Annotated in this window: 111 protein-coding genes (2 of these 111 cut by a window edge); 52 read left to right on the top strand and 59 right to left on the bottom strand. The window is 67.1% G+C overall.

Annotated features, from left to right (window positions below; translation table 11 throughout):
- Positions 1-450, top strand: partial view of an MFS transporter gene (locus tag AC0LPE_RS20915; protein ID WP_088898295.1) — the 3' portion only. Its footprint begins 984 nt before the window's first position; only the last 450 of its 1,434 coding nucleotides appear in the window; its start codon lies off the left edge, out of view; the stop codon is at positions 448-450.
- Positions 451-502: 52 nt separating this feature from the next.
- Here the strand turns inward: AC0LPE_RS20915 and AC0LPE_RS20920 are convergent, their stop codons facing one another.
- Positions 503-1,399, bottom strand: coding sequence for a LysR family transcriptional regulator (locus AC0LPE_RS20920; RefSeq protein WP_088898296.1), 897 nt, complete (start codon positions 1,397-1,399; stop codon positions 503-505).
- A 71-nt stretch (positions 1,400-1,470) separates the two neighbouring features.
- Between AC0LPE_RS20920 and AC0LPE_RS20925 the strand changes: the two genes are divergently transcribed.
- The 3 genes from AC0LPE_RS20925 (at position 1,471) to AC0LPE_RS20935 (ending at position 4,385) form a co-directional block, all read left to right on the top strand.
- Positions 1,471-2,388, top strand: coding sequence for a CoA transferase subunit A (locus AC0LPE_RS20925; RefSeq protein WP_085470163.1), 918 nt, complete (start codon positions 1,471-1,473; stop codon positions 2,386-2,388).
- Positions 2,385-3,161, top strand: coding sequence for a CoA-transferase subunit beta (locus tag AC0LPE_RS20930; protein ID WP_059384093.1), 777 nt, complete (start codon positions 2,385-2,387; stop codon positions 3,159-3,161). Before AC0LPE_RS20925 ends, AC0LPE_RS20930 begins: the two co-directional genes overlap by 4 nt.
- Before the next feature lie 162 nt (positions 3,162-3,323).
- Entirely contained in the window at positions 3,324-4,385 is a 1,062-nt protein-coding gene (locus AC0LPE_RS20935; RefSeq protein WP_088898297.1) for a DICT sensory domain-containing protein, read from the top strand.
- A gap of 16 nt (positions 4,386-4,401) precedes the next feature.
- On the opposite strand, the gene AC0LPE_RS20940 is transcribed toward AC0LPE_RS20935, so the two are convergent.
- A complete protein-coding gene (locus AC0LPE_RS20940; RefSeq protein WP_160877357.1) occupies positions 4,402-5,628 on the bottom strand; it encodes a DICT sensory domain-containing protein in 1,227 nt (408 codons plus the stop codon).
- A gap of 292 nt (positions 5,629-5,920) precedes the next feature.
- Here AC0LPE_RS20940 and AC0LPE_RS20945 point away from each other — a divergent pair, with 292 nt between their 5' ends.
- Positions 5,921-6,343: an STAS domain-containing protein gene (locus AC0LPE_RS20945; protein WP_230825099.1), complete on the top strand. Its 423-nt coding sequence runs from the start codon at positions 5,921-5,923 to the stop codon at positions 6,341-6,343.
- Between the two features lie 19 nt (positions 6,344-6,362).
- Here AC0LPE_RS20945 and AC0LPE_RS20950 read toward each other — a convergent pair whose 3' ends face one another.
- The 7 genes from AC0LPE_RS20950 to AC0LPE_RS20980 all read right to left on the bottom strand — a co-directional run bounded on the left by AC0LPE_RS20950 (position 6,363) and on the right by AC0LPE_RS20980 (position 14,272).
- Positions 6,363-7,403 carry an acyl-CoA dehydrogenase family protein gene (locus tag AC0LPE_RS20950; protein WP_145690881.1) on the bottom strand — a complete coding sequence of 347 codons (1,041 nt, stop codon included), beginning with the start codon at positions 7,401-7,403 and terminating at the stop codon, positions 6,363-6,365.
- Positions 7,400-8,545: an acyl-CoA dehydrogenase family protein gene (locus AC0LPE_RS20955; protein ID WP_016692356.1), complete on the bottom strand. Its 1,146-nt coding sequence runs from the start codon at positions 8,543-8,545 to the stop codon at positions 7,400-7,402. The genes AC0LPE_RS20950 and AC0LPE_RS20955 overlap by 4 nt, the downstream gene beginning before the upstream one ends.
- The gene (locus tag AC0LPE_RS20960) at positions 8,542-9,150 is read right to left on the bottom strand and encodes a TetR/AcrR family transcriptional regulator (protein WP_490605151.1); all 609 of its coding nucleotides are present in this window, start codon (positions 9,148-9,150) and stop codon (positions 8,542-8,544) included. Before AC0LPE_RS20960 ends, AC0LPE_RS20955 begins: the two co-directional genes overlap by 4 nt.
- Complete coding sequence (locus AC0LPE_RS20965; protein WP_490605152.1) at positions 9,147-10,715, bottom strand: acyl-CoA synthetase; 1,569 nt, start codon at positions 10,713-10,715, stop codon at positions 9,147-9,149. Before AC0LPE_RS20965 ends, AC0LPE_RS20960 begins: the two co-directional genes overlap by 4 nt.
- A 2-nt stretch (positions 10,716-10,717) precedes the next feature.
- The gene (locus AC0LPE_RS20970; RefSeq protein ID WP_016692353.1) at positions 10,718-11,875 is read right to left on the bottom strand and encodes an acyl-CoA dehydrogenase family protein; all 1,158 of its coding nucleotides are present in this window, start codon (positions 11,873-11,875) and stop codon (positions 10,718-10,720) included.
- A gap of 39 nt (positions 11,876-11,914) precedes the next feature.
- A complete protein-coding gene (locus AC0LPE_RS20975; RefSeq protein ID WP_145690877.1) occupies positions 11,915-12,724 on the bottom strand; it encodes a crotonase/enoyl-CoA hydratase family protein in 810 nt (269 codons plus the stop codon).
- Positions 12,725-12,835: 111 nt separating this feature from the next.
- Entirely contained in the window at positions 12,836-14,272 is a 1,437-nt protein-coding gene (locus tag AC0LPE_RS20980) for an ABC1 kinase family protein (protein WP_490606387.1), read from the bottom strand.
- A 186-nt stretch (positions 14,273-14,458) separates the two neighbouring features.
- Between AC0LPE_RS20980 and AC0LPE_RS20985 the strand changes: the two genes are divergently transcribed.
- Entirely contained in the window at positions 14,459-15,478 is a 1,020-nt protein-coding gene (locus tag AC0LPE_RS20985; RefSeq protein WP_059384084.1) for a sigma-70 family RNA polymerase sigma factor, read from the top strand.
- A gap of 15 nt (positions 15,479-15,493) precedes the next feature.
- Here AC0LPE_RS20985 and AC0LPE_RS20990 read toward each other — a convergent pair whose 3' ends face one another.
- Positions 15,494-15,958 carry a VOC family protein gene (locus AC0LPE_RS20990; RefSeq protein ID WP_490605153.1) on the bottom strand — a complete coding sequence of 155 codons (465 nt, stop codon included), beginning with the start codon at positions 15,956-15,958 and terminating at the stop codon, positions 15,494-15,496.
- A 118-nt stretch (positions 15,959-16,076) separates the two neighbouring features.
- Positions 16,077-16,610 (bottom strand): hypothetical protein, encoded by a 534-nt coding sequence (locus tag AC0LPE_RS20995; protein ID WP_145690875.1) that lies wholly within the window; start codon positions 16,608-16,610, stop codon positions 16,077-16,079.
- A gap of 116 nt (positions 16,611-16,726) precedes the next feature.
- Here AC0LPE_RS20995 and AC0LPE_RS21000 point away from each other — a divergent pair, with 116 nt between their 5' ends.
- The 5 genes from AC0LPE_RS21000 to AC0LPE_RS21020 all read left to right on the top strand — a co-directional run bounded on the left by AC0LPE_RS21000 (position 16,727) and on the right by AC0LPE_RS21020 (position 21,337).
- Positions 16,727-17,932, top strand: coding sequence for a histidine kinase (locus AC0LPE_RS21000; RefSeq protein WP_160877363.1), 1,206 nt, complete (start codon positions 16,727-16,729; stop codon positions 17,930-17,932).
- Positions 17,929-18,585, top strand: coding sequence for a response regulator (locus AC0LPE_RS21005; protein WP_145690873.1), 657 nt, complete (start codon positions 17,929-17,931; stop codon positions 18,583-18,585). Before AC0LPE_RS21000 ends, AC0LPE_RS21005 begins: the two co-directional genes overlap by 4 nt.
- A gap of 79 nt (positions 18,586-18,664) precedes the next feature.
- Positions 18,665-19,276, top strand: a complete 612-nt coding sequence (locus AC0LPE_RS21010) for a DUF1707 SHOCT-like domain-containing protein (protein WP_145690872.1) — start codon at positions 18,665-18,667, stop codon at positions 19,274-19,276.
- A 77-nt stretch (positions 19,277-19,353) separates the two neighbouring features.
- Entirely contained in the window at positions 19,354-20,277 is a 924-nt protein-coding gene (locus AC0LPE_RS21015; protein ID WP_490605154.1) for a PaaI family thioesterase, read from the top strand.
- Between the two features lie 91 nt (positions 20,278-20,368).
- Complete coding sequence (locus AC0LPE_RS21020) at positions 20,369-21,337, top strand: peptidase associated/transthyretin-like domain-containing protein (RefSeq protein ID WP_088898375.1); 969 nt, start codon at positions 20,369-20,371, stop codon at positions 21,335-21,337.
- Here the strand turns inward: AC0LPE_RS21020 and AC0LPE_RS21025 are convergent, their stop codons facing one another.
- Positions 21,338-22,543, bottom strand: coding sequence for a serine hydrolase domain-containing protein (locus AC0LPE_RS21025; RefSeq protein WP_088898308.1), 1,206 nt, complete (start codon positions 22,541-22,543; stop codon positions 21,338-21,340).
- A gap of 112 nt (positions 22,544-22,655) precedes the next feature.
- Here AC0LPE_RS21025 and AC0LPE_RS21030 point away from each other — a divergent pair, with 112 nt between their 5' ends.
- Positions 22,656-24,626, top strand: a complete 1,971-nt coding sequence (locus AC0LPE_RS21030; RefSeq protein WP_088898309.1) for a M13 family metallopeptidase — start codon at positions 22,656-22,658, stop codon at positions 24,624-24,626.
- An 85-nt stretch (positions 24,627-24,711) separates the two neighbouring features.
- On the opposite strand, the gene AC0LPE_RS21035 is transcribed toward AC0LPE_RS21030, so the two are convergent.
- A complete protein-coding gene (locus AC0LPE_RS21035) occupies positions 24,712-25,434 on the bottom strand; it encodes a M23 family metallopeptidase (RefSeq protein ID WP_088898310.1) in 723 nt (240 codons plus the stop codon).
- A gap of 360 nt (positions 25,435-25,794) precedes the next feature.
- Positions 25,795-27,129 (bottom strand): cytochrome P450, encoded by a 1,335-nt coding sequence (locus AC0LPE_RS21040; protein ID WP_490605155.1) that lies wholly within the window; start codon positions 27,127-27,129, stop codon positions 25,795-25,797.
- Between the two features lie 733 nt (positions 27,130-27,862).
- On the opposite strand from AC0LPE_RS21040, the gene AC0LPE_RS21045 reads away from it, so the two are divergent.
- From AC0LPE_RS21045 to AC0LPE_RS21055, 3 genes are all read left to right on the top strand, one after another.
- Positions 27,863-29,155, top strand: coding sequence for a cytochrome P450 (locus AC0LPE_RS21045; RefSeq protein ID WP_490605156.1), 1,293 nt, complete (start codon positions 27,863-27,865; stop codon positions 29,153-29,155).
- Positions 29,152-29,340 (top strand): ferredoxin, encoded by a 189-nt coding sequence (locus AC0LPE_RS21050; protein WP_006553751.1) that lies wholly within the window; start codon positions 29,152-29,154, stop codon positions 29,338-29,340. The genes AC0LPE_RS21045 and AC0LPE_RS21050 overlap by 4 nt, the downstream gene beginning before the upstream one ends.
- Before the next feature lie 401 nt (positions 29,341-29,741).
- The gene (locus tag AC0LPE_RS21055; protein WP_337201729.1) at positions 29,742-30,392 is read left to right on the top strand and encodes a TetR/AcrR family transcriptional regulator; all 651 of its coding nucleotides are present in this window, start codon (positions 29,742-29,744) and stop codon (positions 30,390-30,392) included.
- A gap of 28 nt (positions 30,393-30,420) precedes the next feature.
- Here AC0LPE_RS21055 and AC0LPE_RS21060 read toward each other — a convergent pair whose 3' ends face one another.
- Positions 30,421-31,854, bottom strand: coding sequence for a glycoside hydrolase family 140 protein (locus AC0LPE_RS21060; protein WP_419957108.1), 1,434 nt, complete (start codon positions 31,852-31,854; stop codon positions 30,421-30,423).
- Between the two features lie 119 nt (positions 31,855-31,973).
- Positions 31,974-32,855 carry a DMT family transporter gene (locus AC0LPE_RS21065; protein ID WP_490605157.1) on the bottom strand — a complete coding sequence of 294 codons (882 nt, stop codon included), beginning with the start codon at positions 32,853-32,855 and terminating at the stop codon, positions 31,974-31,976.
- 37 nt (positions 32,856-32,892) lie between these two features.
- Here AC0LPE_RS21065 and AC0LPE_RS21070 point away from each other — a divergent pair, with 37 nt between their 5' ends.
- Positions 32,893-34,296 (top strand): aminotransferase-like domain-containing protein, encoded by a 1,404-nt coding sequence (locus AC0LPE_RS21070; protein ID WP_490605158.1) that lies wholly within the window; start codon positions 32,893-32,895, stop codon positions 34,294-34,296.
- Positions 34,297-34,309: 13 nt separating this feature from the next.
- Here the strand turns inward: AC0LPE_RS21070 and AC0LPE_RS21075 are convergent, their stop codons facing one another.
- From AC0LPE_RS21075 to fgd, 3 genes are read right to left on the bottom strand one after another with little or no spacing between them, the layout of a single operon-like run.
- Entirely contained in the window at positions 34,310-34,609 is a 300-nt protein-coding gene (locus tag AC0LPE_RS21075) for a WhiB family transcriptional regulator (protein WP_006553755.1), read from the bottom strand.
- Between the two features lie 3 nt (positions 34,610-34,612).
- Entirely contained in the window at positions 34,613-36,265 is a 1,653-nt protein-coding gene (gene pgi / locus AC0LPE_RS21080) for a glucose-6-phosphate isomerase (RefSeq protein ID WP_490605159.1), read from the bottom strand.
- A gap of 20 nt (positions 36,266-36,285) precedes the next feature.
- Positions 36,286-37,290, bottom strand: coding sequence for a glucose-6-phosphate dehydrogenase (coenzyme-F420) (gene fgd / locus AC0LPE_RS21085; RefSeq protein WP_060650179.1), 1,005 nt, complete (start codon positions 37,288-37,290; stop codon positions 36,286-36,288).
- 206 nt (positions 37,291-37,496) lie between these two features.
- Here fgd and AC0LPE_RS21090 point away from each other — a divergent pair, with 206 nt between their 5' ends.
- Genes AC0LPE_RS21090 through AC0LPE_RS21100 form a run of 3 tightly spaced genes read left to right on the top strand, consistent with a single transcriptional unit; the run spans position 37,497 to position 39,120 of the window.
- On the top strand, positions 37,497-38,258 hold the full coding sequence (locus tag AC0LPE_RS21090) for a DeoR/GlpR family DNA-binding transcription regulator (RefSeq protein WP_490605160.1): 762 nt from the start codon (positions 37,497-37,499) through the stop codon (positions 38,256-38,258).
- Between the two features lie 31 nt (positions 38,259-38,289).
- Positions 38,290-38,631, top strand: coding sequence for an ArsR/SmtB family transcription factor (locus AC0LPE_RS21095; RefSeq protein ID WP_145690773.1), 342 nt, complete (start codon positions 38,290-38,292; stop codon positions 38,629-38,631).
- Positions 38,632-38,634: 3 nt separating this feature from the next.
- Complete coding sequence (locus AC0LPE_RS21100; RefSeq protein WP_145690772.1) at positions 38,635-39,120, top strand: SRPBCC family protein; 486 nt, start codon at positions 38,635-38,637, stop codon at positions 39,118-39,120.
- Positions 39,121-39,256: 136 nt separating this feature from the next.
- Here AC0LPE_RS21100 and AC0LPE_RS21105 read toward each other — a convergent pair whose 3' ends face one another.
- Positions 39,257-40,198, bottom strand: coding sequence for a L,D-transpeptidase (locus tag AC0LPE_RS21105; protein ID WP_490605161.1), 942 nt, complete (start codon positions 40,196-40,198; stop codon positions 39,257-39,259).
- Between the two features lie 211 nt (positions 40,199-40,409).
- Positions 40,410-41,039, bottom strand: a complete 630-nt coding sequence (locus tag AC0LPE_RS21110) for a hypothetical protein (protein ID WP_160874447.1) — start codon at positions 41,037-41,039, stop codon at positions 40,410-40,412.
- Between the two features lie 140 nt (positions 41,040-41,179).
- On the opposite strand from AC0LPE_RS21110, the gene AC0LPE_RS21115 reads away from it, so the two are divergent.
- Together AC0LPE_RS21115 and AC0LPE_RS21120 are read left to right on the top strand one after the other, a co-directional pair.
- Positions 41,180-42,517: a wax ester/triacylglycerol synthase domain-containing protein gene (locus AC0LPE_RS21115; protein WP_145690769.1), complete on the top strand. Its 1,338-nt coding sequence runs from the start codon at positions 41,180-41,182 to the stop codon at positions 42,515-42,517.
- 57 nt (positions 42,518-42,574) lie between these two features.
- The gene (locus tag AC0LPE_RS21120) at positions 42,575-43,012 is read left to right on the top strand and encodes a hotdog fold thioesterase (protein ID WP_160874451.1); all 438 of its coding nucleotides are present in this window, start codon (positions 42,575-42,577) and stop codon (positions 43,010-43,012) included.
- A 23-nt stretch (positions 43,013-43,035) separates the two neighbouring features.
- Here the strand turns inward: AC0LPE_RS21120 and AC0LPE_RS21125 are convergent, their stop codons facing one another.
- From AC0LPE_RS21125 to AC0LPE_RS21170, 10 genes are all read right to left on the bottom strand, one after another.
- Positions 43,036-43,827, bottom strand: a complete 792-nt coding sequence (locus AC0LPE_RS21125; RefSeq protein WP_490605162.1) for a GAF and ANTAR domain-containing protein — start codon at positions 43,825-43,827, stop codon at positions 43,036-43,038.
- A gap of 76 nt (positions 43,828-43,903) precedes the next feature.
- Complete coding sequence (locus tag AC0LPE_RS21130; RefSeq protein WP_490605163.1) at positions 43,904-44,875, bottom strand: LLM class flavin-dependent oxidoreductase; 972 nt, start codon at positions 44,873-44,875, stop codon at positions 43,904-43,906.
- Between the two features lie 48 nt (positions 44,876-44,923).
- Complete coding sequence (locus AC0LPE_RS21135) at positions 44,924-45,235, bottom strand: hypothetical protein (protein ID WP_490605164.1); 312 nt, start codon at positions 45,233-45,235, stop codon at positions 44,924-44,926.
- A 110-nt stretch (positions 45,236-45,345) separates the two neighbouring features.
- Positions 45,346-45,633: a hypothetical protein gene (locus AC0LPE_RS21140; protein WP_016693660.1), complete on the bottom strand. Its 288-nt coding sequence runs from the start codon at positions 45,631-45,633 to the stop codon at positions 45,346-45,348.
- A gap of 28 nt (positions 45,634-45,661) precedes the next feature.
- Positions 45,662-47,338, bottom strand: coding sequence for an FAD-dependent oxidoreductase (locus tag AC0LPE_RS21145; RefSeq protein ID WP_490605165.1), 1,677 nt, complete (start codon positions 47,336-47,338; stop codon positions 45,662-45,664).
- 125 nt (positions 47,339-47,463) lie between these two features.
- A complete protein-coding gene (locus AC0LPE_RS21150) occupies positions 47,464-47,688 on the bottom strand; it encodes a dodecin (RefSeq protein ID WP_016694754.1) in 225 nt (74 codons plus the stop codon).
- 92 nt (positions 47,689-47,780) lie between these two features.
- Positions 47,781-49,040 (bottom strand): serine hydrolase domain-containing protein, encoded by a 1,260-nt coding sequence (locus AC0LPE_RS21155; RefSeq protein ID WP_145690763.1) that lies wholly within the window; start codon positions 49,038-49,040, stop codon positions 47,781-47,783.
- Between the two features lie 86 nt (positions 49,041-49,126).
- Entirely contained in the window at positions 49,127-49,678 is a 552-nt protein-coding gene (locus AC0LPE_RS21160; RefSeq protein WP_490605166.1) for a DUF6764 family protein, read from the bottom strand.
- A 116-nt stretch (positions 49,679-49,794) separates the two neighbouring features.
- Positions 49,795-50,847 carry a DNA polymerase domain-containing protein gene (locus AC0LPE_RS21165; protein WP_490605167.1) on the bottom strand — a complete coding sequence of 351 codons (1,053 nt, stop codon included), beginning with the start codon at positions 50,845-50,847 and terminating at the stop codon, positions 49,795-49,797.
- A 1-nt stretch (position 50,848) separates the two neighbouring features.
- Positions 50,849-51,913: an ATP-dependent DNA ligase gene (locus AC0LPE_RS21170; protein WP_490605168.1), complete on the bottom strand. Its 1,065-nt coding sequence runs from the start codon at positions 51,911-51,913 to the stop codon at positions 50,849-50,851.
- A gap of 58 nt (positions 51,914-51,971) precedes the next feature.
- On the opposite strand from AC0LPE_RS21170, the gene lppU reads away from it, so the two are divergent.
- Together lppU and AC0LPE_RS21180 are read left to right on the top strand one after the other, a co-directional pair.
- Positions 51,972-52,556 (top strand): LppU family putative lipoprotein, encoded by a 585-nt coding sequence (gene lppU, locus AC0LPE_RS21175; protein WP_490605169.1) that lies wholly within the window; start codon positions 51,972-51,974, stop codon positions 52,554-52,556.
- Positions 52,557-52,663: 107 nt separating this feature from the next.
- A complete protein-coding gene (locus AC0LPE_RS21180; RefSeq protein ID WP_423658045.1) occupies positions 52,664-53,443 on the top strand; it encodes a 3'-5' exonuclease in 780 nt (259 codons plus the stop codon).
- 16 nt (positions 53,444-53,459) lie between these two features.
- Here AC0LPE_RS21180 and AC0LPE_RS21185 read toward each other — a convergent pair whose 3' ends face one another.
- Positions 53,460-54,320 (bottom strand): response regulator transcription factor, encoded by an 861-nt coding sequence (locus AC0LPE_RS21185; RefSeq protein WP_088898700.1) that lies wholly within the window; start codon positions 54,318-54,320, stop codon positions 53,460-53,462.
- A 142-nt stretch (positions 54,321-54,462) separates the two neighbouring features.
- On the opposite strand from AC0LPE_RS21185, the gene AC0LPE_RS21190 reads away from it, so the two are divergent.
- The 9 genes from AC0LPE_RS21190 to AC0LPE_RS21230 all read left to right on the top strand — a co-directional run bounded on the left by AC0LPE_RS21190 (position 54,463) and on the right by AC0LPE_RS21230 (position 64,834).
- Positions 54,463-56,097: an acyl--CoA ligase family protein gene (locus AC0LPE_RS21190; RefSeq protein WP_490605170.1), complete on the top strand. Its 1,635-nt coding sequence runs from the start codon at positions 54,463-54,465 to the stop codon at positions 56,095-56,097.
- A gap of 36 nt (positions 56,098-56,133) precedes the next feature.
- Positions 56,134-56,880, top strand: coding sequence for a TetR family transcriptional regulator (locus AC0LPE_RS21195; RefSeq protein ID WP_160874467.1), 747 nt, complete (start codon positions 56,134-56,136; stop codon positions 56,878-56,880).
- 123 nt (positions 56,881-57,003) lie between these two features.
- Positions 57,004-58,161 (top strand): acyl-CoA dehydrogenase, encoded by a 1,158-nt coding sequence (locus tag AC0LPE_RS21200; RefSeq protein WP_490605171.1) that lies wholly within the window; start codon positions 57,004-57,006, stop codon positions 58,159-58,161.
- 59 nt (positions 58,162-58,220) lie between these two features.
- A complete protein-coding gene (locus AC0LPE_RS21205; RefSeq protein ID WP_490606388.1) occupies positions 58,221-59,069 on the top strand; it encodes a 3-hydroxybutyryl-CoA dehydrogenase in 849 nt (282 codons plus the stop codon).
- 265 nt (positions 59,070-59,334) lie between these two features.
- Positions 59,335-59,634, top strand: coding sequence for a hypothetical protein (locus AC0LPE_RS21210; RefSeq protein WP_490605172.1), 300 nt, complete (start codon positions 59,335-59,337; stop codon positions 59,632-59,634).
- Positions 59,631-60,626, top strand: coding sequence for a hypothetical protein (locus AC0LPE_RS21215; protein WP_490605173.1), 996 nt, complete (start codon positions 59,631-59,633; stop codon positions 60,624-60,626). Before AC0LPE_RS21210 ends, AC0LPE_RS21215 begins: the two co-directional genes overlap by 4 nt.
- On the top strand, positions 60,617-61,603 hold the full coding sequence (locus tag AC0LPE_RS21220) for a hypothetical protein (protein WP_490605174.1): 987 nt from the start codon (positions 60,617-60,619) through the stop codon (positions 61,601-61,603). Before AC0LPE_RS21215 ends, AC0LPE_RS21220 begins: the two co-directional genes overlap by 10 nt.
- Before the next feature lie 195 nt (positions 61,604-61,798).
- Positions 61,799-62,779 (top strand): hypothetical protein, encoded by a 981-nt coding sequence (locus AC0LPE_RS21225; RefSeq protein WP_490605175.1) that lies wholly within the window; start codon positions 61,799-61,801, stop codon positions 62,777-62,779.
- Positions 62,780-64,012: 1,233 nt separating this feature from the next.
- Positions 64,013-64,834, top strand: a complete 822-nt coding sequence (locus AC0LPE_RS21230; protein ID WP_387429930.1) for a hypothetical protein — start codon at positions 64,013-64,015, stop codon at positions 64,832-64,834.
- A gap of 287 nt (positions 64,835-65,121) precedes the next feature.
- Here the strand turns inward: AC0LPE_RS21230 and AC0LPE_RS21235 are convergent, their stop codons facing one another.
- Positions 65,122-65,451 (bottom strand): putative quinol monooxygenase, encoded by a 330-nt coding sequence (locus AC0LPE_RS21235; protein WP_051121709.1) that lies wholly within the window; start codon positions 65,449-65,451, stop codon positions 65,122-65,124.
- 351 nt (positions 65,452-65,802) lie between these two features.
- Here AC0LPE_RS21235 and AC0LPE_RS21240 point away from each other — a divergent pair, with 351 nt between their 5' ends.
- Genes AC0LPE_RS21240 through AC0LPE_RS21260 form a run of 5 tightly spaced genes read left to right on the top strand, consistent with a single transcriptional unit; the run spans position 65,803 to position 69,464 of the window.
- Positions 65,803-66,078, top strand: a complete 276-nt coding sequence (locus AC0LPE_RS21240) for a hypothetical protein (RefSeq protein ID WP_254707489.1) — start codon at positions 65,803-65,805, stop codon at positions 66,076-66,078.
- The gene (locus tag AC0LPE_RS21245; RefSeq protein ID WP_490605176.1) at positions 66,075-67,073 is read left to right on the top strand and encodes a hypothetical protein; all 999 of its coding nucleotides are present in this window, start codon (positions 66,075-66,077) and stop codon (positions 67,071-67,073) included. Before AC0LPE_RS21240 ends, AC0LPE_RS21245 begins: the two co-directional genes overlap by 4 nt.
- Complete coding sequence (locus tag AC0LPE_RS21250) at positions 67,070-68,014, top strand: hypothetical protein (protein WP_490605177.1); 945 nt, start codon at positions 67,070-67,072, stop codon at positions 68,012-68,014. The genes AC0LPE_RS21245 and AC0LPE_RS21250 overlap by 4 nt, the downstream gene beginning before the upstream one ends.
- Positions 68,011-68,538, top strand: coding sequence for an LpqN/LpqT family lipoprotein (locus tag AC0LPE_RS21255; protein WP_129975574.1), 528 nt, complete (start codon positions 68,011-68,013; stop codon positions 68,536-68,538). Before AC0LPE_RS21250 ends, AC0LPE_RS21255 begins: the two co-directional genes overlap by 4 nt.
- Positions 68,535-69,464 (top strand): hypothetical protein, encoded by a 930-nt coding sequence (locus AC0LPE_RS21260; RefSeq protein WP_230825046.1) that lies wholly within the window; start codon positions 68,535-68,537, stop codon positions 69,462-69,464. Before AC0LPE_RS21255 ends, AC0LPE_RS21260 begins: the two co-directional genes overlap by 4 nt.
- 85 nt (positions 69,465-69,549) lie before the next feature.
- Here AC0LPE_RS21260 and AC0LPE_RS21265 read toward each other — a convergent pair whose 3' ends face one another.
- The 3 genes from AC0LPE_RS21265 to AC0LPE_RS21275 form a co-directional block, all read right to left on the bottom strand.
- The gene (locus AC0LPE_RS21265) at positions 69,550-70,242 is read right to left on the bottom strand and encodes a GTP pyrophosphokinase (protein WP_490605178.1); all 693 of its coding nucleotides are present in this window, start codon (positions 70,240-70,242) and stop codon (positions 69,550-69,552) included.
- Positions 70,243-70,414: 172 nt separating this feature from the next.
- Positions 70,415-71,689, bottom strand: coding sequence for an MFS transporter (locus AC0LPE_RS21270; protein ID WP_490605179.1), 1,275 nt, complete (start codon positions 71,687-71,689; stop codon positions 70,415-70,417).
- 40 nt (positions 71,690-71,729) lie between these two features.
- Positions 71,730-72,734 (bottom strand): aldo/keto reductase, encoded by a 1,005-nt coding sequence (locus AC0LPE_RS21275; protein ID WP_202399584.1) that lies wholly within the window; start codon positions 72,732-72,734, stop codon positions 71,730-71,732.
- Between the two features lie 114 nt (positions 72,735-72,848).
- Between AC0LPE_RS21275 and AC0LPE_RS21280 the strand changes: the two genes are divergently transcribed.
- Both AC0LPE_RS21280 and ilvD read left to right on the top strand, forming a co-directional pair.
- A complete protein-coding gene (locus AC0LPE_RS21280; RefSeq protein WP_159417359.1) occupies positions 72,849-73,415 on the top strand; it encodes a TIGR03086 family metal-binding protein in 567 nt (188 codons plus the stop codon).
- Positions 73,412-75,109: a dihydroxy-acid dehydratase gene (gene ilvD, locus AC0LPE_RS21285; RefSeq protein ID WP_413767458.1), complete on the top strand. Its 1,698-nt coding sequence runs from the start codon at positions 73,412-73,414 to the stop codon at positions 75,107-75,109. The genes AC0LPE_RS21280 and ilvD overlap by 4 nt, the downstream gene beginning before the upstream one ends.
- A 34-nt stretch (positions 75,110-75,143) precedes the next feature.
- On the opposite strand, the gene AC0LPE_RS21290 is transcribed toward ilvD, so the two are convergent.
- Positions 75,144-75,806, bottom strand: a complete 663-nt coding sequence (locus AC0LPE_RS21290; RefSeq protein WP_059382850.1) for a chymotrypsin family serine protease — start codon at positions 75,804-75,806, stop codon at positions 75,144-75,146.
- Between the two features lie 48 nt (positions 75,807-75,854).
- Positions 75,855-76,691 (bottom strand): DUF6319 family protein, encoded by an 837-nt coding sequence (locus tag AC0LPE_RS21295; protein WP_490605180.1) that lies wholly within the window; start codon positions 76,689-76,691, stop codon positions 75,855-75,857.
- Between the two features lie 140 nt (positions 76,692-76,831).
- On the opposite strand from AC0LPE_RS21295, the gene AC0LPE_RS21300 reads away from it, so the two are divergent.
- On the top strand, positions 76,832-77,929 hold the full coding sequence (locus AC0LPE_RS21300; protein WP_026061565.1) for an adenylate/guanylate cyclase domain-containing protein: 1,098 nt from the start codon (positions 76,832-76,834) through the stop codon (positions 77,927-77,929).
- A gap of 10 nt (positions 77,930-77,939) precedes the next feature.
- On the opposite strand, the gene AC0LPE_RS21305 is transcribed toward AC0LPE_RS21300, so the two are convergent.
- Positions 77,940-78,614, bottom strand: coding sequence for a TetR/AcrR family transcriptional regulator (locus AC0LPE_RS21305; protein WP_016694184.1), 675 nt, complete (start codon positions 78,612-78,614; stop codon positions 77,940-77,942).
- Between the two features lie 150 nt (positions 78,615-78,764).
- Here AC0LPE_RS21305 and AC0LPE_RS21310 point away from each other — a divergent pair, with 150 nt between their 5' ends.
- Complete coding sequence (locus tag AC0LPE_RS21310; RefSeq protein ID WP_423658818.1) at positions 78,765-80,243, top strand: MFS transporter; 1,479 nt, start codon at positions 78,765-78,767, stop codon at positions 80,241-80,243.
- A gap of 119 nt (positions 80,244-80,362) precedes the next feature.
- On the top strand, positions 80,363-81,295 hold the full coding sequence (locus AC0LPE_RS21315) for an AurF N-oxygenase family protein (protein ID WP_230825025.1): 933 nt from the start codon (positions 80,363-80,365) through the stop codon (positions 81,293-81,295).
- A gap of 104 nt (positions 81,296-81,399) precedes the next feature.
- On the opposite strand, the gene AC0LPE_RS21320 is transcribed toward AC0LPE_RS21315, so the two are convergent.
- Entirely contained in the window at positions 81,400-82,227 is an 828-nt protein-coding gene (locus AC0LPE_RS21320; protein ID WP_490606389.1) for an IclR family transcriptional regulator, read from the bottom strand.
- A 386-nt stretch (positions 82,228-82,613) separates the two neighbouring features.
- On the opposite strand from AC0LPE_RS21320, the gene AC0LPE_RS21325 reads away from it, so the two are divergent.
- A complete protein-coding gene (locus tag AC0LPE_RS21325; protein ID WP_490605181.1) occupies positions 82,614-83,927 on the top strand; it encodes a bifunctional o-acetylhomoserine/o-acetylserine sulfhydrylase in 1,314 nt (437 codons plus the stop codon).
- 75 nt (positions 83,928-84,002) lie between these two features.
- Here the strand turns inward: AC0LPE_RS21325 and AC0LPE_RS21330 are convergent, their stop codons facing one another.
- The 5 genes from AC0LPE_RS21330 to AC0LPE_RS21350 all read right to left on the bottom strand — a co-directional run bounded on the left by AC0LPE_RS21330 (position 84,003) and on the right by AC0LPE_RS21350 (position 89,535).
- Positions 84,003-84,368: a hypothetical protein gene (locus tag AC0LPE_RS21330; RefSeq protein WP_145690745.1), complete on the bottom strand. Its 366-nt coding sequence runs from the start codon at positions 84,366-84,368 to the stop codon at positions 84,003-84,005.
- Positions 84,365-85,069, bottom strand: coding sequence for an ABC transporter ATP-binding protein (locus tag AC0LPE_RS21335; protein ID WP_088898685.1), 705 nt, complete (start codon positions 85,067-85,069; stop codon positions 84,365-84,367). Before AC0LPE_RS21335 ends, AC0LPE_RS21330 begins: the two co-directional genes overlap by 4 nt.
- Entirely contained in the window at positions 85,066-85,809 is a 744-nt protein-coding gene (locus AC0LPE_RS21340) for an ABC transporter ATP-binding protein (RefSeq protein WP_106201124.1), read from the bottom strand. Before AC0LPE_RS21340 ends, AC0LPE_RS21335 begins: the two co-directional genes overlap by 4 nt.
- Positions 85,802-88,072: an ABC transporter permease gene (locus AC0LPE_RS21345; protein ID WP_085470126.1), complete on the bottom strand. Its 2,271-nt coding sequence runs from the start codon at positions 88,070-88,072 to the stop codon at positions 85,802-85,804. The genes AC0LPE_RS21340 and AC0LPE_RS21345 overlap by 8 nt, the downstream gene beginning before the upstream one ends.
- Positions 88,073-88,137: 65 nt before the next feature.
- Positions 88,138-89,535 (bottom strand): ABC transporter substrate-binding protein, encoded by a 1,398-nt coding sequence (locus tag AC0LPE_RS21350; RefSeq protein WP_172414989.1) that lies wholly within the window; start codon positions 89,533-89,535, stop codon positions 88,138-88,140.
- Positions 89,536-89,810: 275 nt separating this feature from the next.
- On the opposite strand from AC0LPE_RS21350, the gene casG reads away from it, so the two are divergent.
- Positions 89,811-91,475, top strand: a complete 1,665-nt coding sequence (gene casG, locus AC0LPE_RS21355) for a steroid-24-oyl-CoA synthetase (RefSeq protein WP_490605182.1) — start codon at positions 89,811-89,813, stop codon at positions 91,473-91,475.
- A 16-nt stretch (positions 91,476-91,491) separates the two neighbouring features.
- Here casG and AC0LPE_RS21360 read toward each other — a convergent pair whose 3' ends face one another.
- Positions 91,492-92,370, bottom strand: coding sequence for an amidohydrolase family protein (locus AC0LPE_RS21360; RefSeq protein ID WP_490605183.1), 879 nt, complete (start codon positions 92,368-92,370; stop codon positions 91,492-91,494).
- 173 nt (positions 92,371-92,543) lie between these two features.
- On the opposite strand from AC0LPE_RS21360, the gene AC0LPE_RS21365 reads away from it, so the two are divergent.
- The 4 genes from AC0LPE_RS21365 (at position 92,544) to AC0LPE_RS21380 (ending at position 96,481) form a co-directional block, all read left to right on the top strand.
- On the top strand, positions 92,544-93,548 hold the full coding sequence (locus AC0LPE_RS21365; RefSeq protein ID WP_024102165.1) for a siderophore ABC transporter substrate-binding protein: 1,005 nt from the start codon (positions 92,544-92,546) through the stop codon (positions 93,546-93,548).
- Between the two features lie 107 nt (positions 93,549-93,655).
- Positions 93,656-94,636 carry an ABC transporter permease gene (locus AC0LPE_RS21370; protein WP_085470122.1) on the top strand — a complete coding sequence of 327 codons (981 nt, stop codon included), beginning with the start codon at positions 93,656-93,658 and terminating at the stop codon, positions 94,634-94,636.
- On the top strand, positions 94,629-95,729 hold the full coding sequence (locus tag AC0LPE_RS21375; protein WP_085470121.1) for an iron chelate uptake ABC transporter family permease subunit: 1,101 nt from the start codon (positions 94,629-94,631) through the stop codon (positions 95,727-95,729). The genes AC0LPE_RS21370 and AC0LPE_RS21375 overlap by 8 nt, the downstream gene beginning before the upstream one ends.
- Positions 95,726-96,481 carry an iron ABC transporter ATP-binding protein gene (locus AC0LPE_RS21380; protein WP_490605184.1) on the top strand — a complete coding sequence of 252 codons (756 nt, stop codon included), beginning with the start codon at positions 95,726-95,728 and terminating at the stop codon, positions 96,479-96,481. The genes AC0LPE_RS21375 and AC0LPE_RS21380 overlap by 4 nt, the downstream gene beginning before the upstream one ends.
- A gap of 1 nt (position 96,482) precedes the next feature.
- Here the strand turns inward: AC0LPE_RS21380 and AC0LPE_RS21385 are convergent, their stop codons facing one another.
- Complete coding sequence (locus tag AC0LPE_RS21385; RefSeq protein ID WP_026061190.1) at positions 96,483-97,001, bottom strand: ribonuclease H family protein; 519 nt, start codon at positions 96,999-97,001, stop codon at positions 96,483-96,485.
- Between the two features lie 69 nt (positions 97,002-97,070).
- On the opposite strand from AC0LPE_RS21385, the gene AC0LPE_RS21390 reads away from it, so the two are divergent.
- The 3 genes from AC0LPE_RS21390 (at position 97,071) to AC0LPE_RS21400 (ending at position 99,129) form a co-directional block, all read left to right on the top strand.
- Complete coding sequence (locus AC0LPE_RS21390) at positions 97,071-98,033, top strand: DNA-3-methyladenine glycosylase family protein (RefSeq protein ID WP_088898682.1); 963 nt, start codon at positions 97,071-97,073, stop codon at positions 98,031-98,033.
- A 43-nt stretch (positions 98,034-98,076) separates the two neighbouring features.
- Positions 98,077-98,556: a MarR family winged helix-turn-helix transcriptional regulator gene (locus AC0LPE_RS21395; RefSeq protein WP_060650103.1), complete on the top strand. Its 480-nt coding sequence runs from the start codon at positions 98,077-98,079 to the stop codon at positions 98,554-98,556.
- A 63-nt stretch (positions 98,557-98,619) separates the two neighbouring features.
- Positions 98,620-99,129, top strand: a complete 510-nt coding sequence (locus AC0LPE_RS21400; protein WP_490605185.1) for an acyl-CoA thioesterase — start codon at positions 98,620-98,622, stop codon at positions 99,127-99,129.
- 71 nt (positions 99,130-99,200) lie between these two features.
- On the opposite strand, the gene AC0LPE_RS21405 is transcribed toward AC0LPE_RS21400, so the two are convergent.
- Positions 99,201-99,590 (bottom strand): hypothetical protein, encoded by a 390-nt coding sequence (locus tag AC0LPE_RS21405; RefSeq protein ID WP_088898680.1) that lies wholly within the window; start codon positions 99,588-99,590, stop codon positions 99,201-99,203.
- A 327-nt stretch (positions 99,591-99,917) separates the two neighbouring features.
- On the opposite strand from AC0LPE_RS21405, the gene AC0LPE_RS21410 reads away from it, so the two are divergent.
- Positions 99,918-100,757, top strand: coding sequence for an alpha/beta fold hydrolase (locus AC0LPE_RS21410; RefSeq protein ID WP_490605186.1), 840 nt, complete (start codon positions 99,918-99,920; stop codon positions 100,755-100,757).
- Between the two features lie 26 nt (positions 100,758-100,783).
- Here the strand turns inward: AC0LPE_RS21410 and AC0LPE_RS21415 are convergent, their stop codons facing one another.
- The 11 genes from AC0LPE_RS21415 to AC0LPE_RS21465 all read right to left on the bottom strand — a co-directional run.
- Positions 100,784-101,935 carry an acyl-CoA dehydrogenase family protein gene (locus AC0LPE_RS21415; RefSeq protein ID WP_490605187.1) on the bottom strand — a complete coding sequence of 384 codons (1,152 nt, stop codon included), beginning with the start codon at positions 101,933-101,935 and terminating at the stop codon, positions 100,784-100,786.
- Between the two features lie 40 nt (positions 101,936-101,975).
- On the bottom strand, positions 101,976-103,493 hold the full coding sequence (locus AC0LPE_RS21420) for an acyl-CoA synthetase (RefSeq protein ID WP_145690740.1): 1,518 nt from the start codon (positions 103,491-103,493) through the stop codon (positions 101,976-101,978).
- 57 nt (positions 103,494-103,550) lie between these two features.
- Positions 103,551-104,366: an enoyl-CoA hydratase gene (locus tag AC0LPE_RS21425; RefSeq protein WP_016692488.1), complete on the bottom strand. Its 816-nt coding sequence runs from the start codon at positions 104,364-104,366 to the stop codon at positions 103,551-103,553.
- Between the two features lie 26 nt (positions 104,367-104,392).
- A complete protein-coding gene (locus tag AC0LPE_RS21430; protein WP_490605188.1) occupies positions 104,393-105,241 on the bottom strand; it encodes an SDR family oxidoreductase in 849 nt (282 codons plus the stop codon).
- The gene (locus AC0LPE_RS21435; protein ID WP_490605189.1) at positions 105,241-107,193 is read right to left on the bottom strand and encodes a hydantoinase B/oxoprolinase family protein; all 1,953 of its coding nucleotides are present in this window, start codon (positions 107,191-107,193) and stop codon (positions 105,241-105,243) included. The genes AC0LPE_RS21430 and AC0LPE_RS21435 overlap by 1 nt, the downstream gene beginning before the upstream one ends.
- Positions 107,190-109,292 carry a hydantoinase/oxoprolinase family protein gene (locus AC0LPE_RS21440; RefSeq protein WP_490605190.1) on the bottom strand — a complete coding sequence of 701 codons (2,103 nt, stop codon included), beginning with the start codon at positions 109,290-109,292 and terminating at the stop codon, positions 107,190-107,192. The genes AC0LPE_RS21435 and AC0LPE_RS21440 overlap by 4 nt, the downstream gene beginning before the upstream one ends.
- A 196-nt stretch (positions 109,293-109,488) precedes the next feature.
- A complete protein-coding gene (locus AC0LPE_RS21445; protein ID WP_258260135.1) occupies positions 109,489-110,166 on the bottom strand; it encodes an SRPBCC family protein in 678 nt (225 codons plus the stop codon).
- Positions 110,163-112,691, bottom strand: a complete 2,529-nt coding sequence (gene cutA, locus AC0LPE_RS21450) for an aerobic carbon-monoxide dehydrogenase large subunit (protein ID WP_490605191.1) — start codon at positions 112,689-112,691, stop codon at positions 110,163-110,165. The genes AC0LPE_RS21445 and cutA overlap by 4 nt, the downstream gene beginning before the upstream one ends.
- Positions 112,688-113,359: a (2Fe-2S)-binding protein gene (locus tag AC0LPE_RS21455; RefSeq protein WP_016692494.1), complete on the bottom strand. Its 672-nt coding sequence runs from the start codon at positions 113,357-113,359 to the stop codon at positions 112,688-112,690. The genes cutA and AC0LPE_RS21455 overlap by 4 nt, the downstream gene beginning before the upstream one ends.
- Positions 113,356-114,270: an FAD binding domain-containing protein gene (locus AC0LPE_RS21460; RefSeq protein WP_490605192.1), complete on the bottom strand. Its 915-nt coding sequence runs from the start codon at positions 114,268-114,270 to the stop codon at positions 113,356-113,358. The genes AC0LPE_RS21455 and AC0LPE_RS21460 overlap by 4 nt, the downstream gene beginning before the upstream one ends.
- Positions 114,271-114,357: 87 nt before the next feature.
- On the bottom strand, positions 114,358-114,582 hold the end of the coding sequence (locus tag AC0LPE_RS21465) for a uracil-xanthine permease family protein (RefSeq protein WP_490605193.1). Its footprint extends 1,224 nt past the window's final position; the window shows 225 of its 1,449 coding nt (coding positions 1,225-1,449); the start codon falls outside the window, past its right edge; the stop codon is at positions 114,358-114,360.

The raw sequence follows: 114,582 nt of genomic DNA on the forward strand, positions 1-114,582 counted from the left end.
ATCCGCACCGAGACCTTCGCGATCGCCGCGATCGGTATGTGCCTCGCGACGATTCCGCACTCGATGTTCTACGGCGCGATCGCCGGCATCCTGGCCCGCGCCTTCCCGGCGAACATCCGTTACTCGGGCCTGTCGCTCGCCTACCAGCTGTGCTCGCTGATCGTCGGTGGTGGCACCCCGGTGCTCGCGCAGTACCTGCTCAACTCGTCGGGTGACGTCACCGGTGTGGCCATCGCGGCGGCCTGCTACGCAGCGGTCTCCCTCGTGTGCACCCTGGCGCTGCTCAAGCGCACCGGATACGACCCGAAGGCACCGTCGGTCGCCGAGAAGTCCGACGCCGACGAACTCGCCCTCGAGCAGTCGGAGGCAGCCGAGCGCGACCGCCGTACGCCGGGCACCGAGGACACCCCTCGCTCCGACGACACCCCACGAGATCGCGTCCATGCCTAGGACGGATCCCTCGCACTCGGGGCCGGCCGGCGCAGTTGCCGGCCGGCTCCGGTCACTCCGGAGTCGGCAGCGCTTCCTCGGAGAGGCGGAGAACCTCTCGCAGCGCGGCACTGTCGTCGTCCTCCCGCCACACCAGCCGCACGTCGAGCGGCTCGGGATGATCGGCGAGGGGAACGAACACGACCTCGGGGTTGATGACGTTCGCCGCAACCGACGAGACCGTCATCGAACATCCGACCCCGGCCGAGACCAGGGCGATCAGCGACAGCGAATCCGGGGCGCTCTGAACGATTCTGGGTGTGAAGCCGACATCGTGGGCGAGGCGGAGCAACAGCTCGCGCAGCATCGATCCGGGTTCGGCGGGCAGCATCACCCACGCCTCGTCCGCGAGGTCCTCGAGCCGGACCTGCTCCCGGTCGGCGAGGGGATGTTCCTTGGGCAGCGCCACGACGAGGTCCTCGCGGGCCACGACGCGCGACGCGATCCCCGGCGGGAAGAACAGCAGGCGCACGATGCCGATGTCGAGCTTTCCCGCGGCCAGTTTGTTGAGTGCCTCGCTCGCGTACGCCGAACTGTCGAGCACGAATTCGATACCGGGATGGGTGCGTCGCACGAGCTTCGCCCATCGACCCACGAGATAGTGCGAGGACGAACCGGCGAAACCGATACGGACCCTGCCGGTCTGACCCGACCCCGCGGCGGTCACCGCCATCTCGGCCAGCCGGCAGGCGTCGAGGATGTTCCGGGCCGGTTCGACGAGCGCTCGACCGCTCTCCGTCAACCGCACGCTGCGGGTGTTGCGTTCGAAGAGTTCGGCTCCGAGTTCCTTCTCGAGTCTGCGGATCGTGCGGCTGAGCGGCGGCTGGGCCATGTGCAGCCGTTGCGCCGCCCGACCGAAATGCAGTTCCTCCGCCACCGCGAGGAACGCCTTCACCTGCTGGATCTCCACCCGTCGATTATCACGCCTGCGGGCGCCTGATATCCGACACCGAAGTACCGACCACACGGAGGACGACCGGTATGCCGGACAAACTCATGACCATGCGCGAGGCGATCGCCACCTATGTCGAGGACGGCATGACCGTTGCCCTCGAGGGGTTCTCGCACCTCATCCCGTTCGCGGCGGCGCACGAGATCATCCGGCAGGGCAGGCGCGACCTGACGTTGTGCCGCATGACCCCCGACATCATCTCCGATCAGCTCATCGCCGCCGACTGCGTGTCGAAGCTCGTCGCGTCGTTCTTCGCGAGCGGCTCGGCCGGATCCCTCTACGAGATCCGCCGGCGCATCGAGAACCACGACCCCGTCGCACTCGAAGTCGAGGAGTACAGCCACTACGGCATGGTCTGCCGCTACCAGGCCGGCGCCGCCGGGCTGCCCTTCTTCCCACTGCGCTCGTACGCCGGCAGCGACCTGCCGAAGATCAACCCGAACATCCGCCTCGTCGACGATCCCTTCGGCGGCGGCAGCGTCTACGTCGTGCCTCCGCTGAACCCCGACGTGACGATCATCCACGCCCAGCGCGCCGACCGCTCGGGCAACGTCCAGATCTGGGGCATCGCCGGCGTCCAGCAGGAAGCGGTCTACGCCGCGAAGAAGGCCATCGTGGTGGTCGAGGAGATCGTCGACGACGACGTGATCCGCTCGGACCCCAGCCGTACCCTCGTGCCGTCGCACGCGGTTGACGCGGTGGTGCTGTGCCCACGCGGAGCGCACCCCTCCTACGCGCAGGGCTACTACGACCGTGACTGCGCGTTCTACCGCCGCTGGACCGCGATCAGCAAGGACCCCCAGCAACTGCGCACCTGGTTGAAGGAATGGGTCCTCACCACCGGCGACCACGCCGAATACCTCGAGAAACTGGGCGAGGAGTACTGGGCCGACCTCGAGGTCGCCCCGCGCCCCTCCGGGACCGTCGACTACGGGAGCCGAAAGTGACCACCACCGAAACCTTCTCCACCACCGAACTGATCGTCTCCGTCGCCGCGCGGGAACTGGCCGGCAAGGCCCGGGTCTTCGCCGGGGTCGGTCTGCCCACCCTCGCCGTCGACCTCGCCGCCCGCACCTCGAACCCCGACGTCGAGCTGATCTACGAATCCGGCGTCTGCGGGGCGCATCCCGAGGCGATGGCCGAGGGCATCGCCGATTCCGTCGTGGTCTCCGGCGCCGAATCGGTCGTGTCCATGGCGTCGCTGTTCGGGTACGTGCTGCAGGGCGGCAACGTCGACGTCGGCTTCCTCGGTGCGGCGCAGATCGATCGCTACGGCAGCCTCAACACCAGCATCATCGGTGATTGGGACAAGCCCACCGTGCGCCTGCCCGGCGGCGGTGGAGCCGTCGAGATCATGCCCAACGCCGGCGAGGTGTTCGTGATCATGCGACGCCACGATCCGAGCGCCTTCCCCGCCGAACTGGACTTCTGCACGACCCCGAGTCCGGTGCGCGCCCGCGAGGCGGGCGTCGGCATCATGCCGCGCGGGCGCGGGGTGACGAAGGTGTTCACCAGCCTCGGCGTGCTGTCTCGGCAGGATCCCTTCGACGAACTCGAACTGACCAGCATCCACCGCGGTGTCACCGTCGACCAGGTCCGCACCGCGACCGGCTGGGATCTGAAGGTCTCCGACGAGCTGACGCTGACCGAGGATCCCACCGCCGAGGAGATCGACCTGCTGCGCAACGAGATCGACAAGGTCCGCCTGTATCTGCGGTGATCGCCCGGCCGAGTCCGCCGAAGGCCGTCGATGTCACCGGCGCGGCGGCTGGCAGGATGTCCGCAGCGGACGACGCACCGGATCCTGCTCTCGGCGGTCCCTGTGCGCGTCCGGTGTGATGCCCGGCGGACGGACCGCCGTGATGCGGGAAGGCGGCACGTGATGCACGCGAGCGCGATCCACGACCTCGTGGACGGCACGGTCGTCGCAGCCGTGATGCCCTTGACCGCGGCTGATTCCGGCGGGGGTCGGGACGTCCCCGTCCTGATGCCGTTGTCCGGCCTCGCACACGGCACCGCAGAGAGTGCGGCCGGTCGCGCTGCCGTCGCGCTGGTCGACGAGCACGAGGTGTTCGCCGACCCTCCGACGGTCCTGCGCGGGATCGCCGCTGTGCGCGAGCGCGGATTCGCCGTGGCGGTCCGCATCGCGGAATCGACGTCCCGCGCCACGGTCGTCCTTGCCCTGGTGGAGCCCGAGGTGGTCGTCGTACCGGCCGAGGCGCTCGTCGCATCCGACCTGCGGGCCGCCACGACCCTGCTGTCGTTGCGGGCCCACTGCGAGCGCACGAACTCCGTCGTTCTCGCCGAGGGTATCGACTCCGACCTGCATCGCCGGGCAGCCCTCGCCCACGGTATCGATTTCGGTTGCGGTGCAGCGCTACAGGGTGAGGCCGATCCTTCGTCGCCGCGCGGTGAGCTGTTCCGGCAACCCTCCTGGAGCGCACCGCTCGACGACGCGACCGCCACGCCCTTCCGCATCCTGTCGGCGGGGCGGGAACGCGTGCGGAGCGGCAAGGGGCTGCTGGTCTCCATGAGCGCCGATCTCGAGGCGCGGGCCGGGGAGGCAGGACCCGACACGGTGGCCCTCGGCACCTTCCAACACCACGACCACTTCACCGGAGCTGCGCGCAGGCGATGGATGTCGATGTCCGACACCCTCGCGCACGTGGCGGTCTTCGCGGTCGGTTTCGGCACGAGCGACTCGGGCCCGGACCTCGTCCCGATCGAACCGCACGATCCACTCGTCGAGGAGTGGAACGTCATCCTCCTGGGAGAGTCGTTCGCGTGCGCACTCTCGGCGCTCGACCTGCACCGTCGAACTGCCGGCGGTGAGCGGGAATTCGAGTACGTCGTCTCCTACGACCGGGAGGCCGTCGCCCGTGCGGCGCGCGCGACCCTGTCCCGTCCCCGATCGGTATCCCTGGAGATCCCGCCGTCGTCCTGAGCCGCTCCCCCGCGGGTCACCCTTCGAAACGCGCCAGGATGCTGTGGGCGCACCGGATGACGGTGCCGCGGTCGTAGGACAGCACGTAGTGGAATTCGCGGTCGAGATCCGCTGCGTCGGTGTGCATGTCGAGCGCGGCGAGCACGCACGCGAAGTGCGGGCCGAGGACGACGACGTTCCATTCGTCCACCATCGGATCGTCCGGGTCCAACGGCGCGTGGTGCACCGCGGAGTCGACGTAGGGATCGATTCCGACGCCGTAGACCCCGGTGTACGCGACCTGCTCGGCGAGCTGCGCCCATCGTGCCCGTGAAGTCGGCGTGAAGTGCTCGGCGCGCTGGAAGGTGCCGAGCACGATCGTCTCCGGTCCGGCTCCCACCGCATTGGTCTCGAGCAGCTTGCTCATCGACACCAGAAGCCGCTTGAAACTGCGCGTGCGCCTGCGCCCTTCGGACGCCAGGGCGAAGGGGGTGAGTTCGGGATCGTCCGGAACGGCAGGTCGCGGACGCAGCGACATGGGCTCGACGTCCGAATCCGATTGCGCGGCATCTCCGCTCGCAGCCACCGTCGGATACAGCGCGCCCATCCCGTATTCGGCGGCCAGCCCCAGGGCGCGGCGGCGATGCAGTTCCGAATCGACGCCCTGCGCGATGACGACCGCGCTGCTGGATTCGATGTACGCGGCGACGGCGTGCGCGATCCTCGCTGTCGAGGCGTCGGCCGCACGGGCGATCAGAGCCGGCGCCGTGATGATCACATCCGGTTCGACGAGCGGCAGCAGCGCGAGGGCCTGGGCACGCGCTCCCACACCGTCCACCGCGACGAGCATGCCGGCGGTGCGCGCCGCCGCGATGGTGCGCAGCGTCTTGGCGGGACTGGCGATCAGTGCCTGCTCGGTGATGAGAGCGACCGTCGTCGGGTTCCGGCGCTCGTCGAGCGCGCCGAGTTCGTCGAGGGAATCGAGATCGACGGTCACCAGGTGCGGGACCGCCGACCCGGCATGCAGGCCGGCCCTGCGCCACTTGATACGGTCCAGCTCCGACTTCTGGTGCATGGCCCGAGCGGCCTCACTCAGCGCAGTGGCGTCGTGCAACGATGATCCTTCCGGACCACGCAGTTGCAGTTCGACGGCGGACAACGCACCGCTGTCGAGCCGGTGGATCGGGGCAAGCTCCGTCTCCACGACGAGGCCGCCGAACGCGGCCTCCGCGTCGGCGGCAGCGTCGGCAGGAACAGCGCTCATGGATCCAGCATCCCATCTCCGGCCACCGATCGTCCGCTCGGGCCGACGGAGCCGGGAGCATAGGATATTTCCGCAGCTCAGAACGCCTACGTTATAGAAACGTGATGTTTCGTTATCGTTCCGTTATGGAACAGGTCGTCGGGAAGCGACCTCCGTCGGACAGGCTCTGTGCAAGCCCGAGGCGAGTTCTCACCGCGACCCCGACGTTCTCACCACGACCCAGCAGGCCGACCGTCTGTTCGTGATCCAGCCCGCACCGGACGGCACGAATCCACGCCGACAGGAGACCGCAATGAGCACACGTACGAGCACCACCCGCAGGATCGTCACCCACACCGGCGCACTCTCACGAGTCGGTGCAGCGACCGTCGCCCGAGCGCCGCGCTACCGTCTCGACGTCCACTCCCCCTCCCGTCGCTGCAGTGTCCTGCGGGTGAAGGGTGATCTCGACATGACCGCCCGAGCGGAGTTCGCATCCACTCTCGGCGACCTCGCACACTCGGGCGACCACGTCGTCGTCGACCTGTCCGAGGTGACCTTCATGTACTCCGAGGTCGCCTCGATGCTTGCCGATGCCGTTCACATCCGGCCCGGCCGTTTCCATGTCGTCGCACCCACGCGCCAGGTGCGCATGCTGCTCGACATCCTCGCTCCCGATCTCGACGTCACCGACCGCACCGAGTGCGACACGGCCGGGAGCTCGTCCGCCGCCTGACGACGGCGACCGGCGGCGGTCAGCGCGCCGGGCCACCCGTGATCAACGCCCACACGTCCCCGGCCTCACCGGCCGCGGCGAGCAGTTCGGAATCCCACGACGCAACCGTGCCGAATTCGCTGCGCCACGACAGGATCCGGTTGGCGTGCCGATGCAACTCGTGTTCCATCGTGAAGCCGATCGCGCCGAGCGCCTGATGGGCGTTGCGGGCGACGACGGAGGCCGCATGTCCGGCACACGACGCGGCCGCTGCGATCGCGAAGCGGGTCGACGCGTCACCGAAACCTCCCGCGAGAACGGCATCGACCGCACCGTCCGCGGCGGCGTGCACGAGCGAGGCCTCGGTGGCGATGTCGGCGACGAGCGCCTGCACCGCCTGGAACTTGCCCAGCGGACGACCGAACTGCACGCGCGCGGTGGTGTGGTCGACGACGAGCTCGAGGATCCGATCCATCCCACCCGCGGTGGCCAGCGCACGGACGAGCGCGCCCCGGTAGCGGAACTCGTCGGCGGTGCCCGCCGGAACGTCATGTCCCGACACGGTCGACAGGTCGACGCGCACGTGATCGCGGGGCTCCGCCGCCAGATTCACGGCCTCGACGATCTCGACGTCGCCGCGTGCGAGCTCGGCGACCTGCCATCCCTGCGGCGACTCCCACAGAACAACGATCGAGTCCGCGAACCGGGCCCACGGCACGTGGCGCGCGCGGCCGTCGGCGTCGAGCACCGCGGCGGTACGCACGGCCGGTGCCGCCTCGAGGCCTGCCTGTTCGAGGAGCCAACCCGCGAGCAGGTCGTTCTCGGCCACCGGCACGGCAGCAGCGGCGCTGCCGGCGGCTTCGAGCAGCAGGGCGGCCTCGAGCCATCCCGCGCCGCTTCCGCCGCTCTCCTCCGAACCGGTGAGCCGATCGAGGCCGAGCTCGGTGAGGGTGCTCCACAGGGCACGATCGAGTTCGACGACCTCCCCGATGCGGTGGTCGTCACCCGAGGTGAACACCTCGGACAGCATCTGTGCGAAGTCGCGCAGTTCCGTCGACTGCAGTGCGTCCTGCCCGCTCATCTCATCCCCAATCCTCGTGCGATGACCCCGCGGAGGATCTCGCTCGTGCCGCCGCGCAGTGTGAAGCCCGGTCGTTGCATGACGCCTGCCCGGACGAGCTCGGCCAGATGTGCGTCGGCCGCGGTGTATCCCGCGATCTCGTCGGCGAGATCCGCCAGGTCGCCCTCGGTCTTCGTGCCGAGCACCTTCACGACCGACGCCGCGAGTTCGGCGTTCTCGCCACGTTCGAGGGACTCGGAGACCGCGGTGGACATGCGGTGCAGGCCCGCCATGCGCCCGATGGTCGCTCCGATGCGGGTGTCCGCTTCGACGCTGCCGTCGGCCACACCGTGCACGAGGGATTCGAGCACCCCGAAGGTCGACAGGAAACGTTCGGGACCGCTGCGCTCGTAGCCGAGCTCGCTCGTCACCTGCTCCCAGCCGGCGCCGATCTGCCCGAGCACCAGGTCGTCCGGGACGAAGACGTCGTCGAGCAGCACCTCGTTGAAGTGGTGGTCGCCGGACATCGACAGGATCGGGCGGATGGTCACGCCCGGGGAGTCGAGCAGCACGATGAACTGGCTCAGCCCGTCGTGGCGGTGCGCCGGATCGAGCGGTGCGGAGCGCGCGAGGCCGAAGAAGGCATCGGCGTGGTGCGCCCCGGACGTCCACAGCTTGGTGCCGGAGATCCGCCACCCGCCGTCCACCTGCGTGGCCTTCGTCTTGACGCTCGCGAGGTCGGATCCGGAGTCGGGCTCGGACATGCCGATGGCCCAGCAGATCTCACCGGCCGCGATGCCCGGCAGGAACCGCTTCTTCTGCTCCTCGGTGCCGTACTTCAACAGCGACGGTGCGGCCTGACGGTCGGCGACCCACTGGGCGGCGACCGGAGCGCCCACCGCGAGCAGCTCCTCGGTGACGACGAAGCGCTCCATGAAGGTCCGTCCGTGTCCGCCGTACTCGACGGGGATCGTCATACCCACCCAGCCGCGAGCGGCGAGCGCGCGGGTGAACTCGGGGTTCCATCGCGTCAGCCAGGTGTCGATGCCCGGGGTGAACACGCCCGCGTCGATCTGTTCCTTCAAGAACGCCCGTACCTCGGCACGGAGTTCCGTCAGTGCCGGGTCGGGAGTGCCCGCCCTCGGCACGAGTCGTGCACTCATCGTGAATCTCCTTCTCCACCGGTGATGGTGGGACACAGCAGCGCCAGCGACAGGTCCGCGTAGCGTTCGGCGATCTTGTCCGGGCCGTCCGGGCCCGCGGGGTCGTACCAGTTGGCGATCGCCGAGACCATCGCCAGGATCGACCGGCGGCAGTCGTCGGAGTACTTCGTGGTGAAGACACCCTGTGCGACACCGCGATCGATGATGTCGCGGATCCGTCTCCGGCCGGCACGCCGGCGTTCCTCGTACAGTCGCGCACCCTCGGGTTCGAGGTTGCGCACTTCCGTCGCGATCATGCGACCCTGCTCGGGGAACTGCGTGCGGAAGATGACGTTCCCCCTGACGAACGCGCGGATCTGCTCGACGGGATCGTCGCCGGCGCGGGCGAGTTCGGCGTCGCAGACCGCGTCGTAGGTGTCGACACCGTCGAGCAGGATCGCCAGCAGCAGATCCTGTTTGTTCTTGTAGTGGTAGTACAGCGCGGACAGGCTCACGCCGGCTTCCTTCGCGATCGTCCGGATCGACGACGAGCCGTATCCGTTGCGCACGAATTCCTTCCGGCCCGCCTCGATGAAGACGCGCTGTTTCGGCGACAGCACTCTCACGACAACGCTCCCGTGTCGGCGTACTGCGCGATCAGCTCGCCGAGCCTGCCCTTGACCATCTTGCCCGTCGGCGTGCGCGGCAGTTCGTCGACGAACCGCACGTGCCGGGGGCACTTGAAACGCGAGAGGCGTTCCCGGCAGAACCCGATGATCTCGTCGTCGAGCTCGTCCGATCCCTCTGCGCCGGGGACGAGCTGCACGAACGCTTCGACGCGTTCACCGCGGTCCGCGTCCGGCACACCGACCACCGCGACGTCCGCGATCGACGGGTGCAGCGCGAGGACGTTCTCGATCTCCTGCGGGTAGATGTTCACCCCACCCGAGATGATCGTGAACTTGTCGCGCCCGGTGAGGAACAGGTAGTCGTCCTCGTCGAGATATCCGATGTCGCCGGTGGTGTACCAGTTGCCCTCGAAGGGGTGCCTCGTGGACGCCGTCTTCTCCGGATCCTTGTGGTATTCGAACGAAAAGTCGTCCCGTTCGAAGTAGACGGTGCCGATCTCACCGGTGGGCAGCCGGTTGCCGTTCTCGTCGCAGATGCGGGCCAGGCCGAGTGTGCCCGGGCCACCGGTCTTCCCGACGGTGCCCGGCTTGCGCAGCCATTCCTGCGGGGTGACGAGGGTGTTGCCGATCGCCTCGGTCGCGGAGTAGTACTCGTAGACGATCTCGCCCCACCACCGCATGAGTTCCTGCTTGACCTCGACCGGGCACGGAGCCGCCGAGTGCAGCGCGCACCGCATCGACGACAGGTCGTAGCGCTCGCGGACCTCGCGGGGAAGTTTCAGCAGGCGCACGAAATGCGTGGGCACCCACTGGCTGTGGGTGACGCGATAGCGCTCGATGCACGCGAGACTGAGCTCGGGATCGAACCGGTCCATGAGCACGACCGTGCCACCGAGGGCCTGCGTCGACACGCTGTACCGCAACGGCGCCGAATGGTAGATCGGTGCCGGCGACAGGTAGACGGTGTTCTCGTCGAAGCCGAAGCGGCGCACCTGCTTCAGCAGCGGAGAACCCGGCTCGTCCCCCACCTGCGCACCGGTGAGCGCGGGCTTGATGCCTTTGGGGCGCCCGGTGGTGCCGGAGGAGTACAGCATGTCGCTGCCGCGAGGCTGGTCCACCATGGGGGTGACGGGAAGACCCGCCACCTCCTCTTCGTACACGAGATGTCCGGGCACCCGACCTCCGAAGGCGATGCGGTGCGTCACCTTCGGGGTGAGCGGCGCGATCGCCTCGGCGAGTTCGGCGAGCGGCGCCGAGACGACGAGCACCTTCGCGTCGCAGTCGTCGACGATGTACGCGACCTCGGCGGGTGCGAGGTGCCTGTTCACCAGCGTGATGTAGACACCGGAACGCATTGCACCCCAGTGCAGTTCGAACACCGTCAGGACGTTCACGGTGATCACCGCGATGTGGTCGCCCCTGCCGACGTCGTGCGCGCGCAGCCAGTGCGCGAACCGGACGGACGCGTCCTCGAGTTCCCGATAGGTGAGCGTCCGCCCGGTCGCGGCCTCGTGCACGGCGGGCCGGTCCGGGGCGACCGCGGCGTAACGGCCCGGGTACATGCCTACAGCCCCAGGTCCTTGGAGATGATTGTCTTCATGACCTCGCTGGTGCCACCGTAGATCCGGGTCACGCGGGTGTCGGCGTAGAGCCGGGCGATCGGGTACTCGGTGATGTAGCCGTAACCGCCGTGCAGCTGCAGGCACTTGTCGATGACGCGACCGGAGACCTCGGTGCAGAACAGCTTGGCGCGGGCCGCATCGGCGACCGTCAGTTCCTTGCGGTCGAGCAGTTCGAGGCAGTGGTCGACGTAGACACGCGCGGCCTGGGTCTCGGCCGAGCATTCGGCGAGCACGAACTTCGTGTTCTGGAACGAGGCGACGGGCTTGCCGAAGACCTTGCGCTCCTTGGTGTATGCGATTGCGTGTGCGATGGCAGCCTCGGCGAAGCCGACCTGGTTCAGGGCGATACTCAGACGCTCCTGCGGCAGGTTGTGGGTGAGGTACCCGAAGCCCGCGCCTTCCTCGCCGAGGAGGTTCTCGACCGGCACCTTGACGTCGGTGTACGACAGTTCGGCGGTGTCCTGCTGGTGCAGACCGATCTTGTCGAGCTTGCGACCGACGGCGAAGCCCTCGCTGTCGGTGGGCACCGCGATGATCGACAGGCCGCCGCGGCGGTTCTCGGGGTCGAACGGGCTCGTGCGGCAGACCGTCAGAATGAGGTCGGCGGTGACGCCGCCGGTGATGAAGGTCTTCGCGCCGTTGATGATGTAGTGCTTTCCGTCCTCGGACAGCTTCGCCGAGGTCGCGATGTTGGCGAGGTCGGAGCCGGTGCCGGGCTCGGTCATCGCGATCGCGGTCATGATCGAGCCGTCGGCGAAGCCGGGCAGCCAGCGCTGCTTCTGCTCCTCGGTCGCGTACTCGAGCAGGTAGGGCAGGATCAGGCAGGCGTGCACGGTGTAGGAGCCGAACGAGACTCCGGCGCGCGCAACCTCTTCGAAGACGATCGTGTTGAACTTGAAGCTCGACTCGCCGCCTCCGCCGTACTCCTCGGGGACCTGGATGCCCAGGATGCCGAGTTCGCCCAGCCGGCGGAAGAAGTCGCGGGGCGGACGACCCATCTCGTCCCATTCCTCGCGATGCGGCGCGACCTCACGTTCGATGAAGTCGCGCACCATCTTCCGGAACTGCTCGTGTTCTTCGGTGAAGATCGTCCGCTGCATGGTTTGTCCTCCGGGGGTGGGGGGAAGGAGAGGGAAAGGTCAGTTGCCGGTGAAGTCGCCGGTGCGTCGTTCGAGGAACGCCGAGAGGGCTTCGCGGTGGTCCTCGCTGTGGTGTGAGAGCGCCTGGAGGGAGGCCGACAGTTCGAGGAGCGTGTCGAGATCGACGCGCTGGCCCTCGCGCAGGAGCTTCTTCGTCATGCGCAGTGCGTTCGGGGGGTTGACGGCGACGCGAGCGGCGAGCGCGTTCGCGGCGTCGAGGAGCTGTTCGGGTTCGACGACCTGCGAGACCATGCCCCAGTCGAGGGCGGTCGCGGCGTCGACGCGGTCGCCGGTGAAGGCCATCTCGGCGGCGCGCGCCGCACCGACCGCGCGCGGCAGCAGCCAGGCGCCGCCGTCGCCGGGGATGATGCCGAGCTTGACGAAGCTCTCCGCGAAGAATGCCTTCGACGAGGCGATCCGCATGTCGCACATCATCGCGAGGTCGCAGCCGGCGCCCACGGCGGGTCCGTTGACGGCGGCGATGATCGGGACCTCGCAGTGGTAGATGGCCCGGGGCAGGCGCTGGATGCCGCGGCGGTAGCCCTCGCGCAGGGCGTGGGGTGCGCCGCCGAACATGCCGCGACGCTCGTCCATGTCCTTGACGTTGCCGCCGGCGGAGAAGGCCGATCCGGCGCCGGTGAGGATGACGACGCGGGTGTCGATGTCGCGGTTGGCCTCCTCGACGAGTTCGACGAGACGGTCGACGACGTCGTCACCCGAGATCGGGTTGCGCGCCCCCGGAAGGTTGATCGTCCAGGTCACGACGTTTCCGTCGCGCGTGCTCAGTACGACGTCCTGCGAAGTTGCCATTGCGGTCGCGGTCCTTCCGGTAGCCAGTGTGGCTCGCACCATAATTTGGTCGAACGATCGTTCAAATTACGGGGCGGGTCGCATCCTGTAAAGACCGAACAGGCTCGTGCCTCAGTCGGGCAGGCTCACGTTCGATTCGGCGATTCTTATGGCCACTTCCTCCGGGAAGATGTTCCGGAAGACGAAGGGATCGCGGCCGAGCACCCAACCCGGTGCCAGCGCGGTCGCGTAGCGCTCGAAATATCCGAGCTGCTTCCCGAACAACACGAGCTCCTCGGGAGTCGACGTGTTCCATTTGCGTCCGAGCGAGACGAGCGCGCCGATCAGTTCGCTGAGCCGCAACTCCCCCACGTCCTGACCGAGCAGCGGACCGAAGATCTCGGCAACCTGCCGGCCCACCGCCGCGTCGTCGACGTCGAGGTCGGCGGCGACACCGAGCGCCCGCACGCTCTGCGCGACCGCCGTGAAGTCGCCGTCGAGCAGGGCGGCACGGAACAGCGCCCGCAGCAGCGCGCGCCACTTCTCGGGCAGTTCGCCGACGATGCCGAAGTCGAGCAGCGCGACCCGTCCGTCGTCGAGCAGCCAGAGATTGCCCGCGTGCACGTCGCCGTGGAACGGGCCGTGACAGAGCACCGCCTCCATCCACACCTTCACCCCGCGGCGCACGAGCAGGGAGGTGTCGAGATCGTCCTGGCCCGGCACCACCCGGTCGACGGGCTTGCCCTGCAGGCGTTCCATGCAGATCACCCGCGGACCGCACCACTGCCAGTACACCTCGGGCACCGTGACGAAGGTGTTGTCACCGAAGGCGGAGATGTTGCGGCGGAAGCGATCCTGACGATCCGCTTCGACCGCCGCGTTGAGCTCGGTCATCGTCGCGTCGTAGAGATCGCGGATGATCCCCGGAGTGTTCGCGATGCGGAAGAACTCGAAGAGCTGCAGCAGCTTCGCGCCCATGTAGGCGGCGCGCAGATCGACGAGCATGCGGTGCGCGATCCCCGGCCGCTGCACCTTCACCACGGCCCGGCGGCCGTCGCGCAGCACGCACCCGTGCACCTGGGCGACGGACGCCGCGGCGAGCGGCACGTCGTCGAACGACTCGAACATCTCGTCGATGCGGTGTCCGAGATCCTCCTCGATCACCGCACGGGCCTGTTCGGAGGGGAAGGTCGGCACATCGTCGAGCATGCGCAGGCACGCGTCGGCGAGGACCGCGGGGAACAGTCCGGGCGACGATGCGATGAGCTGTCCCAGCTTCACGAAGGTCGGCCCGAGATGCTCGAAGGCGTCGACGGTGCCGTGCGCGGCCGCTTCGACGACGCTGTGCTGCCGGGGCCGGACGGTCCACCGCAGCACCGCCCACACCACGAAAGCGATCAGGACGGCGGCGACGACCACGGCCCGTCCGAGCTCGGCCGGCCCGAACCGGTCGAGCGGAGGCCGCTCGACGTCCAGGGCACCGGGTGGAAGACCGTCGGCGAAGGGGCCGACGGAGCCGTTGCGCTCGGGCCTGCTGTGGCCCTGCGCTCCGGATACGCCTTCGCGCAGCGTGTACTCGTGCACGACCTGTCCCCACTCCGTCCACCACGCGCTCACCTCGGCGCGACTTCGTGCACGGTACCTGCATCCGGCGCCCCGATCGAGACCCGACGATCATCTGTCTTCTGTCGGTGCCCCCGACTACTCTCTGACGGGTAGCGGATTCGGGTCCGACCAGCCGGGGGTATCGCGCTCATGACCGAACAACTGCTCGAAGAATCTGCCGGTTCGACATCGACGTCGACCGATTTCATGGAACTCGCCGAGCCGTTCCGTCGCGAACTGCTCGCCCACTGTTATCGCATGAGCGGGTCGCTGCACGATGCGGAAGACCTGGTCCAGGAGACCTATCTGCGCGCCTGGCGCGGTTACGAGAACTTCGGGGGCCGCTCCTCACTGCGCACGTGGTTGCACCGTATCGCCACCAACGTGTGCCTGACGGCGCTCGAAGGTCGTAGCCGCCGGCCGTTGCCCACCGGGCTCGGCGCGCCCAGTTCCGATCCCACCGACGATCTGGTCACCCGCCCCGAGGTGCCGTGGCTCGAGCCGTTCCCCGTGGGGTATGCCACCGACGATCCGTCGGATCCCGCCACCATCGCGGCATCCCGCGATTCCGTCCGCCTCGCGTTCGTCGCTGCTCTGCAGCACCTGTCCGCACGCCAGCGCGCGGTCCTGCTGCTCCGCGAGGTCCTGCAGTGGCGCGCCACCGAGGTCGCGGCCGCACTCGACACGTCGACGGCGGCGGTCAACAGTCTTCTGCAACGGGCACGTGCGCAGTTGAAGGACGCCCAGGTCCGCGACGACGACCTCGCCGAACCCGACAGCGCCGAGACCAAGGCACTGCTGCAGCGCTGGGTCGACGGCTTCGAGAAGTACGACATCGATTCGCTCGTCGAGATGCTCACCCAGGACGCCGTCTGGGAGATGCCGCCCTTCGAGGGCTGGTACCAGGGCCCCGACGCGATCGTCTCCCTCATCAAGCACAAGTGCCCCGCGAAGGGCCCCGGCGACCAGGTACTGCTTCCCACCGTGGCCAACGGCCAGCCGGCATTCGGGCTGTACATGCGAGGGGAGGACGGCCGCCACCACCCTTTCCAACTGCAGGTGCTCGACATCGTCGACGGTAGGGTCACGCACGCCACCGTCTTCTTCTCCGACGACACCACAGCCTTGTTCGCCCGGTTCGGGCTGCCGGAGGACCCGGCAGCCCGCTGAACAACACGGTAGGGCCTACGCGGTGGTGTTCTCCTCGGCATCCTCCGGTGCCCACGCCTGCGACGCGGCAGCCATATCCATCCACATGACCTCCCAGACGTGGCCGTCGAGGTCGCGGAAGGCCCGTTGATGGGCGAAGTCCCCCATCTCCTCCTGCGTCTTCTGCGCGCCGGCCGTCACCCACTCGCTGCCACCGGCCGCGAGCGCGCCGTCGACGATCGCGTCGACACCCTCCCGGCTGTCGGCCGACACACACATCAGCGCCTCGCGGGCCTTCGTGGTGTCGCAGATGTCGTCGTTGATGAAGTCGCGGAATCGCGGCTTCTCGAGCAACATCACGTAGGTCTGCTCGTTGATCTCCAGGCACGCGGTGTTCTCGTCGCAGAACATCTCGTTGAAGGTGAATCCGAGCTTGTCGAAGAATGCACGGGAGGCGGCGACGTTCTCGACGGCGAGGTTGACGAACAGCATGCGCGACATGGTTTCTCCTGTGTTCGGCTCGTCCTGTACGGGACGCGGTCCGGATGTCACGGATACAGACCGGCCGCCCCGCGAGAACTCATCGCGCACCCGGAGATTTCTCGGAGCGATGTGGTCGTCACTGCTTGCCGAGCATCCAGACCGGGCCCGTGATCAGCCAGATCACCGTGATCGTGGCGAGGGTGGGGAAGATTCCGTACAGCGCCGAGGTCTGTTCGCCGTTCGCGACGGTCGACCCGAGTCCGAGTACGGCGGCCGCGCTGATCCCGGCCGCGAGCAGCCATCGCCCGAAGTCCGCACATTCCTTGCGGAAGGCCTCCGGGCCTTCCTTCGGAGCGCGTTCCGGTTTCGCACCACCCGCGAAGTGGTAGGCGAACCGCCGGTCGGCCCACCGGACGATGCTCGGTCCGAAGGCGACACTCACACCGAGATAGATGCCGGCCACACGGTGGATCCAGCCGACCTCCGCGCCGTTGTGCAGATCCACGGCGACGGCCGCGAGCAGGACGACATCGATCAGCGGGATCAGGGCGAGCAGCACCGCACCCGTCCTGCCGAGCCGGAGCAGGTACCGGAACACGAGTCCGGCCGCGAGCACGACCCAGAACGCGATCTCGCATCCGACGATGAAGGCGGCGATGTGGCTGAACATGACCTCAGAATCGCGCGCACATCCCTGTGCGCGCGTCGCCCGATGGGCGACAGATGCCTCATCACTTCGGGTGACGCCGACCCTGATTCTCTCCCGGTTGTGGTCGAATCGTTCCCGTGGACAACCGTGAATCCGAGATTCGAGTGGGATTCGTGAACCCGCGCTACAACTCCCTGCTCGTCGCCCTCGCGTACTTTGCGGGTGGCGCACTGTTGTACGCCCTGGATCTCGGTGTGCTCGTCGAGGACCGCTCGCCGCAGCCGCTGTGGGTGTGGCTCGTTCTGCTCGCCTGCGTGTGTGCACCGATGACGATGCGCCGCACGCGACCGCTTCTCGCACTCCTGGTGGGCACGGTTCCGGTGCTGATCGACCTCGTCGTCGGCCCTTCTCTGCCGGTCTGGATCGCATACGGCGACCTGCTGTATGCCGCAGCGCTCTTCGGTTCGGCGCGGACCAGCCGATTCCTCGAACGCGCCCCGGTGGTCCCGATCGTCGTCGGCGCCGTCGCGCTCGGTGTGTACTTCCAGGACCTGCGCATCGCGGTGTGGGCCGTGTCGATCGCCGCGCTCGTGATCGTCGTCCCGATCTGGTGGGCCCGATCCGTCCGCACACATCGGGACGCCGCCGAGATCGAACGGGCACGCGCCGAGGCCCTCTCGCGGGTCGCGGAACTGGACCGTCGCGCCGCCATCACCACCGAGCGGCAGCGTCTGGCCCGCGACCTGCACGACGTGGTGGCGGGGCACCTGTCGTCGATCGCGATCCAGAGCGAGGCCGCGCTCCGTCTCCGCGAGTCCGATCCCGACAGAGCGCTGACCGTGCTCGAGTCCGTACGCTCCGGCAGCGTGGCCGCCCTGCAGGAGATGCAGTCGATGGTGCGCCTGCTGCGCAGCGACGACACCGACGACGAGATCACCACGGCGGGTCGCCTCGCCGACCTCGAACCGCTCACCGCATCCGCACGCGCCGCCGGCACCTCCGTCCGGATCGACGGTCGTCCTCCCGCAGACCTCGACGCGGAGGTCGATCTCACGGCCTACCGCATCGTCCAGGAGACTCTGACGAACGCGGTCAAGCATGCACCGGGACGGCCGGTGACCCTTCGTTTCGACGACACCGACGGCCGGCTCGGGATCGAGGTGGTGAACCCCATCGGAGACCCGGACATCGCAGGTCCGTCACCGGCCCGCGGCGCCGGGCACGGCCTGCGCAATATCGCCGAGCGCGCCGCCGCGGTGGGCGGGCACGCCCGCTCCGGTCGCGACGGGAACGAATGGAGGACATACGTGCAACTGCCGCTCGCGAACAGGAGTACGACGTGACGATCAGGGTGCTGCTCGCCGACGACCACAGCGCCATCCGCGCGGGCCTGCGACTCCTGCTCGACACGAGCGAGGACATCGAGGTGGTGGGCGAAGCCGCCGACGGCGCCGTCGCAGTGTCGCAGGCCCGCGCGCTCGCCGCGGATGTCGTCCTCATGGACATCCGCATGCCGCACGTCGACGGGATCGCCGCGACCCGCACCATCACCGAGGAGACGAGCGCCCGGGTGCTGGTGCTGACGAGTTTCGAGATCGACGAGTACGTCTTCGAGAGTCTTCGTGCCGGGGCGGCCGGATATCTCCTCAAGACCGCCTCGGCGGATGCCATGCTCGACGCGATCAGGGCGGTGCACTCCGGGGAGTCCGTGCTCTCACCGCAGGTCACGCGAACCGTCATCGACGCGTTCGTCTCGAAAACGACTCGGCGGGAGGATGTTCCGGACGGTCCGGATTTCGATGCCCTCACCGCACGCGAACAGGAGGTCTTCGCGTGTCTCGGAGAGGGACTGTCGAACCGCCAGATCGCCACCCGCCTCGGCATCGGTGAGAACACGGCGAAGACACACGTCGCCCGGGTGCTCCACAAACTCGGGCTGCAATCGCGGATCCAGGCGGCCATCCTCGCCCGGGACATGCCCGATCATCGGCTCTAGGATCGGGGCCCGATCATCGGCTCTAGGATCGGGGATGCACCAGGAATCGACAACCGACTCCGAAAGCGCGGGAAAAGAAATGACCGGCAATTCCGATCACGACGACCTGCTGCTCAGCGACGCCGAACGTATGCACGCGTTGAACGCACTCGGCGAACACTACGCCGCGGGCCGGCTCGACAGCGCCGAGTTCTACGAACGATCCGGGGAGATATCTTCGGCGCGAACGTTTTCGGCGTTGCTCCCGTCGTTCCGGGGACTGCCCGGCGGTGTTCCTCTCGAACAGGTCGACGGGCACATCCGGATGATCCCCGACTCCTCGGCACCGGCGGTCCGCCACGACAGCTCTCCTACGGCGGCACCCCAGTCCCCGGAGGACGAGCTGGCCTCGCTCCGCGAACGCGGCAGCATGGTCGAGACGCTGGACTGGATCATCATCGGCGTCACGCTCGTGACCTTCCTCGTCCTGCAGATCGCTCTCGACTGGAGCTACGCGTGGATCGTGTGGCCGTCGCTGATCGTCACGCTCAGCGTTCCGCGGTTGATCCTGAAGTACAGCGACGACGACGAGAAGGTCTACGAAGAGCTCAAGAAGTCGGAGGCCGCCGAGCGGAAGAAGCGGCTCGAGGAGGCGTCGAAGCGGATCCGGGAACTCGAGGGTCGTCGCGGTCCGGAGACGCCACGCAGCTGAAGCGACGGGTCACCGTGAACCTGGGTGAACCGCTCCCCGATTGCTCTTTCCTGCGCTGTTCCTGGTAGAAGCAAGGAATGGCAATCGAGACCGCTCAGTTCACCGTCGACCGTCCGGGTCGTTTCATGGGCGTCGGCATCGAGGTCGCCGACGACGCGTCGGTCTCGGTCACCCAGTCCGTCGGATCGCACCTCTTCGACCACCGCGGGCAGACCACGCTCGCCTCCATCGGCGTCTTCGCCGACGTCGCCGCGGGGGCACCCGCCGGTATCGCCCGGTTCGCGGAGACCGGTGAGCGCCCGCAGACCGTGTTGTCGCACGTGACGGCGACGCTCGCCCACCCCTTCCCCGCCTCGGGCGCCCTCGTCGGTCACGGCAGCAGCCTGTTCTTCGACGCGTCCACCGCCGTGTCGGGCACCGACGTGCGCGACGAGCAGGGTGCTCTCGTCGCGCACCTGGTCGGGCGCTCCATCGTCGTCGGGCGCACGCCGATGGAACTCGGCGCCGAGGCATCGGAGGCCGTGCCGGAGCGGGACGAGCCGGAACCGTGGTCCGATGCGGCGATCCTGACCGAACTGCCCGGCCTCGACATCGTCACGGGCATCTCCACCGGGACTCTTCCGCGCGGACCGCTCGCCGGACTGCTCGGACTCGAGGTGACGGTCGCCGAGCGCGGCCTCGTGCAGGCCCGGCTGTCGCCGCGCGAGTGGATGGCCAACGTGATCGGTTCGGTGCAAGGCGGTGTGCTCGTGTCGATGGCGGAGGCCGTCACCGGCCTGGCCGCGCAGACACTGACCGGCATCGATCAGGACTACCGCGTGCTGGAGATCGGTCTCGATTACCTCCGCTCCCCGGCAGTACCCGGGCCGGTCATCGAACTGCGGTCCGACGCGGTGCGGGCCGGACGGCGACTCGCGTCCTTCGAGACGACGCTGTGCGCCGCCGACGGCACCGTCTACGTGCGCGCGCACGCCAACGTCCAGCTGTTCCCCCGCGCGTAACGGGTTCGCAGGAATCTCCCAGCCTTCTCGCACCGTGTCTCGAGCGTCCGGACGGACGATGGTCGGAACGAGGACGCACGGAGGAGAGATCATGAACGAGGACGTCGAGGCGAGCCGCAGACGTGTCAGCCGCCGACGGGCGTTGGCGCTCGGCGGAACGATCGGCTTGGGTGGGCTGATCGCGGCGGCGTGCGGCACGGACGAATCGGCCACCACCGCGACGACCGGCACCGCATCGGCGGTGACCACCACGACACCCACCGCGACCGGCATCGACGCACAGCTCGTCGCGATGCTGGACGACGCACCGAGCTGTGTGATGAGTGCCGAGGTGACGCAGGGACCGTACTGGTTCGACGTCGACTCCATCCGCCGCGACATCGTCGAGGACCGGCCAGGCCTCCCCCTCACGCTGGCAGTGCGGGTGCAGGATCTCGCGAACTGCGATCCCGGTGGGTCCGCGGCTCCGATCTCGAACGCCGTTGTCGAGATCTGGCACTGCGACGCCGGGGGCGAGTACTCGGGCTTCGAATCGGGCACGGCCTTCCCCGGTGGACCGGTTCCGCCGGCCGGTGGGAGTCCACCCGAGGGGATGACACCGCCGGAGGGCATGCAGCCGCCCGCCGGGATGGGTCCGCCGCCCGGGGCGCCAGGAGCACCGGAGGCACCGGGTTCCGGGGAGACCTCCGACGGCTCGTACAGCTCGGGAGACGTGGAGGCCACGACCACCGACGACGGCACCTACCTGCGCGGCGCGCAGGTGACGAACGCCGACGGCATCGTCTTCTTCGACACGATCTATCCCGGCTGGTACCGCGGCCGCACCGTGCACATCCACCTGAAGGTGCACATCGACCGGTCGACGGTGCTCACCACGCAGCTGTACTTCGACGACGCGCTCACCGACGAGATCTTCTCCACCGTCGAGCCGTACACCGAGCACAGCGGCCGCGACACCCGCAACGACACCGACTCGATCCACGACCCGACGGGGACGACCGTCACCGCACGTCAGGGCGACCGGGTCCTCGCCGCGGTCAACGTGGGTGTCGACGTCTGATCACCCCGTTCGGCGCGCGGCCGTCACCGCCGCCGCGCCGAGTCTCGGGAACCGGCCGTCGGAGATCGTGGTGAAGGTGTTGCCCATGCGGTTGGTGACGAACGCGACCGACAGTCCGGTCTCCGGGTCGGCGAACGCTCCCGAGCCGCCGAACCCGTAGTGCCCGACCGACCGCAGCGGCTGCTGCCGCAGGGCGACCCAACCCGGGTGGTAACCCAGCCGCCAATTGGGCCGGATACCGAGGACGTAGTCGCGTCGCCGGGTCTGCACTTCGAGCAACTGGTCGACGGTGTCCTCCTTCAACAGGCGGGCACCGTCGATCGCTCCGCCGTTCGCGATCGCCGCATACATGCGGGCCAGGGCCCGCCCGGTGAACACACCGTTCCATCCCGGCATGACGGCGTCGTGCGCGGACGGACTGCGCATCAGCTCGTCGAAGCCCTCCGCCATGCCCGCCTCGGCGAGACCCCGCACGCCCGGCGCGCGCGACAGCACCGCCGACGCCGTCGTCCACGGTGCCGGCAGGAAGTTGACCTTGGGGAACACCCGGGCGATGCGGTGCCGCTGGTCCTCGGGCACGTGGTACCAGAATTCGTCCGTGCCGAGCGGCTCGGCGATCTCGGTGCGCACGAGTTCCTGGAAGGGCACCCCGGTCACGCGCGATGCGACCTCGGCGACGAGGTTGCCGTAGGTGACGGCGTGATAACCCGGCCCGTGGAAGCGTCGCGGATCGGGTGGGGAGGCGGCGAGCGCGGCGGCCACCGCCTCGGAATCGAGCAGTCCCTCCCGGCCGGGCACGAGCCCGCGCGACTTGTGCAGTCCGGCGCGGTGCGACATGAGCTGTCGCAGCGTGATCGTCTCCTTGCCGGCCGCGGCAAACTCCGGCCAGTACTCGGCCACGGCCGCGTCGTAGTCGAGCAGGCCACGCTCGGCGAGGCGATGCACCACCGTGCTGGCCACCCCCTTGCCGGTGGAGAACGACAGCACGACGGTGTCGCGGGTCCACCGTTTGTCGCGTGCGGCCCAGCCCGCCCAGATGTCGAGGACGGGTTCGCCGTGCAGGTAGCAGGCGAGAGCACCGCCGCCCTGGCTCGGCTTGTAGAACATCCGGAAGAACAGATCCGCGACAGGCATGAAGCGGGGATCGACCAGCATCTGTGTCGACGGGGTCGCCGCGGGCGGCTCCGTCGTGGAACCTTCGGTCATGAGGGCGATGTTAGGAGTATGTAAACGCTCCCGAGGGTGTTCTCCCACTTCCACGGCGGTCCGCTCCGCGGGCGACTGCACGACCTGCCCATCCGGTGTAAGGATGGGGAGCATGACCCTCGCGCAGAACTCGGAGATTCGCTCCGGCATCGATCTCGGACACGTCGACGAACGGGTCCGCCCCCAGGACGACCTCTTCGAACACGTGAACGGCCGATGGCTCGCCGAACACGAGATCCCCGCCGACCGCGCGCTCGACGGAGCCTTCCGCACGCTCGCCGACAAGGCCGAGGTCGACGTGCGGACCATCATCGAAGAAGCCGCGGCGTCCGGCGCCGAGCCGGGCACCGACGCCCAGAAGATCGGCGACCTGTACACCTCGTTCATGGACACCGCGACGATCGAGGCCGCCGGTCTCGATCCGATCCGCGAGGAACTCGGGGCGGTCTCCGGGGCTGCCGACCGTGCCGCGCTCGCGGCGGTGCTGGGCCGGTTGCAGCGCGCCGGCGTGACGGGTGCGCTCGCGCACTACGTCGACACCGATTCGAAGAACTCCGAGCGCTATCTCATGCACGTCTCGCAGGGCGGGCTCGGTCTGCCCGACGAGTCGTACTACCGCGAGGACCGCTACGCCGAGATCCGCGATCAGTACACCGCCCACATCGGCCGGATGTTCGCCCTCGCCGACCTGCCCTACGACGCGGCGACGGTGGTCGCGCTCGAGACGAAGCTGGCCGCCGGGCACTGGGACGTCGTCAAGCGTCGCGACGCCGACCTGAGTTACAACCTGCTCACCCTCGACTCGCTGCTCACCGACCTTCCGCAGTTCGACTGGACAGGATGGATCACCGCGACCGGTGCGACGACCGACCAGTGGGCCGAGATCGTCGTCCGTCAGCCGAGCTTCCTCGAGACGTTCGCGACGCTGTGGGCCGACGAGGACCTCGACGACTGGAAGGCCTGGGCGGTGTGGCGGGTGCTGCGCGCGCGGGCTCCGTATCTGTCCGAGGCGTTCGTCGACGAGAACTTCGCGTTCTACGGCCGCACGCTCACCGGCACGCAGGAGATCCGCGACCGCTGGAAGCGCGGCGTGTCGCTCGTGCAGGACCTGCTCGGCGAGGCCGTCGGCAAGCTCTACGTCGAACGGCACTTCCCCGCCGAGGCGAAGACGCGCATGCAGGTGCTCGTCGACAACCTCACCGAGGCGTACCGGCAGTCCATCACCGACCTCGAATGGATGAGCCCGGCCACGCGCGAAGCCGCGCTGCGCAAGCTCGAGAAGTTCACGCCCAAGGTCGGCTATCCCGACACCTGGCGCGACTACTCCGCCGTGACGATCACCGCGGACGACGTGGTGGGCAACTACCGCAGCGGCTACGCCGCCGAGTACGACCGAGATCTCGGCAAGCTCGGTGGTCCGGTCGATCGCGGCGAGTGGTTCATGACGCCGCAGACGGTCAACGCCTACTACAACCCGGGGATGAACGAGATCGTCTTCCCCGCCGCGATTCTCCAGCCTCCGTTCTTCGACCTGCACGCCGACGACGCCGCGAACTACGGCGGTATCGGCGCGGTCATCGGGCACGAGATCGGGCACGGCTTCGACGACCAGGGCGCGAAGTACGACGGCGACGGCAATCTGGAGAACTGGTGGACCGATTCGGACCGCGAAGAGTTCGGTAAGCGCACCGCCGCCCTCATCGCGCAGTACGACGCGTTCGAGCCGAAAGCCCTTCCCGGACAACGCGTCAACGGCAGCTTCACGATCGGCGAGAACATCGGTGACCTCGGCGGCCTGTCGATCGCGTTGAAGGCCTACGAGATCGCGCTCGACGGCAAGCCCGCGCCCGTCATCGACGGCCTGACCGGGCTGCAGCGCGTGTTCTTCGGATGGGCGCAGGTATGGCGTACGAAGGTTCGTGACGAGGAGGCGTCACGCCGTCTCGCCGTCGACCCGCACTCGCCGCCGGAGTTCCGCTGCAACGGCGTGATCCGCAACATCGACGCGTTCTACGACGCGTTCGAGGTCAGCGAAGGTGACGGGCTGTATCTCGATCCTTCGGAGCGCGTGCGCATCTGGTAGCTCCACGCACGACACTGCCCCGACGCGGAATGCATCGGGGCAGTGGTCGTTTTCAGGTTTCGTTCTCGGGCTGTCGCCTACCGGATCAGCCGAGGTGCGAGCTCGGCACCGGAACGCCGCGCGCGTGGAACCACGGGATGGGGTCGACCTTGGCGCCGCCCGGCTGCCACACCTCGTAGTGCAGGTGCGGTCCGGTGGACTGGCCGCGGTTGCCCATCGTGGCGATCTGCTCGCCGGCGCGGACGTGCTGGCCGACCGAGACGAGGGACCGGTCGATGTGGCCGTAGACGCCGGTCGTGCCGTCGTCCTGCGCGATGCGCACCCACAGGCCGAAGCCCGAGGCCGGACCGGAGTCGATCACGACACCGTCGGTGACGGAGACGATAGGCGTGCCGATCGAGTTCGCGATGTCGACACCGTTGTGGTTGGTGCCCCAGCGCGGGCCGAAGCCCGAGGTCAGCGTTCCCGCAGCGGGGAAGGCGAGTGCGGGACGACGCGCGGCCTCCTCGCGAGCGGCCTGCTCGGCGGCCTCGCGAGCGATCCGCTCGGCCTCGGCACGCTGCGCCGCCTCCTGGGCAGCGATCGCCTCGGCGACACGCTGCGCTTCCCGCTCGGCGGCGCGGTTCAGCTTCTCGGTGTAGTGCGATGCGTCGACACCGGCGACCTTCAGCACCTGGGGTGCGGTCGAGAGGTTCTCCCCGGCGCCGGTCCATGCGGTGGCGGACTCGACGCGGACCCGGTCACCTGCGGCGTTCGCGACCGTCGTTCCGCCGACGGTGACGGCGCTCGCGAGGACCGCGACTGCCATCCACCTGCCGGCGCGGGTTGCGCGCCGTCGCAGATCGGTGGCTTCTCGGGTGGGGGTGGATTCAGGATTTCGGATCACAGCAGTTTCCTCTGGGACAGGCCCTCGGTAACGAAAGGGTCACGATTCCATCACAGAGTACTTCGACCTTTGACGACCTGAGCGTGTCGCCTTGACTCCAAACCGACCGGTATCGGACAAAAAGCGCCCGATTTGCCCTACTCGATTCACATCGACACCATCGACCTCACGCGTCGGACGCAAAACCGGGGTAAACAGTGAGTGACGTCACGCCATCGGATAACGGGGAAACGATCTCCGAGGGGGTATCGAGGCGGTATCGCGGCCCCAGCCGAGAGAGCCCTACCGCACCGCGAAACGCAGACCGAAATTGTCGAACGTCGCGGGCAGCGGACGCGCCGGATCCGGCTTCATATCCGACACCACGGTGAACTCGGCGGACCGGAGCAGAGTCGCAAGGAAGGTGCTCGCCGCGAACAGCACGATGCTGCGCCCGGGGCACACCGTCGGTCCGGCGCTGAACGGCACGAGCGCGGGATAGCGCTCGGCGCGGCCGTCGAGCCAGATCTCGGGTTCGAAGGTGTCGGCGAACGGCAGGTCGTCGGAGCGGTGGAAGGCCGAGGACAGGATCACGAAGCCCGTACCGGCGGGAATCGTGGAGATTCCACCCGCACCGTCGCTCCACGTGGTCTCTTCCACGGAGTCCCGGAGGATCACCGGAGTGGTCGGCCACAGCCGGGTCGTGTCCAACACGCAGGCCCGCAGGTACTCGTAGACCTGCGGTGTCCCGGCTTCGGTTCCCGACAATTCCGACTCGACGCGCAGACGCTGCTCGGAATGGGTCGACAACACCGCCAGGGTTCGGGCGCTGACCATGCCTGCGGCGTCGAACGCGAACAACCAGTGCGGCATCTGCCCGATCGGGTCGACGGACGCCGGCGCTGCGAGGTCCCGGACCACCCCGGCCAGACTCTGGGACGGAGCCGCCGTGACATGACGGTGCAGGTTCTGGGTGAACCGATCGCGCAGGCGGTGCCGGAGCGGATGCGCGAACGACCAGTTCCCGTTCGAGCGCAGCGTCCACAACTGGTCGGTGATGCTCTCGTCGTCGCGGGCGGCGTCGCCGAACGCGAGTCGCCGAACGAGGCGCCACCAGGTCTTCACGAAATCAGGAGCGTCGAGTTCACCGCGCGACCTCGCGTGCTCGAGCAGATTCTGCGCCTCCTGCTCGATCACGGGAACCCACTCGGCCGCGAGACGGTGCAGGGCGTGTTCCGGTTCGAGGACCGACTCGTTGAACGCGCGTCGCTGGGCGCGGATGTCCCCTCGGGAGATGAGCACACCGTTGGGCTGGAACGGACTGAGTGCGGCCACCTTCTCCTTGTTGGCCGCAGTGAACGACGCCGTGTCGGTGCGCAGGATCCGGTCCACATCCTCGGGCGTCAGGACGATCGCGAGGGTGCGGCCGGGAATCGGCACGACCACCGGTCCGTCACCGTGCCGCTTCCGTAGATCGGCGACCAGGCGGACCACGCCGGCATCGGACTGGTTCTTCTCGAGCAACTTCATCGCCCAACGCCGACGAGCGATCGGTCCCACCGCCACGAACGGCACGGCCACCTGCCCGAGGAGCCGAGCGGCGTCGGTGGGCGAAACGGTCGCGGTCGATGCAGGCACAGGTGCTCCCGGCGTCGGGGGGACAGGACCTATGCAGGCTTCCCGCCGAGAGTGCATCCAAACGTCCGTCCGGACCCGCAGGGGGAGATCACCGCAACCCTGGAACGAGCAGGCGTGCACGGTTCGCGGACAGAAGCACGCCTTCGGACGGTATGCAACTGTCTTCAAGGCGCGCAAACGTTCGGCGCTGCAGTGACAACTACCCGTCCCGATTTCCCCTGCGCCCTATTTTCCGCGCGCCTGCTTGCCGCGAGAGCACCTTGTCGGCCGCTTCCCAGTGCGCATCGAACAGATCGCCACGACCGTCGGAAAACCCTGCGACGGTGTGGAAGTGATCATCGCCGACGACAGCGAGGTGCTAATCCGCGGATACAACGTGATGCAAAGGTCGTCGCGTCGCTCTTTCTCCCCTCGACTCCACCGACCCATCGTCGGCGTGAAGTCACCCATCGGACATTCCGACGATGAACACATCCCGTGCCCGTACCCGAACTTTCCGAGGCTCGAGTACGGGCATGTTGTCGCTTCTGCGGTTACACACATTTCAAGATCGAACACAGCACATCGATCGTCGTCACGTTATCCATCACAAGTCCGAAATGCACGAAAGATCCCCTCGCGACCAACTTTCGAACCCGTGGTTGGATGTGCGGTCGAGATACGGACTCGAGCGCGCGACGCCGCGTGGCGAAGCCGAACTCCATCACAGCCACCGCCTGCCCCGGGAGGAACCATGACCGACATCGAGACGAAGAACTTCTTCACCGATCCGGAACTCGTCGAGGACCCGTACCCCTACTACGACGCCCTGCGCGAGGGATGCCCGGTCACGCGCGAACCCCACCACAACGTCATGATGGTCACCGGCTACGAAGAGGCGATCCAGGTCCTGAGCGACGAGCAGACCTTCTCGTCGTGTATCTCGGTGACCGGCCCGTTCTCCGGCCTTCCGGCCTGCCCCGAGAGCGACGACATCACCGACTTCATCGAGGAGCACCGCCCCTCGCTGCCGATGAACGACCAGCTCCCCACCATGGATCCCCCGCAGCACACCGACCATCGCGGACTGCTGATGCGGCTCATCACGCCCAAGCGACTCAAGGAGAACGAGGCCTTCATCGAGCGCATCGCCGACCGCCTCCTCGACGACCTGCTCGCCCGGGGCGAGGGCGACTACATCACCGGCTTCGCCGCTCCGTTCGCAATGCTCGTCATCGCCGACCTGCTGGGCGTGCCGGAGAGCGACCACCAGGAGTTCATCGAGGGCCTGAACATCCAGGTGGAGAAGGGCTTCTCGCTCGGCAGCACCGAGGGTGAGGCACTGAAGCTCAACCCGCTCGAGTTCCTGTACGAGAAGTTCGGCCAGTACATCGAGGACCGCCGCGCGAACCCCACCGACGACGTGCTGACGGGCCTAGCCACCGCAACCTTCCCCGACGGCACCCTGCCGCCCGTCGACGACGTCCTGCGTATCGCCGCGAACGTGTTCTCCGCCGGCCAGGAGACCACCGTGCGTCTGCTGAGTTCCGCGTTGCGGATCATCGCCGAGCAGCCCGAACTCCAGAAGACCCTGCGCAGCGAGCCCGATCGCATCCCGAACTTCATCGAGGAGACGCTGCGTTTCGAGAGCCCGATCAAGGGCGACTTCCGGCTCGCGAAGACCCCCACCACCGTCGGCGGGGTCGACGTCTCGGCCGGCACGATCATGATGCTGGTCAACGGCGCCGCCAACCGCGACCCGCGCCAGTTCTCCGACCCGAACGAGTTCGACATCGATCGCCGCAACGCACGCACCCACATCGCGTTCGGTCGCGGCGTGCACTCGTGTCCTGGCGCCCCGCTCGCCCGAACCGAAGGACGCGTGGGCATCGCGCGCCTGCTCGAGCGCACCAGCGAGATCCGGATCTCCGAGAAGGTGCACGGCCCCGAGGACGACCGGAAGTTCGGTTACCTGCCGACCTTCATCCTGCGTGGCCTGCTCGCCCTGCACCTCGAGTACACGCCGGCGGAAGGTGAGTCGAAGTGAAGGTCGTCGTCGACGACGACGCCTGCCGCGGACACGGCGTCTGCCTCGCGGCCTGCCCGGAGGTCTTCGACCTGAGCGACGGCGGATACGCCGTCACCCTGATGTCCGAGGTCCCGGCCGAACACCAGGACTCCGTGCGGGAGGCCGCAGGGGGTTGCCCCGAAAGGGCGATCCGGCTCGACTGAGATCAGAGCGCGCCGTTCTTCGACGGGTCCGGCGTCCGGCCTTCCATTCTCCAGCAGAGAATCCACCTCCCGAGCCTCTTGCGGGGAATGACCCGTCTACGGGGGCCGGGTGCGCTCCGATCCCCGCGCTGGTTGTCAGGATGTCTCACGGCCATCCTGACAACCAGCGAATTGCCGCAGCGGATGGCGAGAACGGCAGCGGATTCCCTCCCGGGTGCGCATTCCGACTTGCCTCTTTCCGGCCCCGAATCAGCCGTATCGGGATGAGAGCAAGGTTTCTTTTTCTGATAGCAACAGTCTCGAGTCGGGACGGAAAGCGGAAGGACGGCCCCGCGTTGCCTCCCTACCCTCCGGTACAGTGTCCCCATGTCCACTCCACGCGACACAGGGCGATCCGGGCAGTGACGGGCGCCAGCGAAGAGCCGGCCTGGAAGCAGCGCGCGGTGGAGCGTTCCATCCGGACCGCGAAGCTGCGCGCCGAGCAGCGCGTTCAGCGCTTTCTCGATGCCGCACAGGCGATCATCGCGGAAAAGGGCAGCACCGACTTCACGGTTCAGGAAGTTGTCGACCGGTCGAAGCAGTCGCTTCGCAGCTTCTACCTACAATTCGACGGTAAGCACGAGCTGTTGCTGGCACTCTTCGAGGATGCTCTGAGCCGCTCTGCCGATCAGATCCGTGCCGCTGCCGCCGACGAGAAGGATCCTCTCGATCAGCTGCGCGTCGCAGTGGAACTGCTGTTCGAGTCGTCCCGACCCGATCCGGCGGTCCCGCGACCCCTGTTCACCGACCTCGCGCCGCAGCTGGTGCTCACCCATCCTGCCGAGGTGAAGGTCGCACACGCACCGATGCTCACGCTGTTCACGGAGCTGATGGAGAAGGTCGATGCCGAGGGCAGCCTTCGCGAGGGAACGAACGCGAAGCGAATGGCCGCCATGACAATGCAGACCGTGATGTCCATTGCCCAGTCGAGCGGTGGCGACGACACCACGACCCTTCTCATCTCGGCCGACGAGGTATGGAGTTTCTGCTCGCAGGGATTCGCCGCCCCCTGACGAGAGCAGCATTCTCGAACAGCAAAGTTCATCCCTCTCGCTCGGTGATCACGAGAAGCCAATCCCCGTCTCCATCCGTGTTCGGCCCCGGTATAGGGATGTCGCCGTTCTCGTCGGAAGTCGCCGGCTGCCGAGGCCCGGTCGCGTCGGCGGGGTCGACCCACTCGAGGGTCGCCTCCTCCGGTACCAACGCAGGATCGAGCCGGATCGTGCGCTGCGTCGGAAGGTAGACGACGGCGAGTGAACCGTCGGGTGTCCGGGCAGCGGTGACGTACTCGTCGTCGAGAACGTCGATCATCTCGTCACTCGTCCACGGGGTGCCGCGACCTGCGACGACGAGCGGTTCGTCGATATCCGGCACGAGCTCCCACCACGGCCACGACTGCCACGACTGCCACAGTTCACGTATCGCTCGCAGCTGTGCGACAGCGGGAGTATCCAGACGGGTTTCCCACCCGTCCGGGAACTCCCAGTCGTCGGAACCCCGGAACTCGCCGGGCGAACCGGAGGTCAGTGCCCACAACGCCTGACGTCGGAGTGTCTCGTCGGTGGTCGGTGCCGTGTCCTCCTGGTTGTTCTCACCTTCGTAGTTGCCCTCCGAGAACAGTGCGGGTCGCGGGTCGCGGGTTCCGTCGGCACGCTCGTAGGCCTGCAGGACGGCCTGATAGGTGGGCGCGTAGGTGTAGACGAAGTTCCAGTCCACGACCGGTTCCCAGAACGGGTGATCCGTGGACAGCAGCTTGTCCCACCCCAGTTGGATCGTGAACGGTGCGTCGGAGCCGGCATCACGGATCCCGTCGAGCATCGCGTGCAGCACGAGATCCGACTCGGCACCGGCCGCGAGATCCTCCGCCTCCGGTGAGTAGTCCCCGCCGGTCATCCAGACGATGTTCGGGAATTCCGCGTACCGCTGCGCGAACCGCCGTCCGTACTCGAAGGCCTGTTCCGGCGTGGTCGACGCGAAGACGTGGGTGAGGTTCCACCCGTCCATCGGATACAGGAATACCGTGTTCCCGTGGCGGCACGCGATCCGGAGGTAGTCGTCGACACGCGACCAGTACACCTCGTTCCACTGCGTGATGTCGCCGTCGACGAACGGTTCGATGCCGTCGAAGGTGGCGCCTTCGTAGCTCGGGCCGCCGTTCACCGGCACGACGATCGCCGACATGATCGAGGCATTGAACCCGTTGATCTCGCGGTCGGTGAAATACAACTCGGCCTGCTCGGGCGACCAGTCGGCCATCCCCGACCACGGCGAGTCGCCGCGGACGAGGACGGGATCACCGTATTGATCCTCGAAATGGCGGCCATCGGCGCCGACGGACGAGACGAAGCGGTGGTCGGCGGCATCGCAGTCCGCTTCGACCGCCGGGACGTTCGTCCGCTGTTCCTGCTCTCCCGCGTTCGAACAGGCCGCGACCAGCAGCAACACCATCACAAGGACTGCCTGTTTCATCGTCACCCCACCGCGCCCGTGGTACGTCCAGGCTACGGAGGAGATCGTGGCTCCGAGCGAAAACACGGAACCCGTCGTCGGCGACAACCCGCGCTGGGGACTTCTTCCTCGACAAGGACCGACGTTCAATTCCGACGGACGCGGACGGCGGTGCCGGCGCACAGCACGACGACGGCACCGCCCGCAAACACTGCCCATGTCAATGGTTCTCCCAGCAGCCAGGCGGCCCAGCCGACCGTCATGATCGGCTGGGTCAGTTGCACCTGCCCGACCCGAGCCATCGGCCCGATGGCCAGACCTCGGTACCACGCGAAGAACCCGAGGAACATGCTGACGATGCCGAGGTACGCGAACGACGCCCAGTGCGTCACCCCACCCTGCGGCGGTCCGTCGGCGAGCGAGACCAGGGTGAGTGTCACCATCAACGGTGACCCCAGCACCAGTGCCCACGAGATCGTCTGCCACGCACCGATCTCCCGCGCCAGCAGCCCGCCTTCTGCGTAACCGACGGCGGTGGCGACCACCGCGCCGAGCAACAGCAGATCGGCTCGACCGAATCCCGCGGCACCTCCGCCACGCAGGCCCGCGAAGGCCATGACGGCGACCGTCCCCGCACCCGCCGCGACCCAGAACGGGGTGGGCGGCCGTTCGTGGGCCCGCAACACCGCGACCACCGCGGTCGCAGCCGGAAGGATCGCGATGACGATCGCGCTGTGGTTCGCCGGTGCCATGGTCAGGGCGTACGAGGTGAGCATGGGGAATCCGATCACCACCCCACCTGTGACGACGGCGATCCTGCGCCACTGATGCGTGTTCGGGAGTCGTTGCCCCGTGAGCGCGAGCGCCAGAGCGGCGAGAACCGCCGCGACGACCGCGCGGCCGGCGGCGACGAACAGCGGTGACATCGCCCCGTTCTCGACGGCGATGCGGGTGAGCGGCACGGTCAGGGAGAAGCCTGCGACGCCGAGCAGACCCCAGGCGAGCCCGCGAGGATCGGACGATAGCACTGGCCTGCCGGACACGATAGCGCTACTCTTAAATCTCATGTCGAACAGTAGCAGTTCCCAGCTCGTCGCGGAACTGACCCGGTGGATCGCCACCGCAGCACCCGGCGCCCGGTTGCCGTCGACGAGATCGCTCGTCGCGCAGTACGGCGTCAGCCCCGTCACGGTGCAGAAAGCATTGAAGACACTCCAGACCCGGGGTCTCGTGGAGAGTCGCACCGGTGTGGGAACCTTCGTCCGCCGGATCCGCACGTCGAACACGATCGATCACAGCTGGCAGACGGAAGCGCTCGGAACGGCTCCCTCGTTGCCTCGCGCCTCCGCCGCCCTGCGAACCGTGTCCAACGATGTGGTCTCACTCCACTCCGGCTATCCCGACCGCACGCTGCTTCCCGAACGCCTTGTCCGCGGAGCATATTCACGCGCAGCCCGCAGCGACGCCGCCGTAGGACGGACACCTGCTGCAGGACTTCCCGAACTGCAGGAGTGGTTCGCCGCGGAGCTGTCGGAAGCGACGAACGCGCGCACGGCCCCGCCGTCCGCGGGCGACGTGATCATCACCCCCGGCAGTCAGAGCGGGCTCGGGTCGATCTTCCGCGCACTCGTCGGCGCCGGTAATCCCCTCATCGTGGAGTCACCGACCTATTGGGGTGCAATCCTCGCGGCCACGAAGGCCGGCGTGCAGCTCGTACCGGTTTCCAGCGGACCCAACGGGCCCGATCCCGACGAATTGGCCCGCGCCTTCGATCGGACCCGGGCCCGCGCCTTCTACGCACAACCGAACTTCGCGAATCCCACCGGGGCGCAATGGCCGTCGTCGACCGGCGAGCGGGTCCTCGACGTCGTGCGCGATGCGGGAGCGTTCGTCATCGAGGACGACTGGGCCCACGACTTCGGGATCTCGACCTCGTCCGTTCCGCTGTTCGCCCGCGACGATTCGGGCCACGTCGTCTATGTCCGCTCCCTGACCAAGAGTGTCGCGCCGTCGGTGCGGGTCGCGGCGATCGTCGCGCGTGGACCGGCTCGCGAACGCATCCTCGCCGACGTGCAGGCCGAATCCGTCTATGTGAGCGGCGTTCTCCAGACGGTCGCGCTCGACGTCGTCACCCAGCCGGCATGGCAGACCCATCTGCGGGCGGTGCGGCGCGAGCTCGAATCGCGCCGCAACCTTCTCGTGAGCGAACTTCGTGAGCTCGCACCGGATGTGGCTGTCGACGGGCTACCGTCCGGTGGGCTCAACCTGTGGGGCAGGCTCCCGGACGACGTCGACGCCGAGGCCGTCGCGCACGAGTGCGAGGCCGCCGGGGTGCTCGTCGCGGCAGGTGACGAGTGGTTCCCGGCGGAGCCCACCGGTCAGTACCTCCGGCTCAACTACGCAGGACCGAATCCGGCGGCCTTCCGGGAGGCCGCGCGGGTCATCGGGAAAGTCGTCTCCGGCGGGTGAGGGCGAGCGGACGTCACCGGCTCGTGCGGCGCCGGCGGGCCTTCCTCACCCGGGTGCGTTCGTCCTCTGTGAGCCCACCCCAGATCCCGTAGCGTTCACCGGAATCGAGGGCGTACTGCAGGCACTTCTCCCGCACCGGACAACGTGCGCAGACCTTCTTGGCCGAAGCCATCCGGTTCTCCCTCGCGTCGCCCCGCTCGTTGTCCGGGTGGAAGAACAACGATCCGTCTGCGTCGCGACAAGCCGCGTCCATCTGCCAATCCCATTCCTCGGTAACGGGAGGCGGCAGATAGAGCAACTTCAGCGCGGGCATGTCCTACCTCCCTCCGTTGCGCAGGGTGCGGTAGACCTCGATCAGGTGATCGGTGGACGCGTCGCCGGTCTCGGGGATCTCGTCGCCGGCGAGCACCGACTGCAGGGCGGTGGCCTGGGTCTTGCCGAGTTCGACGCCCCACTGATCGAACGAGTCGATCCCCCACACGACGCCTTGGACGAAGGTCTGATGTTCGTAGAAGGCGATGATCTGCCCCACCACCGAGGGGGTCAGTTCCGGGGCGAGGATCGTCGTCGACGGCCGATTGCCGGGCATCACCTTGTGCGCCACCAACGCCTCGTCGACGCCCTCGGCACGGACCTCGTCCGCATCACGGCCGAACGCGAGGACCTTGGCCTGGGCGAACATGTTCGCCAGCAACAACACCTGCATGCTGGTCTGCCCGTCGCGGGCCGGTAGGTCGTCGCCGCTACGGGCCAGGCCGAGAAAGTCGACGGGGACGATCTCGGTGCCCTGGTGCAACAGCTGGAAGAAGGCGTGCTGACCGTTGGTACCGGGCTCACCCCAGAACACCTCCCCGGTCGGACACACCACCGGTGTGCCGTCGGCGCGCACGGATTTGCCGTTCGATTCCATGGTCAGCTGCTGCAGATAGGCCGGCAGCCGCGCCAGATCCTGCGCATAGGGCACCACCGCCCGCGACCGGTGGCCGAGGATGCTCGCGTTCCACACCCCGATCACCCCCGCCAGCAACGGTGCGTTCTGCGCCGGGGCGGTGGTGGCGAAGTGGGTGTCGATGGTGTGCATGCCGGCGAGGAACTCGGCGAACCGCTCGCGTCCGATGGCGCACATCACCGCCAGCCCGATCGCCGAACCGACCGAATAACGGCCGCCGACCCAGTCCCAGAACTCGAACATGTTCGCCGGGTCGATGCCGAACTCGACCACCCGCTCCGTATGGGTCGACACGGCGACGAAATGCTTGGCCACGGCGTCCTCGCCGAGGGCGTCGACGAGCCACCGCCGGGCGGCGGTGGCATTGGACAGGGTTTCGAGGGTGGAGAAGGTCTTCGACGCGACGACGAACAAGGTGGTGGCCGGGTCCAGGTCGGCCAGGGCGGCGGTCAGATCGGCGGGGTCGACGTTGGAGACGAACCGCGCCGCCGGCCCGTCGTGAAAACGGCGCAGGGCGCGGGTGACCATCGCCGGGCCCAGATCGGAGCCGCCGATGCCGATGTTGACCACCGTGGCGATCTTCTGCCCGGTGGCGCCGCGCCAAGCCCCGGTGCGGAGGCGGTCGGTGAACTCGCCCATCCGGTCGAGCACGGCGTGGACGTCGGCGACGACATCGACCCCGTCGACGATCAGGTCCGCCTCGCGGGGCAGGCGCAGGGCGGTGTGCAGCACCGCGCGGTCCTCGGTGACGTTGATGTGCGCCCCCGAGAGCATCGCCTCCCGAGCCGCGACCACACCCGTCTGCTCCGCCAGCTGGAGGAGCAGTTCGAGAGTGCGACCGGTGAGACGTTGTTTGCTGAAGTCGACCACCAGATCCCCGGCGTGCGCGGTCAACGCCTGCGCGCGCTGCGGTTCGATCGCGAACAGCTCCCGCAGGGACACCGCGGCGATCTCGTCCCGGTGGGTTTCGAGGGCTCGCCAGGCCTCCGTGGTCGTCACATCCTGTGTTTCCGTATCCATGTTTCTGCCAACGTCTTTCGTCACGCCAGTGCGCGCAGGCGGGGGGCGAGGTCGCGTTCGAACAACTCCAGGAACCGCTTCTGATCATGACCCGGCGCGTGGAACACCAGATGATTCAACCCGGCATCGACATACGACTTGACCTTCTCGACCGCCTCGTCCGGATCCGACGCCACGATCCACCGCTTGGCGACCTGCTCGATCGGCAACGCATCCGCGGCCGCTTCCATCTCGATCGGATCGTCGATGGAATGCTTCTGCTCCGGCGTCAGCGACAACGGTGCCCAGAAGCGGGTGTTCTCCAAGGCCTTGTCCGGATCGGTGTCGTACGAGATCTTGATCTCGATCATCTTGTCGATCCCGGCCACATCCCGCTCCGCCTTCTCCGCACCCTCGGCGACGGCCGGCAACAGTTTCTCGGTGTAGAGCTCCATGCCCTTCCCCGAGGTGCAGATGAACCCGTCTCCGGCCCGTCCCGCATACCGGGCGACGACCGGACCACCGGCGGCGACGTAGACCGGGATGCCGCCTTCGGGCACGTCGTAGATCGACGCCCCCTTGGTCGTGTAGTACTCGCCCTCGAAATCGACCCGGTCGCCGCGCCAGAGCTCGCGCATCAATCGCACCGACTCCCGAAGACGGGCGAAACGTTCCTTGAACTCCGGCCACTGGCCGGCATATCCGGTGGCGATCTCGTTGAGCGCTTCGCCGGTGCCGACGCCGAGGAAGATCCGCCCCGGATACAGACAGCCCATCGTCGCGAAGGCCTGCGCGATCACCGCCGGGTTGTACCGGAAGGTCGGGGTCAGCACCGAGGTCCCGAGCTGCAGCCGTTCGGTGCGCTCCCCCACGGCGGTCATCCACGCCAACGAGAACGGCGCGTGCCCACCGTTGTGCCGCCACGGCTGGAAATGATCCGACACCGTCGCCGAATCCATCCCGTGCGCCTCGGCCAGCACGCCCAACTCGACCAGCTCGCGCGGACCGAACTGCTCCGCCGACGCCTTGTATCCCAACTTCAGCATTACCGTGCAACCTCCGAACAACGTGGTGCCAGCGAAACGATCACGCACAATCGCGCAAATCCTGCACGAAATCATGCACACTGAGCGCAGACAGTGTCAATATCCACGCAGAGGTGTGTCGCTCCGTGCGTTATGGTCGTGCACCGACCCCGACCACGGCGTCCGAGTACCCAGAAAATCGAGTGCCCAGAGCCCTAGGAGCAATCGTGTCAGCGACCGCACGGCGACGTGAGATCTTCCACCGAATCCTCGCCGACGGATATGTCGATGCGAAGACCCTCTCGGCCGATCTCGGTGTCGATGCATCCACGATCCGCCGCGACCTCGATTCGCTCGCCCGCGAAGGGAAGGTCGAGCGCACGCACGGGGGTGCCCGAGCGGTCGAGGGCGCAGGTCTCGAGGTGCCGTACGCCCTCAAGAAGGACGTGCGCCGCGAGGAGAAGGTGGCGATCGCGGCAGTAGCGGCCGCCATGGTGTCCGACGGGGACAGCGTGGTGCTCGACAGCGGATCCACGACCTACGAGGTGGCCGTGGCACTGCGGCACAAGGCGTCGCTGACGGTCCTCACCAACGACCTACGTATCGCGAAATACGTTGCGGCATTTCCCGACGTCCGGCTCCTCGTGTCCGGAGGCGAGCTCCTCGGTTCGGTCTACACCCTGGTCGGCGACCATGCCGTGCAGTTCCTCTCGGACTACTCCGCCGACTGGGCGTTCCTCGGTGCCGACGCTGTGCACCCCACTGCCGGCATCACCAACACCAACACGCTGGAGATCCCGATCAAGCGGGCGATGATCCGATCGGCCGAGAAGACGATCGTCGTGACGGATCATTCGAAGTTCGGGGAGCGCGCGCTCGCCCGGGTCGCGAGCCTCGACGAGGTCACGTGCATCGTCACCGACGACGGTCTCGACGAGGAGAAGCGGGCAGCCTACGGCGACCGACTCGTGATCGCCTCGAACTCTTGACATACAACCATTCGGTTGTACATTTGGGGGTGTGAGCGGAGACGACGAGGACCGGGCCGATGCCCTGTTCCACGCGCTCTCCGACCGGACCCGACGCGACATCATGCGACGAGTCCTGGCCGGGGAGCACTCGGTGTCCGCTCTTGCAGCGAACTACGACATGTCCTTCGCTGCAGTGCAGAAACACGTCGCCGTGCTGGAGAAGGCCGGTCTGCTCGTGAAGCGACGCAGCGGTCGCGAGCAGTTGGCCAGTGGTGACGTGACGGCAGTGCGGTCGGTGGCGTCCATGCTCACCGAGCTGGAGCAGGTCTGGCGCGGTCGCATCGCGCGCATCGACGAACTCATCGCATCCGAATCCCCCGAGGAAGGCTGAGAAATGCCTGTAACCGACGTCCGGCACGACTCCGACAAGTTGACCCTGACCATCACCGCCGAGTTCGCCGCCCCGGTGTCCCGCATCTGGCAGGTCTATGCCGATCCCCGTCAGCTGGAGAAGATCTGGGGACCCCCGACCTTCCCCGCGACGGTGGTCGACCACGATCTGAAGCCCGGCACCCGCACCACCTACTTCATGACCGGCCCCGACGGCGAGAAGTACGCCGGCTACTGGGACATCACGGCCGTCGACGAACCGACGAGCTTCTCGTTCACGGACGGTTTCGCAGAGCCGGACTTCACCCCGAAGCCGGAGCTGCCCGTCTCACGCAGCGTCTACAACTTCGAGGAGTTCGAAGGCGGCACGCGCGCAACCTATGTCAGCACCTACGAGAGTGCCGAGGCGCTCCAGCAGGTACTGGACATGGGGGTGGTCGAGGGCGCCTCGTCCGCCATCAACCAGATCGACGACCTGGTGGCTGCCTGACAGCACCGAAAGGCCGACGCCCCCTGCTCTTCCGGACGAGACGAACCGGAGAGCAGGGGGCGTCGGAAGGCTTACTGTCGGTGTGACGGAGATCGGGTCGTGCGACGGAGATCAGAGATTCAGTCGCCCAACGGAATCAGAGATTCCAGTCGCCGAGACCGTCCCAGCCGTTGAGGGTTCCGCCGGCGGTGTTCTGCACGATCACCGGGTCGCCCTTCTTGGCGTTCTCGTAGAACCACTTGCCGTCCTCGGTGCTCACATTGAGGCAACCGTGGCTGACGTTGGTGTTGCCCTGCGCGCCGACCGACCAGGGTGCGGCGTGGAGGAAGATGCCGCTGTTGGACATCCGCGTCGCGTACTCGACGTAGGTGCGGTATCCCTCGGGGCTGTCGACGGGAACTCCGTAGGTCGACGAGTCCATGTACATGTCGCGGTACTTCTCACCGACGATGTACGTGCCGTTCGGGGTGTCGTGACCGGGCTTGCCGAAGGACGTCGGCATGGTGCGGACGACCTCGCCGTTGCGGGTGACGGTGATGGTCTTGGTGTTGTTGTCGGCGACCGTCACCAGGGCATCGCCGATGGTGAACGACGACTGCGCGTCGCCGGCCTTCACCGTGACCGCGGTGTTCGCGGGCCAGAACTCGAACGGCTTCCAGCGGACCTGCGTGTTCGACGCCCAGTAGAAGTGCCCGTCGACAGGCGGCTGCGTGGTGATGCGGATGGCGCGCTCGGCGGCCGCGCGATCCTCGATCGCCTCGTTGAACCGGATGATGATCGGCTGCGCGACACCCACCGTCTCCCCGTTCGACGGATTGACGGACGGAGCGGAGAACGGCGCGGCCGGCTCGGGAACGAGCTGGGGCGGAAGCTGCGGCGGCGTCACCCCGGGCGGCGTGAGTCCTTCGATCAGCTCCTGGACGCTCGGCACCTCGGGCCCACCGGGCCACAGCGGTGCCGCGCTCGCAGGACCTGCGGTGGCCAGTGCCACGGCGGCTGCGCCCACGAGTGCAGCACCGATCCGCGCAGATCCGCGGCCCGTGCGGCGACGGTTCGACAAAGCTCGCTTTTCGAACATTCCACAACCCATCGTTCAGCGGTGCGCCGCGCCTTATTTCCCCTGCGCGGCGTGCTCGTACCCGTTCATTAGATACAGGACGGTTACGGACGGGCAATTCGAATGCGGCCCGTTTCGATATCTCCGCAGGTCAGCGGCCTCAGGGGTGTATTACGAATGCAGACGCCTGCGGCGCGGGTGAACGGATTTCACCCGCGCCGCGAACCGACGGTCACACCATTTCCGGGACGTCCAGGTGGGCGATGGCGAGCTCGAACTCACCGGTATCGAGGACCCTGGCGCCTGCCGCCCGAGTCACCTCGGAGCGGATACCGTCGACATGCGCTCTGGTGCGGTCCATCGCTTCGGCGCTGTCGAACGTCAACGACGTCACTCCGCGACCGCCGGCGCGGTCCAGCATCAGGCTGGCGCTGCAGAAACCCTCGAGTTCCTCCATCCTGGGCAGCGCGGCCATCTTCCACATGTCCACACCGCGATCCACCTGGGCGGGATCGATCTCGACCCAGGTGACACTGCAGCAGGACCCGCGGGTCGCGTGGTGGTCGCGGTGCATGACCGCGATCTCCCAATTGGCGACGTCCGTGGTGGCGTGGAACATCCGGGCCGCCTCGTCCCGGAGCATGCGTGCCATGCCTTCGCTGGAGCGCAGCACGTCCCCGTCCCGCCAGGAGCTGGTGGCGATGCATCGGCCCGAGCCGCGGTCGATCAGCAGGGACAGCCCCATGCAACCGTCGGTGTCCGCCAGGGCAGGCATCACGATGTCGCGTACGTGCTTGATCCCGGCGTCGATGTACGACGGATGCGCATGAATTGTGGTGGAGCGTGCAAACACGATCGGCACCCCTCTCCTCAGGGCGGCGCCGACACGGCGTCGCCGGTCGTTTCGGCGCGACCCCCCACCCGAAACCACCCGTGTTCACACTGCTCCCCTACTCGGCCGTAGGCAATAGACGGCCGGTCTGCATCTGCCATCCTCGAAGGGTGGCGGCGTCGAGCGGTATCGACCGCATCGGTCCCGGCGACCTGACCGAACTCGTCTCGGACGTGGGACGGGCACCTCTGAATGTCGGTGCTGCGATCTTCTTCGCCGGTGAGAACCTGCGTGATCCGACGACACCGATGGTGGTGCTCACCGAACGACTCGTCGGGATCCGCCGGCTGCGGCAAAGCCTGATCGAGCCGGCGTGCGGGCTCGGACGTCCCTACTGGATCGACGACGACCACTTCGATGTCGATGCCCACTTCTCACAGGTGCGATGTCCCGACCCCGGCGACAGGGACGCAGCACTGGCCCTCGCCGTGGACGCGGTCACCCGCCCGTTGCCTCGATCCCGACCGTTGTGGCGCGCGCTGCTCGTCACCGACATCGCGGACCCGAACGGGCACACGGCGTTGGTGATGGTGTTGCACCACGTCCTGGCCGACGGGATCGGTGGTCTGGCGATCCTGGCGCATCTCGTCGACGGCATGGACAGCTCACCGCCCCTGCGCGAACAGCGCACATCCGGGCAACCGAGTGCGCGAGAACTTCTCTACGACAATTTGATCGGTCGTCTGCACACGCTCCGCCGGGCACCGCGGGCCGTCACACGTATTCCTGCCGCGTGGGCGGAACTCGGGCGAGGCGCAGGCGGGCGCGCCCCGCGCTGCTCGCTCAACGCCCCCACCGGTGCTCGTCGTGCGATCGGGACCGTGGAGGTGGATCTGGATACGGTCCGCAGAGCGGGACGACGGTGGGATGCGACGGTCAACGACGTACTGCTGGTCGCGGTCGGTGGTGCCCTCGGCACGATTCTGCACAGGCGCGGCGAGTTCCCGCCCGAGCTGGTGATCTCGGTACCGGTCTCCGCCCGCATCGTCGACGCCAGTGGGCAGCTGGGTAATCGCGTCGGTGTCATGCCCGTCCGGGTACCGCTGGACGGAACACCGGAGGACCGGCTGGTAGCCGTCTCCCGCACCACCCGATTGCAGAAGACGAACGTGCGAGGGCTGTCCGCCGAGCTGCTGGGCCCGGTCTTCCGAGCGCTCGCGGCCGTCGGGATGTTCGGTCGGTTCGTGGACCGGCAGCGCCGGGTCAATTCTTTCCTGTCCGACCTGCCTGGACCGTCGTCGACGATCACCGTGGCCGGCGCACCCGTCACGTCGATCGTGCCGTTGATCGTCAGCACGGGGAACGTCGCTGTCGCCTTCGCCGCACTGTCGTATGCCGGCACGCTGACGGTCGCGGTCGTCGTCGATCCCGACGTCGCCCCCGAGGTCCGCGACCTCACGGAGGCCGTGCGCGAACAGTTCCGCTCGATCGTCGCCTCCGCACAGTGACCGTCGGCCGCTCCGATGTGGCGGTCGGGAACCGAGGAGCGGAGTACCTTGCTGTGCATGTCGGAGGAGATCGCCGAGATCCGTACCCTCGCCGATGCCCGGGAGGTGTTGGCATCGCAGCCGTTCAGCGTCCTGATCGGAGCCCGCCTGACCGAATACGAGCGCGGGCGGGCCGTACTGGAGATACCGCTCAGGGAGGAACTGCTCCAGCAGTTCGGTTTCGCGCACGGCGGGGTTCTGGCCTACGCGGCCGACAATGCGCTCACGTTCGCCGCGGGCACGGCCCTCGGCCCGTCGATCGTGACGACCGGTATGAGCCTCGACTACCTGCGGCCCGCCGGGGGCACGCTCCTCCGCGCGGTCGCCACCGTCGTCAGCACCAGTCGCAGGCAGTCGTTGTGTCGTTGCGAGATCTACGCCCTCGCGGAGGACGGCGTGGAGAAACTGTGTGCCGCCGCGCAAGGAAGCGCTCGCGTGATCGACCTGAACGGATGAGCGACGGAACCACCGCATGAAGGTCAGTCGGTTTGTGGTCCGAGTTCGACGATGCGCGCGGCGATCGTCGCCACCGGCACACTCGATTCCTGCGACAAGGCGACCATCATCGCGAAAGCACGATCGGCGTCCACGGCGAAACGTTCCATGAGCATGCCCTTGGCCTGGCCTATGAGATCCCGGGATGCGATTGCCGAGTGAAACTGCATCTGCCGACGACTCGAGACGAAAGCGATCGCGGCGTGGGCTGCGAGCACCTCCCCGATGTGAATCGCCGCCTCGTCGAAGGCACTTTCTTCGGCGGAGAACAGGTTCAGCGCTCCGGCCTGCGTGTCGTGGGTATAGAGCCGGAACGACACGACGCTGCGTACCCCGGCTTCGACGGCTGCAGGCGTGAACATGGGCCAGCGCGACTCGGTGGCCAGATCGTCACTGCGGGTGAACACCGTGTCGACAGCGGAATCGACGCACGGCCCTTCTCCGACCCGGGCCTGCAATGCATCGATCTGTGGCGGCAACTGTGACGTCGCTGCGTGCGATTCGAACTTTCCGCGACCGGTGATGACGAGGACGTCGGCACTGTCGGTGCCGGGAATCAGTTCCACGGCGGCGGTCGTGATCCGTTGCAGAGTCGTGTCGAGATCCGTACCCGCACCGTCGAAGGACCGCGCGAGCTCGGCCATCGTGCGGCTCAGACGGTCGGGGTTCAGGTCGGACTTGAGGCACACCTTCCGAAAGGTCGGTGCGCTCGTCGGCGGCACCGATGGCAGTAGAAGCATCGGCGCCGTCACAGCGACACCGAGGTACGGGACCACCAGCCTATCCGCGTGATCGGTCCGGACAAGGGGCCCAGCGGCACATGCAGAGACGCTCGAAACCTCGGTCCGGCGTTCAGGCCAGCCCGAAGATCCTGGCCAGGCGCATATCGGAGTCGTACAGGGCGTCGGTGTCGAAGGTGGAGGCGGAACTGAGCACCTCGTTCGCGCCGGTGGAGGCGATCAGCTTCTCGAGCCCCTCGGCCACCTGATCCTCGGTTCCGGCCAGCGAACCCTTCACGGTCTCGTCGACGATGCGGTGGCGACGCTCGGTCATCGGCTGCCGGCGGATCTCCTCGATCGGGGACAGCGGCGGGAACGCACCCGCCTCGCGCGAGACCGCCATTGCCCAGGCCTCCGGAAGCTGCAGCTCCCGAGCCTCGGCTTCGGTGTCGGCGACGAGGATGTCCGATCCGACGACCACGTAGGGCTCCGCATCGGGTGTGGCCGGGCGGAAGTCGGCGCGATAACGGTCGAACGGTTCCGATCCCTGCCGCAGAAGCGGTCCTGCGACGACGACGGGCAGGCCCAGACGCGCCGCCAGCCGCATACCCTGCCCGGTGCCGAGGACGAAGATCGGAGGCGGCTCGGGCAGTCGAGGACGCACCGTCACCTCGGCGGTGCCGTGCAGATACCCGCGCAGTTCCTCGATCTCGGCGGCGAAGTCGTCCGCGTCGGCCTTGTGGGTCCGCAGCGCATCGCGCACGGGTGCGGTGAATCCGAGGGAACGACCGACACCCAGATCGATTCGTCCCGGGTGCATCGCTTCGAGCATCGCGAACTGTTCGGCGACGACGATCGGTTGGTGATTGGGCAGCATCACCCCACCCGAGCCCACCCGGATCCGGCTCGTCCGATCCGCGATCGCACCGATGAGCAGCGGCGGAGCACCCGACGCGATGCCCGGGACGGCATGGTGTTCGGCCACCCAGAAGCGGTGGTAACCGGCTGCCTCGGCGAGTTCGGCGCGACGCAGGGTCTGCCGCAATGCGGCAGCGTCCGGCTGCCCCTCCCGGGTCCGGGAGCGGTCCAGCAACGACAACGCCACCTGCACGGTCGTCTCAACACCACAACCGTCGCGGATCTTCCCTGCGGGTCAGGGATCTTCGGGCCCCCAGGCGCGTCCGGCTGCGATCCAGTCCCCGTGGAAGTGGAGTTGCCCGTGCTCCGAAGCCTTCTGCGCCGCGGCGACACCGTGCGCATCGGCGACGTACAGCAGGAGGTTGGCAATGGCGTTTCCGACAGCGACGACCTGGTCGCGGGGATCGCTCGCTCGGATCGCCACCTCGGCGAGTGCGCGCCCGGCACCGATGGCCTCCGCCAGGGACCGGTGGTGGAGCTGGGTGCAGCCGGCACGACCGCAGGACAGACACAGGTCCGATACGTGATCACCCGTCGGAGTCCTCATGTCATTTCCTGCCGAAACATAAAACCAATTATGTCCGATTTCGTTTCGGCACCGAATGGGAGGTGCCGACGTACTCGACAATGCCACTCCGAGCGGCAGGGTCGAACTGTTCACGGCCGCGGGTTCTTCCGGGTCCACCGCGGCCGGTCGCTGCGGGTGGCCGCCGTGCAGCGACGACACGGGACGACTCCGTGCTCGCCCAGTTCCGCCAGGTACAGCGCGTCGCTCCACGGCACGTGCGGAAAGCGATCGAGGCGGGCGCGGGAGAGCGGCACCCCGCACAGGGTCTGATTGGTGCCGGGCGTCCATGCGTGGGTGTCGCCGGACGGGTAACGGATCCCGTCGGTATCGGTCCATCGGCCCGACGCAGCGACCGCCGGGCTGGTGTGCTGAGCCATGGGTCCGGGTTCCCGCTACCGGGTGGGATTACTCGATACGGGATGCTGCGAGCATCTCCTCGATCGACACGAACTTCAGGCGTGAGCGTCCCGCCGCCGAACCGCGGGCCTTCTCCTGCTTGTCGATCTGCAACCAGCCCCGGTAATCGATGTGCTCCGGGCGCCGTTCGGCCACCAAGGCAGCAAGCTTCTCCCGATCGGCGACCGGCTCGGGCAACTTGCCCTCGACGAAATCGTCGAGGATCTTCTCGACCGTCTCGGCCGAGCACTGCTTGTTGGTGCCGATCACCCCGCTCGGGCCCCGCTTGATCCAGCCCGCGGTGTACACACCGGGCACCGGCGCCCCGGTCTCGGCGTCGATCACCCGACCACAATCGTTCGGGATCACCCCGCGCCGCTCGTCGAAGGGCAGCCCGGCCAACGCGGTGCCGCGGTAACCGATCGAACGCAACACCAATCCCGCCTCGAGGGTTTCGGTCTGCCCCGTCGGGCGGGCCTCGAGACGACCATCGACCTCGACGAGTTCGTTGCCTTCGAGGGTGATCGACTCCACCACGCCGTCGCCGGAGATCTCCACGGGCGAGGCGAGAAAACGCAGCACGATCCGCTTGTTGCCCTCGGTGGGGGTGCGGCGGGCGAATCCCTCGACCTGCCGCACCTTCAGCGCCAGGCGGGGTTCGACCTCCGGATCGTCGATCAGCGTGCGGCTGACCGGATCGAGTTCGACCTCGACCGGATCGACGACCACGTCGACGCCGGGCAGCGAGCCGAGCGCGAGCAGTTCGGGGTTGGTGTAGGCGGCCTGCGCCGGGCCGCGCCGGCCCACCACCACGACCTCACGGATGTTGGACTTGCGCAACGCCTCGAGCGCATGCTCGGCGATGTCGGTGTGGGCCAGATCGTCCGGGTCCATCACCAGCGCCCGCGCCACATCCAGGGCGACGTTGCCGTTGCCGATGATCACCGCCCGCTCGGCCGACAGATCGAAGGTGCGGTCGGCGAAATCCGGGTGCCCGTTGTACCAGGCCACGAACTCGGTGGCGGCGTGGCTACCCGCCAGATCCTCGCCGGGGATGTTCAGCCTGCGGTCGCCCGCCGCGCCGACGGCGTAGATCACCGCGTGATGGTGGGCGAGCAGTTCCTCGTGGGTGATGTGGGTGCCGACCTCGACGTTGAAATAGCACTGGGTGTTCTTGTGGCCGATGGCGCTGCGGAAGACGTCGCCGACCCCCTTGGTGCTCTGGTGATCGGGGGCCACACCGGCACGCACGAGCCCGTAGGGGGTGGGCAGACGATCGAAGATGTCGACCTGCACCGCCGAGTGTGTCACCAGATCCATCGCCGCATAACACGCGGCCGGACCGGACCCGACGATCGCGACCCGCAAGGTGCCCAGCTCGGCGGGCAGCTTACGGCGCGTGCGCAACTCCGGCCAGTCCGGTCCGATCGGGTACCGCCGGTAGTACTCGGCGTTGATCTCGAGGTACGGCTCCTGCGCCGGGGTCAGTTCGTTGTCGGCAGCGATCGCGTCGACCGGGCACTCGTCGACACAGGCCCCGCAGTCGATGCACGTGTCCGGATCGATGTACAGCATCTCCGTCGTGGCGAAGGGTGCTTCGTCGGGCGTCGGGTGGATGCAGTTGACCGGGCAGACCTCGACACACGAGACGTCGTTGCAACACGCCTGGGTGATTACATAAGCCACAGTTGTACCTGCCTACAGTGCCGATTCCGGACAACGAACGGGCCTCAGACTAGTACACGTTCCAGTTTCGGTCGAGAACCACGTTCTCGAAATAATATCATCGGATTTCCGACTACTGAAGCGCGTCAGATGTCCGTTTCGGTGCTCGACTCGATACGGAAACCGATCTTGAGCGTGACCTGCGTGTGGGCCACCCGGCCGTCGTCGATGTGACCCCGGATGTTGACCGTCTCGAACCACTCGAGATGCCGCGTGGTCTCCGCTGCTCGGGCCACCGCTTTCGCGATCGCGTCGTCGACTCCCGTCGTCGACGATCCGACGACCTCGATCACCCGGTAGACATGGTTCATGGCTGAACTCCTCGAATCGGCGATGCTCCGATTCGGATCGTCCCGCCCCCGAGCGACCCCCGTCCCCGGAACCACGAAAATGACAGGAAGATTCAGGCACGACGCGCCAGCGACCGGGCGAGTTCACCCAGACGGGCCAGACGCAGGTCCCCGAGCGGGATCGCGCCGGCACCGAGCCGGTTGGTGACGAAGGCGAGCGACAGGCCGGTGTCGAGATCGGCGTACGCCCCCGAACCGCCCACTCCGTAGTGCCCGAGCGCACCGCGCGGGCGCTGGATGCTGGCGAAGATGGGCTGGTGGTAGCCGAGCCGCCACGCCATCGGCACCCCGAGCACGTAGTCCCGGCTGCGCACCCGCACGCGCGACATCTCGTCGATCGTGGTGGCGTCGAGGAACTTCACGCCGTCGATCGTCCCGCCGGCGGCGATCGCCCCGTACATACGCGCGAGCGAGCGGGCGGTGAACACACCGTTCCAGCCCGGCATCACCGAGTCGTGCACGGCCGGGTCGCCGACGAGCCGGTCGAAGCCGTCGGGCATTGCAGCTTCGGCGAGACCGCGGGTCGGTTCGAGTCGCGACAGCACCGCGGCGCTCGCACCCCAGTGCAGTCCGACCGGAGCGAGTCGTGGGAACAGCTTCGCGATGCGGCCCCGCTCGTCGTGCGGCACGCGGTACCAGAAGTCGGGATCGCCGAGGGGCCGAGCGATCTCCCGCTCCACGACCTCCACGAAGGGCAGGCCGGTCACCCGCTGCACGAGTTCGGCGACGAGCCATCCGTAGGTGACGGCGTGGTAACCCGATCCGCGCCGACGCCGGCGATCCGGCGCCGCCTGCTCGAGAGCCGCGACGGTCGCCTCGTAGTCGAGGATCCCGCGCATCCCCGGAACCAGGCCGCGCACCCGGTGCAGACCGGATCGGTGGGTCATGACGTCCGCGACGGTGATGCCTTCCTTGCCGTTCGCGGCGAACTCCGGCCAGTACTGCGCGACGGGCGCGAAATAGTCGACCATTCCGCGCTCGGCCAGGCGGTGTACGACGGTCGACGCCACGCCCTTGCCCGTCGAGAACGACAACGCCATGGTGTCGCGGCTCCACCGGCGATCGGGGGCCGACCAGCCGGACCAGATGTCGAGAACCTTCTCGCCGTGGAGATAGGCGGTGAGTGCGCCGCCGCCGTCCCGGGGACGCTTGTACAGCGAGAAGAACGCGTCGGCCAGGCGCAGGAACCGCGGATCGACGACCATCTCGGTGGGCGCCGCCGGGCCCGGCCGGGCGTCGATCTGCCCGGGGACGTGCACCGGCGCGAACGACGCTGTCGCCCCGGCAGGTTCGAAGACTGCTCCGGTCGTCATGTGCGACAGGCTACGACGACGCGGAACGTAAAGGAAGGGTTTACGTACAGTCTGTTTGTCGACGATCCCGGCGAGACGCGCCGAATCTACGGCAGGAGCGATGGCGGCGTCTGCGCGCCAGGAGTGAAGTACCGGAAGTCGCCCAGCACGACGCACCCGCGTGCGGCCTCGAGTTCGAACGCGGCCGCCGCCGTGCCCTCGCACAACACCGGATCGTCGGCGTCGCCCACATAGGCCTGCGACTGCGGACCCGCGGCGACAACCGCGGTGCCCGGACTTTCGAGCACACCGAGCGCCAGGGCCTGCTCCCCCACGCCGATCGCGAACAGCCGTCCCGACGTGCTCTCCCCGGCGCCGACACCGCCGTCGAATCCGGCGGCCACCACCTGTGCGGCGCCGCGGGCGTCGGCGAATCCCACGCCCCGCTCGCCGTAGCTCCACGCCTCGGCGGTGCCGTCGGTGGACGCGCCGCACGCTTCGTCGCCGTCGATCTGCACGACCTCGGCCGGGGCGCCCGGCGGTGCCGTGCACGTCGTGGCCGCGGACGCGGTCTGAGGAAGCAGGAATCCGGCACCGATGGCAGCAGCGAACGCTGCCCCGACGCCGAGAACCCGACCGGACGCCCACGAGCGAATCACGACATCGACCTTTCCGAGCCTCACGCGACTGTTTTCTCGGACAGTTTATGGACTCGCGCTTCGGGAGGTCTCATAGACGAGGTCACGACAGGGACGCGATTCCCGAACGTTCCGGTTCACGCGTCCTTCGCCCGGTCGGTGTCGCGCGACGGTTGGACGCGCTTCGGCTCCCCCGGCATCTTCGGGTGATTGGGCGGATACGGCAGGTCGCCGAGACCGTCCGCCGCGTCCCGTTCGGCCATCTCGAGCAGGACGTCCAGCGAGTGTGCGTGCGCGTCGAGATCCGCCATCGGGTCGCCGCGCTTCGCCAGCAGATCCGGCACGGTGGCGATCGTGAAGTCGTCGGGTTCGGCGTCGACCAGTTCGTCCCAGGTCAGCGGAGTCGAGACGGTCGCGATCGGGGTGCGGCGGACCGAGTAGGCCGAGGCGATCGTCTTGTCGCGCGCGTTCTGGTTGTAGTCGAGGAAGAGCCGCTCTCCGCGTTCCTCCTTCCACCACGCCGTCGTCGCCCGCCCGTCGCTGCGCCGCTCGATCTCACGCATGAGCGCGATCCCGGCGCGACGGACGCCGACGAAATCCCATTCGGGCACGATCCGCAGATAGATGTGGAGCCCCCGCCCACCGGACGTCTTCGGATATCCGGTGAGGCCCAGTTCGTCGAGGAGCGGGCGCACGACCTCCAGCGCCACGGCCCGCGCGTCGCCGAAATCGGTTCCCGGTTGCGGGTCGAGGTCGATACGCAGTTCGTCGGGGCGGTCGGTGTCGCCGCAACGCACCGGCCACGGATGGAAGGTCACGCACCCGAGGTTCGCCGCCCACACCACGTCGGCGGCCGAACACACACGCAGCGCATCGGCGGTGCGCCCCGACGGGAACGTGATCTCGCAGGTCGCCACATGGTCGGGTCGCTTGACCGGTGCCCGCTTCTGATAGATCTCCTCCCCCTCGATGCCGTCGGGGAAGCGCTGCAGATGCGTCGGCCGGTCGCGCAGGGCCGTCAGGATCGGGGCGTCGAACTCGGTGGCGATCCTGCGGTAGTACTCCACGAGGTGCCGCTTCGTGCCACCCTCGGCGCCGAGCTGCGGGAAGTAGATCTTGTCGGGATTCGACAACCGCACGGGCGTGCCGCCGACGTCCAGCTCCTCCACGGGCGAACGCTTCGTGGCCATGTCAGTCCTCCGTCCGGTCGAGCACATCCGACAGGTCGTAGCGCACCGGCACCTCCAGTTGGTCGAACGTGCAGCTCTCGGGGTCGCGGTCGGGACGCCACCGCAGGAACTTCGCTGCGTGCCGGAACCGCATTCCCGCTCCCGACACACCTTCCATCTGGTCGTACGCGACCTCCACGACACGTTCGGGACGCAACGGCACCCAGCTGCGATCCACCGCCGAACGCCACCGCGTCGGTTCGCCCTGCTCGACGACGTCGTCCCCGAGTCGCAGCGGCTGCAGTTCGGCGAGCAGTTCCTCACGTCGCTCCCGCGTGAATGCCGAGGCTCCGCCGACCATCGCGAGCTCGCCGTCGTGAAAGAGCCCGAGCAGCAACGACCCGATGCCCTCGACGCTCTTGTGCATGCGGTAACCCATGAGAACGCAGTCGGCGGTGCGAGCGTGCTTGAGTTTGAGCATCTCCCGCTTGTCGGGCACGTAGAGCCCGTCGAGTCGCTTGGCGATCACGCCGTCGAGGCCGGCGCCCTCGAACTCCTCGAACCAACGGCGAGCGGTATCGGTGTCGGTCGTGGCCACCGTGACATGGCAGCTCTTACCCCCGCCGATCTCGGATCGCAGCCGCGCGCGCCGCTCCGCGAACGGGGTCTCCATGAGGTTCTCGTCGCCGAGCGCGAGCAGATCGAAACCGACGAACACGGCCGGTGTCTGCTCCGCGAGCATCGTGACCCGGCTGGCGGCCGGATGGATCCGCTCGGACAGCGCCTGCCAGTCGAGCCGGGTGCTGCCGTCGTGGTCGCGCGGGACGACGATCTCCCCGTCGACCACACACCTGCGGGGCAGTTCGGCGCGCGCGGCATCGGCGAGTTCCGGGAAGTAGCGCACGAGGTCCTTGCCTCCGCGCGAGCCGAGAACCACCTCGTCGCCGTCGCGGAAGACGATCGCCCGGAAACCGTCCCATTTGGGTTCGTAGGACCACTCGTCGGGGCCGTCTTCGGGTTGGGAGGGGACGGTGGAGGAGACCTTGGCGAGCATCGGGGCGAGCGGCGGCACCACAGGCAGGTCCATGCGGCACATCGTTCCACCCCCTACGGGTACCGGCAGCACTTCCGTAGGCTCTTCGACCATGAACATTCTCCGAGGGGCGGCCGGTGCCGCGATGGCGTTGGCGGCAGCAGGGGTGCTCGGAGGATGCGCGACCCAGGTCGAAGGGCAGGCCGTGCCCGCCGCGAACGCCCTGGACACGTCCGCGGCGCCGTCCTTCTCCCTACCCACCACGACCCCGTCGGCGTCGTCGTCGACCGAGTTGAGTGTCGACGTCGCAGCCGGCGAATGCGTCGCGCTCGGCGGCACCGTCGACGACGCGACCATCGACTACGCGGTGTGCGGCAGCCCGAGCTCGAATTACAAGGTCGTCGACGTCGTCGATGCCAGTGCCATGTGCCCCGGCGACATCGACCAGACCTACTACGAGTCCTTCGGCGGCATCGAGGTCGGCGCATTGTGTCTCGACATCGACTGGGTGGTGGGCGACTGCATCGACCTCGGCGGCGAGGATCCGCAACGCATCGACTGCGGTGAGCCCGCGGTCCAGGGCGAGGAGGTCACCGAGATCCTGCTCGACACCTCCGACGTGAACGACTGCTCGACGTCCGAGGGTGGCTTCGTGTACCGGGAACGCAACTTCGTGGTCTGCACCGACACCATCTGAGGTTCCCTCCTCGTGCGGATGCCCGTCGCCGCCGCGACGGAGCATGTCGGTGCCTCCCGCAACAATGCGTTCGACAGATCATCATCCGACGGACGCGAGGACGGAACATGACGCACTGGCCGGACAGACCGATCTGCGCGTTCGATCTCGAGACCACCGACCGGGATCCCCGCAACGCCCGCATCGTCACGGCCTGCGTCGCGACCTTCGACGGCGACCGCATCGACACACGCTCGTGGCTGCTCGACCCGGGTATCGCGATACCCGAGGAGACCACCGCGATCCACGGCATCACCACCGCCCACGCCCGCGCCGAAGGACTCGACTATCTCGAGGGATACAAGCAGATCCGGCAGGCCGTGAGCGACGCGTGGGCACGCGGCCACATCGTCGTCGCGTTCAACGCCAGCTACGACCTGACGGTCCTCGACTCCGAAGGACGCCGGCTCGGCCTCACGGGACTCGACATCGGCACGGTCGTCGACCCGTACGTCATCGACCGGGAGATGGACCGCAGCCGGCCCGGCAGGCGCACACTGCAGGCGGTGTGCGAGGCGTACGGGGTGTCGCTGCCGAACCCGCACGAGGCCGAGGCCGACGCGCTCGCCGCCGGCCACCTGACCCGCGCGCTCGTGGCAAGATTCCCCGAACTCGCCGAACTCGACATCATGGCCGATCAGGCCGCCTGGCACGCCGAACGGCAACGCAGCTTCGCCGAATACCTGCGCGGGCTCGGGCGCGAGGTCGTCGACGTCGACGACAGCTGGCCCGTCCGGCTCCCCACGCCGGTGGGCACCGACGTCCTCGAGCGTCCCGCGACCGAGACCAGGTTCCGACGCGCGTTGCGCGCGATCCGCGAGTTCTTCCGGCGACTGCGCCGCCGCTGATCAGGAGAGCAGTCGATCATGGCAGCAGTCCCTGCCGCCGCGCCTCGACGACCGCCTCGTGCCGACTGCGCACATCGAGTTTGTCCATGGCGTTGCGCAGATAGGTTTTCACCGTCTCCACGCTCAGCGACAACCTGTCGGCGATCTCCGCGTTGCGGCAGCCCAGCGCCACATGACTCAGCACGTCGTGCTCGCGCGCGGTCAGATGTGTCCGCGGGTGCGATGCGCCGTCGCGCGCCCGGGTCAAGGTCTCCTCGACCGTCCGTACCTGTTCCCTGATCGACGGATCATCGGTCCGGGCCGCGATCGCCCGCAACGCGACGAGACTTTCCGTCAGCGCTTCGGAGACGGAGGCAGGCACGGTGGCGCCGTGCGCGGCCCGCGTGTTCCCGATCAGCGACACGCGGCGATCGACCTCGTCGCGGATCTCGATCTCCCGCGCGAGTTCCGCGGCCGACCGCACGACCTTCTCCGCCACCACGTCGCCGATGGTCCGGTTGACCCTCAGCCCGCCGTAGATCGCCGCCCGCGTGCGTCCGCGCACCACGACCGGCACGGCGAGCAACGACTCGATTCCCTCACCGGCGACCTGCCGGTCGTAGTGGTGGGTGATGTGCGGGGAGGTGAAGTAGTCGGCGACCGCGCCGGGTCGTTGTTCGACGACCACTCGCCCGCCGAGTCCGCGTTCGGCGGCGATCACCAGATTGCGCAGGACACGACCGCGCGTGCCGACGAATCCGGACAGGACCACGTCCGAGCCCTGCACCGCGCCACCGAAGAGCACCGGTAGTTCCGTCGTCGCCTTGAGGTCGCGCAGGGTGGCGCGGAGGGTGTCGAGATCGTCGGGACGCAGCACACCCGGCACGGCGACATCCATCGATTGCTCCTGCTCTTCTCTCCGAACACCCACTTTCGAGGGTAGAGGGGGCAGTTCCACGATTCGTAACCTGCACATCGCCCGGTGTTGCGACGATCACAGAAGACGCCGGAATCCGAGTAGGCCACCCCCGGAGGTACCCGTGTCCATCGCTCCCGCCCGTCCCGGCTCGACCGGAGCCGCGAACTACAGCCAGATGAGCCCGCTGCGCTTCCTGGAACGGTCCGCGGCGGTGTTCCCGGATCGCACCGCGATCATCCACGGCGACCGCACGTACACCTACGCGGAGTTCGCCGACGAGGCGCAGCGGCTCGCGCGCGTGCTGCGCAGCCGTATCGAGCCGGGCGACAAGATCGCGTACCTGACCCCGAACGTGCCCGAGATGCTCATCGCGCATTTCGCGGTTCCGCTCGCGGGCGGTGTGCTGGTCGCGCTGAACTCGCGGCTGGCCGGGCCGGAACTCGAGTACATCCTCGACCACTCCGAGACGAAGCTGTTGTTCGTCGACTCCGAACTGCTCGGATCGGTCGAGAACGTCCGCGACAACGTTCCGAGCGTCGCCGAGATCATCGAGGTCCCCGATTCCACCGTGCCGGCTCCCGACGTCCCCGCCGGGGTGGCCACCGCCCGGTACGACGAGTTCCTCGCGCAGGCCGACTCGCTCGATGCGACGCCGCTGCCGTGGAGCGTCGACGACGAACTCGGTGTCATCACCCTCAACTACACCTCGGGCACGACGGGCAAGCCCAAGGGCGTGATGTACACCCACCGGGGCGCGTACCTGAACTCGCTGGGCGAGACCTTCCACAACAGCTTCGACGGGCAGAGCAAGTACCTGTGGACGCTGCCGATGTTCCACTGCAACGGCTGGTGCACGCCGTGGGCAGTGACTGCCGCGGCGGGCACCCACATCTGCCTGCGGGCGGTGCGGGCCGACGCGATCTGGGATGCCATCGACAACCTCGGCGTCACCAACCTGTGCGGTGCGCCCGCGGTGTGCTCGACCATCGCGAACGCCGAACAGGCCCATCCCCTCGACCGTCCGTTGCGGATCACTACGGCCGGCGCGCCGCCGTCGCCGACGGTGATCGCCCAGCTCGAGAAGATCGGCATCACGGTCGTGCACGTCTACGGACTCACCGAGGTGTACGGCCCGTACACGATCTGCGAGTACCAGGACAGCTGGGACGACAAGCCCGCCGACGAACGTGCCGCGCTGCTCTCCCGTCAGGGCGTGGGCATGCTGCAGGCGGAGACCGCACGTGTGGTCGACGAGGACATGAACGACGTGCCCGCCGACGGCGAGACCATGGGTGAGATCGTGCTGCGCGGCAACAACGTCATGCTCGGCTACTACAAGGACCCGGACGCGACCGAGGAGGCGTTCCGCGGCGGCTGGTTCCACACCGGCGACCTCGGCGTGATGTACCCGGACGGATACATCCAGCTCAAGGACCGCGCGAAGGACATCATCATCTCCGGCGGCGAGAACATCTCGACGGTGGAGGTCGAGCAGGCGATCGTCAGCCACCCTGCGGTGCTCGACGTCGCGGTCGTCGGCGTTCCGGACGAGAAGTGGGGTGAGCGTCCCAAGGCGTTCGTGATCCTGAAGAAGGACGAATCGGTCACGGCCGAGGAGATCATCGACTACACCCGCACGCTGCTCGCCGGATACAAGGTGCCGCGCGACATCGTCTTCCCGCTGGAGCTGCCCCGCACCTCGACCGGGAAGATCCTGAAGTTCGAGCTGCGATCGGCCGAAGCCGCCGAGGGGTGAGCCGACCCCTCACGACTGCATTGGATACTCGACGCCATGACATCCGGTACCGGTAACAGCACCCGTCGCCTCGACTCGACGGGACCCGATCCCGCCCAGTTCCGGGTGCACGTCGTCACGCAGGCGATCCGCCTGTTCTCGGAGTTCGGCTACGAGTCGACCACCGTCGAGCAGATCGCCGCGGCAGCAGGGGTGTCGCGGCGGACCTTCTTCCGGCAGTTCCGGTCGAAGGAGGACGTGATCTTCGCCGATCACGAGTCGCTGCTCGAGCAGGTCGCCGAGTACCTCTCGCAGGATTTCGACGATCCGTGGGCGGCGGCCTGCGAGGGGGCCAAGCTCGTCTTCGGGCACTTCCGGGACCGGCGCGAACTGGCGGTGTGGCGGTATCGGGTGGTGCAGCGGGTGCCGGCGCTGCGGGAGCGCGAACTCGTCACCACCTATCGCTACGAGCGGTTGTTCACCGACTTCCTGCGCGCCGCCGTTCCCACGGAGAAGCCGGTGCGCACCGTCAGCTTCGCGGCGGCGATGACCGCCACGCACAACTTCGTGCTGCGCGCGATGATCCGCGGCGACGAGTCCGCCACCGCCGAACGCCTCGAGCAGGAACTTCTCGAGCTCCGCCGCACGTACGGGGTGGTTCCGGTGCCCGAAGGCGCGACGAACGGGAAGGCCGCGCCGGCCCCGCCTGCGGTCGCGGTGGTGACCTATCCGGCTCATCTGACACCGGCCGAGATCGCCGAGCAGGTTCGGCTCCAGCTCGAAGACGCACGTCAACACCGTTGACCTGGCACTGAGTGCCGTGGTTACAATCGACTCATTCCGTCACGTCGCGAACCCTCGCCTCGCTATGCTCGAGGGAGCTACGCTCGCAAATCTGGCACCGCGTGCCGTTAGGAGTCCGCCGTCATGGCCCTCGATCCCGACTTCGATCTGTTCAAGCTCTCCGAGGAGCACGACGCTCTGCGCGAGGCCATCCGCGCGCTCGCCGAGAAGGAGATCGCGCCCTACGCCAAGGACGTCGACGAGAACTCCCGCTTCCCGCAGGAAGCCCTCGACGCCCTCAACAAGTCGGGCTTCAACGCCATTCACGTGCCCGAGCAGTTCGAAGGCCAGGGCGCCGACTCGATCGCCGCCTGCATCGTCATCGAAGAGGTCGCCCGAGTATGTGGCTCCTCCTCGCTGATCCCCGCCGTCAACAAGCTCGGCACCATGGGCCTGATCCTCCGCGGCTCCGACGAGCTCAAGGCCAAGGTCCTCCCCGACATCGTCAACGGTGCGATGGCCTCCTACGCACTGTCCGAGCGCGAAGCCGGCTCCGACGCCGCCTCCATGCGCACCCGCGCCAAGGCCGACGGCGACGACTGGATCCTCAACGGCTCCAAGTGCTGGATCACCAACGGTGGTAAGTCCACCTGGTACACCGTCATGGCCGTTACCGACCCCGAGAAGGGTGCCAACGGCATCTCCTCCTTCATGGTCCACAAGGACGACGAGGGCTTCGTCGTCGGACCGAAGGAGAAGAAGCTCGGCATCAAGGGCTCCCCCACCGCCGAGCTGTACTTCGAGAACTGCCGCATCCCCGGCGACCGCATCGTCGGCGAGCCGGGCACCGGCTTCAAGACCGCTCTCGCGACCCTCGACCACACCCGCCCCACCATCGGTGCGCAGGCCGTGGGCCTCGCCCAGGGCGCCCTCGACGCGGCGACCGCCTACGTCAAGGACCGCAAGCAGTTCGGCCGCCCGATCTCCGACAACCAGGGTGTGCAGTTCATGCTCGCCGACATGGCGATGAAGGTCGAGGCCGCACGCCTGATGGTCTACACCTCCGCTGCTCGCGCCGAGCGCGGCGAGCCCAACCTCGGCTTCATCTCGGCCGCCGCGAAGTGCTTCGCGTCGGACGTCGCCATGGAGGTCACCACCGACGCCGTGCAGCTGTTCGGTGGCGCCGGCTACACCACCGACTTCCCGGTCGAGCGCATGATGCGCGACGCCAAGATCACGCAGATCTACGAGGGCACCAATCAGATCCAGCGCGTCGTCATGTCGCGCGCTCTGCTGCGCTGACACCGGTCGCGTAGGTTACCCCCGGAACATCACAGCAATCAGGAGTTACCGCAGTGGCAGTGGAAAAGGTAGGCGTGATCGGTGGCGGCACCATGGGTGCCGGTATCGCCGAGGTGTGCGCGAAGGCCGGTAGCGACGTCCTCGTCAAGGAGACCACCGAGGAGTTCGCCGCCGCAGCACGCGAGCGTCTGAAGAAGTCGATCGGACGCGGCGTCAAGTCCGGCAAGATCACGCAGGAGGACGCCGACGCGGTCCTCGGACGGATCCGCGTCACCCTCGACCTGAACGAGTTCGCCGACCGCGACCTCGTCGTCGAGGCCGCCCCCGAGATCGAGTCGCTCAAGGTGGAGATCTTCTCCGAGCTCGACAAGATCGTGAAGCCCGAAGGCATCCTCGCCACCAACACGTCGTCGATCCCCGTCATCAAGATGGCGCAGGCGACGCAGCGGCCCGGCAAGGTCGTGGGCGTGCACTTCTTCAACCCGGTGCCGGTGATGCCGCTCGTCGAGATCATCTCGGCGCTCACCACCGACGAGGCCACCGCCGACACGGTGTTCGACTACGCGAAGAACACCCTCGGGAAGACGGCCGTGCGCGCGGGCGACCGTGCGGGCTTCATCGTCAACGCCCTGCTCATCCCGTACCTGTGCTCGGCAGTGCGCATGCTCGAGTCGGGCTACGCGACAAAGGAAGACATCGACGCCGCGATGAAGGGCGGCTGCGGCTACCCGATGGGTCCGCTGACCCTCATCGACACTGTCGGCCTCGACATCACCCTCAACGCCGCGCAGTCGCTGTACGACGAGTTCGCCGAGCCGCACTTCGCTCCCCCGGCACTGCTGCGTCGCATGGTCGACGCGGGTCGCCTGGGTCGCAAGACCGGCGAGGGCTTCTATAGCTACAAGTAGGCCTCACTCGGACGCCCCTGCCGTTCCTTCTCGGAACGGCAGGGGCGTCTGCGCATCCGGACAGCCGGGAGGTACGCAACAACAGTTCCGGGTTCGCAACACGGCCAGCAACTGCCGGCGTTGCGAACCTTCACTACGTGTTGCGTACCTCGGGTACGACCGATGCCCCGCTCGAAGTCGCCCGACGGTCCGCTCCGGCTCCGTGAGGGCGCCGTCTGCTATCGTCCCCACCCGGACGTATCGGGGGATTCCGTCGGGGGCAGTGGTGACATTGCACGTAGATCCTGAAGCGCTGCGCACATTCGCAGCCTTCGTGGCGGACACCGCCGACGCGATGAACGACTGGGACGTCGGCGAACCGTATGCCGTGTCGCAATCAGCACTTCCCGGAACAGAATTCGCGGCCGTCTGCGCACGAGCCTTCACCGCCACCGATCAAGCACTCGGCAACGTGTGCAGTCGCCTGCGCGAGATCGTCGACATCACCGACGGTGTCGAGAACGACTACGTCGTCGCAGAGGCGGACTTCGTGGCTGCACTCTCGGCGATGGATCAGCACGGATGAGACCGGGAGTCGCCGCCGTCCGGTCCTGGAATCCCGACGCTCTGCGAGTCACCGCCGACCACCTCGACGTGCTCGTCGACACACTCGACGACCGCATGAAAGGTCTGCTCACCGAGCAGGATGTGCTCGCCGAGCGATGGTCCGGCGACGCCGCACGTGCCGCCGCCGCGCGAGTGGTCCGGGAACGCTCGCTGGGCAGCTCCATCGCCGAAGCCCTCCTGCAGGTCGCGGAGGCGTACCGCACCGGCGCGTGGCTCGTCGAAGGCACCCGCCTGCACCTCCTGTCGGTCGTGGGCGGCGCCGAACAGTCCGGGTTCACCGTGCACGACGACGGCACCGTCGACCCCTCCGACCAGATCCACATCCTCTCGGCGACGCTGCCGAGCGAAGCCGTCGCAGAGACCCGTGCACGTCTCGAACACGAAGCAACGGAACTGACCCACACCGTCACCGGCGCTCTCGAACAAGCGTCGCGAGCCGCAACCGAAACAGCCGATCGCATCACCGCCGCCGTTGCGGTACTCGAAGCAGCCAGGGATGCCGCGGCGCCGGGGAAGGTCGTGCAGAACGAGAACGGCGAGTTCTCCTGGTGGCCTCCGGATTGGCCGGCCTCTATAGCGGGAGCCACTATCGGGTTGACCGCAGACTCGACGAAGGAGGGACTGAAGAGTGCTGCGACAGCGTCCGGGGACGACGTTGCCGGCCGTATTGCGTCTCGAATTGGGCCCGTGGGAGCAGCATTAGGAGTGATCCCCGCGATCTCGAACGACATCGAGACCGGAATGGACCCGGCCGAAGCAGTCGTTACCGAGAGTATTGGCGCTGCATTTGGATACAGGATCGGCTCCGGTTTGGGCAAACTTGTCGGAGGAGTGGCAGGGTCATTGATCGCACCGGGCGTGGGAACCGGCGTAGGTCTTGTTGCCGGGACCGTGCTCGGTGCCACGATTGGGCTGGGTGTCTCGAGAGGATTACAAGGACTATGGCGTTGAGCAATCTATTCAATTGGCGCTCAGCGCTCTTCAAGTCACGCATGATGAAGCCAGACAAGCCACCTGAAAATGCGTGTGCCATCCATTGGCCGTGGCCACAGCACTTTCATGTTGTGGCAATGTTGATCTCAGTACTCATGATTGCGCTGGTGCCTGTCTTCGCTGCACTCACGCTGCAACAGTGGACACAGGATGATGTCCTAGCCGCCGCCGGTTTCGCAGGAATCACGCTCGGACTCGCCCTATCGAGTCCGATCTGCTTCCACGAAGCGGGAATCCGTCATCTCGCCTTGTCACGGCTGGTGGTTCATCACCATCATCCCGAGCACGGTGCTGGAATCCGGATACCGACACGCCGTTGGGGAATCTCGACTGTCGTCGGTACCGCACTCGCGCTCGGAACCTACAGTCTCGCTGCAGCGATCGCGGTTTCACATCGGTCCGGCGAAAGCCTTCTCCCACACGGTCGAACCGAGAGCGAGGGGCTTCCCTTCTTGATTGTTCTGGTATTCGTCTGCTTTGCGACGGCGGTGTTTCTTCTGGCCGTCCGATCGGACACGCGACTCGACATTTATCGCGGGGGTATCCGGAGGCGGGTCTGTAGACGAGTTCTGACTCATGCGCAGGTGATCGATCACTTCATTCCCTGGAACGAGATCGAGCGTATCGAGGTCGGAGATCTCGGCGTCCGCTTGGGGTCCGCACAGTATCCGGTAGTCGACCTTTTCACCGTTTCACCGACGGCAGAAGACCTCCGGACCCGTCACGACGGAGTCAACAGGTTTGCGGTGATGGTTCATCAACTCGCTGTGGAGCCCAACACTCTGTTCACACTCATGAAACGTCTGGTAGAGAATCCGTGCGATCGTGGACTCCTCACGGGATCCGGTGCAGTCGACCTTTTGCGCCCTCCGCCGCTGCGGGAACGATTCCGCGCAGCACGCCAGCCGTCGCGTCAGCACGGGAACAGTCGGTAGGTACGCAACAGCAGCATCGGGTTCGCAACGCGGCCAGTAACTGACGGCGTTGCGAACCTTCACCACGTGTTGCGTACCTCGTGTACCACCGATGCCTGTCGCTTTCTGCTACCGTCCCGACCCGGACGTATCGGGGGATTCTGTCGGGGGGACAGTCGTGACGTTGCACGTAGATCCGGCGATGGATCGACACGGATGAGACCGGGAGTCGCCGCCGTGCGGTCCTGGAATCCCGACGCGCTGCGAATCACCGCCGACCACCTCGACGTGCTCGTCGACACACTCGACGACCGCATGAAAGCTCTGCTCACCGAGCAGGATGTGCTCGCCGAGCGATGGTCCGGCGACGCCGCACGTGCCGCCGCCGCGCGAGTGGTCCGCGAACGCTCGCTGGGCAGCGCCATCGCCGAAGCCCTCCTGCAGGTCGCGGAGGCGTACCGCACCGGCGCGTGGCTCGTCGAAGGCACCCGCCTGCACCTCCTGTCGGTCGTGGGCGGCGCCGAACAGTCCGGGTTCACCGTGCACGACGACGGCACCGTCGACCCCTCCGACCAGATCCACATCCTCTCGGCGACGCTGCCGAGCGAAGCCGTCGCAGAGACCCGTGCACGTCTCGAACACGAAGCAACGGAACTGACACACGCCGTCACCGGCGCTCTCGAACAAGCGTCGCGAGCCGCAACCGAAACAGCCGATCGCATCACCGCCGCCGTTGCGGTACTCGAAGCAGCCAGGGATGCCGCGGCGCCGGGGAAGGTCGTGCAGAACGAGAACGGCGAGTTCTCCTGGTGGCCTGACTGGGCAGCTACGACGGCAGCCTCCACTATCGGCGTGATGGCCGACGAAACGAAAGAGGGACTTACAGCGGCAGCAACAGCGTCCGGTGACGACCTCGCCCGTGGAGTCGCGCAAAAGCTCGGGCCGGCTGGGGCGGCACTCGGAGTGGTCCCAGCGATAGTCAACGACATCGAAGGTGGGATGCATCCTGCCGAGGCAGTCGTAACAGAAGGCGCCGGCGCTGCGCTCGGCTACTGGGGCGGCCTGAAGGCCGGAGCTTTTGTTGGATCCCTTGTCGCGCCGGGGATCGGAACCGCAGTCGGACTGGTGGCGGGCGCGGTGGCCGGCGCTTCCATTTCCTGGTTGACCTCCAAGGTTCTACAAGCAGCACTGCATTGATTCGAGTCGTCCACCGCGTTGAAAGGAACAGGGCCAGACTTATGCAACACCAGCACCCGACGATGCCCGTCGGCCTTCCGGACGACAACCAGGCATGGCCTCAGTGCCTTCGCTGCACAGATGCCGTTTTCTCCGTCGCCATGTTCAGTCTTGCAATCCTTCTCGCATACTCGTCTTTCCAGGGCGCCGAGCGTGGGGACGCTACCTACTTCGTCGGCTTCGCAGGTGGAACAGCACTAGCAATTTCGCTCTTCATCATCGGCATCCGTGATGCCGGAATCCGATATCTCGGGTTATCCCGGTCGATTACGGTTCATGAGGATCCCGTGCGAGGACTCGGCTTGGCGATCCCGGTTCGAAAATCGAACACCCGGATCCTCTCGGGAATCCTTTTCGGCACCGCCGCATATGGTGCTTCCGCTTCACTTGGATGGTTCCTGGGATTCGGCGAGTCCCTGATGCCTTCCGGTCGCGACACACTCCCCGGTGCCGCGCTTCTACTCGCCGGTGCAATCGTCATGACCGCTCTTGCGCTCTTTGCCTTCGCCTTCCGCGCAACAACCGAATTAAGGATCTTTCCGTCCGGGGTGGAGCGACTTCGGAGGCGACGATCATTCCTCTCTGTACGAGATGATTCGACTTTCCTACCCTGGGACGATATCGGTCGCATAGAACCCAGGGAACTACCACCACGTACAGGATCCGCGGGTCGGCCGATCATCCACCTTTACAGCGCAACTGGAGCCGACACTTCGAGCACCGGGCATGATTCGACCCACCCCGTAAGCATTACAGCGCATCAACTGGTGGCGGAGCCGAACACACTTTTCGCGCTTCTCGAACACTTACGGACGAATCCGGATCAGCGGAGCTATGTAGGACAAAGGGGGGCAGTCGAACTGCTCCGCCCTCCCCCGCTTCGAAAACGGCTTCGTGAAGCCAGAATTGCTCACACGACGCGGTGAGGAAACACGTAGGTTGCGCGCGGACGCGTCAGAGAATCCACCGGCCGGAGTCCCAGGTCATTTCGCGGTTTCAGGTCTTGGCCAGTAGGCGTGGAAATGATCTCATCCCTCACGTACGAGCGAGGTGCTTGTTGAAGCGAGGAAAAAAGTTCGGACACCTGACGAACTCGTCGACAACATCCGATCGACGCCATCCGAAGCGCCCTGGCCACAACCGCTCAGGATAGTGCCACTAGTTCTGTCGATTGCGCTGCTTATCGCAGCTTGCGTGAGCTTCGCATTCGTCCAGGACACGATCCGAACGAACGACTTCCAAGTCACACTCGGTGCGGCAGGCGGCTCGATTGCGCTGTTCGTCATCGCCCGATCCTCGTTTCGGCGTGCGGGTCTTCGGGACCTTCGACCGCACCGGGACATCAAATTTCGTCACGATCGCGACCGCGGTCCGGGTATCAGCATCCCCACACGAAGAACCGAAGTGTGGACAACAGTCGCAGTCATGCTGGGGTTGGCCGCCTATGGTTCCGCAGCAGCATTCACATGGCACAGCGGCCTCGGCGAAGCACTGTTGCCGATCAACCGAGACAACAGTGAGAGTGCCCTCTTCATAGCGGTATGCGCCGCCGGCATGGGCCTGATCGCGGTCCTGATCGTCTCCATCCGTTTCGAGACGACCCTGTACATCAGCCCACGAGGTGTACGCCGCTACGTACGTCGTCGAGTCTTCTTCAAGAAACAGGTATTCGACATCTCCCTGTCCTGGGAAGGTATTGCCCGGATTGGGGTAGGTAGCCTCGGAGTCGGTGGTGGAACTACGGTCCACCCAGTAATCGATCTTCATACGAACGAACCGATTCCACCAGAAGCTCGGACTCGACATGATTCGGAGTGTCGAGTGGCGGTCATGGCCCACCAGCTCGTGACGGAGCCGAACACTCTGTTCGCGCTTTTGGAACGGTTGGCAGAGAACCCGCGCGATCGCGAACTTCTCACGAAATCCGATGCAGTCGAACTCTTGTGCCCTCCGCCGCTGCGGGAACGATTCCGCGCAGCACGCAAGCCGTCGCGTCAGCACGGGAACAACCGGTAGGTACGCAACAGCAACATCGGGTTCGCAACGCGGCCAGTAACTGACGGCGTTGCGAACCCTCACTGCATGTTGCGTACCTCGATCCCCTGCCGCAGCAAGTGACGACCGGTTCGTCACCCCAGAGACAGCGCCGCCACGCCGTACACATTCAAAATGATTCAGGGAGTTGTAGTGACAGCCGGACACAACCGACCTTCTGGGACCGACTTTGCGAGAACGATTCCGGATGGCACGCCACCAGGAGGCGTCTCGATGAACGCTTCGATTCAGACGACTACAAGTAGGCCTCACTCGGACACCCCTGCCGTTCCTTCTCGGAACGGCGGGGGCGTCTGTGTATCCGCACCCTCGATCTCGTACCGGCGCCCGATACCGACGGTCAGCCGTCCCCACTCACTGCGGGCCACCCGCGTTCGATGCATCTCGAACGCGGTGACGTCGACGAAGGTTTCCTCGACGCGCCACACCATAGGGTCGTCGGTCGGCAGGACTTCGAACGAGACACAACCGGGTTCGGCGCGCGTCAGGTCAATATGACACTGCAGATGGCCGAGCATGATCTCACGCTCGGCCTCGCTGTGGCACAGCAGTTCTCCCCTGAGACGGACGTAGGACATCTCGGCTCCTTCCACGGCACCCCGACCGATCTCTGCTACCGTCACGCGCGGCGTATCGGAGAATTCAGTCGGACGGTAGACGATTTTCGCGCAGCACGCACCTCGTCACGCCAGCGCGCACACAACCGGTAGGTACGCAACAACAGTTCCGGGCTCGCAACGCGGCCAGCAACTGCCGGCGTTGCGAACCTTCACTACGTGTTGCGTACCTCGGGTACGACCGATGCCCCGCTCGAAGTCGCCCGACGGTCCGCTCCGGCTCCGTGAGGGCGCCGTCTGCTATCGTCCCCACCCGGACGTATCGGGGGATTCTGTCGGGGGGCAGTGGTGACATTGCACGTAGATCCTGAAGTGCTGCGCACATTCGCAGCCTTCGTGGCGGACACCGCCGACGCGATGAACGACTGGGACGTCGGAGAACCGTATGCCGTGTCGCAGTCAGCACTTCCCGGAACAGAATTCGCGGCCGTCTGCGCACGAGCCTTCACCGCCACCGATCAAGCACTCGGCAACGTGTGCAGTCGCCTGCGCGAGATCGTCGACATCACCGACGGCGCCGCGAACGACTACGTCGTCGCAGAGACGGACTTCGTGGCTGCACTCTCGGCGATGGATCAGCACGGATGAGACCGGGAGTCGCCGCCGTGCGGTCCTGGAATCCCGACGCGCTGCGAATCACCGCCGACCACCTCGACGTGCTCGTCGACACACTCGACGACCGCATGAAAGCTCTGCTCACCGAGCAGGATGTGCTCGCCGAGCGATGGTCCGGCGACGCCGCACGTGCCGCCGCCGCGCGAGTGGTCCGGGAACGCTCGCTGGGCAGCGCCATCGCCGAAGCCCTCCTGCAGGTCGCGGAGGCGTACCGCACCGGCGCGTGGCTCGTCGAAGGCACCCGCCTGCACCTCCTGTCGGTCGTGGGCGGCGCCGAACAGTCCGGGTTCACCGTGCACGACGACGGCACCGTCGACCCCTCCGACCAGATCCACATCCTCTCGGCGACGCTGCCGAGCGAAGCCGTCGCAGAGACCCGTGCACGTCTCGAACACGAAGCAACGGAACTGACCCACACCGTCACCGGCGCTCTCGAACAAGCGTCGCGAGCCGCAACCGAAACAGCCGATCGCATCACCGCCGCCGTTGCGGTACTCGAAGCAGCCAGGGATGCCGCGGTGCCGGGGAAGGTCGTGCAGAACGAGAACGGCGAGTTCTCCTGGTGGCCGGACTGGCCATCCACCATCGCAGCGTCGTCCATCAGCGCAATGTCCGGAGCTACCAAGGAACTCCTGACCGACGCGGCGGTGGCCTCGGGCGACGATGTCGCACGCAACATCGCGCGCGGAATGAACCCGGCTGCCGCTGCAGTAGGCACCGTTCCTGCGATCGTCAACGACATCAAGGGAGGGATGGATCCCACCGAGGCAATAGTCTCCGAGAGCGCCGGAACCGTTGCCGGCATGCTCGGTGCCGTAGCCGCATCGAAACTTTCAGCGGCGTTCATCGGGGCAGTGGGCGGTTCGGTCGTCCCGGGAGTCGGCACTGCAGCGGGCTTCGTTGCCGGCCTCATAGGTGGCGGCGCAGCCACATGGTACGCATCCAAGAAAATCCAGGAGTTGTGGTGACGACCGAAAACGTTCCGCCGGACCGATATCGAACTCACATCGATTCGTTCTTCGACCCTCATTGGCCGCAGCAACTGCGAATCGGGTGGTGCATGGGCGGGGTCTTCGCTGCTGTTCTGGCTGTATGGTCCCTCGGGGATGCACTGGTGAACGTCGGGCACGAAGAATCGATATCCACAATCGGCTCGGTAGTGTTCGGAACGTCGATGCTACTCATGAGTGTCGCAGCGTTCAGGCACGGCGGGATTCGAAATGTATTGCATTCCAAGCGGGTCAGGAGTAATAAACATTCTGAACTCGGAATCGGAATCGTTGTGCCGGGAGGACTCACCCTTCCCAGCCTGGCTGTTGCCATGCTTATCTTCAACGGCCTTACCGGTTTGGCCATCTCTGCTCTGAACGTCTACATCACCGACAGATCCGAGTTGCCGCATGGTTACGACCCCCGAACCACTGCAATCTTCGCGCTCGTGGGTGGGATCGTTCTCTTGCTCATGGCGGCGGCGTTCATCTGGTTCCGACTTCCCACCACACTGGGGTTGTATCCACACGGAATCGAAAGAGTCGTACGTTCTCGCAAGCTCCGACGAAACAATGCCACCGTGCAATTTGTGCATTGGAACGATATCGAGGGCATCGCCGGAACGGATATCGTGACCCGTTCCGGATCCGGCGACGTCCGCACTCCGATGATCCACATCCACACGACCGGGCGGATTCCCCCCGAAGCGCGCATTCCCCACGACGAAGAACACATTCTCGCCATCGTCTGCACTTGGCTCATCGCAGAACCCAACACACTCCTGGCCCTGGCCCGACGAATGCATGAACGTCCACACGACCGCACACTCCTCGCTCGGGAGGACGCGGCCGAACTTCTCAGACCACCGCCTTTGCGAGAGCGATTCCGGATGGCACGCCACCAGGAGGCGTCTCGATGAACGCTTCGCTTCAGACGACGCTCTCCGACTACCTCGCAACACACGAAGTCGAACTGAGCCCCTGCGACCCGGACGATCCGCGGCATCCACAACCGAAACTCCAAGCGCCGGAAGGCTGGATCACACTCCCCCGCGATGTCTTTCCGCACGCACATACGGTTCTCGTAGCTCCCGAGCACGTCGCGGATGATTGGGCACCCAACGCCGTACTCCTTCATGGTGCACTGGTGAAGTGGCGGCCGGCGGACGAACTGCTGGAGGTCGCAGGGAATGAAGTTCGCGAACTGCCCGCATGGAGGGAGAGGTTCCGCGACACATCCGATTTCCGCGGGCACCGATCGGTGATCGTCCAAGGCTCCTATCGAGTGGACGACGTCGAGTACACCGCCGTGACGCGATATCTCGTGATCGACCACGAGTACGATCGCTACCTGACGCAACTGACGGCAACCGCACGTTCCGACAGCGCCGAGTCTCTTATCGCTCATCTGCATGCAATCCACGAGGGACTGAGAATCCGGTGAGCGATTCCATCGAGACGTACCCGTACGGAGAACGGTCCGAACCTGCTTGGCCGCAACGGTTTCGTACGGGATCGCTCTGCCTCGGCGTGTTCCTGGCCGGGGCCGGAATCCTTGTGCTGCAGAAGACCGTGGACGTTCGACGAGCGGATGACCTCGGAGCCATCGCCCTGGGGTTCTGTCTCGCTGTGATGACGGCGTCAGGTTCGGCCTGGGGATTCGAGCGAGCCGGCTTCCACCGATTCGGTTTGCATCCGAGGATCCGGCAGTGCCGAGACGACGTTCACGGCCCTGGCATCGAGATTCCTTACGTGAGGATACTTCCCGTTCAGCTGTCCGTCGTGTTCTCCTGCATGACAGTAGCGGGTGCTTTCATGATTCGTGCGTCGAACCGACCGGACGGAGCGATGCTTCTTGCGAGACACGAGCTCTCCTTCTCCGGCTCGTTCATCGCATGGACGACGTGTGCAACCGCGGCGGTGGGTGCTCTACCCTTCTTGATCCACCCCCGGGGATCCACACGTCTCCATGCCGACGGTATTCGCCGCCGCACGACATGGCTCGTGCGGCGTGGCGTTTCGGACGTGGTCGTTCGATGGGACGAGATCCAGGAAGTGGCTGCCGATGTCTACACCGTCTCGGGTCGCGGGGCGTCTACACACAATCCACTCATCCGTCTGCACGTACCCGGCTATGAACCGACTCCACCTCGCATGGGGCACGACACACCGGATTCGTTCACCGTTCCGGCGTACGTTCTCGTCAGCGAACCCAACGCGCTGGTCGGACTCATCGACCGTCTCCATCGGTGTCCCGAAGATCGCCATCTCGTCACCACACCCGAGGCCCCAGAACTCCTCCGTCCCCTCCCTGTGCGTGAACGCTTACGTATCGCGCGGAAGATTCCGCGTCAACAGTGGGAATGGTGATGGGCACGCAACACCGGTGGTGGGTTCGCAACGCCGACAGTGACCGACCACGTTGCGAGCCTTCACCCCACGTTGCGTACCTCGGTCAGTTCCCGTTGTTCGGGCCGTGGACGCGGCGGTGCAGTGCTTCCATCCGCAGGTCCAGATCGCGCGCAGTTTCCGCGGCGAGGCGGAGCTCCTCGCGCAGTTCGTCCGGTACCTCGCGGTCGTGCTTGTAGTAGATCTTGTGTTCCAGGCTCGCCCAGAAGTCCATGGCGACCGTGCGGATCTGCAGTTCGACGTAGACGCGCTCGACCCGGTCGGACATGTACACCGGGATCTGGACGATCACGTGCACGCTGCTGTACCCGTTGGGTTTCGGGCGGGCGATGTAGTCCTCGATCTCGACGACCGTCACGTCGAGCTGGCTCGTGATCATGTCGATGATCCGGTAGACGTCCGACGTGAAGCTGCACGTGATGCGGATGCCTGCGATATCGCGGACGGTCTCGCGGATGCCGTCGAGCGAGGCGGGCGCACCCTTCCGTTCCGCCTTGGCGAGGATCGACTCGGGGCTCTTCAACCGCGACTTCACGTGCTCGATCGGGTTGTACTCGCGGGCGTAGGTGAACTCCTCGCGCAGGATGTTGATCTTCGTCATCATCTCGTCGATGCCGAACTTGTACACCATGAGTGCGCGTCGCAGATCTTGCGCGAGATGCTCCACTGCGACCAGCGGTGCCTGCACGTCGTCCGGTGTCGGTAGTCCCGGTTCGGGTTCGCCCACCGTCGTCTTCACTCGATTCCTCCTCGATCACTTCCGGGATCGAGTCTGCCAGTCCGACCACGACAGGCGGTTCTGACCGCCCTGACCTGCAGTGATGCGAGACGGTCCACTCGAACAGGACTCCCGCCGATCGTCGATCGAGGCATCCGGACGCCTCGAAGCCCAGTGCTTGCCCCAACCGAGTTCAGCGCTTACCCCGACCGAGTCGGTCGAGCACGACCGCCCGCAGCGAACGCGCTTCGATGCCGGCCTCGCGGCGGGCGCGTCCTCGGGTCACGAGCACCCCGATGAGCGCGATCACCCAGATCGGGTACTGCGCGAACCACGCGACGCGGAAGGCGTCGAAGGTGTAGCCGCCGAGCCGGTCGAGGACGATGCCCATCGTCTGCACGACCAGCAGCGTCGCGAGGAAGCCGCCGATGTTGACGATGCCGTTGGCCGTGCCCAGCGCGGTCCCGGGATTGAAGGTGCGGGCGTAGTCGAAGCCGATCATCGACCCCGGCCCGCCCACCGAGATGACGACGACGAGCACCACGAGCAGCCACAGCGGTGCGGGTCCGGGGAGGGCAAGCACCGCCGACCACGTCACGGCGCTGGCCAGGATGATCATGAGGACGAGCCACGAGCGTCTGGTCGGGAAACGTCCCGACAGCACCCCCAGAATGGGTCCGGCGGAGATGGCCGTGACCACCGAGACCGTGAGCATCGAACCGGCCGCCGCGGGTGACAGACCCTGCGCGGAGACCAGATACGGCACGCCCCACATGAGCGCGAAGGTCGTCACCGAGAACTGCGTGCCCATGTGGGTGAAGAAGCCGAGTTTGGTGCCGGGACGTCGCCACACCGTGCCGAGTCCGCCGATCACCTCCCGCAGCCCGGACGCCGTGGCCTCCCGCGCCTCTCCCGGCGGGGTGTCACGCACGATCGCGAACACCAGGACGCACGCGAACAGGCCGAGCGCCGCAGCACTGCCGTAGGCGGCCGTCCATCCGGTGCCGGTGAGCAGCAGGACGAACGGCACCGCCGACAGCACCTGACCGAGCTGGCCGAAGATGCCCGTCAGCTGCGAGACGACGGGCACCCGGCGCGGAGCGAACCACACCGGCACGAGCCGCAGCACCGAGATGAACGTCAGGGCGTCACCGACACCGACCAGCACTCGGGCCAGATACGCGACCGGCAGCGACTCGGTGACGGCGAGGATCGCCTGGCCGACCGCGAGGATCACGGCGCCGGTCGCGATCATCCGTCGCGAGCCGAATCTGTCGAGCAGCACACCGGCCGGGATCTGCATCCCTGCGTAGACGATGAGCTGCAGGACGACGAAGCCGGACAGCACCGACGGCGAGATCTCGAAGCGTTCGGTGGCGGCGAGTCCGGAGACACCGAACGCCGTCCGATGGAGGACGGCGACGATGTAGGCGAAGACTCCGACACCCCAGACCAGCCATGCCCTCATGTCACAAGGACGATACGCGCCGGTCTGTTAACGGTGCTAATTACTCACGTCCGAGCGACACCCACGTCGGGTCGGCCGCACGCGGACCGGCGACCTTGTCGGCGAGCCGATCCAGCCGCGCGACCTGCTCGTCGGTGAGCGTCACGTCGAGTGCACCGGCGTTCTCGGTCACGCGACTCGCGTAGCGGGTGCCGGGGATCGACACCGACGGCAACCCGAACTCGCGACCCTTCGCATCCAGCCATGCCAGGGCGATCTGCGCGATCGTCGCGTCCGTTTCCTTCGCGACTGCCCGCACTTCCTCGCGCACCGCGAGGTTGGTCGGCAGGGCGTCGGCGTCGAAGCGCGGAAAGCGCTTGCGCAGGTCGTTCTCGGCGACCTGATCGGGCTCGAAGGCATCGGTGAGCAGTCCGCGGCTCACCGGCGAGTACGGCACGAAGCCGATGCCGAGTTCGGCGGCGGTGGGCACCACGTGCCGTTCGACGTCGCGCGAGACGATGCTCCACTCCGACTGGATCGCCGCGATCGGGTGGACGGCGTGCGCGCGACGCAGCTCGTCGCCGGTGGCCTCCGACAGTCCGATGTGCCGCACCTTGCCGGCCTGCACGAGTTCGGCGAGGGCACCGACCGTCTCCTCGACCGGCACCTCCGGATCGACACGGTGCAGGTAGTACAGGTCGACATGGTCGACGCCGAGACGCCCGAGCGATTCGTCGATGGCCTGCTTCGCGTACTCGGGACGGCCGTTGATGCGACGATTGGCGGTGCCCTTACCGCCGACCGCACCGACGAGACCGAACTTCGTCGCCAGCTGGACCTCGTCCCGCCGCTCGGCGAGCAGCGTGCCGACCACCTTCTCGCTGGTGCCGTCGCCGTAGACGTTGGCAGTATCGATGAAGGTGATGCCCAGATCCACGGCGTGGTGCAGGGTCGCGAGCGCCTCGTCGAGATTCACCTCGCCGTAGGCGGGTGCGACGGACATCGCGCCGTAACCCTGGGCGCTGACGACGAGACCGGGCGCAAGCTGGACGGTGGGGACAGGCATGTACTTCTCCTCGACGACGACACGGTGCGACTCCCGATCGTCCCGCATCCCGCGCATGATCGCAGGAGTTGAAATCGCCGTGATCCGAGCAGCCCGCGCCCTAGGCTGAGATCCATGGCGACCGACTGGCTCTCCCTGCAACGAACCGCACGTCGCGAGTTCGACGACCGTGTCGCGCAGATCCGCGACTGGCACGCACCCACCCCGGACACCGAGTGGGACGTCACCGACCTGGTGTGGCACATGGTCGACGAACAGCGCTGGATCCAGCCGCTGCTCTCCGGCCGTTCCCTCGACGACGCGAAGGCCGCACTCGAACCGATCGGGGACGATCTCGCCGCCGAATGGGCACGCTTCGCCGATCAGGCGACCGCCGCCTGGGCGATGGCGTCACCGGCTCAGGAGGTCCACCTGTCCTACGGCACCGTCCCGTGCCTCGACTACATGAAGCAGCAGATCGCGGACATCACCGTGCACACCTGGGATCTCGCCCGGGCCATCGGTGCCGACGAGACTCTCGACGCCGAACTCGTCGACGCCGTGCTCGCCGACGTCGAACCGCAGAAGGACATGCTCGCCTCGAGCGGTCTGTTCGCCGATCCCGTCGCGGTTCCCGACGACGCGTCCCCACAGGACCGACTCATCGCCCTCACCGGCCGCGACCCCAGGAAGACGTCATGACGGACCGACCCGATATCAAGCCCCGCAGCCGCGACGTCACCGACGGCATGGAGAAGGCCGCCTCGCGCGGCATGCTCCGCGCGGTGGGTATGGGCGACGACGACTGGGGCAAGCCGCAGATCGGCGTGGCATCGTCGTGGAACGAGATCACGCCCTGCAACCTCCCGCTCGAACGCCTCGCGCGGTCGGTGAAGGAGGGCGTACACGCCGCGGGCGGTTATCCGCTCGAGTTCGGCACCATCTCCGTGTCCGACGGGATCTCGATGGGACACGAGGGCATGCACTTCTCGCTGGTGTCGCGGGAGGTCATCGCCGACAGCGTCGAGACGGTGATGCAGGCCGAGCGACTCGACGGCTCCGTGCTGCTCGCGGGGTGCGACAAGTCCCTGCCCGGGATGCTCATGGCCGCGGCCCGCCTCGATCTCGCCGCCGTCTTCCTGTATGCCGGGTCGATCCTGCCGGGCATCGCGAAACTGTCCGACGGCACCGAACGCGACGTGACGATCATCGACGCCTTCGAGGCGGTCGGGGCGTGCGCGCGCGGCCTGATGTCCGAGACCGACCTCGACGCGATCGAACGCGCCATCTGCCCCGGCGAGGGTGCCTGCGGCGGCATGTACACCGCCAACACGATGGCCGCCTCGGCCGAAGCGCTCGGCATGTCGCTGCCGGGGAGCGCGTCACCACCCGCGACGGATCGTCGCCGCGACGGTTTCGCGCGGCGCAGCGGGCAGGCGGTGGTCGAGATGCTGAAGCGCGGCATCACCGCGTCCGACATCCTCACCAAGGAAGCATTCGAGAACGCCATCTCGGTGGTCATGGCCTTCGGTGGGTCCACGAACGCCGTGCTCCACCTGCTCGCGATCGCGCACGAGGCGCAGGTGGATCTGAGCCTCGACGACTTCGTCCGGGTGGGCGCGCGGGTGCCGCACCTCGCCGACGTCAAACCGTTCGGCCGGCACGTGATGAAGGACGTCGACCACATCGGCGGCGTCCCGGTCATCATGAAGGCACTGCTCGACGCGGGTCTGCTGCACGGCGACTGTCTCACCGTCACCGGGAGGACGGTCGCGGAGAACCTCTCCGGCATCGCTCCACCGGATCCCGACGGCAAGGTGCTGCGCGCCCTGAGCGACCCCATCCATCCCACCGGTGGCATCACGATCCTGCGCGGCAGTCTCGCTCCCGGCGGAGCGGTGGTGAAGTCCGCGGGCTTCGACGAGTCGGTCTTCGAGGGAACCGCGCGGGTCTTCGAACGCGAACGGGCCGCGATGGATGCGCTCGAGGACGGCACCATCACCGCCGGCGACGTGGTGGTCATCCGCTACGAAGGTCCCAAGGGTGGCCCGGGCATGCGCGAGATGCTCGCGATCACGGGCGCCATCAAGGGCGCCGGTCTCGGCAAGGACGTCCTGCTGCTCACCGACGGACGGTTCTCCGGTGGCACCACCGGATTGTGTGTCGGGCACGTCGCCCCGGAGGCTGTCGACGGCGGTCCCATCGCCTTCGTCCGCGACGGCGACCGCATCCGTCTCGACGTCTCGAACGGCCTGCTCGACGTGCTGGTCGACGAGAAGGACATGGAAACGCGGCGGCAGGGCTGGGAGCCACTGCCGCCGCGCTACACCCGGGGTGTACTGGCGAAGTACACGAAGCTGGTCGGTTCCGCATCGAACGGTGCGGTGTGCGGATGAAGGTCGGGTGAACCCTCCCGCTCCGGGGGTGCTGCTAGATCGGACGGAAACCTGCGCCCGGCCCGCCCCGACCGTTGATGTCGGCCATGATCACGTCGATGTTCGTTCCGACCTCGGGGCCGGCGCACGGCGCGAGCAGGTAGGCGTTGACCATCGCGACGAGCGTCGTGCCCACCACGAGCGGTGCACCCGAGTCGCCTTCGATGACGCACACCTGCGTCCACGTCTCCTGCGAGCCGAACACGTCGCCCCACACGATGCCGCAGGTGTTGCCCGTCGTGCGGCCTTCCTTGCAGGCGATGTTCGGGAAACCCGCGGGGGCGCCGAGGCCCGTGATCGTCACGTTGCCGACGCGGTTGACCGGAACCACCTTGCCCCGGTCGAACTCGATGACGGCGTAGTCGAGCCGCTCGTTGGTCGACACGATGCGCCCCACCGAACCGGCAGCGAGGTCGTATTCGGCCTTCACCGTCATGCCCGGAGAGCCGCAGTGCGCGGCGGTGAGACCCACCAGGCGACCGGCGGCGTCGTTGCCGATCGTGGTGAGTGTGCAGTCGAAGATGTCCTGCCCGTTGTCTCCGAGCGTGATTCCCGAACCGCCGCCGAGGGTGACCGGAGGCGCCGCGACGGCCACCCCGGAACCTGCGCCGACCAGCGCGACAGCGCTCGCAATTGCAACAACCAGTTTTCTGAACATGGGGGCCCTCCTGCGCTGCGCCGTCCGGCAGCCGTCGGGCTGAGCGTACTAGAGGTTTCCGCCGGAGTTCCGGGTTGCGCCCAAGCTTTCCAGAGCTTGACGCGCCTCCTCGAGTTCGCGGCTGAGCTGCGCGACCCGGTCCTCGGCCGCGCGACGCGCCTCCTCGATCACCGACTGGACGGCCTCGGTGGCCGTGGGATCACCGAGTTCCTTCACCGCGCGTTCGACGGCGTCGGGGGCGACCGGCGCTGGCTTGCCGACCTTGCGGGTGCCGTGCGCGACCCCTACCGTCCACTCGTTCTCCGGGTCGATCGTGACGGTGATCGTGATCGACGGCGCCTTCTTCGCCTTGCGGGCCGGGGCCTTCGGCTTCGCCGGTGCCGGCGGCCGGGAGGCGGGAGCGTCGGACGAAGCGGAGGTCGTCTGGGTCACGGGCTTCTTCTCCTGGGCGCGGGGAACCGCAGCGGCCGCTGGGCTCTCGGACTTCGGGGTAGCAGGCTTCGGGGTAGCAGGCTTGGATGCGGTAGCCCGCGGGGTCGCGGGTTGCACAGGTGCAGCCTTCGCAGGTGCAGCCTTCGCCGGAGCGGGCTTCGCACTACCGGACGTGCGCGCGGCCTTCGCCGGTGCGCGCTTGGTTCCGGCCGGCTCCCGGGTGGCGCGCAGTTCGTCGGTCTCGAACGGCAACTCGTCGTCGACGCCCTTCGGCCGCACCATCACGGTGCTGCCGCTGATCGACACCACCCGCGCCGACGTCCCCGGGTCGATGCCGAGACTCGGGATGCCCTCGACGAGGTAGACGGTCGCGCGGCGCCCCTCGGCGAGAGCAGCACCGAGCTCTCCGAGTTGTTCCTCCGTCAGGTGGTCCGCGCGTCTGCGGGGCGACATGCGACGTCCTTTCTCGGTTCGCCGACGGGTCGGCAGGGCTTCGATGACGGTCACTGTCGCACATCCGTACGACACGCCTGCACACCTGTTCGACATGGCCTGCCGCGCACACGGGCCCCGCGCACGGTAAGGATGGATGCGTGACCCCGTCCGATCCGGCACCCGCATCAGGAACCGACGTGCTGTCCGTGATCCAGTCACAGCTGGAGAACGCGCTGCTCGGTGGTCCTCTTCGCTACACCCTGAACGAGGTGGCGGAGTTGTGCGGGCTCGCACCTGCGCGCGTGCGACGGCTGTGGCAGGCGCTCGGTCTGACCGTCGATCCCGATCCCGACGTCGTGATGTTCACCGACGGCGACGTCGAGGCCCTGCGCGCGACGGCCGCCATCATCGCGAGCGGCGCGGTCGACGAACGCCTCGAGGTGCCCGCGGCCCGGTCGATCGGGCAGTCGATGTCACGGCTGACCGAGTGGCAGCTGAATCTGCTCAACACCCACGTCTTCACGCAACTGGCCTCCGCCTACGAGGAAGCGGAGACTCCCCCGCAGGAAGAGGAGATCCGCGCGCTGGTCGACCACATCGTCGATCGCACGACCGAGCTCGCGGTGAGCCTGCAGAGCCACATGTGGCGTCGGCACCTGGTGGCCACGACCGCCCGGGCCGCCGCGCGCCCGCAGGATTCCGGGGAGCTGCACGAGCTGGTCGTCGGCTTCGCCGACATGGTCGGCTACACCCGGCTGACCCGGCAGATCGACGCGGCCGCGCTGAGCGAGCTGCTCGACTACTTCGAATCGGAGGTCTCCGACGTCATTGCCCGGCACAACGGCTGGGTGATCAAGACCGTCGGCGACGAGGTGATGTTCGCGGCCGAACGTCCGGTCGACGCCGCGCGCATCGCCCTCGAACTGCAGGATTCGTTCGGGTCCCAGAAGGACTATCCGGACCTGCGGATCGGACTGGCGTGGGGTCAGGCGTTGCCGCGCTTCGGCGACCTGTTCGGTTCGGTCGTCAACATCGCGGCCCGCCTCACCGGCGCGGCACGACCGGGCACGATCCTCGTCGACGAGAACCTCGCCGACGCGCTCGCCGACTGCGAGGAGTTCCACTTCCAGACCGTGCGGACCCTGCGGCTGCGGGACTTCCAGCATTCGCGGCTGTACGTCCTGCGTCGTCCGCGCGAGGAGAAGAAGGCGGCCGTGGGCGCGGATGGTCTCGGCGACGAGGACATGGGTCTGTGACCGGCCTGTCCTAACGATCCGTCCGGCGGGCTCTGCGCGCCGCGATGAAGTCGTCGACGATGTGCTCGCACGCGCGTCGGTCGATGGGCGCGAGCGTCGCGAGGCGGTTGAAGACGATCGGTCCGAGCAACTGGACCAGCACCAGGTCGTAGTCGAAGTCGCCGAGTTCGCGGCGGGCCTCCGAGGTGGCGAGCACACGGTCGAACGACGACCGGTAGCGGTCGACGAGGATCTCGCGCAGCGACTGCAGTTCGGGCCGCTCGCTGCGCCCCGGTTCCTTCGGGAGTTCGCCGAGGCCCGGCCCGAGTCCCATCCAGCACATCGCCGTCAACGGGATGGGCGCCTCCTCGATGATGCGTGCCTGTGCGGCGAGCAATTCGACGAGGCGGCTGCGGAGATCGCCGTCTTCCGGGACCGGGGGCGCCGGTGGAAGGAGCCGCGCGAAGGCCGCGGCGACCAGCTCGGTTCCATTCGCGAAGTGCCGGTAGAGGGTGGCCCGCGCGACGCCGGCAGAGGCGGTGACCGCATCGATCGTCACGGCGTCGGCACCGCCGGTCGCGAGGAGGGTGGTGGCGGCGTCGAGCAGTCGGGCGCGCGAACGCACGCGGCGCGGATCCTCGTCGCGCGGTGAGGCGGGCCGGGTCTCGACGTCGCGGCGGGGTTCTGCTTCGGGTTCGACGCTCACGCTTCCAGTTGTAGTCGCTGAGAGCGAAGCATGTGTGAGACCGGTGGTTCAGTTACGATACCGACAGTCTCGTTTCTGGTCCCGGCATTCCCCTCCCTCCGGAAGGCTCCCGTGTCAGACAGCACCGCGACCACCACCGCACCCCCTCGCATGACGCGAGCCCAGATCCGGCTGCTCGCCGTCGCGTGCTCGGCCGTCGCCGTGGTCATCGCGGCGATGGCCTCGCTCAACACGGCCCTGCCCGACATCGCGGTCGACACCGGCGCGACGCAGTCCCAGCTGACGTGGATCGTCGACGGCTACACCCTCGCACTGGCGGCACTGCTCCTCCCGGCCGGCGCGCTGGGCGATCGGCTCGGTCGCCGCGGCGTCATGATCGTCGGCCTGATCGTCTTCGCCGCCGGTTCGCTGTTGCCACTGGTCGCCGATGCACCGTTGTGGATCATCGGGGCGCGCGCAGTTGCAGGTGTCGGCGCGGCGTTGGTCATGCCGTCGACGTTGTCGCTGATCACCGCAGGTTTCGCCGAGGCTCATCGGGCACGTGTCATCGGCATCTGGGCCGGTGTGGCCGGATCGGGTGCCGTGCTCGGCATGATCCTGTCGGGGTTGGTGCTCGAATACGCGTCGTGGCGGGTGATCTTCGGAGGTTCCGCCGCCATCGCGCTCCTGCTGGTCGCTCTGTCGTTCACCATCGACTCGTCGCGCTCGACGCAGCCGTTGCCGTTCGACTTCGGGGGCGGCATCCTCGTGGTCCTCGCCGTGGGCCTGTTCGTGCTCGGCGTGATGGAGGGTCCGCATCGCGGATGGACCGACGTGGTGACGCTCGGATCGATGATCGCAGGCTTGGCGGCGGCAGCCGGATTCGTGCTCGTGGAACTCCGGTCGAAGGCGCCGCTGCTGGACGTGCGGTTGTTCCGCCAGCGGGCGTTCGGTGTGGGCGCGGCCGGGTTGTCGTTCCAGTATCTCGCGGGTTTCGGTCTGTTCTTCCTCATCGTGCAGTACCTGCAGCTCGTGCTGGGCTACTCGCCGCTGCGGGCCTCCCTGGCACTGACGCCGATCTTCCTCGTCGTCATGGGCCTGTCGCTCGCCGTGCCCGCGCTGCTGGCGCGGGTGGGCATCCGCATCCTGCTCAGCGTCGGCTTGGCGCTGATCGGCGTCGCACTGATCCTCATGGGCCTGCTCGACGCCGACTCCACCTACGTCGAGGTGGCGTTCGCGTTGAGCATCGCGGGTGTCGGCGTCGGTATCTGTACCGCTCCCGCGACCCACGCGATCGTCACCAACACCCCTGAGGACCAGTTGGGCGTGGCGTCGGCGGTCAACGACGCGACCCGCGAGATCGGTGCGGCGATCGGTGTCGCGATCACGGGCAGCGTCCTCGCCGCGGCCTACGGGCACGGCATCGATCCGGTGGCGCCGATGATCCCCGAACCGGCCCGGTCCGCCGTGCAGGACTCGCTCGCCGCCGCGATACAGGTCGCCGAGCAAGCAGGCCCGCAGGGCGAGCAACTCGCCGAACTCGCACAGAACGCCTTCCTCGACGGCTTGCAGCAGGCCTCGTGGGCGGTCGCCGCGATCCTGCTGGTCGGCGCGGTGATCTCCGCCTTCTGGGCACCCCGGCGCTCGTAGCCTCTCTCTTCGTCTCTCCTTCTCGATGCCCGCGATGCAGGTCGCGGGCATTGTGCTGTGCGCGTGATCACGCTAACCTGGATAACAGTTACCAGTCGTCACACTAAAAAGGTGGAGACATGACCGCATCGCTCACCCGCGAGACCAGCAAGGGCTTCATCCCCGGCGTCGCACTGTCCGATCGCGAAGAAACCGCCGGACGACTGCTCGCCTCGTCCGCACGCAAGTCGTACGACCCGGTCGTCGAGGTGGACTGGGAGGCCCCCGTCCCCGACGACAAGTTCGGCATGACCCCCGAATGGAGCACGCTCTACGGCACCGCGCTGTGGGACGAACTCACCGAGGAACAGCGCATCGAACTGACCAAGCACGAGGCCGCGAGCGTCTCGAGCGTCGGCCTGTGGTTCGAGATCCTGCTCATGCAGATGCTCCTGCGCGACGTCTACGACCGCGACAAGCATTCGCGCCACGTCCAGTTCGCGCTCACCGAGGTGGCCGACGAGTGCCGCCACTCGGTGATGTTCGCGCGCGCCGGCGAACGGCTGAACATGCCCGGCTACGGCCCGCCCCGCTACATCCATCGGCTCGGCCGCCTGTGGGGCCGGTTCTTCAAGGGCGCCAACGCCTATGCGGCAGTGATGGCGGCCGAGGAGATCCTCGACATGATGCAGCGCGACTTCATGCGCGACGAGCGGGTCCAGCCCGTCACCCGCGCGGTGTCGAAGATCCACGTCCTCGAGGAGGCCCGGCACATCCGCTTCGCGCGCGAGGAGGTCGCGCGCCGACTCGCCGGTGCGAGCCGCGCACGTCTGGCGATCGAGCGCTTCAGCACCGCGTTCGTGGTGTTCTTCGTCGTCAAGAGCATGATCCACCCCGACGTCTACGCCAAGGCGGGCCTCGATCGCGAGCGCGCTCTGCGAGAGGCGAAGGGCAACAAGCACTATCACGATCGTGTGCGCAAGTCCGGCGCGAAGTTGATGACCTTCCTCGACAACGTCGGCCTCATCGGCGGACCGTCGAAGATCCTCTACAAGAAGGTCCACCTGCTCTGACGCTGCCTACGGGCCCACAACGAACTGTGCGCAGTTCTCGTCGATCTCCTCGAGGGATCGAACGAGAACTGCGCACAGTCGTTCGTGGCGAAAGCCGAAGGGCGTCAGCCCACCTTCTCGGTGGCCTGCAGGTTGTCGTCGCGGTCCTGCTCCGGGAACAGCGTGCGCGTGATCTTCCGAGCGGTATCGGCGACGATCGGTGCCACCCACTCCAGGCGGGTCGAACGGGCGTCCGCTGCCAGCGACAGGGCGGCAACCGGGCCGTCGACGCCGCGGAGCGCGACACCCACGCATCCGATGCCCCGCGCGGCCTCCTCACGTTCGAATGCGACGCCACGACGCTTGCGGATGCGGTTGAGTTCCTGGTGCAGTGCGACGTGATCGCGGATGGTGCGCTCCGTGCACGGCACGAGCGCCTTGCCGTACAGCGCGTCGATGCGTTCGGGTTCGAGCCACGCGAGGATGGACTTGCCGGCCGCGGTGGCGTAGGCGGGGAACCGCCCACCTACCCGCGACGGCACGCTCGACGCGAGCTGCCCACCGACCTTGTCGAGGTAGAGCACCTCGTTGCCCTCGAGGACTGTCAGGTGGACGACGGCACCGGTCTGCATCGCCAGGTCGTGGAGATGCGGCGCAGCGGCCTCCCGGATACGGCGGTGGCCGGTGTCGCTGCCACCGAGGCCGAGGGCACGCGGGCCGAGGCAGTAACCGAAGGATGCGTGCTCGATCCAGTCGCGACGCACGAGGTGGTCGAGGATGCGGTGCACGGTCGAACGGGGCAACCCTGAGCGACAGGTGACCTCTTCGAGAGTGAGGGCGCCGCGGCTGTCGAAGGCCTCGAGGATGAGCGTCATCCGATCGACCATCGATGGAGGAAGTTCTCGCTTGGACGAGGTACCGACGGGCTCGAGCGCGGAGTCGACGGCAGTCAACTGCACCTCCAAAAGTCCTGGCCACGACCCTGCGCGCCTCATGAAACTGGAATCTGTTCCAGAACGTTAGCAGTAACAGCGGTCACACCGGAAGGGGTACACACAGACTGTAGGTACTCCGGAGTCGGTTTCCCGACGAGAGTGAATTCCTATGAGTCTGGTCGGAATCGTGCGGACAGGTTATTGTCGGGACCGTGAGCAAGACGTACGAGCGCGCGAGCCGGTCGCCGCACCGTCGTGCCCCCCTGTCGTGTATCCGCGGGTGCCGGGCCCGCTGACCGCCGCACCCGTTCCCGCCCCCTCGATGCTGCCCGACGGCGTCGTGTCCGGGGTCCGAAGGTCAGCATGTCGACGATCAGAACACATCCCGAACCCGGAGCAGAGCCATGAGCGACACCACCCCTGAAGCAACCGATCCCAGCGCGAACTGGAGCTTCGAGACCAAGCAGATCCACGTGGGCCAGCCCGCCGGTGGCGACACGAAGGCCCGGGCCCTGCCCATCTACCAGACCACCAGCTACACCTTCGACAACACCGATCACGCCGCTGCGCTGTTCGGCCTCGCCGAGCCCGGCAACATCTACACCCGCATCATGAACCCGACGCAGGACGCGGTCGAACAGCGCATCGCCGCCCTCGAAGGTGGCGTCGCCGCCCTCCTGCTCGCGTCCGGCCAGGCCGCCGAGACCTTCTCGATCCTCAACCTGGCACAGGCCGGCGACCACATCGTGTCGAGCCCGTATCTCTACGGCGGCACCTACAACCTGTTCCACTACACCCTGCCCAAGCTCGGCATCGAGGTCACCTTCGTCGAGGATCCCGACAACCTCGACCAGTGGCGCGAGGCCATCCGCGACAACACCCGCGCGTTCTTCGGTGAGACGATCGCCAACCCGAAGAACCACATCCTCGACCTGCCCGGCATCTCGGGCGTGGCCCACGAGAACGGGCTGCCGCTGATCGTCGACAACACGGTCGCCACCCCCTACCTGCTCCGCCCGCTCGAGCACGGCGCCGACATCGTCGTGCACTCGGCCACCAAGTACCTCGGCGGCCACGGCACGGCCATTGCCGGTGTCATCGTCGACGGCGGCACGTTCGACTGGACGCAGGGCCGCCACGCCGGTTTCACCACCCCGGACCCGAGTTACCACGGCGTCGTCTTCGCCGACCTCGGCGCCCCGGCCTACGCGCTCAAGGCGCGTGTGCAGCTGCTGCGCGACATGGGCGCGGCGGTCTCCCCGTTCAACGCCTTCCTCATCTCGCAGGGCCTCGAGACGCTGAGCCTGCGGATCGAGCGGCACGTGGAGAACGCGCAGAAGGTCGCCGAGTTCCTCGAGGGGCGTCCGGAGATCACCTCCGTCGCCTACGCCGGCCTGAAGTCGTCGCCCTGGTACGACCGCGCCCGGCAACTCACCCCGCGCGGTGCCGGCGCGATCGTGGTGTTCGAGCTCTCCGGGGGCATCGACGCCGGCAAGCGGTTCGTCAACGCGTTGACCCTGCACAGTCACGTCGCGAACATCGGCGACGTCCGCTCGCTGGTCATCCACCCCGCGTCGACGACCCACTCGCAGCTCACCGGCGAGGAGCAGATCGCTGCGGGTGTCACTCCGGGTCTCGTGCGACTCGCCGTGGGCATCGAGAACATCGACGACATCCTCGCCGACATCACCACCGGACTCGAGGCTGCGGGTAGCTGACCCCGAAGGATTCGAAAGACGCGACGGCCCACCCCCTTTCGGGATGGGCCGTCGCCGCGTTCGGCGTATGCGCGATCAGTCGTTGCGTGCGAGCGCCTGTGCGATCCGCTCGGCCTGCGTGCTGCTCTCGAGCAACTGCCTGACCAGCCACAGACGCAGGACACGGGTGACCGCGGCGGCGAGATAGACCGCCACACCGACCAGGGTGACGGCCACGAAGCCGAGGGCGAGCAACTGATAGGACAGGAGATCGCGGGTGTCGGAGAGAGTGAGCGACGCAATGTAGACGACGAAGACCGCGACGGCGCCGATCACCATCAGGGCCAGACCGACGAGTCGGGCTCTCCCCCCCGAATCCGAACGGGGAGCGTCGAGACCCAGCGCTGCGACATCCTTCTTGAACTGTTCACGTCGCTCGTCGACGAGTGCGGTCATGGTCATCCTCCTAGATAGGTGGTGGAAAGTTCTTCTTCGATCTCCGCCGGATCGCCTGTGCGCACCACCCGGCCCTGCAACATCAGCGCGGCGCTGGTGGCGATCGGGAGTACCGCTCGCGCGAACTGTTCGGCTACGAGGATCGACACACCCTCGGCGGCGAGCTCGCCGACGATCTCGTAGATCTGGGAGACGATGCGCGGTGCCAGGCCCATCGACAGTTCGTCGAGCAGGAGCACCGTGGGATGGGTACCGAGTGCCCGCGACAGCGCAAGCATCTGCTGTTCGCCGCCGGACATCGAACCGGCCAGCTGCGACCGGCGCTCACCGAGAACCGGGAATCGCGTGTACGCCACCTCTTCGAGGTCTGCGAGCGAAACACCGGTGCCGGTTCCGATCCACAGGTTCTCGCGCACGGTGAGGTTGGGGAAGATGCCGCGCCCCTCGGGAATCGAGCACACCCCCAGACGCGCGAGTTCCGCTGCGGACACACCGTTGACGACCCGGCCGGCCAACCGGAACTCACCCGACGAGATCGGGTGGATCCCCGAGCACACGCGCAGGGTCGTCGTCTTACCTCCGCCGTTCGGCCCGAGCAGGGCGACCACCGCGCCCGGTTCGAGTACGAGGTCCACGCTGCGCAGCACCTCGATCGCGCCGTATCCGGCCCGGACACCCGACAGTTCGAGCAACGGTTCGACGCTCATACCGCTTCCTCCTCGGTGCCGATGTAGGCGTTGATCACTGCAGGATCGTTCTTGATCTCGTCCGGAACACCGCTTGCCAGCACCGCACCGTAGTCGAGCACGTGGATCCGCGAGCAGATCTTCATCACGAGCGGAATGTCGTGTTCGACGAGGCAGATCGCGAGGCCGTCCTTCGCCAGGTCGCCGAGCAGCGCGGCGAAGGCCTCGGTTTCCTGCTCGGTCTGCCCGGACGCGGGCTCGTCGAGCAGCAGCACGCGCGGAGAGGTCATCAACGCGCGGGCGACCTCCACGACGCGGGCACGTCCGGTGGGTACGTCGGAGACGTCGGTGCTCGCGATGTCGGCCAGTCCGGTCAGTTCGAGGAGCCTGTCGACCTCCTCGTCCACGTCGATCTTGTTGTGCTCGTTGGCGTTGTGGATGTCTCCCGCCACTCGGAGGTTGTCGCGCACGGACAGCGACACGAACAATTCGAGACGCTGGAACGTGCGGGCCATGCCCCTGCGGGCCCGTTTGTAGGGCGGCAGTGAGGTGATGTCACGACCGTCGAGGAAGACCGTGCCGGCCGTCGGCCGTTGCAGGCCGGTGATCGTGTTGAACAGCGTCGTCTTCCCGGCCCCGTTGGGTCCGATCAGGCCCGTCACCGTTCCCGGTTCGATTCCGATGCTCACGTCCTTGACCGCGACGTGACCGCCGAATCGGACTGTGATACCGCGCGTTTCCAGAATGGGTGCCTCAACCATGAGGAATCAGTTCCTTCTCCGATCCGGTGGCACGTGCGGCCAGAAGTTCGTCGATGCCGAGCTCGCGATCGATCTCGTCCCGCGCCTGCTCGGTGTAGGGCTCGTCGATTCCGACCCGCTCGGGAACCAGCGGCGCGCGACGTTGCGCTTCCTCCGCGCCGAGCACCGCCTCGGGCATCAGCCACTGCCCCATCACCGGCAGCATGAACACCGTGGCGATGGTGATCGACGCGAACCACCAGTTGTCGAGCACGCCGACGAGCGCGAGCAGGTACGACGCGAGGACCACCGCAGCTCCGCCGACCAGCACGGGCTTCGCGTTCTTCAGGTGACGGTAGCCTTCCACCATCTGGTGGACGCTGCCGCTCGGGTTCGCCGCGACGCCGATACCGATGAGAGCGGGACTCACTGCGGCGACGTGACCGAGGAAGGTCCACAAACCGGCCAGTTCCGGTTGTCCCGCGGAGAGATTGGAGAACGAGACCATAATGACGGCGAAACCGACACCCGACAGCAGACCGCCGAACAGCGCACCGGAGACGTAACCGATACCGGCCACGACGGTGAGCATCAGCAGCGACAGACTCACCATGATCGAGAAGCTCTCGTTCGACACCGAGCCCATCGCACTCGACATGAACAGTCCGCCCAGGCCGGCGATGCCCGCCGACAGGGTGAAGACGCCGAGTTTGAGGCGCACCAGGCTCTGGCCGAGCATTGCCGCCGCGGCGGGGCTGTCCTTCATCGCGGCGAGCCGGCGCCCGTAGCCGCTGTTGCGCAGGGCGATGATGCCTACGCCGAGAACGGCGAAGATCACCGTCACCGTCATGAGGAAGGTCGTCTCGTTCCGCAGGTCGAGAGGGCCGACCTTCAATGGCGGGATCGCGATGTTGCCATCGGTGAACAGCGAGAACCTGATGCCGAACAGCTCGTGCTGGGTCGTGTCGCGCAGCACCATGTTCGACAGGAACACACCGAACGCCATCGTGGCCAGGGCGAGATAGAGGCCGCGCAACCGCAGGGCCGGCAGCGCGATGAGCCCGCCGATCACGGCCGTGACGGCGACGCCGAGCGCCACGCCCCACAGGTTCAGGTGGGCGGCCAGTCCGCTCCCGGAGATACCGAAGTGGAACGCCACGATCGTCGCGATGGCACCGAAGGATACCGGCGCGAGGTTCATCTCGCCCGCGTATCCGGTCAGCAGGGTCAGCGACAACGCGATGATCGCGAAGGTCATGCCGATCGTGAGGGTCGTGACCGCCGACGTCACCATGAGCAGGCGGATGGCATAGACGATGACGACGAGCGCGACCGCCCAGGCGATCGCCTTGCGCACCGACGGCACGTGGTAGCGCTCCCGGGTCCGGGTGACGGCACCGCGCAACCGATCCTGCGGCAGTACGACGAGAACCACGAACAGCGCGATCATCGGCAGGGACACTCGCAGATTCGACGTCCATGTCCACGCGGTCGGGAAGTAGGCGAGCACGTATGTGGCTGCCAGGCCGAGGAACAGCGCACCGGCGAAGGTACGCGGAATGCTGCGCAGCCGGCCGAACATCGCCGCCGCGAACGCGTCGATGACGAGCAAGGTCAGCATGTTCGCTTCGAGGGTGCCACCGTTGATCGGTGTCACGAGAACACCCGCCAGGACCGCGAGAGTCGAGCCCATCATCCAGGACAGTGCGGCGAGCCGGTCGGGGTCGTGCCCGTTCAGGCGCAGCAGATCGGGATCGTCGACCACACCTCGCATCGCCACTCCGACGCGGGTGCGCACGAACATGATTCGTAGTCCGACGGCGATGAGTACCGCGGCGGCGAGGCAGATCAGTTCGTGGTAGCGGATGGTGACACCGAAGAGCTCGATCCTCGCCTGGTCGCCGAAGAACATCGTCATGGTGCGTGCAGTCTCGGGATGCCAGAACCAGTGCGACACCGAGACCATGCCGAGCAGGATCGACACCGTGACGACGATCTTGGTGACCTCGGCGGTGTCACGCATCCCGCGCATGATCACGACGTAGAGCAGCAGGCCCATCATCGGACCGAGGACGCCCAGCACGAGAAGCAGCGCGATGGGCGTGGGCAGGCCCCAGCCGTAACGCAGTTGCCAGTAGGCGAACGCACCGAGCATCGCCTGCGCGCCGTGCGCGAAGTTGAAGATGCCGGACGTGTTGTAGGTGAGAACGAGGCCCGATGCAGCGATCGCGTAAACCGATCCGAGCACCAACCCCACGATCGTGAAGGTCAGAAAGGTGTCCATACGAGTACCTCTGGTCGGGGTGCCGGCGAGCGCGTGTCACGCCTCGCCGGCACCGGGCGCTCGGATCAGACGGTCGGCCTGATGACGTTGGGGTTCAGATATTTCGTCGCGATGCGGTCGGGTCCGAGTTCGGTGCCCCACGTACTCGGATCGGTCGCGACGCGATAGCGGTCGTCGCACTCGAAGGTGCCCGCCTCCGCGGGGAACGCCTGGGTGTATTCGGCGCCTTCGAGTTTCACGACGAGCCCGCAGGTCGCGGGCATGTTGTTCCCGGGGTCGGTGACCGCGTGCAGACCACCGCCGTCCCACTCGTGGATCCGGGACAATTCGTCGATGACGCACTGCCGGGACAGGTCCGATCCGCAGGCGTCCGCAGCGGTAGCCCACAACAGGAACGAAGAAGTGGCCTGCATGCCGAGCAGCGCGGTCTTGCCGTCCTGCTCGGTGACGAGCTCGACGTACTTCTTCACGGCCGGCACAGCATCGGCGTTCTCGATCATCTGGAAGGTCATGCCGGCGTGGAGGTTGTCGAGCAGACCGTTCTCACCGTTCCATGCCTGAGCGGCATTGCCGTACCAGGTGGCCTCACCGAGCAGGATCGGGTCGATTCCGGCCTGGTCGAGCGCCTTCACGAAGTTGAATTCGGCCGGCACCGGAGAACGGGAGGTCCACAGGCCCTTGACGCCGCACTGCTTGAACTTCTCGGCGAAGGGCGCGTAACTCGACTCGCCCTCGTAGTTGAGCGTGACACCGCAGTTCTTCAGCGTGAAACCGGCTGCCTCGGCGACGGACCGGATCTTGGTGCTGGCCGAGATGATCGTGGGCATCGTGCTGTCGATGACGTCGAACTCGCCGAGCAGGTCCGGGTACATCTCGGCGATCTGGAACCACTGCGAACCGTTCGCATAGTCGACCGGGAACGGGACGCCCTGGTAGGTCATCGGGCCGTTGGCCGCGTCGGGGGACACGGTGAAGGCGGGGACAGCGGCGAGGTTGCACGCGACCCGGGTCTGCTCCGAGGTCTGGTCCATGGCGAAGCCGTGACCGACCATCATGAACTCGCTCGCACATGCATTCTGCATGACGGCGTTGGCCTGCGTCATCGCAGCGTCGTAGTGGGTACCGACGATCGTGCGGCCGTTGATGCCACCCTGGGCGTTGCACCAATCGATCATGGCGGAGACGGCGTCACCGATCTCCTTGTTGAGTCCGGGGCTCTTCGAATAGCCCCGGTCGTCGCCGTAACCGATCCGGATCTCGGAATCGGACACTCCTTGGTCGGTACTTCCTGCCGCTTCGCCCGGCCCGCATGGAGACGAAAGGGTTCCGAACGACTCCTCGACCGACAGGGACGCTCCAGTTCCGGCGGCTGCCGCCGGAGCGAGGGCGCCCGCCGACGAGTCGGCGCCGCGATCCGACGCACAAGCGGACGTCGCCACTACGATGGCGAACAGACCCGCCATCGATTTCGAGGCAGCACTGAGTTTCACGACGATGGACTCCTTGGTCTCGGTCCGGGCCGAAGCGCGATCCGGGGGGCGCCGGACGGTGGGCCGGGTGTCGCGAAGGTAGCCACCCGGCCGAGTGAGACCTGCGCCACTCCCACTCACCGGGACCGATTTGTGACAGTCGACACAGGGTTTAGGGTGTGATGCTCCACGTCACCAGCAACAGTTCTCCGATCCTTCCGTGTACGCGCTGCGCGACGACGAACGTGCGGGCCGAGAAAGGCGAATCCTTGACAGCACAAGCCGATCTGCAGCAGATGCTTCAGCAGGTCGTTTCCCAGCTCACCGGCCCCGGTGGCCGCTTCGAAATCGTCGAAGAGGACGTGCGCGGAAACCGGATGCAGGTCATGCGCAACCGCGACCGGCGCATCGGCGACCTCGTCGCCGCGTCCCGGAAATGGGGCGACCGCGACTACCTCGTGACGGCCGATCGCCGCCTGTCGTTCACCGAGCACGCCGACGCTGTAGCTGCCCTGGCGACCGCCCTGCGCGACGAGCACGGCGTGGAGAAGGGCGACCGGGTCGCGATCCTTGCGGCCAACTCACCCGAATGGATCATCACCTTCTGGGCCGCCCAATGCCTGGGCGCAATCGCCGTGGGGCTGAACTCCTGGTGGACGCCGTCCGAAATCGCCTACGGCGTGAACATGGTGCGACCCAAGGTGATCGTCGCCGACGCCAAGCGCGCCGATCTGCTGGCCGGAGCACAGGTCTCCGGCTTCGAACTGCTCACCACCGAACACGACGTGCCTCGGATCGTGGCCGCCGCGTCCGGCACCGAACTGCCGTCGGCCGACGTGGAGGAGGACGATCCCGCGGTCATCCTGTTCACGAGCGGCACCAGTGGACGTCCCAAGGGGGCGTTGCACTCCCACCGCAACGTGCTCGCCGTCGTCGACTACCACCGGTACTCCGATGCTCTGGTGGCCGCGATGCAGCGGCGCTCCTACGACGACTCGGTGCCCAACGACAACCGGTACCTCCTGACCTCGCCGTTGTTCCACATCGCAAGCCTGCACAACCTGGCGGTGCCACGCCTCGCGACGGGAAGCGCCGCCGTTCTGACGGAAGGCGGGTTCGACGTCGACAAGGTCTTCGCGCTCATCGAGCGTGAGAGGGTCACCAACTGGGGCGCGGTGCCGACGATGGCGTCGCGCATGCTCGAGCACGAGAACACCGACAAGTACGACCTCAGCTCGCTCACCGCGTTCGCGCTGGCCTCGGCACCGTCCTCCCTTGAGTTCAAGAAGCGTCTGCAGGCGAAGTTCCCCTTTGCGCAGCAGGCCCTGGTGGACAGCTACGGACTGACCGAGTGCAGCACTGCGATCGCCATGGCGACGGCCCCGGAGATCGAGGCGTTCCCGGGCACGCTCGGCTCCCCCATCATCACGGTGAGCATGGAGATCCGCGACCCGTTCGGTGAGCGGGTTCCCGACGGCACCGAGGGCGAGATCTGCGTCCGCAGTCCCTATGTGATGCTCGGGTACTGGGAGGACCCGGCTGCGACGGACGCGGCTGTCACCTCGGACGGATGGCTACGTACCGGCGACTACGGAACGCTCGAGAACGGCCGCCTGCGGCTCACGGGCCGGCGATCCGATCTCATCCTGCGCGGCGGCGAGAACGTCTATCCCACGGAGATCGAACAGCGCCTCGACGAGCACCCCGACGTCGTCGAGAGCGCCGTGATCGGCGTGGACCACGAGGATCTGGGGCAGGAGGTCGCGGCCGTCGTCGTGCTGCGACCCGGCAGCGCGATCACCGAGGACGAGTTGCGAGCCTTCTGCGCCGAGCGACTGGCCTACTACAAGGTGCCCACAGTTTGGCGGATCACGCGGGATCTACTCCCCCGCAACGCGACCGGCAAGATCATCCGACGCTCGATCACCGTCTGATCGGCGAGCACACCGGTCACCCGTCCAGCCCGAACAGCGACGTGGCATTCTCGCGGCACACCGCGCGGATCCACTCGCTGTCGGGCGCGACGCGTTCGAGCACCTGGAGCTGATGGAGGTAGCTGTACGGGATGTTCGGAAAATCCGTGCCGAGTAAGATCTTCCGTCGTAATGCGCCCAGACGCGGAAGCTGATCTTCCGGGAAGGGTGTGTCCTCCTCGACGAAATCGGTGAACGCCATAGTCGTGTCGAGATACACCCGCTCGTATTGCTCGGCGAGGTCGAGGAACTCGCGGTACTCGGGCAGACCCATGTGCGCGACGATCACCGTCAGCTGCGGGTACCGGCGCATGAGCTCCTGCATCGGGGCGGGACCGGTGTACGTGCCGGGCGCCGGGCCCGACCCGCAGTGCACGACGATCGGCACGCCCGAGTCCTCGAGCAGGCCCCACACGTCGTCGAGGAGCGGGTCGAGCGGCGAGTAGTCGCCGACCTGGATGTGGGATTTGAACACACGCGCGCCCGCCTCGATCGCCGACGCGACGTACTTCTTCGCCTCGGCCTCCGGATAGAAGGTGGCGGTGTGGAGGCAGTCGGGGGTCCGGGCCGCGAAGTCGGCGGCCCACGAGTTGAGCCACGCCGCCATCTCCGGCTTGTGCGGGTACAGCATGGCGGTGAACCTGTGCACCCCGAAGTCGCGGAGACGCGCGACGCGTTCCTCCTCGTCGTGCCGGTAGGTGATCGGCCAGGGCCGTCCGACGAGCGGACCTGCGGAGTCGAAATACGCCCAGACCTTGTCCATGACCTGGCGGGGCATGAAGTGGGTGTGAACATCGATGAGGTCGTCGACGCCGTGACGGCGCCGGAACTGCGCTACCTGTTCGATTTCGTTCACGGTGCGACCGTACCGAAGTGACGCCGACCGAGGGGACCCGGCAGAAAAATACCAGGTCACAGGTGACATCCGACCCAGCACCGGACATTCCCCGAGGTTAGGTTAACCTAACCATCACATAGGGTGTCCTAAATGCCTTATCCATTCCCTGTGATCGAACCCAAGGAACATCGATGAACGCATCCCGCCTGTACCGAGGTGCCGTACTCGGCACCCTGGCTGCCCTCGCCCTGACGGCATGCTCGAGCGACCCGGCCACCGAGTCGTCCGACACCGCCGCCGCCACCGTCACGGTCGAGGACAACTTCGGTACGCAGACCGTCACCGTGCCGCCCAAGTCCGTGGTCGCCACCGACAACGGCACGTTCGAGACGCTCGATACGTGGGGCGTTCCCCTCGCCGCAGGCGCGGTCTCGCTGATGCCGAAGACGATCTCCTACACCGAGGACGACAGCATCGTCGATCTGGGATCGCATCGTGAACCCAATCTCGAAGCCGTCGTCGCGGTCGAGCCGGATCTGATCATCAACGGCGGGCGCTACGCGCAGTTCAGGGAGCAGTTCGAGGAGCTCGCACCGGACGCCACCATCGTCGAGGTCGCGCCGCGCGACGGCGAGGACTTCGCCGAGGAACTCAAGCGCGGCACCACTGTCCTCGGTGAGATCTTCGCCAAGGAAGCGGAGGCACAGGAACTCAACGACGCGTTGGACGCGTCGATTGCCCGCGTCCAGGCCGCATACTCTCCGGATCAGTCGGTGATGGGTCTGATCGTCTCCGGCGGCGAGATCGGTTACGTCGCCCCGAGCACCGGGCGCACCATCGGCCCCATGTTCGACATCTTCGGCCTCACCCCGGCTCTCGAGGTTCCCGAAGGCACCGACAACCACCAGGGTGATGACATCTCCGTCGAAGCTATCGCCGCATCCAACCCGGGCCTGATCATCGTCATGGACCGTGACGCGGGTACCTCGACCGGTGGCGGCCCCGACTACGTGCCGGCGACCACGGTCATCAACGACTCGCAGGCACTGCAGAACGTGAAGGCAGTCCAGGAGGGCAACATCATCTACCTGCCCGCCGACACCTACACCAACGAGAGCATCCAGACCTACACGGAGTTCTTCAACTCCCTGGCGGACCTGCTCGAGAAGAACGCGCAGACCGCAGAGAACAAGTGACCTCCGCGCAGAGCGCAACGAAGTACTGAATTCACAGTGTCGACCGCCGTGGACTCGGCCGCGAGCCGGGTCCACGGCCGACGTGCTTCCGGAGCAGAGATGCCGAAATGACGACCCAAGCCCTACCGTCCCGAACGCGGGAAAGACTTTTCGACCGGAAACTGCTGCTGGGTTTCCTCGGCGTCGGCGCCCTGCTGATCGCCTCACTGTTCACCGGGGTGTTCGACATCTTCGGCGGTGACTTCGGCTGGGAGATGTTCAACATCACCCGCGTCCCTCGCACGATCGCCCTGGTGCTGGCCGGGGCTGCGATGGCGATGTCCGGACTCGTCATGCAGTTGCTCACCCAGAACCGCTTCGTCGAACCGACGACCACCGGCACGACGGAGTGGGCAGGATTGGGGTTGCTGATCATGATGATCGTCGTCCCGACCGCAGGTCTTCTGCCCAGAATGATCGGCGCCGTCGTGGCGGCCTTCATCGGAACGATGATCTTCTTCCTGTTCCTCCGGCGAGTGCAACTGTCCTCGTCGCTGATCGTGCCCATCGTCGGCATCATGCTGGGCGCCGTCGTCGGCTCCATCACCACCTACATCGCTCTCGCCACCGACAAACTCCAGAGCCTGGGCATCTGGTTCGCGGGGAGTTTCACGTCGATCATCAAGGGCCAGTACGAGGTTCTCTGGATCGTCGCGGTCGTCGCGGTCCTGGTGTTCATCGCCGCCGACCGATTCACCGTCGCCGGTCTCGGTGAGGACGTCGCGACCAACGTCGGCCTGAACTACAACCGCATCATCCTGCTGGGAACCGGCCTCATCGCGATTGCCACCGGAGTGGTCACCGTCGTGGTCGGTTCGCTTCCCTTCCTCGGGCTCATCGTCCCCAACATCGTGTCGATGTTCCGCGGCGACGATCTGCGCAGCAATCTCCCCTGGGTCTGCCTGCTCGGTATCGCCATCGTGACCGTCTGCGACCTGATCGGCCGGACGATCATCATGCCGTTCGAGATCCCGGTATCACTCATCCTCGGCGTCATCGGCTCCGTCGTCTTCATCGCCATGCTTCTGCGGAGTCGCCGCAATGTCTGACATCACCGAGTCGATCTCCCCGGCAGAATCGATCCCCACGGCATCGATCCCCACAGCTCCGCCGACCGCCGCGACGGCAACAAGGGCCGAGCGCACAGGCTCCGGCGCATTCGCGACCGCGCGACAGCTACGCCGCTACTGGATTCTCGTGGGGACTCTCACGCTCCTCTCGGTCGTCATCGCCGTGGGCATCGTGACCTGGGACAATCCGATGCCCTTCGGGACCGCAGGCTTCTGGCGGATCACGCAGATGCGCGCGACCAACCTGGTCGTGATCGCGATCGTCGTCGTCTGCCAGGCCGTTGCGACGGTCTCGTTCCAATCTGCGACGAACAACCGCATCATCACCCCGTCGATCATGGGATTCGAGGCCCTCTACGTCGCGATCCAGACCGCCGCCGTCTTCTTCCTGGGCGCGGTCGGAGTCACGGCGCTCACGGGGGTGCCGCAGTTCGCACTCATGGTCGTATTGATGGTCGGCTTCTCGCTGATGCTCTACGGATGGCTGCTCTCCGGCAAGTACGGGAACATGCAGGTGATGCTCCTCGTCGGCATCGTCCTGGGTGGCGGTCTCGGATCCGTGGCGACCTTCATGCAGCGCATGCTCACCCCCAGCGAGTTCGACATCCTCACCGCCAAGCTGTTCGGGTCGGTCTCCAATGCGGATGCCTCCTACCTACCGCTGGCGATCCCGCTCTGTATCGGGGCGGCAGGAACACTGTGGTGGCGTTCCCGCAGACTCAACATCATTGCGCTGGGCAAGGACGTCACCACGAATCTCGGCCTGGACCACCGCCGAGAGATCATGCTCGTACTGTTTCTCGTGTCGGTCCTCATGGCCACCACCACCGCGCTCGTCGGCCCGCTGACGTTCCTCGGCTTCCTCGTCGCGACGTTGGCCTACCAGTTCGCGACCACACACGATCACCGCTTCGTGTTCCCGGTGGCGATCCTGACCGGGTTCGTCATCCTCGGGGGCGCCTACTTCGTTCTGAAGAACATCTTCTACGCAGAGGGTGCCGTGTCCATCATCATCGAGGCCGTCGGCGGCACGGCCTTCCTCTACGTGATCCTTCGGAAGGGCAGACTGTGATCGAGATCAAGGGTCTCCGTAAGGAATACAGCGAGACGGTCACGATCGGTGAGATCGATCTGACCATTCCCGCAGGCGGCATCACGGCCCTGGTCGGACCGAACGGTGCGGGCAAGTCGACGATGCTGACCATCGTGGGCCGCTTGCTCGGGGCCGACGCCGGCACCATCGAGATCGCCGGCTACGACGTGTCGAGCACTGCCTCGAAGGACCTCGCGAAGATCGTCTCGATCCTCCGCCAGGAGAACCACTTCGTCACCCGCCTGACGGTGCGGCAACTCGTCGGGTTCGGCCGATACCCGCACTCGAAGGGCCGACTCACCCGCAAGGACGAGGAGGCCATCAGCAACGCCATCGAGTTCTTCGACCTCACCGACCTCGAACACCGCTACCTGGACCAACTGTCCGGAGGACAACGCCAGCGAGCCTATGTGGCCATGGTGCTGTGCCAGGACACCGACTACATCCTCCTGGACGAACCGCTGAACAACCTGGACATGAAGCATTCGGTCCAGATGATGAAGCATCTTCACAAGGTGGCCGTCGAATTGGGGCGCACGGTCGTCATCGTGCTGCACGACATCAATTTCGCAGGCCACTACGCGGACCGGATCTGCGCGATGAAGGACGGCAAGGTCGTCGAGTTCGGAACCCCGGAAGAGATCTTGGTGGACGAGACCTTGACGCGCGTCTTCGATACTCCGGTGACGTGCGTCGAAGGACCCAACGGCCGCCTCGCCGTCTACTACTGACTCAGAACAAGGTCAGTTCGGCGTCGTCGGCGCGCTTCGGCGGCTTGTGCGCGACCACGGGCGTGCTGGGCACCTCGATTGGTCCGGGCTTCGCCGCGATCTCGCGGGCGGCCTGGCCGGCGAGCGTGTCGGCCATCTCGTTGAAGTGGTTGCCGACGTGCCCGCGCACCCAGCGGAACCGCACCGGACCGGTGCGGTCGGTGAGCTCGCGGTCGATGGCGCGCACAAGTTCGAGGTTCTTCACCGGCGCGCCGGTGGCCGTCTTCCAGCCCTTGCGCTTCCATCCGGGCAGCCATTCGGAGGCGCACTTGATCGCGTACTGCGAATCGGATTCGATGATCATCGGCTCGGCGCCGGGATGCGCCCGCAGCGCCTCGAGCACCGCCCGGAGCTCGGCGATCTGGTTCGTGCCCGAACGCTCACCGCCCGACGCGCTGGGCCCCTCGTGATTGACCCACGCCCACCCGATGGCGCCACCGGGATTGCGAAGGCAGGATCCGTCGGTGCTCACGATGATCATGCGCCCGACCATAGCCGCACCCTCCGACACCACGAAAGTCGGCTCCAGCGCCCGGAGTACGGTAGGACGGTGACCGTGTCCGACGAGCGAGGCCGTCGCATCGCGAGCGTGGCGGACGAAGCACCTCTCGACACCCGCGTGCGCGTGCCGTGGCCCGTCGATGTTGTGCGCACCCTGCGCCCGCTGCAGCGCGGGCCGTGGGATCCGTGTCATCGCGTCGTCGCAGGCGCCGTCTGGCGCACCTCCCGCATGGACACCGGTGCCGTGACGTATCGGCTCACCCAGGACGGCCCGCACGGTGCGCGGTGCCTGGCGTGGGGCCCGGGCGCATCCGAGCTGGGCGATCAGCTTCCGGCGCTGCTCGGCGCCGACGACGACCCGTCCGGCTTCGTACCCGAGCATCCCCTGCTCGTCGAGGCGCACCGACGCATGCCCGCCCTGCGCATCACCCGCACGGGCCGGGTGCTCGAATCCCTGGTGCCGGCCGTCCTGGAACAGCGGGTGCACGGGGTGGCGGCGTTCGCGTCCTGGCGTCGTCTCGTCACGTGGTTCGGCGATCCGGCGCCCGGCCCGGCCCCGGAGGGCATGCGCGTGCCGCCCTCCGCGGAGACCTGGCGGACCGTACCGTCCTGGGAGTTCCACCGGGCGAACGTCGACCCCGGCCGCGCACGCACCGTGGTGCGGTGCGCGCAGGTCGCCGACTCGCTCGAACGTCTCGTCCACGAACCGTCCGCCGACGCCCGGCGGAAGCTGCGGGTCGTTCCGGGAGTGGGCGTGTGGACGGCCGCGGAGGTCGCCCAGCGCGCGTTCGGCGACACCGATGCGCTCTCCGTCGGCGACTACCACCTCGCGAAGGTCGTCGGATGGGCACTGCTCGGCCGTCCCCTCGACGACCCCGGCATGATCGAATATCTCGAACCGCTACGCCCGCAACGTTATCGGGCCGTTCGATTGATCGTGGAGTCCGGTGGGTACGCGCGGGTTCCGAAGCGCGGGCCTCGCACCCCGATCACCGACCATCGTCGGCGGTGACGGGGTCTCGATCCGGCGCGCCCGTCCTCGTAGACTCGGTCACATGTCCGCCACCCACGACGCGGCCGGCCCCGATCGGCTCGGACACCTCCCGAGCTATCTGATGACCCAGGCGGCGCGACACGTGCATCGCGTCGTGTTCGATCGCCTCGACTCCGCCGATGCCCGCGGTCACCACTACCGGATCCTGGCCGCCCTCGAGGAATACGGTCCGTCCAGTCAGATCGACCTCGCCCGTCGCTGCGGCCTCGATCGCAGCGACGTCGCCGCCGCCGTCGACGCACTCGTCGACCGTCGTTTCGTCGTACGCGCCGCCGACCCCACCGATCGGCGACGCAACATCATCACCCTCCCCCAGCGCGGGCGCCGACGACTGTTCGATCTCGACCGGATGCTCACCGCGGCGCAGGACGAGGCGTTCGCTCCCCTCGACGCAGCCGAACGCGCACAGCTCACCGCGATGCTGACCAGGATTGTCGAGTATCACACCAGGCCTGCGCCGATTTCCGCGCAGCAGTCGTAGGCTTGTAGAGGTGCATCCGACGGAGATCCCGCCGCGAGCACGATCTACGAAAGGACCTTCGGCGTGCAGGCCAAACCTTGCCGAGAATCACGAGTCGTCAAGACCAGCAGGGTGTTTCCCAACGACGTCAACGACCACAACACGTTGTTCGGCGGGAAGCTGATGAGCGACATCGACATGACCGCGTCGATCTCGGCGACACGTCACAGTCGCGCGTCGGTTGTGACGGCGTCGACCGACTCCGTGGCCTTCCTCGAACCCGTTCGCCCGTCCGATTCGGTGTGCCTCGAATCGTTCGTGACCCGGACCGGACGCAGCTCGATGGAGGTCTTCGTCAAGGTCACCGCCGAGGATCTGCGCAGCGGTGAGCGACGCATCGCCGCGACCGCCTTCCTCACCTTCGTCGCGGTCGACGACGGCGGTCGCCCCATGCAGGTGCCACCGGTGCTGCCCGAGTCCGACGAGGAACGCAAGCTCAACGAGTCCGGTGACGAGCGAGCGGAACGCCGCCGCATGCACCGCGCGCAGAGTCAGGAGATGGCGAAGTTCCTCACCACCAGCCGCCCGTGGTGAGGTAGGGCCGCACGCACCCGCCGTCGAGTCGTGATCAACCGTCAGTGCTCGAAAAGTGCTCTGTCAGGACATCATTCGGGTTGACTGCTGCCGAAGGACGGCGATTGTTGTACGGGTACGGCGGGTGTCTCAGCGGGAACTGTGACGACCGTGGCTCCCTGCTCGACCGCGAAGGACGTGAGCGGGAACAGCGCGAGGATTTCTTCGATACCGGGATAGTCCGAGGCCCACATCGCGGTGGAATCAGCGTTCCCGCACGACGCCAACGCGACATAGGAGCCGGCAGGTACGTCCGCAATGACCTGCGTGCTGGTTCCCGGCGCTACCGGCCCCTGCTCGTAGAGGGACTGTCCGGCTCCGACGACTTCCCAGACCGGGGGCAGTATCCCGTCCGGTGCGTTGCCGAGAGAAGTCGAGCAGATCAACTCCTCGCCGGTGTTGTTGACGATGGTGTTGGTCACGCTCGTGCCGTCGACGGAGAACGAGTACCGAACGTCCTCGGCCTCCGCTGCTCCTGCTACTCCTGGGATCACTACAGCCGCAGGGACAACAAAGGTGGTGATCACTGCAGCACGGGCGCGATGTCGCATCGGTGGTCCTTACTGTCGTCAGATAACGGAATTCATGTGATCTTGACGTACCCCCGGTTTCTGCGGGCGGATTTCACTGAAAGCGATCCCGGCTGAAGAAGTTCTATTCGACGAATATGTCTGCCGGATGCGCGAAATCCCGGCGAGCGGCGCGGAGCTGTGGAAACATCTCGACCACTCGACGCGAAGGGGGATCGCGTGTTCGACATCGGGCTTTCGGCAGGGACGATCGAGTACGAGGACACCGGCGGTACCGGACCGGTTCTCGTGTTCATCCACGGCCTTCTGATGGACGGAACCGGGTGGCGGCACGTCGTCGAACAACTCCGCGGCACCTACCGCTGCATCGTGCCGACCTGGCCTCTCGGCTCGCACCGCATACCGATGCGTCCGGAGGCAGACCTCACCCTCGTCGGAATGGGCCATCTCATCGGGGAGTTCCTCGATGCCCTCGACCTGCGTGACGTCACGCTGATCCAGAACGATCGGGGCGGTGCCCAGGCCTTCCTCGCCGTGTCGAATCCCGAACGGGTCTCGCGACTCGTGCTCGCCGCGTGCGAGGCATTCGACAATTACCCACCCGGCCCGGTCAAACCGCTCCTGCCGCTGGTCAGGATTCCGGGCGGGGTACGCGTGCTCATGGCCGTGCTCGGCACGAAACTCGGACGGCGAGGCCCCGGAACCTGGGGCTGGATGAGCAAACGTCCGGTACCCGGACCCGTCATGGACGCCTGGTTCCGTCCGGCCACCGTCGACCGGAACATCCGGCGTGATCTGGCCAAGTACGCACCCTCTGCGCCGCCCAAGCAACAACTGCTCGAGATCGCTGCGAAAGCGGCGCAGTTCTCCGGGCCGGTGCTCGTCGTGTGGGCCACCGAGGATCGCATGATGCCCCGCGATCATGGGCGACGCCTCGCCGAAGCCTTCCTCGACGCGCGACTGGTCGAAATCGACGACAGCTACACCTTGCTGGCCGAAGACCAGCCCGAGAAACTCACCGCGGCAATCGAAGAGTTTCTGACCGCCACTGCCGGCTGAGACATCCCACATCCGGAAACGAGCGGTTACAGCGCCCGCGCGATGATCTGCTTCATGACCTCGTTCGCGCCGGCGTAGATCCGCTGGACGCGGGCGTCCTCGTACATCCGCGCGATGAGGTATTCACGCATGTAGCCGTAACCGCCGTGCAGCTGCACGCACCGGTCGATGACCTCGCACTGCTTGTCGGTCAGCCAGTACTTCACCATCGCGGCATCGGACGGATCGAGTTGACCCTGCAGGTGCTGCTCGATGCAGTGATCGAGGAAGATGCGGCAGGTACGGGCGATGGTCTGGCACTCGGCGAGTTCGAAGGCCGTGTTCTGGAACTCGAACAGGCTGTGCCCGAAGGCCTGTCGCGCCTTGGTGTAGCGGACGGTCTCCTCGACGGCACGGTCCATCGCACCGGCGGCCTGCGCACCGATGATCAGCCGTTCCTGCACGAGCTGTGCCATGAGCTGACCGAAACCGAGGCCTTCGGATTCGCCGAGCAGGTTGGTTACGGGCACACGCACGTCGACGAACGACAGTTCGGATGTGTCGGCGGCGTGCTGACCGACCTTATCGAGCACACGGCCCACCGAAAAACCCGGGGTGTCACGGAGATCCACGATGAGCAGCGACACGCCCTTGGCGCCGGCCTTCGGGTCGGTCTTGACGGCGAGGACGATGACGTCGGCCGAGGAACCGTTGGTGATGAAGGTCTTCGAGCCGTTGACGACGTAGTGGTCACCGTCGCGCACCGCGGTGGTCTTGATGGCCTTGAGGTCCGAGCCCGCACCGGGTTCGGTCATGCCGATGGCGCCGAGGATCTCGCCGGTGGCCATGCCCGGCAACCATGCCTTCTTCTGCTCCTCGTTGCCGTACTCGAGGATGTAGTGCGCGACGATGCCGCTGTGCACGGAATTGCCGAACGCGAGATCACCGGAATAGCCCTGCGCGTCGAACACCGCGAGGTCGTGCGCGAAGGTGCCACCGCCCCCGCCGTACTCCTCGGGGATCGAGCAGCACAGCAGACCGAGCTTGCCGGCCTCGAGCCACACCTCACGATCGATACGACGCTGCGAATCCCACTTCTCGGCCTTGCCCATGACCTCGCGATCGAAGAACTCGCGCGCGAGATCGTAGACGGCAGAGACCTCGTCGTCGTACCAGGAGGCGACGTGCTTCTTCGGCATCGGGTTCAGGTTTCCTTTTCGCAGTGTTCGGAGAGTGTGGTCAGGATCCGCGCAGTTCGCGCTTGAGGAGCTTGCCGCTCTGGTTACGCGGCAGCACGTCGACGAAGCGAACGGCCTTGGGCACCTTGAACGGTGCGAGGCGCTGCTTGACGTGGTCGATCAAGGTCGCCTCGTCGAGTTCGTGACCGTCCTTGAGGACGACCACCGCGGTCACCGCTTCGATCCACTTCTCGTCCGGAGTACCGATCACCGCGACCTCGGCGACGGCCGGGTGCGTGTAGATCGCGTCCTCGACCTCACGCGAGGCGACGAGGATGCCGCCGGTGTTGATGACGTCCTTGATGCGGTCGACGACGGTGATGAAGCCTTCGGCGTCGCGGGTGACGAGGTCGCCGGAGTGGAACCAGCCGTCGCGGAAGGCCTCCTCGGTCGCGGTGGGGTTCTCCCAGTAGCCGAGGCACAGTTGCGGTGAGCGGTACAGGATCTCGCCGGGTTCGCCGTCGGGGACGTCGTTGCCGTCGGCGTCGACGACGCGGGTCTCGACGAACAGTACCGCCCGGCCACACGAGGCGGGACGCGCGTCGTGCTCCTCGGGACGGAGGACGGTGGCGAGCGGACCGATCTCGGACTGCCCGAAGCAGTTGTAGAAGCCGAGCTCGGGGTAGCGGCCGCGGAGGCGCTCGAGGACGGTGACCGGCATGATCGACGCGCCGTACTGGGCCTTGCGCAGCGACGACAGGTCGCGCTTGTCGAGGTCGGGATGGTTGGTCAGCGGCACCCACACCGTCGGGGCGAGGAACAGTGATCCGATGCGCTCCTCCTCTACCAGCCGGAGGATCTCGGCGACGTCGGGTGCCGGCAGCAGCCGCACGGTCGCGCCGACCGCGAAGTACGGGATGAGGAAGACGTGCATCGCCGCGGAGTGGTAGAGCGGCATGCACACGAGCGGGTCGTCGCCGGCCGACAGGTCGAGCGCCTCGATCGACGACATGTACTCGAAGGTGAGCGCCCGGTGGGTCATCATGGCGCCCTTGGGCTTCGACGTCGTGCCCGAGGTGTAGAGGAGCTGGACGAGGTCGGTGTCGGCCACCGCGACGTCGAGCGTCGGCACGTCGCCGGTCTGCGCGACCGCCACCAGGGAATCGTCGGCGTCGCGGAGCGGGACGACGGTCTCGGCCGGCACGTCGGCCAGGACGGCGTCGAGGTTGTCCCGCAGCGCCGGGTCGACGAGCACGGCCTTCGCGCCCGACTGGCCGAGCAGGTACGACAGTTCCTCGCCGCGCAGCGCGTAGTTGATCGGCACGTGCACCAGCCCGGCGCGGGCAGCGGCGAGATATCCGATCGCGTAGCCGTCGGAGTTGGTGCCGTAGGCGGCCACGCGGTCGCCCTTGGCCAGGCCCGACGAGAGCAGATGTGCGGCGGCGCGGGTGACGGCGTCGTCGAGTTCCCGGTAGGTGAATTGCCGGTCGCCGAAGCGGAGCGCGACGCGGGCGGGGTAGCGCGCGGCGGTGCGGTGGAGGATGCCGTCGACGGTGCTCTGACGCGGATCGGGGGTCATGCAGCGAACTTTATAGGACGTCCAACCAACTAGTCCAGACTTAGCGATCGCTCGGGATCAGCGCCCTTTCCAGACCGGCGCGCGCTTCTCGAGGAAGGCCGTCATCCCTTCCTGCGCGTCGTCGATCATCGCGTTCGACGCCATCGTCTCGGCCATCGCGGCATAGGCGGTCTCCTGCGGCAGATCGATCTGCCGGTAGAACGCCTCCTTGCCGATCCGCATCGTCGCGGGGGACGACGTGGCGATCTTCAGGGCGAGCTCGGTGGTCGCGGTCTCGAGCGTCTCCGGTTCGACGACGTAGTTCACCAGGCCCCAGTCGGCGGCGGTCTGCGCGTCGATGGTGTCGCCGGTCAGCAGCATCTGCAGCGCCCTCTTGCGTCCGATCGCGCGGCTGACCGCGACCATCGGCGTGGAGCAGAACAACCCGATCCGCACACCCGGGGTGCCGAAGCGGGCGTCGCCGGCAGCGACGGCGAGATCGCACGACGCGACGAGTTGGCATCCCGCCGCGAGCGCCGTGCCCTGCACCGATGCGATCACCGGTTGAGGGATCGACTGCACGGTCCGCATCATCTCGTTGCACGTCTCGAAGATCGCGCGTTCCTCGTCGAGCGTGCGTCCGATCATCTGCCGCAGGTCGTGCCCGGCCGAGAACACCGGGCCCTCGGCGCGGACCACGATCACCTTCGAGTCGGCCGCAAGCGCCGTCAGACCGGCGATGACCTCGCGCATCGTCTCCACCGACAGCGGGTTGCGCTGCTTCGGGCGGTCGAGGGTGAGTACCCCGATACCGCTGGCCTCGTCGACAGCGATGAGTACGGGCGGGGGCAGGGTGTCGACGGCGTCGGGGCCGTCCGCAGAGCGATCCGTCACGTTCCCTTTCCTACACCACCCGCGAGTTACCGGCGCGGCATCGACGAGACGAGATCCGCGACGCGGGTGGGCTCCCGACCGAGCAGCACCGCCGTGACGGCGCTCCCTGCGACGAAGCCGTGATCGTCGTAGAAGCCGAACATCGCGGCCAGACGCTCCCGGGCATCCGCGGGCAGGTCACGGCCGTGGCGCTCCATCCACACCGGGACGGACACCTGCTCGATCTCCACCGCTCTCCCGGCGATCGCGCACAGCTGCCGCACACTCACCGCGTCCGGTCCCCCGAGCTCGTAGGTGGCGCCGTGGTGGACGTCCACACCCTCGACGAGGACACGGGCCGCCACCGTCGCGACGTCCGACAAGGCGACGAACGAGAACGGCGCGTCGGGGTCGTAGGGGACGTCGAGTGCGTCGACCGATCCGTCTAGCACGGACGCGAAGTTCTCCGTGTACGCGCAGGGCTGCAGAACGGTCCACCGCACGCCGGAGGCGTGCAGGATGTCCTCGCAGCGTGCCTTGTCGAGGTGGTGCGGCATCGCCGGCGTGTACGGCCAGGCGACGGAGTGGTAGACGACGTGCTCCACATCGGCCTCGGACACTGCCCCCAGGAACCGTTCGAACAGCGCCGGCTCGTCGGGGTGCATGTTCGGGGCGATGAAGTAGACGCCGCGGCAGCCCGACAGCGCGTCGACGAGCCCGGCACCGGTCTCGAGGTCGACAGCACGATCCCCCGCCTGCCGAGCGGTGTGCACCACTCGGCGGACGGGGGTCGTGTCTGCTGTCTCCAGCGCCGCGACGACAGCCGTTCCGGTCTTCCCCGCGGCACCGATCACTGCGAGATCGGTGCCGCGGGAGAGATGGGCCGTCGTCGACATCAGTTGCCGATGAAGTCGTACTCGGCGAACTCGGCGCCACCCGACAGGCGGGCGTAACCGGGACCGCGGTCGAAGAAGGGCTCCTCCTCGCCGCGCTCGGCGCGCATCTGCGCACGCAGTGCCTCGGTGGCCTCGACGTCGGCGACGGGCTCGTCGGCCGAGGTGTCCTTCAGGCTCACGCCGTAGTCGTCGCGGGCGCCCTCGACGGACACCTTGCGCCACAGCACGTCCCGGACAACCTCGTCGATCGGACGATCGAGCGGGTCGCCCCAGCCACCGCCGCCGGTGGTGCGGATGCGGACGACCTCGCCGGCCTTGATCGGCTCGGCGTCCGTGAGGGCGTCGAACTCGCGCTCGTTCGGGCCGCCGGGATCGAGGGTGACGGAGAACGGCTTGCCGGCCTTACCGCCCTTGACGCCCCAGCACGCGAGGATCGAACGGTCCGCGATGGACATGAAGTTCGCGTCCTTGAGCATGCGGATGTGCTTCTCGTAGCCGAGACCACCGCGGTAGCGACCGGCTCCACCGGAATCGATTGCCAGACCCAGCTTCTCGACGATGAACGGGAAGCGGCTCTCGGTGAACTCGGTGGGCAGGTTCCGCGAGTCGGGCACCACGTGGATGGTGTCCTCACCGTCGGCGTAGTGCCGGCCACCGGAGCCGCCGCCGAGCACCTCACGCATGAGATACGAGTGACCGTCGAAGTCCTCGCCGTACACACCGGTGTAGCGGATGGTCTCCTGGTCGGCGGGCATATTGCCGTCGACCGCCTTGGCGACCACACCGGAGAGCACGCCGAGCAGACGCAGGATCACGAACGTGCGAGCGTTGGTGGGAGCGGGGAAGATCGGCGTGATGAGCGTGCCCGGCTCCGGGAACTTCATCTCGATCAGCGGCACGACACCTTCGTTGACGTCCAGTTCCGCCATGCGGTCCGGGGTGTCGGCCAGGTTGCGGAGGATCGGCGCCAGCCACTTGATGAGGAAGTTGCCGTCGGCGTAGTCACCGCAGTGGTTGATCGGCCCCTTCGCCTGCGGACCGGTTCCGTTGAAGTCCAGGATCAGACGCTCGCCGCCCTCGTCCTCCGGGGAGGTCTTGGTGAGGGTGATGCGCTGCACGTGGAGCATGGGCTCGTCCACACCGTCGTGCTCGGCGTAGTCCTCCCAGGTGTACGTGCCCACCGGGATCTTGCTGAGGATCTCGCGGCGGTACGTCTCCGTGGTGGCGTCGAGGATCGCGTCGAAGCAGGCCTCGACCGTCTCGACACCGTAGCGCTCGAACAGCTCCGACAGCCGGCGCGCACCCATGAGGCACGCCGAGCACTCGGCGTCGAGGTCGGCGGCAAGCGAATCGGGCATGCGGGAGTTGCGGGTCATGATCCGCAGCGCCGCCTCGTTCGGAACGCCCTGGTCCCACAGCTTGATCGGCGGGACCATCAGTCCCTCCTCGTACACCGTGGTCGCACCCGACGGCATGGAGCCGGGGCAGCAACCGCCGATGTCGTCGTGGTGGCCGAAGGCCTGCACGAACGCGACCACCGAGGGCTCGGTGTCGCCGGGGCGGGTCGCGAAGACCGGCACGGTGACGCACAGGTCGGGGAGGTGGCCGATGCCGCCTTCGGAGAGGTAGACGTCGTTGTGGAAGAAGACGTCGCCGGGCTTCATCGTCTCGAGCGGGAAGTCCCGCGCCACCGGATGCACGAGCGCCGAGTACGACCGACCGGTGAGCTTGCGCAGGTTGCGGTCGTGGATGCCGGCACGGAAGTCGTGGGCGTCGCGGATCATCGGCGAGCGCGAGGTCCGGGAGATGGAGGTCTCCACCTCCATCTCGACGCTGGCGAGGTAACCGGCGACGATCTCGACGAGCACCGGATCGGGAGCGGTGCCCGAAGCGTCGGTCAGCCGGAAGGGCTTGCGCGTCGTGGCCGCGGCGGGTTCGAGAGTCGCAGTCATCGGGTGGCTCCGTTCGAGTCGGATGTCTTGGTGAGGCGGATGTTGCCGAAAGAGTCGATGCGAGCGCGGAATCCGGGGTGGACCGGGATGGTCGAGCTGAATTCCTCGATCACGGCGGGACCTTCGAGTTCGTCGCCGGCGCCGAGGTGGGCGCGGTCGTACACGCGGGTGGTGACCCACTCGTCGAAGTACGCCTCGCGGGTGCCGGTGAGGGCGGCGTCCGCACCCGTGCCCGGGGCGATCTCGGCGAGTTCCGGTCGCTTGATCGGTCCGATGCCGCTGACACGGAGGTTGACCCATTCCACGTGTTGGTGGGGATCGTTGCGGAAGTCGTAGCCGTAGAGCTCGCGATGGGCCTGGTGGAAGCGTTCGGCCGCCTCGTCCATCAGTTCCTGGGTGATGGGGCCGTCGCCGACCGGCACACGCACCTCGAAGGCCTGGCCGAAGTAGCGCAGGTCGGCCGAGCGGGCGTACTGCCGCTGGTCGGGTCCGAATCCTTCGTCCTCCAGAGCACGTTCGGCCTCGGCCGCGAGAGCGTCGAGTCCGGCCTGCAGCTCGTCGATCTCCAACCGGTCGTGGCGGCTGACGTGCGTCTGCACGTAGTCGTTGCGGACGTCGACGGTGAGCAGACCGAAGGCCGAGACGTTGCCGGGCTCGAGCGGCACGAGGACGTCCTTGAGACCGAGGATGTCGACGAGGCGGCAGGCCAGCAGCGAACCGGAGCCACCGAAGGTCACCAGGGTGAAGTCGCGGACGTCGAGACCACGCTTGACGGTGATCTGGCGCAGCGCGTTGGCCTGGTTCCAGGCCGACACCTCGAGGATGCCCGTGGCGCACGCCTCGAACTCGAGGCCGAGACGGTGCGCGAGCTCCTCGACGCCCTTTCGGGCGAGTTCGGTGTCGAGCGGGATCTCACCACCGAGCAGATGGGGAGGGATGCGGCCGAGCAGGACGTGGGCGTCGGTGATGGTCGGCTCGTTGCCGCCCTTGCCGTAGCACAGGGGTCCCGGATCGGCGCCCGCCGACTGCGGGCCGACACGCAGGGTGCCCTCGGGGGTCATCCATGCGATGGAGCCGCCACCGGCACCGACGGTCACCACGTCGATCATCGGGATCTTGGACGGGTAGACACCCACGCGACCTTCCGTGGTGAGCGCCGGCTCGCCGCCGACGACCACGGTGACGTCCGTCGAGGTGCCGCCACCGTCGCAGGTCAGCACCTGGTCGACACCGGCGACGCCGGCGATCAGGGCCGCGCCCAGTGCGCCGGCCGCGGGGCCGGAGAGCACGGTGGTGATCGGCTGGTGCACGACCTCCTCGGCCGAGAGCACGCCGCCGTTGGACTTCATCACGTAGAACGGGATGTCGCGCTGCTCGCCCTCGGCGGAGGAGAACTCGCGCAGACGGTTCGCGATGTTGTTGACGTAGTTGCGGATGTTGGGCTTGACCGCGGCGTCGACGAGGGTCGTGATGGACCGCTCGTACTCGCGGTACTCGCGCAGCACCTCGCTGGAGATGCTCACGGTCGCCTCCGGGTACTCCTCCATGAGGATGTCGCGGACGCGGCGCTCGTGCTCGGGGTTGGCGTAGGAGTGCATGAGGCACACGCCGACGGTGAGGATCTCGCGGTCCTTGAAGAAGCGGGCGGCGGCGCGGACGTCGTCCTCGTTCAGGGGACGGATCTCGCTGCCGTCGTAGGCGAGACGGCCGCGGATGGTGCGGACGCGGTCGGCCGGCACGATGCGGTCGGGCTTGACCCAGAAGTAGGAGTTGCCGTAGCCGTCGGGAACCGACTGGCGGGCGATCTCGAGGACGTGTTCGTAGCCCTCGGTGGTGATGAAGCCGAGGGTGCCGACCTTGCCCTCGAGGAGCTTGTTGGTCGCGACGGTGGTGCCGTGGCTGACGGCGTCGATCGCGTCGCCGGTCTCGCCGAGCTGCGCGAGGACCTTCTCGATGCCGGCGAGGAAGCCGATGGCCGGATCCTGCGGTGTCGACGGGGTCTTCGTGGTGACGATGGCGCCGGACTCGTCGTCCACCGCGACCACGTCCGTGAATGTTCCGCCGGTATCGATGCCGACCCGAATCTTCCTGGATCCCATGTTTCCTCCTGGGTTCTTCTCGCCGGTGTCCCACCTGACGTCTGATGACATTCCACCCGCTGAGCGGCGGTGTTTCTTTGTCACATCTCGCCGAACTCGTCGCCTGGAGTTCGGGGTTCGTGCACCTGCCACCTGCAGACGACGGCACCCCCGGGCCGTGATGGCCCGGGGGTGCCGTGGATATTCGACGAGAAGGTCAGCGTCGGGCGAGGATCGCTCCCAGGGCGACACCCGCCAGGGCGATACCTGCACCCACTCCTGCCGACAGCAGAACCGTTGCTGCCGAGGGAGTTCCGGCCGGTACCGGTGCAGCTGCTGCGGCGGCCACGGGCAGCGCGGTGGTCTTCACGCCCGCACCCTCCGCAACCTCGGCCACCTCGACTCCGTTCACGCCTGCGACGGCTGCTGCTTCGGCGGCACTCGGTGCCGCCGGCAGACCGTTGGCGATCACACCGTCGATGCCGTTGAAGAACACGCCGGCCATCTTCTTCGCGACACCGGTGATCATTCGCTGTCCGACGCCCCCGACCATGCCGCCGACGACCGCGTCCGCGTCGTAGGTGAGCACGGTGCCGCCGTCACGTTCTTCGAGACGCACCGCCACGTCGGCCTTGACCGTTCCCGGAGCGCCGGAGCCCGATGCCGTCATGACGAACGATTCGGGACGATTCTGCTGCGACAGAACCACTTCCCCGTCGTAGGTGCCCTTGATGGAGGCCACCCCGGCGGTGATGGAGAGCTTGTAGTGGTTGTCGCTGATCTGCTCGAGCGACTGCACGCCCGGGATCGTCGCCGCGAGAACACGGCCGTCCTGCAGGCTGTCGTACACCACGTCGGGGGGTGCCTGCAGTTGCGCGGTACCGGCGATTCTCATTCGTTCTCCTTGTTTCGGGACGCAGCGTGGGTCAGACGCAGCTCGAACAACTCCGAGGGGGAAATCGGCATGCTGGTGATCGGGATGCCCTCCGCGTCCTCGACGGCCGCGGCGATCACCGCCGAGGTCGGGATGACACCGGCCTCGCCGGCGCCCTTCATTCCGAGAGGATTGAGCGCGGACGGGGTGACGGTGTGGTCCATCTCGAGCGAGTCGGGCATCTCCGTCACGAAGGGCATGAGGAAGTCCATGTACGACGCGTTGAGCATCTGCCCGTGCTCGTCGTAGACGATCTTCTCGTAGAGCGCGCCGCCGATGCCCTGTGCGACCGCGCCCTGCACCTGGCCCTCGACGATGCGCGGGTTGATGACGTTGCCGCAATCATGTACCACCGCGTACCGGAGCACCCGGATCTCGGCGGTGACGGGATCGGTCTCGACGATCGCCGCGTGGATGCCCGACGCGAACGTCGACGTGGGCGGCGAGTAGTAGCCGGTCGCTTCCAGGCCGGGCTGCTCACCCTCGAGGACGGGCGGCACCGACATATCGGTCTCGGCGTTCGCGAATCCCGTTGCGCGACGGGACGCATCGTCGAAGGCGTAGCGGAGCGGGTTCGACAGCACGGCCACCACGCCGAGCGGGATCGAGGTGCCCTCCGCGCCGGGTTCGGTGCCCACCACGCACACGTGCCCCTCGCGCAGTTCGAGATCGGCGACGTCGGCGTGGAGGTGGTCCGCGGCGATCTTCTTCGCCTTCTCCGCCACCATCTGCGCGGCGACATGGAAGGCGGATCCGGACATCACGGCACCGCGCGAGGCGAACGTGCCGACCGCGTACCCGAATCGGCGGGTGTCGCCGGTGACGATCTCGACGTCGGAGACCGGCACACCGAGATCGTCCGCGACGATCTGCGCGAAGGAGGTCTGGTGCCCCTGGCCCTGGGTGGTCAGGCCCGTAGCGGCCTTGACCTTGCCCGAGGTCTCGATGAGCACGTGCGCGCCCTCGTACGGGCCCGGTCCCGTGCCCTCGACGTACGCTCCCACGCCGATGCCGACGCGACGCCCCTCGGCGCGGGCACGTTCCTTGTATTCCGCGAACTCGTCCCAGCCGATCAGCTTCCTGAGCTTGTCCATCCCCGCCTGGTAGTCGCCGCTGTCGTAGATGAGCGGACGACCGTCCTGGAAGATCAGGTGGAAGTCGTAGGGCATCTCCTCGGGGCGGATGAAGTTGGTCTCGCGGACCTCGAGGACGTCCTTACCGAGATGCTTGGCGATGGCGTCCATCGCCCGTTCCATCGCGAACACCGCCTGGGGTCGTCCCGCACCGCGGTAGGGCGTGACGATGACCGTGTTGGTGTACAGCGAGTAGGCGTCCACCCGGAAGGCGCGCGGCTTGTAGGGGCCGAGCACCTGCGTGGAGGTGTTGAGCAGCACGATGATTCCGTACGGCAGGTACGCACCGTTGTCGTGCCAGATCGAGAAGTCGAAGGCCAGCAGCCGGCCGTCGTCGTCGAACCCGACGGTGACCTCGTGGATCTGCCCGCGCTCGTGGGCGCTGGAGACGAAATGCTCGCGCCGGTCCTCGACCCACTTGACCTCGTTGGAGATCCCGGCCTGCCCCAGCTTGCGCGCGGCCCAGGTGACCATGACCTCCTCGGGCCACGGGTGGACGATCTTCACACCGAAACCACCACCGACGTCGGGGGCGATGCAGTGGACCTTGTTGTGCGCCATGCCCAGTCGCGCTGCGATCGCGGCACGGGCGGACGTCGAGGTCTGGGTGGACGTCCAGAAGGTCAGCGCCTTCTCGTCGTCGTCCCAGCGGGCGTAGACGCCCTTGCCCTCCATGGGCATCGACGCCGAACGTTCGATCTCGAGGTCGAGGGTGAGCGTGTGCGGTGCCGCGGCGAGCTCCGCCTCGATGTCACCGAAACCGTGCTGGAGGTGCGCCGCGACGTTGTCGGGCACATCCGGGTGGACGACGTGCTCGGCGTTGCGCGCGGTGTCGACACCGACCACGGCCGGAAGAGCCTCGTAGGTGATGTCGATCAGCGCGCACGCGTCCTCGGCGATGTACCGGTTGTCGGCGACGACCATCACGATCGCCTCGCCGACGTGGTTCACCTCGTCCTTCGCGAGCGGATATCCGTTGCGCGGAGCGGTGATCGCGGGGTGCGGGATCAGCAGCGGGAGATTCTCGGCCATCTCGGGCGAGTCCGCCTCGAGATCGTCGTAGGTGTAGATGGCGTGCACGCCCGGCAGTTCCAGCGCCGCATCGACGGCGATGTCGAGGATGCGAGCGTGGGCGTGCGGCGACCGGACGAAGGCCGCGGCGAGCGCGCCGTGCCCGAGATCGTCGAGATAGCGACCGTTGCCGCTGACGAGCCGGTTGTCCTCGACACGCGGGATGGGCTTGCCGAACGACTTGCCCGATTCGGTGGCACCGCCGATGTCGGCGGGGGCGAGGTCGGTCGTCGTGCTCGTCGAGGTGGAGTTGGAGACGGGCGAATCGGAGACACTGGTCATGCTCGTCCTGCCTTTCCTCCGACCGGAGCGGTGGTGCCGCGGACCTTGGCGTCGAGCGAGGCACGGGCCGCCTCGCTGTCGGGGCCGAGCGGTGAGCCTCCGGACCGTTCACGCTTGATCTCGGCGGCGCGCAGCACGGCCGCCCGGATGTTCTGGTAACCCGTGCACCGGCACAGGTTGCCGGCGATCGCCTCGGTCGCCTCCTCGTGGGTGGGCGACGGGTTCTCCTCGAGGAAGGCGGCGATCGTGGTGACGAAACCCGGTGTGCAGAAACCGCATTGCAGACCGTGGCAGTCGACGAACGCCTCCTGCACTGGGTGCAGGGTGCCGTCCGGTTCGACGAGGCCCTCGACCGTCGTCACCGAGCGGCCCTCGAGGCTCGCGGCGAGCACGAGGCACGACCGCACCGGCTTGCCGTCGAGCAGCACCGTGCACGCGCCGCACACACCGTGCTCGCATCCCACGTGGGTGCCGGTCTGACGGAGGTGGTGACGGATCGCGTCCGATGCCAACGTGCGCGAGGGCAGCACCACCGTCTGCGTCACGCCGTTGAGGGTGAAGGTCACGGCGACGTGGTGCTCGCCGGTCTCCGCCTGCAGCTCGTCGACCTGTTCGGCGACGGTCCGCCGCGAGGCGTCGCGACCACCCTTGTGGATCGAGCTCGTCATCGACTTCCTCCCGTGTGCATCGGTACCCGTGTGTCGTCGCGGATCGCGTCCTGCGCGGCCGCGAAGCCGACACGGCCGGTCAGTGCCGCTACCAGCTGCGACCGGTAGCGGTCGGTGGCATGGATGTCCGCCTCCGTCTCGACGGTCTCGCGTGCCTTCTCCGCGACCTGCTGCCAGAGCGGGTCGCGCTCGTCGTGCGCCGACGCCCCGCGCAGGATGTCGGTGTAGTCGACGACCTGCCCGAGTTCTCCCGCGGAGACGTAGGTCATCCGGGCGGACGTCACCGCTCCGTCCTCGACCTCCACCTGCGCGACCACGCCGACGAGGGCGTAGTCGCCGTGGCGTCGTGCGATCTCGTCGACGGCGGTCCCGGTGCCCGGACGTGCTGACGGCACGGTCACGCTGGTCGCGATCTCGTCGGCTTCGAGGGTCGATTCGAGCGGTCCCGCGAACAGCTCCGAGGCGGGGATCTGCCGGACTCCGCGTACGGAGCGGACGGTGAGCGCTCCGCCGAGCAGCGACAGCACGGCCGGCATCTCCGCGGACGGATCGGCGTGGACGATCGAGCCGACGGTCGTTCCGCGATTGCGGATGGTCGGGTGTGCGACCAACCGGAGCGCGCGGCCCAGCAGGGGCTGGACCTGCGCGACCGTCGGATCGGATTCGAGCGCTGCGTGGGTGGTGAGCGCGTCGAAGGTGACGCCGAGTTCCGGTGACGCGGAGATCGCGTCGAGGCGCGGGATCGAGCCGATGTCGACGAGGTGAGCCGGTGCCGCCAGGCGCATCGACAGCAGCGGAATCAGTGACTGGCCGCCGGCGAGCACTTTGCCCTCGTGCGCGACCCCCGCGAGGATCTCGCAGGCTTCATCGATCGACCGCGGTCGGTGATAGGTGAGTGGCGACGGTTTCATTGAACAGATCCTGCCCGCATAGTGCGATCGACGTTTCGTGGAGAAGTGACAAAGCTCACCGGTCGACAATGTCAGATGTAATAGAGGTCACGCGAACTCCTTCACCCTCCCGGCGCCGCTCTCGCCGTCCGGATCGGGCTCCGTCCTGACCGGTTCTCCCTGTTCGGAGGGGGTATCGGGATCCTCGGGGGCGATGTCCTTGGGCGCGATGACCCGGCACAGGTGATAGAGACCGATCACGACGATGGTGCCCAGCGCGATACCGCTCAGCGAGAACGTGTCGGTGAACTGGAGGCTGGTGTCGCCGATCGC

It is taken from the genome of Rhodococcus sp. S3 (assembly GCF_058211795.1).

Bases quoted from the DNA above. Each gene is read 5' to 3' on its own strand.
- fgd (WP_060650179.1), bottom strand. From the start codon at position 37,290: ATGCTGAAGTTGGGATACAAGGCGTCGGCGGAGCAGTTCGGTCCGCGC.
- AC0LPE_RS21315 (WP_230825025.1), top strand. From the start codon at position 80,363: ATGACCGCATCGCTCACCCGCGAGACCAGCAAGGGCTTCATCCCCGGC.
- AC0LPE_RS21025 (WP_088898308.1), bottom strand. From the start codon at position 22,543: ATGACCGAAGGTTCCACGACGGAGCCGCCCGCGGCGACCCCGTCGACA.
- AC0LPE_RS21350 (WP_172414989.1), bottom strand. From the start codon at position 89,535: ATGGCGGGTCTGTTCGCCATCGTAGTGGCGACGTCCGCTTGTGCGTCG.
- AC0LPE_RS21135 (WP_490605164.1), bottom strand. From the start codon at position 45,235: ATGAGGACTCCGACGGGTGATCACGTATCGGACCTGTGTCTGTCCTGC.
- AC0LPE_RS21445 (WP_258260135.1), bottom strand. From the start codon at position 110,166: ATGAGAATCGCCGGTACCGCGCAACTGCAGGCACCCCCCGACGTGGTG.
- AC0LPE_RS21395 (WP_060650103.1), top strand. From the start codon at position 98,077: ATGTCCGCCACCCACGACGCGGCCGGCCCCGATCGGCTCGGACACCTC.
- AC0LPE_RS21030 (WP_088898309.1), top strand. From the start codon at position 22,656: ATGACCCTCGCGCAGAACTCGGAGATTCGCTCCGGCATCGATCTCGGA.
- AC0LPE_RS21270 (WP_490605179.1), bottom strand. From the start codon at position 71,689: ATGAGGGCATGGCTGGTCTGGGGTGTCGGAGTCTTCGCCTACATCGTC.
- AC0LPE_RS21330 (WP_145690745.1), bottom strand. From the start codon at position 84,368: ATGACCATGACCGCACTCGTCGACGAGCGACGTGAACAGTTCAAGAAG.
- AC0LPE_RS21010 (WP_145690872.1), top strand. From the start codon at position 18,665: ATGACCGGCAATTCCGATCACGACGACCTGCTGCTCAGCGACGCCGAA.
- AC0LPE_RS21245 (WP_490605176.1), top strand. From the start codon at position 66,075: ATGAGACCGGGAGTCGCCGCCGTGCGGTCCTGGAATCCCGACGCGCTG.
- AC0LPE_RS21440 (WP_490605190.1), bottom strand. From the start codon at position 109,292: ATGGGATCCAGGAAGATTCGGGTCGGCATCGATACCGGCGGAACATTC.
- AC0LPE_RS20970 (WP_016692353.1), bottom strand. From the start codon at position 11,875: ATGCAGCGGACGATCTTCACCGAAGAACACGAGCAGTTCCGGAAGATG.
- AC0LPE_RS21015 (WP_490605154.1), top strand. From the start codon at position 19,354: ATGGCAATCGAGACCGCTCAGTTCACCGTCGACCGTCCGGGTCGTTTC.
- AC0LPE_RS20990 (WP_490605153.1), bottom strand. From the start codon at position 15,958: ATGTCGCGCATGCTGTTCGTCAACCTCGCCGTCGAGAACGTCGCCGCC.
- AC0LPE_RS21155 (WP_145690763.1), bottom strand. From the start codon at position 49,040: ATGACGACCGGAGCAGTCTTCGAACCTGCCGGGGCGACAGCGTCGTTC.
- cutA (WP_490605191.1), bottom strand. From the start codon at position 112,691: ATGACCAGTGTCTCCGATTCGCCCGTCTCCAACTCCACCTCGACGAGC.
- lppU (WP_490605169.1), top strand. From the start codon at position 51,972: ATGAACATTCTCCGAGGGGCGGCCGGTGCCGCGATGGCGTTGGCGGCA.
- AC0LPE_RS21170 (WP_490605168.1), bottom strand. From the start codon at position 51,913: ATGGACCTGCCTGTGGTGCCGCCGCTCGCCCCGATGCTCGCCAAGGTC.
- AC0LPE_RS21290 (WP_059382850.1), bottom strand. From the start codon at position 75,806: ATGTTCAGAAAACTGGTTGTTGCAATTGCGAGCGCTGTCGCGCTGGTC.
- AC0LPE_RS20955 (WP_016692356.1), bottom strand. From the start codon at position 8,545: ATGAGTGCACGACTCGTGCCGAGGGCGGGCACTCCCGACCCGGCACTG.
- AC0LPE_RS21140 (WP_016693660.1), bottom strand. From the start codon at position 45,633: ATGGCTCAGCACACCAGCCCGGCGGTCGCTGCGTCGGGCCGATGGACC.
- pgi (WP_490605159.1), bottom strand. From the start codon at position 36,265: ATGGATACGGAAACACAGGATGTGACGACCACGGAGGCCTGGCGAGCC.
- AC0LPE_RS20950 (WP_145690881.1), bottom strand. From the start codon at position 7,403: ATGAGCGGGCAGGACGCACTGCAGTCGACGGAACTGCGCGACTTCGCA.
- AC0LPE_RS21165 (WP_490605167.1), bottom strand. From the start codon at position 50,847: ATGGCCACGAAGCGTTCGCCCGTGGAGGAGCTGGACGTCGGCGGCACG.
- AC0LPE_RS21035 (WP_088898310.1), bottom strand. From the start codon at position 25,434: ATGGCAGTCGCGGTCCTCGCGAGCGCCGTCACCGTCGGCGGAACGACG.
- AC0LPE_RS21020 (WP_088898375.1), top strand. From the start codon at position 20,369: ATGAACGAGGACGTCGAGGCGAGCCGCAGACGTGTCAGCCGCCGACGG.
- AC0LPE_RS20965 (WP_490605152.1), bottom strand. From the start codon at position 10,715: ATGTACCCGGGCCGTTACGCCGCGGTCGCCCCGGACCGGCCCGCCGTG.
- AC0LPE_RS21460 (WP_490605192.1), bottom strand. From the start codon at position 114,270: ATGAAACCGTCGCCACTCACCTATCACCGACCGCGGTCGATCGATGAA.
- AC0LPE_RS21335 (WP_088898685.1), bottom strand. From the start codon at position 85,069: ATGAGCGTCGAACCGTTGCTCGAACTGTCGGGTGTCCGGGCCGGATAC.
- AC0LPE_RS21375 (WP_085470121.1), top strand. From the start codon at position 94,629: ATGTCTGACATCACCGAGTCGATCTCCCCGGCAGAATCGATCCCCACG.
- AC0LPE_RS21215 (WP_490605173.1), top strand. From the start codon at position 59,631: ATGAGACCGGGAGTCGCCGCCGTCCGGTCCTGGAATCCCGACGCTCTG.
- AC0LPE_RS20945 (WP_230825099.1), top strand. From the start codon at position 5,921: ATGAGCACACGTACGAGCACCACCCGCAGGATCGTCACCCACACCGGC.
- AC0LPE_RS21225 (WP_490605175.1), top strand. From the start codon at position 61,799: ATGAGACCGGGAGTCGCCGCCGTGCGGTCCTGGAATCCCGACGCGCTG.
- AC0LPE_RS20975 (WP_145690877.1), bottom strand. From the start codon at position 12,724: ATGGCAACTTCGCAGGACGTCGTACTGAGCACGCGCGACGGAAACGTC.
- AC0LPE_RS20935 (WP_088898297.1), top strand. From the start codon at position 3,324: ATGCACGCGAGCGCGATCCACGACCTCGTGGACGGCACGGTCGTCGCA.
- AC0LPE_RS20995 (WP_145690875.1), bottom strand. From the start codon at position 16,610: ATGTTCAGCCACATCGCCGCCTTCATCGTCGGATGCGAGATCGCGTTC.
- AC0LPE_RS21340 (WP_106201124.1), bottom strand. From the start codon at position 85,809: ATGGTTGAGGCACCCATTCTGGAAACGCGCGGTATCACAGTCCGATTC.
- AC0LPE_RS21310 (WP_423658818.1), top strand. From the start codon at position 78,765: ATGACGCGAGCCCAGATCCGGCTGCTCGCCGTCGCGTGCTCGGCCGTC.
- AC0LPE_RS21275 (WP_202399584.1), bottom strand. From the start codon at position 72,734: ATGCCTGTCCCCACCGTCCAGCTTGCGCCCGGTCTCGTCGTCAGCGCC.
- AC0LPE_RS21255 (WP_129975574.1), top strand. From the start codon at position 68,011: ATGAACGCTTCGCTTCAGACGACGCTCTCCGACTACCTCGCAACACAC.
- AC0LPE_RS21435 (WP_490605189.1), bottom strand. From the start codon at position 107,193: ATGACTGCGACTCTCGAACCCGCCGCGGCCACGACGCGCAAGCCCTTC.
- AC0LPE_RS21365 (WP_024102165.1), top strand. From the start codon at position 92,544: ATGAACGCATCCCGCCTGTACCGAGGTGCCGTACTCGGCACCCTGGCT.
- AC0LPE_RS21070 (WP_490605158.1), top strand. From the start codon at position 32,893: ATGTCGAACAGTAGCAGTTCCCAGCTCGTCGCGGAACTGACCCGGTGG.
- AC0LPE_RS21280 (WP_159417359.1), top strand. From the start codon at position 72,849: ATGGCGACCGACTGGCTCTCCCTGCAACGAACCGCACGTCGCGAGTTC.
- AC0LPE_RS21075 (WP_006553755.1), bottom strand. From the start codon at position 34,609: ATGCCCGCGCTGAAGTTGCTCTATCTGCCGCCTCCCGTTACCGAGGAA.
- AC0LPE_RS21345 (WP_085470126.1), bottom strand. From the start codon at position 88,072: ATGGACACCTTTCTGACCTTCACGATCGTGGGGTTGGTGCTCGGATCG.
- AC0LPE_RS21370 (WP_085470122.1), top strand. From the start codon at position 93,656: ATGACGACCCAAGCCCTACCGTCCCGAACGCGGGAAAGACTTTTCGAC.
- AC0LPE_RS20985 (WP_059384084.1), top strand. From the start codon at position 14,459: ATGACCGAACAACTGCTCGAAGAATCTGCCGGTTCGACATCGACGTCG.
- AC0LPE_RS21430 (WP_490605188.1), bottom strand. From the start codon at position 105,241: ATGTCGACGACGGCCCATCTCTCCCGCGGCACCGATCTCGCAGTGATC.
- ilvD (WP_413767458.1), top strand. From the start codon at position 73,412: ATGACGGACCGACCCGATATCAAGCCCCGCAGCCGCGACGTCACCGAC.
- AC0LPE_RS21385 (WP_026061190.1), bottom strand. From the start codon at position 97,001: ATGATCATCGTGAGCACCGACGGATCCTGCCTTCGCAATCCCGGTGGC.
- AC0LPE_RS21105 (WP_490605161.1), bottom strand. From the start codon at position 40,198: ATGTTCGAAAAGCGAGCTTTGTCGAACCGTCGCCGCACGGGCCGCGGA.
- AC0LPE_RS21325 (WP_490605181.1), top strand. From the start codon at position 82,614: ATGAGCGACACCACCCCTGAAGCAACCGATCCCAGCGCGAACTGGAGC.
- AC0LPE_RS21455 (WP_016692494.1), bottom strand. From the start codon at position 113,359: ATGACGAGCTCGATCCACAAGGGTGGTCGCGACGCCTCGCGGCGGACC.
- AC0LPE_RS21220 (WP_490605174.1), top strand. From the start codon at position 60,617: ATGGCGTTGAGCAATCTATTCAATTGGCGCTCAGCGCTCTTCAAGTCA.
- AC0LPE_RS21420 (WP_145690740.1), bottom strand. From the start codon at position 103,493: ATGACCCCCGATCCGCGTCAGAGCACCGTCGACGGCATCCTCCACCGC.
- AC0LPE_RS20940 (WP_160877357.1), bottom strand. From the start codon at position 5,628: ATGAGCGCTGTTCCTGCCGACGCTGCCGCCGACGCGGAGGCCGCGTTC.
- AC0LPE_RS21195 (WP_160874467.1), top strand. From the start codon at position 56,134: ATGACATCCGGTACCGGTAACAGCACCCGTCGCCTCGACTCGACGGGA.
- AC0LPE_RS21045 (WP_490605156.1), top strand. From the start codon at position 27,863: ATGACCGACATCGAGACGAAGAACTTCTTCACCGATCCGGAACTCGTC.
- AC0LPE_RS21295 (WP_490605180.1), bottom strand. From the start codon at position 76,691: ATGTCGCCCCGCAGACGCGCGGACCACCTGACGGAGGAACAACTCGGA.
- AC0LPE_RS21180 (WP_423658045.1), top strand. From the start codon at position 52,664: ATGACGCACTGGCCGGACAGACCGATCTGCGCGTTCGATCTCGAGACC.
- AC0LPE_RS21185 (WP_088898700.1), bottom strand. From the start codon at position 54,320: ATGGATGTCGCCGTGCCGGGTGTGCTGCGTCCCGACGATCTCGACACC.
- AC0LPE_RS21100 (WP_145690772.1), top strand. From the start codon at position 38,635: ATGCCTGTAACCGACGTCCGGCACGACTCCGACAAGTTGACCCTGACC.
- AC0LPE_RS21120 (WP_160874451.1), top strand. From the start codon at position 42,575: ATGTCGGAGGAGATCGCCGAGATCCGTACCCTCGCCGATGCCCGGGAG.
- AC0LPE_RS21200 (WP_490605171.1), top strand. From the start codon at position 57,004: ATGGCCCTCGATCCCGACTTCGATCTGTTCAAGCTCTCCGAGGAGCAC.
- AC0LPE_RS20925 (WP_085470163.1), top strand. From the start codon at position 1,471: ATGCCGGACAAACTCATGACCATGCGCGAGGCGATCGCCACCTATGTC.
- AC0LPE_RS21235 (WP_051121709.1), bottom strand. From the start codon at position 65,451: ATGTCCTACGTCCGTCTCAGGGGAGAACTGCTGTGCCACAGCGAGGCC.
- AC0LPE_RS21415 (WP_490605187.1), bottom strand. From the start codon at position 101,935: ATGCCGAAGAAGCACGTCGCCTCCTGGTACGACGACGAGGTCTCTGCC.
- AC0LPE_RS21150 (WP_016694754.1), bottom strand. From the start codon at position 47,688: ATGAACCATGTCTACCGGGTGATCGAGGTCGTCGGATCGTCGACGACG.